This is a genomic window from Lentzea sp. NBRC 102530, assembly GCF_030269365.1.
Lineage (GTDB): Bacteria > Actinomycetota > Actinomycetes > Mycobacteriales > Pseudonocardiaceae > Lentzea.
In genome coordinates, this window is record NZ_BSTF01000003.1 from 393,612 (window position 1) to 508,538 (window position 114,927).

General features: G+C 69.0%; 108 protein-coding genes (1 of these 108 cut by a window edge). 45 read left to right on the forward strand and 63 right to left on the reverse strand.

The window, feature by feature from the left end:
* The 4 genes in view from QSK25_RS09535 to QSK25_RS09550 are tightly spaced (at most 37 nt apart) and all read right to left on the reverse strand, a layout consistent with a single transcriptional unit that may run on beyond the window.
* On the reverse strand, positions 1–953 hold the 5' portion of the coding sequence (locus QSK25_RS09535) for a protein kinase family protein (protein WP_285636574.1). The gene continues 568 nt to the left of window position 1, outside the view; 953 of the gene's 1,521 nt are visible here — the first part of the coding sequence; it begins with the start codon at positions 951–953; its stop codon lies beyond the left edge, outside the window.
* A gap of 37 nt (positions 954–990) precedes the next feature.
* Positions 991–2,640, reverse strand: a complete 1,650-nt coding sequence (murJ, locus tag QSK25_RS09540; RefSeq protein ID WP_285636577.1) for a murein biosynthesis integral membrane protein MurJ — start codon at positions 2,638–2,640, stop codon at positions 991–993.
* The gene (locus QSK25_RS09545; protein WP_285636580.1) at positions 2,637–4,934 is read right to left on the reverse strand and encodes a DUF6049 family protein; all 2,298 of its coding nucleotides are present in this window, start codon (positions 4,932–4,934) and stop codon (positions 2,637–2,639) included. The genes murJ and QSK25_RS09545 overlap by 4 nt, the downstream gene beginning before the upstream one ends.
* Positions 4,931–5,446 (reverse strand): NUDIX hydrolase, encoded by a 516-nt coding sequence (locus QSK25_RS09550; protein ID WP_285636583.1) that lies wholly within the window; start codon positions 5,444–5,446, stop codon positions 4,931–4,933. The genes QSK25_RS09545 and QSK25_RS09550 overlap by 4 nt, the downstream gene beginning before the upstream one ends.
* Before the next feature lie 42 nt (positions 5,447–5,488).
* On the opposite strand from QSK25_RS09550, the gene QSK25_RS09555 reads away from it, so the two are divergent.
* Together QSK25_RS09555 and QSK25_RS09560 are read left to right on the forward strand one after the other, a co-directional pair.
* Positions 5,489–6,922, forward strand: coding sequence for a CCA tRNA nucleotidyltransferase (locus QSK25_RS09555; protein ID WP_285636586.1), 1,434 nt, complete (start codon positions 5,489–5,491; stop codon positions 6,920–6,922).
* Positions 6,923–7,032: 110 nt separating this feature from the next.
* The gene (locus QSK25_RS09560; RefSeq protein WP_285636588.1) at positions 7,033–7,287 is read left to right on the forward strand and encodes a LuxR C-terminal-related transcriptional regulator; all 255 of its coding nucleotides are present in this window, start codon (positions 7,033–7,035) and stop codon (positions 7,285–7,287) included.
* On the opposite strand, the gene QSK25_RS09565 is transcribed toward QSK25_RS09560, so the two are convergent.
* Complete coding sequence (locus QSK25_RS09565; protein WP_285636590.1) at positions 7,216–8,556, reverse strand: MFS transporter; 1,341 nt, start codon at positions 8,554–8,556, stop codon at positions 7,216–7,218. The genes QSK25_RS09560 and QSK25_RS09565 overlap by 72 nt on opposite strands.
* A 238-nt stretch (positions 8,557–8,794) precedes the next feature.
* On the opposite strand from QSK25_RS09565, the gene QSK25_RS09570 reads away from it, so the two are divergent.
* Positions 8,795–9,373 carry a YqgE/AlgH family protein gene (locus QSK25_RS09570; protein ID WP_285636593.1) on the forward strand — a complete coding sequence of 193 codons (579 nt, stop codon included), beginning with the start codon at positions 8,795–8,797 and terminating at the stop codon, positions 9,371–9,373.
* A gap of 66 nt (positions 9,374–9,439) precedes the next feature.
* Here the strand turns inward: QSK25_RS09570 and QSK25_RS09575 are convergent, their stop codons facing one another.
* Positions 9,440–9,844, reverse strand: coding sequence for an SdpI family protein (locus QSK25_RS09575; protein ID WP_285636598.1), 405 nt, complete (start codon positions 9,842–9,844; stop codon positions 9,440–9,442).
* Between the two features lie 250 nt (positions 9,845–10,094).
* Here QSK25_RS09575 and leuS point away from each other — a divergent pair, with 250 nt between their 5' ends.
* The gene (leuS, locus tag QSK25_RS09580; protein WP_285636601.1) at positions 10,095–12,872 is read left to right on the forward strand and encodes a leucine--tRNA ligase; all 2,778 of its coding nucleotides are present in this window, start codon (positions 10,095–10,097) and stop codon (positions 12,870–12,872) included.
* A gap of 121 nt (positions 12,873–12,993) precedes the next feature.
* On the opposite strand, the gene QSK25_RS09585 is transcribed toward leuS, so the two are convergent.
* Both QSK25_RS09585 and QSK25_RS09590 read right to left on the reverse strand, forming a co-directional pair.
* Positions 12,994–13,722 carry a hypothetical protein gene (locus QSK25_RS09585; RefSeq protein ID WP_285636604.1) on the reverse strand — a complete coding sequence of 243 codons (729 nt, stop codon included), beginning with the start codon at positions 13,720–13,722 and terminating at the stop codon, positions 12,994–12,996.
* 51 nt (positions 13,723–13,773) lie between these two features.
* Positions 13,774–14,484: a TetR/AcrR family transcriptional regulator gene (locus QSK25_RS09590; protein ID WP_285636612.1), complete on the reverse strand. Its 711-nt coding sequence runs from the start codon at positions 14,482–14,484 to the stop codon at positions 13,774–13,776.
* 112 nt (positions 14,485–14,596) lie between these two features.
* Between QSK25_RS09590 and QSK25_RS09595 the strand changes: the two genes are divergently transcribed.
* Complete coding sequence (locus QSK25_RS09595) at positions 14,597–16,720, forward strand: MMPL family transporter (RefSeq protein WP_285636614.1); 2,124 nt, start codon at positions 14,597–14,599, stop codon at positions 16,718–16,720.
* On the opposite strand, the gene QSK25_RS09600 is transcribed toward QSK25_RS09595, so the two are convergent.
* Both QSK25_RS09600 and QSK25_RS09605 read right to left on the reverse strand, forming a co-directional pair.
* Positions 16,651–17,727, reverse strand: a complete 1,077-nt coding sequence (locus QSK25_RS09600) for a cytochrome D1 domain-containing protein (RefSeq protein ID WP_285636617.1) — start codon at positions 17,725–17,727, stop codon at positions 16,651–16,653. The two genes, QSK25_RS09595 and QSK25_RS09600, sit on opposite strands and share 70 nt — an antisense overlap.
* Before the next feature lie 283 nt (positions 17,728–18,010).
* Positions 18,011–20,023, reverse strand: coding sequence for a DUF2339 domain-containing protein (locus QSK25_RS09605; protein WP_285636621.1), 2,013 nt, complete (start codon positions 20,021–20,023; stop codon positions 18,011–18,013).
* Between the two features lie 112 nt (positions 20,024–20,135).
* On the opposite strand from QSK25_RS09605, the gene QSK25_RS09610 reads away from it, so the two are divergent.
* Genes QSK25_RS09610 through QSK25_RS09630 form a run of 5 tightly spaced genes read left to right on the forward strand, consistent with a single transcriptional unit; the run spans position 20,136 to position 25,217 of the window.
* Positions 20,136–21,101, forward strand: a complete 966-nt coding sequence (locus QSK25_RS09610) for a LacI family DNA-binding transcriptional regulator (protein WP_285637587.1) — start codon at positions 20,136–20,138, stop codon at positions 21,099–21,101.
* Positions 21,098–22,498 (forward strand): sugar ABC transporter ATP-binding protein, encoded by a 1,401-nt coding sequence (locus tag QSK25_RS09615; protein ID WP_285636624.1) that lies wholly within the window; start codon positions 21,098–21,100, stop codon positions 22,496–22,498. The genes QSK25_RS09610 and QSK25_RS09615 overlap by 4 nt, the downstream gene beginning before the upstream one ends.
* Positions 22,495–23,400, forward strand: coding sequence for an ABC transporter permease (locus QSK25_RS09620; RefSeq protein WP_285636627.1), 906 nt, complete (start codon positions 22,495–22,497; stop codon positions 23,398–23,400). Before QSK25_RS09615 ends, QSK25_RS09620 begins: the two co-directional genes overlap by 4 nt.
* Positions 23,401–23,430: 30 nt before the next feature.
* Complete coding sequence (locus tag QSK25_RS09625) at positions 23,431–24,345, forward strand: substrate-binding domain-containing protein (protein ID WP_285636630.1); 915 nt, start codon at positions 23,431–23,433, stop codon at positions 24,343–24,345.
* On the forward strand, positions 24,342–25,217 hold the full coding sequence (locus QSK25_RS09630) for a ribokinase (protein ID WP_285636633.1): 876 nt from the start codon (positions 24,342–24,344) through the stop codon (positions 25,215–25,217). Before QSK25_RS09625 ends, QSK25_RS09630 begins: the two co-directional genes overlap by 4 nt.
* Here QSK25_RS09630 and QSK25_RS09635 read toward each other — a convergent pair.
* The gene (locus tag QSK25_RS09635) at positions 25,178–26,290 is read right to left on the reverse strand and encodes a right-handed parallel beta-helix repeat-containing protein (protein WP_285636636.1); all 1,113 of its coding nucleotides are present in this window, start codon (positions 26,288–26,290) and stop codon (positions 25,178–25,180) included. The genes QSK25_RS09630 and QSK25_RS09635 overlap by 40 nt on opposite strands.
* Before the next feature lie 159 nt (positions 26,291–26,449).
* Between QSK25_RS09635 and ptsP the strand changes: the two genes are divergently transcribed.
* Complete coding sequence (gene ptsP / locus QSK25_RS09640) at positions 26,450–28,081, forward strand: phosphoenolpyruvate--protein phosphotransferase (protein WP_285636639.1); 1,632 nt, start codon at positions 26,450–26,452, stop codon at positions 28,079–28,081.
* Here ptsP and QSK25_RS09645 read toward each other — a convergent pair.
* Entirely contained in the window at positions 28,078–28,482 is a 405-nt protein-coding gene (locus QSK25_RS09645; RefSeq protein WP_285636642.1) for a Rid family hydrolase, read from the reverse strand. The genes ptsP and QSK25_RS09645 overlap by 4 nt on opposite strands.
* A 73-nt stretch (positions 28,483–28,555) precedes the next feature.
* On the opposite strand from QSK25_RS09645, the gene QSK25_RS09650 reads away from it, so the two are divergent.
* Positions 28,556–29,026, forward strand: coding sequence for a MarR family winged helix-turn-helix transcriptional regulator (locus tag QSK25_RS09650; RefSeq protein ID WP_285636646.1), 471 nt, complete (start codon positions 28,556–28,558; stop codon positions 29,024–29,026).
* Here QSK25_RS09650 and QSK25_RS09655 read toward each other — a convergent pair.
* The 11 genes from QSK25_RS09655 to macS all read right to left on the reverse strand — a co-directional run bounded on the left by QSK25_RS09655 (position 28,995) and on the right by macS (position 38,533).
* Complete coding sequence (locus QSK25_RS09655; RefSeq protein WP_285636650.1) at positions 28,995–29,846, reverse strand: LysR family transcriptional regulator; 852 nt, start codon at positions 29,844–29,846, stop codon at positions 28,995–28,997. The genes QSK25_RS09650 and QSK25_RS09655 overlap by 32 nt on opposite strands.
* On the reverse strand, positions 29,843–30,853 hold the full coding sequence (locus QSK25_RS09660) for a hypothetical protein (protein WP_285636653.1): 1,011 nt from the start codon (positions 30,851–30,853) through the stop codon (positions 29,843–29,845). The genes QSK25_RS09655 and QSK25_RS09660 overlap by 4 nt, the downstream gene beginning before the upstream one ends.
* A complete protein-coding gene (locus QSK25_RS09665) occupies positions 30,838–31,311 on the reverse strand; it encodes an RNA polymerase sigma factor (protein WP_285636656.1) in 474 nt (157 codons plus the stop codon). Before QSK25_RS09665 ends, QSK25_RS09660 begins: the two co-directional genes overlap by 16 nt.
* Before the next feature lie 29 nt (positions 31,312–31,340).
* Positions 31,341–31,550 (reverse strand): DUF397 domain-containing protein, encoded by a 210-nt coding sequence (locus QSK25_RS09670; RefSeq protein WP_352235722.1) that lies wholly within the window; start codon positions 31,548–31,550, stop codon positions 31,341–31,343.
* Positions 31,520–32,347: a helix-turn-helix domain-containing protein gene (locus QSK25_RS09675; protein ID WP_285636662.1), complete on the reverse strand. Its 828-nt coding sequence runs from the start codon at positions 32,345–32,347 to the stop codon at positions 31,520–31,522. Before QSK25_RS09675 ends, QSK25_RS09670 begins: the two co-directional genes overlap by 31 nt.
* A gap of 96 nt (positions 32,348–32,443) precedes the next feature.
* Positions 32,444–33,622: a glycine C-acetyltransferase gene (locus QSK25_RS09680; protein WP_285636665.1), complete on the reverse strand. Its 1,179-nt coding sequence runs from the start codon at positions 33,620–33,622 to the stop codon at positions 32,444–32,446.
* Positions 33,622–34,653, reverse strand: coding sequence for an L-threonine 3-dehydrogenase (gene tdh, locus QSK25_RS09685; protein WP_285636668.1), 1,032 nt, complete (start codon positions 34,651–34,653; stop codon positions 33,622–33,624). Before tdh ends, QSK25_RS09680 begins: the two co-directional genes overlap by 1 nt.
* 48 nt (positions 34,654–34,701) lie before the next feature.
* On the reverse strand, positions 34,702–36,144 hold the full coding sequence (locus QSK25_RS09690; RefSeq protein ID WP_285636671.1) for an SDR family oxidoreductase: 1,443 nt from the start codon (positions 36,142–36,144) through the stop codon (positions 34,702–34,704).
* Between the two features lie 36 nt (positions 36,145–36,180).
* A complete protein-coding gene (locus tag QSK25_RS09695; RefSeq protein ID WP_285636674.1) occupies positions 36,181–36,717 on the reverse strand; it encodes a DUF1707 SHOCT-like domain-containing protein in 537 nt (178 codons plus the stop codon).
* Positions 36,714–37,376, reverse strand: coding sequence for a response regulator (locus QSK25_RS09700; RefSeq protein ID WP_285636676.1), 663 nt, complete (start codon positions 37,374–37,376; stop codon positions 36,714–36,716). The genes QSK25_RS09695 and QSK25_RS09700 overlap by 4 nt, the downstream gene beginning before the upstream one ends.
* Entirely contained in the window at positions 37,373–38,533 is a 1,161-nt protein-coding gene (macS, locus tag QSK25_RS09705; RefSeq protein WP_285636679.1) for a MacS family sensor histidine kinase, read from the reverse strand. The genes QSK25_RS09700 and macS overlap by 4 nt, the downstream gene beginning before the upstream one ends.
* Positions 38,534–38,650: 117 nt before the next feature.
* Here macS and QSK25_RS09710 point away from each other — a divergent pair, with 117 nt between their 5' ends.
* Positions 38,651–39,853, forward strand: a complete 1,203-nt coding sequence (locus QSK25_RS09710) for a diguanylate cyclase (protein ID WP_285636682.1) — start codon at positions 38,651–38,653, stop codon at positions 39,851–39,853.
* 149 nt (positions 39,854–40,002) lie between these two features.
* On the opposite strand, the gene QSK25_RS09715 is transcribed toward QSK25_RS09710, so the two are convergent.
* On the reverse strand, positions 40,003–40,443 hold the full coding sequence (locus QSK25_RS09715) for an SRPBCC family protein (RefSeq protein WP_285636685.1): 441 nt from the start codon (positions 40,441–40,443) through the stop codon (positions 40,003–40,005).
* 2 nt (positions 40,444–40,445) lie between these two features.
* On the reverse strand, positions 40,446–41,597 hold the full coding sequence (locus tag QSK25_RS09720) for an AI-2E family transporter (RefSeq protein ID WP_285636688.1): 1,152 nt from the start codon (positions 41,595–41,597) through the stop codon (positions 40,446–40,448).
* An 80-nt stretch (positions 41,598–41,677) separates the two neighbouring features.
* On the opposite strand from QSK25_RS09720, the gene QSK25_RS09725 reads away from it, so the two are divergent.
* From QSK25_RS09725 to QSK25_RS09735, 3 genes are all read left to right on the forward strand, one after another.
* Positions 41,678–43,855, forward strand: coding sequence for a translocation/assembly module TamB domain-containing protein (locus tag QSK25_RS09725; RefSeq protein ID WP_285636691.1), 2,178 nt, complete (start codon positions 41,678–41,680; stop codon positions 43,853–43,855).
* Positions 43,856–44,063: 208 nt separating this feature from the next.
* Entirely contained in the window at positions 44,064–44,792 is a 729-nt protein-coding gene (locus QSK25_RS09730; RefSeq protein ID WP_285636694.1) for a hypothetical protein, read from the forward strand.
* 199 nt (positions 44,793–44,991) lie between these two features.
* On the forward strand, positions 44,992–48,006 hold the full coding sequence (locus QSK25_RS09735) for a beta strand repeat-containing protein (protein ID WP_285636697.1): 3,015 nt from the start codon (positions 44,992–44,994) through the stop codon (positions 48,004–48,006).
* Between the two features lie 74 nt (positions 48,007–48,080).
* Here QSK25_RS09735 and QSK25_RS09740 read toward each other — a convergent pair whose 3' ends face one another.
* Both QSK25_RS09740 and QSK25_RS09745 read right to left on the reverse strand, forming a co-directional pair.
* Positions 48,081–48,449 (reverse strand): hypothetical protein, encoded by a 369-nt coding sequence (locus QSK25_RS09740; RefSeq protein WP_285636700.1) that lies wholly within the window; start codon positions 48,447–48,449, stop codon positions 48,081–48,083.
* A gap of 63 nt (positions 48,450–48,512) precedes the next feature.
* Positions 48,513–49,361, reverse strand: coding sequence for an SDR family oxidoreductase (locus tag QSK25_RS09745; RefSeq protein WP_285636703.1), 849 nt, complete (start codon positions 49,359–49,361; stop codon positions 48,513–48,515).
* Positions 49,362–49,484: 123 nt separating this feature from the next.
* Here QSK25_RS09745 and QSK25_RS09750 point away from each other — a divergent pair, with 123 nt between their 5' ends.
* Complete coding sequence (locus QSK25_RS09750; protein WP_285636705.1) at positions 49,485–50,084, forward strand: TetR/AcrR family transcriptional regulator; 600 nt, start codon at positions 49,485–49,487, stop codon at positions 50,082–50,084.
* A 215-nt stretch (positions 50,085–50,299) separates the two neighbouring features.
* Here QSK25_RS09750 and dnaB read toward each other — a convergent pair whose 3' ends face one another.
* From dnaB to QSK25_RS09780, 6 genes are all read right to left on the reverse strand, one after another.
* Entirely contained in the window at positions 50,300–52,327 is a 2,028-nt protein-coding gene (gene dnaB, locus QSK25_RS09755) for a replicative DNA helicase (RefSeq protein ID WP_285637589.1), read from the reverse strand.
* 535 nt (positions 52,328–52,862) lie between these two features.
* Positions 52,863–53,318, reverse strand: a complete 456-nt coding sequence (gene rplI, locus QSK25_RS09760; protein ID WP_285636709.1) for a 50S ribosomal protein L9 — start codon at positions 53,316–53,318, stop codon at positions 52,863–52,865.
* Positions 53,319–53,335: 17 nt separating this feature from the next.
* Entirely contained in the window at positions 53,336–53,575 is a 240-nt protein-coding gene (rpsR, locus tag QSK25_RS09765) for a 30S ribosomal protein S18 (RefSeq protein WP_030480165.1), read from the reverse strand.
* A 59-nt stretch (positions 53,576–53,634) separates the two neighbouring features.
* On the reverse strand, positions 53,635–54,141 hold the full coding sequence (locus QSK25_RS09770) for a single-stranded DNA-binding protein (protein WP_285636722.1): 507 nt from the start codon (positions 54,139–54,141) through the stop codon (positions 53,635–53,637).
* A gap of 29 nt (positions 54,142–54,170) precedes the next feature.
* Complete coding sequence (rpsF, locus tag QSK25_RS09775; RefSeq protein ID WP_112276372.1) at positions 54,171–54,479, reverse strand: 30S ribosomal protein S6; 309 nt, start codon at positions 54,477–54,479, stop codon at positions 54,171–54,173.
* A gap of 101 nt (positions 54,480–54,580) precedes the next feature.
* Complete coding sequence (locus QSK25_RS09780) at positions 54,581–55,516, reverse strand: hypothetical protein (RefSeq protein ID WP_285636728.1); 936 nt, start codon at positions 55,514–55,516, stop codon at positions 54,581–54,583.
* Positions 55,517–55,647: 131 nt separating this feature from the next.
* On the opposite strand from QSK25_RS09780, the gene QSK25_RS09785 reads away from it, so the two are divergent.
* From QSK25_RS09785 to QSK25_RS09795, 3 genes are read left to right on the forward strand one after another with little or no spacing between them, the layout of a single operon-like run.
* A complete protein-coding gene (locus tag QSK25_RS09785) occupies positions 55,648–56,418 on the forward strand; it encodes a deoxyribonuclease IV (RefSeq protein WP_285636731.1) in 771 nt (256 codons plus the stop codon).
* Between the two features lie 23 nt (positions 56,419–56,441).
* A complete protein-coding gene (locus QSK25_RS09790) occupies positions 56,442–57,818 on the forward strand; it encodes a glycosyltransferase family 87 protein (RefSeq protein ID WP_285636733.1) in 1,377 nt (458 codons plus the stop codon).
* Positions 57,819–57,837: 19 nt separating this feature from the next.
* Positions 57,838–58,845: a GDSL-type esterase/lipase family protein gene (locus tag QSK25_RS09795; protein WP_285636736.1), complete on the forward strand. Its 1,008-nt coding sequence runs from the start codon at positions 57,838–57,840 to the stop codon at positions 58,843–58,845.
* Here QSK25_RS09795 and QSK25_RS09800 read toward each other — a convergent pair.
* The 3 genes from QSK25_RS09800 to QSK25_RS09810 form a co-directional block, all read right to left on the reverse strand.
* The gene (locus tag QSK25_RS09800) at positions 58,757–60,370 is read right to left on the reverse strand and encodes a glycosyltransferase family 87 protein (RefSeq protein WP_285636739.1); all 1,614 of its coding nucleotides are present in this window, start codon (positions 60,368–60,370) and stop codon (positions 58,757–58,759) included. The genes QSK25_RS09795 and QSK25_RS09800 overlap by 89 nt on opposite strands.
* Before the next feature lie 103 nt (positions 60,371–60,473).
* A complete protein-coding gene (locus QSK25_RS09805) occupies positions 60,474–63,026 on the reverse strand; it encodes a transglycosylase domain-containing protein (RefSeq protein WP_285636741.1) in 2,553 nt (850 codons plus the stop codon).
* A 341-nt stretch (positions 63,027–63,367) separates the two neighbouring features.
* On the reverse strand, positions 63,368–63,766 hold the full coding sequence (locus QSK25_RS09810; protein ID WP_285636745.1) for a DUF5318 domain-containing protein: 399 nt from the start codon (positions 63,764–63,766) through the stop codon (positions 63,368–63,370).
* A 164-nt stretch (positions 63,767–63,930) separates the two neighbouring features.
* On the opposite strand from QSK25_RS09810, the gene QSK25_RS09815 reads away from it, so the two are divergent.
* Together QSK25_RS09815 and QSK25_RS09820 are read left to right on the forward strand one after the other, a co-directional pair.
* Complete coding sequence (locus QSK25_RS09815; RefSeq protein WP_285636748.1) at positions 63,931–64,470, forward strand: PadR family transcriptional regulator; 540 nt, start codon at positions 63,931–63,933, stop codon at positions 64,468–64,470.
* A 29-nt stretch (positions 64,471–64,499) separates the two neighbouring features.
* Positions 64,500–65,585: an inositol-3-phosphate synthase gene (locus tag QSK25_RS09820; RefSeq protein WP_285637592.1), complete on the forward strand. Its 1,086-nt coding sequence runs from the start codon at positions 64,500–64,502 to the stop codon at positions 65,583–65,585.
* Positions 65,586–65,628: 43 nt separating this feature from the next.
* On the opposite strand, the gene QSK25_RS09825 is transcribed toward QSK25_RS09820, so the two are convergent.
* Entirely contained in the window at positions 65,629–66,363 is a 735-nt protein-coding gene (locus QSK25_RS09825) for an SDR family NAD(P)-dependent oxidoreductase (protein ID WP_285636751.1), read from the reverse strand.
* Between the two features lie 180 nt (positions 66,364–66,543).
* On the opposite strand from QSK25_RS09825, the gene QSK25_RS09830 reads away from it, so the two are divergent.
* The gene (locus tag QSK25_RS09830; protein WP_285636754.1) at positions 66,544–67,125 is read left to right on the forward strand and encodes a hypothetical protein; all 582 of its coding nucleotides are present in this window, start codon (positions 66,544–66,546) and stop codon (positions 67,123–67,125) included.
* On the opposite strand, the gene QSK25_RS09835 is transcribed toward QSK25_RS09830, so the two are convergent.
* Positions 67,074–67,703 carry an HAD family hydrolase gene (locus QSK25_RS09835; protein ID WP_285636758.1) on the reverse strand — a complete coding sequence of 210 codons (630 nt, stop codon included), beginning with the start codon at positions 67,701–67,703 and terminating at the stop codon, positions 67,074–67,076. The two genes, QSK25_RS09830 and QSK25_RS09835, sit on opposite strands and share 52 nt — an antisense overlap.
* Positions 67,704–67,770: 67 nt before the next feature.
* Between QSK25_RS09835 and QSK25_RS09840 the strand changes: the two genes are divergently transcribed.
* The 5 genes from QSK25_RS09840 (at position 67,771) to QSK25_RS09860 (ending at position 74,499) form a co-directional block, all read left to right on the forward strand.
* A complete protein-coding gene (locus tag QSK25_RS09840; RefSeq protein WP_285636761.1) occupies positions 67,771–68,937 on the forward strand; it encodes an MFS transporter in 1,167 nt (388 codons plus the stop codon).
* Between the two features lie 57 nt (positions 68,938–68,994).
* Positions 68,995–71,019, forward strand: a complete 2,025-nt coding sequence (locus tag QSK25_RS09845; protein WP_285636764.1) for a PhoX family protein — start codon at positions 68,995–68,997, stop codon at positions 71,017–71,019.
* Positions 71,020–71,148: 129 nt separating this feature from the next.
* Positions 71,149–73,242 carry a PhoX family protein gene (locus QSK25_RS09850; protein WP_285636767.1) on the forward strand — a complete coding sequence of 698 codons (2,094 nt, stop codon included), beginning with the start codon at positions 71,149–71,151 and terminating at the stop codon, positions 73,240–73,242.
* A 134-nt stretch (positions 73,243–73,376) separates the two neighbouring features.
* Complete coding sequence (locus tag QSK25_RS09855; protein WP_285636770.1) at positions 73,377–73,913, forward strand: DUF3455 domain-containing protein; 537 nt, start codon at positions 73,377–73,379, stop codon at positions 73,911–73,913.
* Between the two features lie 46 nt (positions 73,914–73,959).
* On the forward strand, positions 73,960–74,499 hold the full coding sequence (locus QSK25_RS09860; RefSeq protein WP_285636773.1) for a DUF3455 domain-containing protein: 540 nt from the start codon (positions 73,960–73,962) through the stop codon (positions 74,497–74,499).
* Here the strand turns inward: QSK25_RS09860 and QSK25_RS09865 are convergent.
* Positions 74,472–75,650, reverse strand: coding sequence for an MFS transporter (locus tag QSK25_RS09865; RefSeq protein WP_285636776.1), 1,179 nt, complete (start codon positions 75,648–75,650; stop codon positions 74,472–74,474). The genes QSK25_RS09860 and QSK25_RS09865 overlap by 28 nt on opposite strands.
* Before the next feature lie 12 nt (positions 75,651–75,662).
* On the opposite strand from QSK25_RS09865, the gene QSK25_RS09870 reads away from it, so the two are divergent.
* Positions 75,663–76,340: an SDR family oxidoreductase gene (locus tag QSK25_RS09870; protein WP_285636779.1), complete on the forward strand. Its 678-nt coding sequence runs from the start codon at positions 75,663–75,665 to the stop codon at positions 76,338–76,340.
* Between the two features lie 293 nt (positions 76,341–76,633).
* On the opposite strand, the gene QSK25_RS09875 is transcribed toward QSK25_RS09870, so the two are convergent.
* The 5 genes from QSK25_RS09875 to QSK25_RS09895 all read right to left on the reverse strand — a co-directional run bounded on the left by QSK25_RS09875 (position 76,634) and on the right by QSK25_RS09895 (position 82,275).
* Positions 76,634–77,941 (reverse strand): amidohydrolase family protein, encoded by a 1,308-nt coding sequence (locus tag QSK25_RS09875; RefSeq protein WP_285636782.1) that lies wholly within the window; start codon positions 77,939–77,941, stop codon positions 76,634–76,636.
* 429 nt (positions 77,942–78,370) lie between these two features.
* Entirely contained in the window at positions 78,371–79,537 is a 1,167-nt protein-coding gene (locus QSK25_RS09880) for a sensor histidine kinase (protein ID WP_285636785.1), read from the reverse strand.
* Between the two features lie 294 nt (positions 79,538–79,831).
* Positions 79,832–80,938 carry a nitric oxide synthase oxygenase gene (locus QSK25_RS09885; RefSeq protein WP_285636788.1) on the reverse strand — a complete coding sequence of 369 codons (1,107 nt, stop codon included), beginning with the start codon at positions 80,936–80,938 and terminating at the stop codon, positions 79,832–79,834.
* A gap of 132 nt (positions 80,939–81,070) precedes the next feature.
* The gene (trmB, locus tag QSK25_RS09890) at positions 81,071–81,715 is read right to left on the reverse strand and encodes a tRNA (guanosine(46)-N7)-methyltransferase TrmB (protein ID WP_285637594.1); all 645 of its coding nucleotides are present in this window, start codon (positions 81,713–81,715) and stop codon (positions 81,071–81,073) included.
* Positions 81,716–81,783: 68 nt separating this feature from the next.
* Positions 81,784–82,275 carry a hypothetical protein gene (locus QSK25_RS09895; protein WP_285636791.1) on the reverse strand — a complete coding sequence of 164 codons (492 nt, stop codon included), beginning with the start codon at positions 82,273–82,275 and terminating at the stop codon, positions 81,784–81,786.
* A 173-nt stretch (positions 82,276–82,448) separates the two neighbouring features.
* Between QSK25_RS09895 and mycP the strand changes: the two genes are divergently transcribed.
* Positions 82,449–83,594, forward strand: a complete 1,146-nt coding sequence (gene mycP / locus QSK25_RS09900; RefSeq protein ID WP_285636794.1) for a type VII secretion-associated serine protease mycosin — start codon at positions 82,449–82,451, stop codon at positions 83,592–83,594.
* Here mycP and QSK25_RS09905 read toward each other — a convergent pair.
* The 3 genes from QSK25_RS09905 to QSK25_RS09915 form a co-directional block, all read right to left on the reverse strand.
* Complete coding sequence (locus QSK25_RS09905; RefSeq protein WP_285636798.1) at positions 83,560–84,462, reverse strand: ABC transporter ATP-binding protein; 903 nt, start codon at positions 84,460–84,462, stop codon at positions 83,560–83,562. The two genes, mycP and QSK25_RS09905, sit on opposite strands and share 35 nt — an antisense overlap.
* Before the next feature lie 91 nt (positions 84,463–84,553).
* A complete protein-coding gene (locus QSK25_RS09910; RefSeq protein ID WP_285636801.1) occupies positions 84,554–85,303 on the reverse strand; it encodes a hypothetical protein in 750 nt (249 codons plus the stop codon).
* Between the two features lie 5 nt (positions 85,304–85,308).
* Positions 85,309–86,220: an ABC transporter ATP-binding protein gene (locus QSK25_RS09915; protein ID WP_285636804.1), complete on the reverse strand. Its 912-nt coding sequence runs from the start codon at positions 86,218–86,220 to the stop codon at positions 85,309–85,311.
* A gap of 131 nt (positions 86,221–86,351) precedes the next feature.
* Here QSK25_RS09915 and QSK25_RS09920 point away from each other — a divergent pair, with 131 nt between their 5' ends.
* Complete coding sequence (locus QSK25_RS09920; RefSeq protein WP_285636807.1) at positions 86,352–86,786, forward strand: PPOX class F420-dependent oxidoreductase; 435 nt, start codon at positions 86,352–86,354, stop codon at positions 86,784–86,786.
* Between the two features lie 42 nt (positions 86,787–86,828).
* Positions 86,829–87,089 carry a hypothetical protein gene (locus QSK25_RS09925; protein ID WP_285636810.1) on the forward strand — a complete coding sequence of 87 codons (261 nt, stop codon included), beginning with the start codon at positions 86,829–86,831 and terminating at the stop codon, positions 87,087–87,089.
* Here QSK25_RS09925 and QSK25_RS09930 read toward each other — a convergent pair.
* On the reverse strand, positions 87,077–87,862 hold the full coding sequence (locus tag QSK25_RS09930) for an HAD family hydrolase (RefSeq protein ID WP_285636813.1): 786 nt from the start codon (positions 87,860–87,862) through the stop codon (positions 87,077–87,079). The genes QSK25_RS09925 and QSK25_RS09930 overlap by 13 nt on opposite strands.
* Positions 87,863–87,910: 48 nt before the next feature.
* Between QSK25_RS09930 and QSK25_RS09935 the strand changes: the two genes are divergently transcribed.
* From QSK25_RS09935 to QSK25_RS09945, 3 genes are read left to right on the forward strand one after another with little or no spacing between them, the layout of a single operon-like run.
* Positions 87,911–88,438, forward strand: a complete 528-nt coding sequence (locus QSK25_RS09935; RefSeq protein ID WP_285636816.1) for a TetR/AcrR family transcriptional regulator — start codon at positions 87,911–87,913, stop codon at positions 88,436–88,438.
* Between the two features lies 1 nt (position 88,439).
* Positions 88,440–88,913, forward strand: a complete 474-nt coding sequence (locus QSK25_RS09940) for a pyridoxamine 5'-phosphate oxidase family protein (RefSeq protein WP_285636819.1) — start codon at positions 88,440–88,442, stop codon at positions 88,911–88,913.
* Positions 88,897–89,817: an SDR family oxidoreductase gene (locus QSK25_RS09945; RefSeq protein WP_285636822.1), complete on the forward strand. Its 921-nt coding sequence runs from the start codon at positions 88,897–88,899 to the stop codon at positions 89,815–89,817. The genes QSK25_RS09940 and QSK25_RS09945 overlap by 17 nt, the downstream gene beginning before the upstream one ends.
* Here the strand turns inward: QSK25_RS09945 and QSK25_RS09950 are convergent.
* Together QSK25_RS09950 and QSK25_RS09955 are read right to left on the reverse strand one after the other, a co-directional pair.
* The gene (locus QSK25_RS09950) at positions 89,814–90,470 is read right to left on the reverse strand and encodes a response regulator (protein ID WP_089918409.1); all 657 of its coding nucleotides are present in this window, start codon (positions 90,468–90,470) and stop codon (positions 89,814–89,816) included. The two genes, QSK25_RS09945 and QSK25_RS09950, sit on opposite strands and share 4 nt — an antisense overlap.
* Before the next feature lie 9 nt (positions 90,471–90,479).
* Complete coding sequence (locus QSK25_RS09955) at positions 90,480–91,658, reverse strand: sensor histidine kinase (RefSeq protein WP_352235725.1); 1,179 nt, start codon at positions 91,656–91,658, stop codon at positions 90,480–90,482.
* A gap of 116 nt (positions 91,659–91,774) precedes the next feature.
* Between QSK25_RS09955 and QSK25_RS09960 the strand changes: the two genes are divergently transcribed.
* A complete protein-coding gene (locus tag QSK25_RS09960; protein WP_285636831.1) occupies positions 91,775–92,443 on the forward strand; it encodes a hypothetical protein in 669 nt (222 codons plus the stop codon).
* Positions 92,440–92,811, forward strand: coding sequence for a GntR family transcriptional regulator (locus tag QSK25_RS09965; RefSeq protein WP_285636834.1), 372 nt, complete (start codon positions 92,440–92,442; stop codon positions 92,809–92,811). Before QSK25_RS09960 ends, QSK25_RS09965 begins: the two co-directional genes overlap by 4 nt.
* On the opposite strand, the gene QSK25_RS09970 is transcribed toward QSK25_RS09965, so the two are convergent.
* Positions 92,793–93,245 (reverse strand): hypothetical protein, encoded by a 453-nt coding sequence (locus QSK25_RS09970; protein ID WP_285636837.1) that lies wholly within the window; start codon positions 93,243–93,245, stop codon positions 92,793–92,795. The genes QSK25_RS09965 and QSK25_RS09970 overlap by 19 nt on opposite strands.
* Before the next feature lie 36 nt (positions 93,246–93,281).
* On the opposite strand from QSK25_RS09970, the gene QSK25_RS09975 reads away from it, so the two are divergent.
* The 3 genes from QSK25_RS09975 to QSK25_RS09985 are packed head-to-tail and all read left to right on the forward strand — an operon-like array spanning position 93,282 to position 96,981.
* Complete coding sequence (locus QSK25_RS09975; protein ID WP_502881818.1) at positions 93,282–94,802, forward strand: dynamin family protein; 1,521 nt, start codon at positions 93,282–93,284, stop codon at positions 94,800–94,802.
* Entirely contained in the window at positions 94,799–95,164 is a 366-nt protein-coding gene (gene grpE / locus QSK25_RS09980) for a nucleotide exchange factor GrpE (RefSeq protein WP_285636840.1), read from the forward strand. Before QSK25_RS09975 ends, grpE begins: the two co-directional genes overlap by 4 nt.
* Positions 95,161–96,981 carry a dynamin family protein gene (locus QSK25_RS09985; protein WP_285636843.1) on the forward strand — a complete coding sequence of 607 codons (1,821 nt, stop codon included), beginning with the start codon at positions 95,161–95,163 and terminating at the stop codon, positions 96,979–96,981. Before grpE ends, QSK25_RS09985 begins: the two co-directional genes overlap by 4 nt.
* On the opposite strand, the gene QSK25_RS09990 is transcribed toward QSK25_RS09985, so the two are convergent.
* Positions 96,978–97,493 carry a hypothetical protein gene (locus tag QSK25_RS09990; RefSeq protein WP_285636846.1) on the reverse strand — a complete coding sequence of 172 codons (516 nt, stop codon included), beginning with the start codon at positions 97,491–97,493 and terminating at the stop codon, positions 96,978–96,980. The genes QSK25_RS09985 and QSK25_RS09990 overlap by 4 nt on opposite strands.
* A 121-nt stretch (positions 97,494–97,614) precedes the next feature.
* Between QSK25_RS09990 and QSK25_RS09995 the strand changes: the two genes are divergently transcribed.
* The 4 genes from QSK25_RS09995 to QSK25_RS10010 all read left to right on the forward strand — a co-directional run bounded on the left by QSK25_RS09995 (position 97,615) and on the right by QSK25_RS10010 (position 101,315).
* Positions 97,615–98,301 (forward strand): hypothetical protein, encoded by a 687-nt coding sequence (locus tag QSK25_RS09995; protein WP_285636849.1) that lies wholly within the window; start codon positions 97,615–97,617, stop codon positions 98,299–98,301.
* 310 nt (positions 98,302–98,611) lie between these two features.
* Entirely contained in the window at positions 98,612–100,423 is a 1,812-nt protein-coding gene (locus QSK25_RS10000) for a phosphoenolpyruvate carboxykinase (GTP) (protein WP_285636852.1), read from the forward strand.
* A gap of 77 nt (positions 100,424–100,500) precedes the next feature.
* Entirely contained in the window at positions 100,501–100,707 is a 207-nt protein-coding gene (locus QSK25_RS10005) for a hypothetical protein (RefSeq protein ID WP_285636855.1), read from the forward strand.
* A 101-nt stretch (positions 100,708–100,808) separates the two neighbouring features.
* Positions 100,809–101,315 (forward strand): HAD domain-containing protein, encoded by a 507-nt coding sequence (locus QSK25_RS10010; RefSeq protein ID WP_285636858.1) that lies wholly within the window; start codon positions 100,809–100,811, stop codon positions 101,313–101,315.
* Here QSK25_RS10010 and QSK25_RS10015 read toward each other — a convergent pair.
* From QSK25_RS10015 to QSK25_RS10035, 5 genes are all read right to left on the reverse strand, one after another.
* Positions 101,290–102,132, reverse strand: coding sequence for a septum formation family protein (locus QSK25_RS10015; protein WP_285636861.1), 843 nt, complete (start codon positions 102,130–102,132; stop codon positions 101,290–101,292). The two genes, QSK25_RS10010 and QSK25_RS10015, sit on opposite strands and share 26 nt — an antisense overlap.
* Positions 102,129–103,376: a pyroglutamyl-peptidase I gene (locus tag QSK25_RS10020; protein WP_285636865.1), complete on the reverse strand. Its 1,248-nt coding sequence runs from the start codon at positions 103,374–103,376 to the stop codon at positions 102,129–102,131. The genes QSK25_RS10015 and QSK25_RS10020 overlap by 4 nt, the downstream gene beginning before the upstream one ends.
* A gap of 71 nt (positions 103,377–103,447) precedes the next feature.
* On the reverse strand, positions 103,448–105,082 hold the full coding sequence (mctP, locus tag QSK25_RS10025; protein WP_285636868.1) for a monocarboxylate uptake permease MctP: 1,635 nt from the start codon (positions 105,080–105,082) through the stop codon (positions 103,448–103,450).
* A complete protein-coding gene (locus QSK25_RS10030; protein WP_285636871.1) occupies positions 105,082–105,348 on the reverse strand; it encodes a DUF3311 domain-containing protein in 267 nt (88 codons plus the stop codon). The genes mctP and QSK25_RS10030 overlap by 1 nt, the downstream gene beginning before the upstream one ends.
* 105 nt (positions 105,349–105,453) lie before the next feature.
* Entirely contained in the window at positions 105,454–106,140 is a 687-nt protein-coding gene (locus QSK25_RS10035) for a GntR family transcriptional regulator (protein ID WP_285636874.1), read from the reverse strand.
* A gap of 96 nt (positions 106,141–106,236) precedes the next feature.
* Between QSK25_RS10035 and QSK25_RS10040 the strand changes: the two genes are divergently transcribed.
* Positions 106,237–107,016 (forward strand): LamB/YcsF family protein, encoded by a 780-nt coding sequence (locus QSK25_RS10040; protein ID WP_285636877.1) that lies wholly within the window; start codon positions 106,237–106,239, stop codon positions 107,014–107,016.
* 166 nt (positions 107,017–107,182) lie between these two features.
* Here QSK25_RS10040 and QSK25_RS10045 read toward each other — a convergent pair whose 3' ends face one another.
* From QSK25_RS10045 to QSK25_RS10070, 6 genes are all read right to left on the reverse strand, one after another.
* Positions 107,183–108,082 carry an ROK family protein gene (locus QSK25_RS10045; RefSeq protein ID WP_285636880.1) on the reverse strand — a complete coding sequence of 300 codons (900 nt, stop codon included), beginning with the start codon at positions 108,080–108,082 and terminating at the stop codon, positions 107,183–107,185.
* A gap of 11 nt (positions 108,083–108,093) precedes the next feature.
* Entirely contained in the window at positions 108,094–110,262 is a 2,169-nt protein-coding gene (locus QSK25_RS10050) for a polysaccharide deacetylase family protein (RefSeq protein WP_285636884.1), read from the reverse strand.
* Positions 110,263–110,322: 60 nt separating this feature from the next.
* On the reverse strand, positions 110,323–112,431 hold the full coding sequence (locus QSK25_RS10055) for a hypothetical protein (RefSeq protein WP_285636894.1): 2,109 nt from the start codon (positions 112,429–112,431) through the stop codon (positions 110,323–110,325).
* 4 nt (positions 112,432–112,435) lie between these two features.
* The gene (locus QSK25_RS10060) at positions 112,436–113,203 is read right to left on the reverse strand and encodes an amino acid ABC transporter ATP-binding protein (RefSeq protein WP_285636897.1); all 768 of its coding nucleotides are present in this window, start codon (positions 113,201–113,203) and stop codon (positions 112,436–112,438) included.
* Positions 113,200–114,000: an amino acid ABC transporter permease gene (locus QSK25_RS10065; RefSeq protein WP_285636900.1), complete on the reverse strand. Its 801-nt coding sequence runs from the start codon at positions 113,998–114,000 to the stop codon at positions 113,200–113,202. Before QSK25_RS10065 ends, QSK25_RS10060 begins: the two co-directional genes overlap by 4 nt.
* A gap of 78 nt (positions 114,001–114,078) precedes the next feature.
* Positions 114,079–114,891 carry a basic amino acid ABC transporter substrate-binding protein gene (locus QSK25_RS10070; protein WP_285636903.1) on the reverse strand — a complete coding sequence of 271 codons (813 nt, stop codon included), beginning with the start codon at positions 114,889–114,891 and terminating at the stop codon, positions 114,079–114,081.
* Positions 114,892–114,927: the final 36 nt, after the last annotated feature.

Genomic DNA, 114,927 nt, shown 5'->3' on the forward strand with positions numbered 1-114,927 from the left:
ACGGTCAGCGTGGCCACGGCCAGGACCGCGACGCTGATCCACAGCTTCTTCTTCTGCTGCTTGTCCTGCCGCGGCTTCTGCGTCGTCCACACGACCTGGTCGTCGTCGTCATCGCCACGCGCCGCCACGGCCGGGATCAGCGACGTCTGCGCCTCTTCCGCGGCGATCTGGTCGAGGACCTGCAGGATCGCCGCCGACGTCCGGATGCCGCCCACGGAGGTGTCCTCCAGCGAACGGACCGCGACGGACGACAGGTCGTGCGGCAGGTACGGGTGCAACGCGTTCGGGGCCACCACGGACCCGTCCGGCCCGGTCGGGGCCACCGGCACGCCCTGCGGGCCGTTCGGCAGCGCCCACCGGCCGGTGAGCAGCAGGTACAGGATCGCGCCGAGGCCCTTGACGTCGTCGCGCGCGATCGCGTCCGGCCGCGGACCGGGGAACGCGAGGCGCAGGCGCCCGTCCGAGGTGACCCGGATGCGCTGCGGGTGGTCGGCGCCCAGCACCAGACCGGCGTGGTGCGCGCCCTCGATGGCGGCGCCCAGCGGTTCGAGCAGGCGGGTCGCGGCGCCCGCGGGCAGCGGGCCCTCCGCGATGAGGTCCATCAGGTCGGTGCCCTGGGTCCACTCGGCGATGACCATGCCGAGGATGCCCTCGTCGGGACGGATGCCGGTGCCGGGCGTCAGCACGTCGATGACCCGCGAGACGCCGGGGTGCGTGAACGACGACGCGTGCATCGCGCGTTCGACCGTGCGGCGGGCACGGGCGGACGCCTCGTTGTCCGCGAGGTTGCCCAGCAGGACCGTCAGCGCCACGTCCCGGTTGAGCTGACCGTCACGCGCTCGCCACAGTTCGGCGTTCGACCGTGCGTCCGCTCCGGATTTCGCGAGCAGCCGGTAGCGGCCGTTGCCGATGACGCCGCCGGGGACCAGGGCGGCGTGGACTCCGCTACTCACAGGAACGAGGGTACGGGACGTCGTTCACGGACCGGGGTCACCGTCGCCGCACCAAACGGTTGATCTTCGCGATCGCCAGCGCCATCTCGGGTACCCGGAACGCCGCCAAAAGGCCGAACGCGAGCGGCAGCCCGATCAACGTCACCAGGACGACCTCGACCCAGCTCGACACGATGAGGCTCGAGAACGCGAACATGTCCTGGACCAGCCAGTTCACGCCCTTGGCCGCGCCGAACGCGAGCGAGGAGGCCACGACGGTGAGGCAGACGGTCCAGATCGTGAACCCGGTGCGCAGCCGCCCGAGCCGGACCCGCAGCCAGATCTGCCCGACGATCGCGCCGAAGACGAAGCTCAGCGACATCGCGAGCGACACGCCGACGGCGAGCTGCGAGGCGTCGCCCGGCGTGGAGATGTCGAGGAACAGGTAGAGCAACGCGATCCGCACCGCCACGATCAACGCCTGGATCAGCGTCGGCGTGCGGGCGTCCTTCATCGCGTAGAAGACCCGCAGCTGGAGCAGCGTGATCGCGTAAGGCACGAGTCCGAACGCCGACAGCGCCAGGGCGAGACCGATCCTCGTGCCGCCGTCCACGCCCGAGTTGCCCCAGGCGAACGCCGCGAGACCGATGGACAGGCCGGACACCGTCATCAGGGCGCTGAACGGCATCAGCAGGATCGCCGACATGCGGTTGCCGAACAGCAGGTCGCGCACGATCGACTCGTTGTCGCCGTTCGCGGCGGCCCGGCTCATCTTCGGCATCAGCGCCGTGAGCAGCGAGACACCCAGCACGCCGTAGGGCACCTGGGCGATGAGCCACTGGTAGTTGAACGCCACGAGCGTGCCGATCGCGCTCGTCGCCACCTTGGTCAGCACGGTCATGCTGGCGAGGCCGAGGGCCACGTAGAGCAGCACCCAGAACGCGAGGCTGCCGAACTCCGACAGCCGCGAGTCCCAGCCGAACCGCCACTTGAACTTGAAGCCGGTCTTCTTCAGCGCCGGGAACAGCACGGACGCCTGCACGAGCACGCCGAGCGCGGTGCCGAGACCGAGGACCAGCAGGTGCGTGTCGGTCATGCGGACCGGGTTGAGCGTGAGCTCGCCCGGCAGCAGCGCGTAGACGCCGAGAACACCGATCACGACGACGTTGTTGAGCACCGGCGCCCAAGTCGGGATGCCGAACACGTGCCGTGCGTTCAACACGGCGCTGAGCAACGCCGTCAGGCCGTAGAACACGATGCCAGGCAGGACCAGGTACGCGAACGCCGTGACGAGCTCGGGGTTCGCGTCCTTCGAGTCCGAGATGTAGATCTTGGTGAGCAACGGCGCGCAGGCCATCGCGAGCACCGTGCCGATGCCGAGGATCAGCGTGCCCATCGAGATCAGCCACTGGGCGTACGACTCGCCGCCGTCGCCGTCCTCCTTCTCGGCGCGGACCAGCAGCGGAATCGCCACGCTGGTCAGCACGCCGCCGAGGAGCAGCTCGTTGATCATGGTCGGCAGCGTGGAGGCCGCCTGGTACGAGTCACCGAGGGTCTCGGCGCCGATCACCGCGATCAGCAGCACCTTCGACAGCAGGCCGGTGGCGCGGCTGACGATCGTCGCGATCGCCATCGATCCGCTGGCCCGCGCGACCGATGGTTCCTGCTTCTGCTGCTCTGGCTGGGTGGTCGTGGCTGTCTCGCTCACGCGCTCGACTTCTCCGGTGTGACGTTCTCGATGGACGGTGCTTCGCCGTTCTCGCCGTTGCGAGCACGGACCCGCTTGTAGATCCGGCGTCCGGAAAGCAGCACGAGCGCGACACCGGCGATCATCGTGATGATCACCGTGATCGTGCCGTACGCGGACGACGACACCTCCAGCTTGACAGTGTCGCCCAGTGGAACGCCCTCGGGCGTCGTCAGCCGGACGTTGACCGGGAACCGGCCGGACCGCAGCACCTCGACGGGCACCCGCACCACGCGTTCGCCGCGGGCGGGGAGCACCTGGTCGGCGAGGTCGAGCTTGCGGATGCCGGGGGTGTCGGCGAGGTTGATCCGGACCGTCACGCGGACGTCGAGCTTGTTCGTGATGGTGACGGGGATCGGGCTGTCGCCGGAGCCGAGCAGGATCGGGCTGTTCGGCTGGGTCACGCCGACCATGCCGGTCAGCGCGTTCAGCTCGCCCTGGCTGACCTGGGCCGCGAGCTGGGCGCCCTGCTCGTTGCCGCGCCACGCCCCCGACATCACCCGCAGCAGGCCGAGCCACAGCGGGTCGGCGAGGTCGGACGGCGCCGCGTGCGCGCTGTCCTCCTGCTGCATGGCCGCGACCAGGCCGTTGAGCTCGATGCTCTGGTTGGTCACGGAGCCGGTGATGGCCGGCGAGACCTCACGCGCACCGGCCTCGGCCGGGTAGGTGATCTTGGCGTTCGTGGTCGCCGGGGTCGTGCTGGTGAGCTCGGACAGCCCGGTCTGGGTCGCGTACCCGCCGGCCAGCAGCTTCTGCGCGGTCGTCAGGAACTCGGTCATCTCCGACAGCGGCGCCTGCCACCGGCGCGGCGGCGCGACCAGCACGTTGCGGCCGTCGCCCTGCCACCCGGCGCGGAACACCAGCGCCGCCAGCGCGTTCTGCACCGACACCGGCTGGCTCTCGCCCGCCAGCGTCGCCCCGGACAGCGTGCGGGGCCGCGAGTCGCTGCCCACCAGGGCGTCCGAGACCATCGAGTCGATCCGGACGGCGGTGACCGGGGTCTTGCCGGCGATGCCCGCGGGCGCGGTGCCCGGAGCGTCGGAGACACCGGTCGGGTCGAGCAGCAGCGCCTTCGCACCGGCGTACTTCTTGTCCGGCTGCGGGGTGACCAGCTCGTCGAACGTCGACTGGTCGAGGACGCCGTCCTCCGGCCACACGAAGTCGGGCAGCGGCTGCACGGACAGGACGTCCTGGATGAGCTTGGGACCGTCGGTCACCGCGAGCGTGCGCATCGTGCCGAGCTTCGCCCTGTTCAACGCCACGAGGTCGGCGTCGGCGTAAGGCAACGCCACGACGCATCGGCCCGTGACGGCCAGCTTGAGCCGGTCGAGCCACAGCTTGGCCTCGGTCCTGCCCTTGCCCTCGGCACCGCCGCGCACCCTGTACCCGGTGCTCATGGCCTGCACGGTGCGCAGCAGGTCGGGGTCGATGGCGAGGCACATGGCCGTGCTCATCGACGAGATCGACTGCTCGTAGGCCTGCAGCAGCCCGTACAGGCGGCCGTTGACCGAGAGCGACGTCGCGAGGTCGTCGTCGATCAACTCGGACTGGCCCTCGCCGCCGAGCCGGACGAGCCGCGGGCGGTCCGAGACCGGCCACAGCATCGTGAGCTTCGCGCCGGCACCGGGCTTCGCCTTGGTCTCGCCGCCGGGCACGCCCAGCACGGGCAGCAGCGTCGAGAGCGCCGCGAGCCGCGCCTGGCCGCCGAAGTCCGGCCTGCCGTTGACGTTCGCGAGGATCGGGTAGATGCCGGGCTGGTCGACCTCGAGCGACGTCGGCTCGGTCCCGCGCAGCGGCACCTCCAGCGTGAAGTCCTTCTGCGCGCCGGCTTCGAGTTCGCTCGCGATCGGGGTGAACTTGGGCTGCACGGCCTCGGCCGCCGCCGGTTCGCGCAACGCCTTGCGCAGGTCGTCCTCGGTGCCGAGCGGCTCACCGCGTTCGAGCCGCAGCACGATGTCGAACACCTTGCGGTCGCCGACGTTGACGATCTTGCCGGTGATCCGGACGGTGCCCGGCGAGTCGCTCGTGACGAACCGCGGGGTGAGCTGGTCGATGTCGAGCCGCACGAACTGCGGCTGCGCCTGGCCCGGCTGGGCCGAGAGAGATCTGGTCGCCCACACCTGGGTGGCGGGCGCGGGCATGAACGGCAGCGCGTCGACCTCGTCCGGTTGTGACTGCTGGGCGCCCGCGGGGGGCGCCGCGATCACCACGAACGCGACGGCGGCGGCTGTGCAGACGAGCTTCTTCAGGCTCACGCCGGCCTCGCCCCGTTGCGGCAGCGGTCGGCGAGCAGTTCGGCTGCTCGGCGGACCAGACGGCGTTCGTCGGCATGCGCCAACCGCCCGTCCAGCTCGCCGAGTGGCACCCACGCCACCTCGGTGACCTCCACGTCTTCGTCGGAAAGCTCTCCCCCCGTTGCTTCGAGGAGGAAGTGGTGAACCGTCTTGTGCACCCGGCGGTCGTCCGCGACGAACCAGTAGTCGATCGACCCCAACGGGCGCAGCACCCTGCTATGAATACCGGTCTCCTCGGCGACCTCGCGCACCGCGGTCTGTTCCGCGGTCTCGCCGGCCTCGATGTGACCCTTGGGCAAAGACCACAGCAACCGGCCGCGCCGGTCAAGTCTGCCGATCACCGCGGCCCGTTGTTCTCCGTCGAGCACCAGGCCACCCGCCGACGTCTCGTCGACGGTCTTGAGCCTCCGGCCCCGGCGCCTCTTGCGGCGCCCCGGCTTGGAACCTCCGGAACGTGCGGCTGACGGGGGCATGGACCCGATCGTACTTACGAACCTTGAGTACGCTGGTTTCTCGTGTCTCGATCGCTCCAGCAGAATGCGGTGGTGGAAAAGCCCGCCATCACACCTGTCGTCGCCGAACTCGCCGCTCGGTTCGCTGCCGAGGGCAAGCGCCTCTACCTCGTGGGTGGAAGTGTGCGCGACGCCGTGCTGGCGCGCCCTACGAACGACTTCGACTTCACCACGGACGCCCGGCCGGCCGAGATCCAGCAGCTGCTGAAGGGCTGGGCCGACGCGCAGTGGGACACCGGCATCGCGTTCGGGACGGTCGGTGCGTCCAAGAAGGGCGAGATCATCGAGATCACGACCTTCCGCGCGGACGTCTACGACGGCGTCACCCGCAACCCCGAGGTCACGTTCGGCGACTCGATCGACGGTGACCTGGTCCGGCGCGACTTCACCGTCAACGCGATGGCGTTCGACATCGCGGCCTCCGAGTTCGTCGACCCGACCGGTGGCCTGCAGGCGGCGCACGAGGGCGTGCTGGACACCCCCGCGACCCCGCAGGAGTCGTTCGGCGACGACCCGCTGCGGATGCTGCGGGCCGCGCGGTTCGTCTCCCAGCTCGGCTTCACGGCGGCGCCGCGGGTGGTCGAGGCGATGCGGTCGATGGCAGCCGAACTCACCCGCATCACGCCGGAGCGCGTGCAGGTGGAGCTGTCGAAGCTCCTGTGCGGGGCGCACCCCCGCCGCGGCATCGAGCTCATGGTCGAGACGGGCCTGGCGGACATCGTCCTGCCGGAGCTGACGGCCATGAAGCTGGAAATCGACGAACATCATCAGCACAAGGACGTCTTCGACCACTCGCTGGTTGTGCTGGAACAGGCAATTGATCTTGAAGAAGTTGATCAATCACCCGATCTGGTGCTGAGGATCGCCGCGTTGCTGCACGACATCGGCAAACCGGCGACGCGGAAGTTCGAGCCCGGCGGCGGAGTCTCGTTCCACCACCACGAGGTCGTGGGCGCGAAGATGGTCCGCAAGCGCTTGCGGGCGTTGCGGTACTCGAAGGAGATCACCGAGGACGTCGCCAAGCTCGTCTACCTGCACCTGCGGTTCCACGGGTACGGCAACGGCGAGTGGACCGACTCGGCCGTGCGCCGGTACGTGACCGACGCCGGTGACCTGCTGACGCGGTTGCACAAGCTCGTCCGCGCGGACTGCACGACCCGCAACAAGCGCAAGGCGAACCTGCTCAGCCGGACTTACGACTCCCTCGAGGAACGCATCGCGCGCATCGCGGCGGAGGAGGACCTGGCGCGCGTGCGTCCGGACCTCGACGGCAACGAGATCATGAAGCTGCTCGGCCTGCCGCCGGGCCGCCAGGTCGGCGCCGCCTGGAAGTTCCTCAAGGAGCTGCGGCTGGACCGCGGTCCGCTGGACCGCGACGAGGCGGAGGCGGCGCTGCTCGACTGGGCGCGCGAACAGGGGATCACTCCCCCGGCCTAGTACAGGTCCTGGTTACTCATAGTGAGTGAATGCAATCCCCGCGTTAGCGAAGTGTCAGCGGGGACCGGCACCATGTGAAGTGCGCCAGGGGGCGCATGGGGGTGGTGCAGATGTCTTCTCAGGGACTTTTCGCAGGTCCGGCGGTGTACGACCTGGCGGTGCTGACGGACGACCAGCGCGCGGTGCTGCGGTGCATCGCGCGCGGTCACGCCGACCACGAGATCGCGCGCGTGCTCGGTCTCGGGCAGCAGCGGGTGCTCGACGAGGTGGCGGAGATCCTGCGTCGGCTGGATCTACCCGATCGAGTGGCTGCTGTCGTTTTCGCGCACGAGGCCGGCATGCTCCACCTGCCGTTTCCGCGTTGACATCGTGAGGAAGCCGGCCAGGCCGACGAGGTAGAGCACGGCGGCGGCGACCATGAGGCCGGGCGCGCGGCCGTTGAGGGGGACGACCATCGCCGTGACGGTCACCGCGGTGACCTGGGCGACGTTGAACAGCGTGTCGTAGAGCGCGAACACGCGGCCGCGCACCTCGTCGGGGATGTCGTGCTGCACGGCGGTGTCCACGCACAGCTTGATGATCTGACCGGCGAAGATGATGAAGAAGCTGGCCGCGAGGATGGTCGGCAGCGTCATCGGCAGCCCGAGGCCGAGCTGGGCGGCGACGCTGAGCAGCAACGCGCCGCAGACCGTGCGCGTCACCCCGAACCTGTCGACGATCCGGTCGGTCAAGATGCCCGCGAGCAGCACACCGGCACCGCCCGCGACGGCGACCTCGCCCAGCCCGCCGATGCCTGCCTTGAGGATGCCGACGTCCTCGAGGCTGTAGCGCATCAGCAGCAGCGTGATCATCAGACTGATGCCGAACGCGGCCCGGTGGGCGAGCACGGCGGCGAGCGCGGCCGTGACGCTGGGGGTCCGCCAGGTGGCCTTGGCACCGTCCAGCAGACCGCGCGCGACGGCCATGAACGCGTTGTTCGGCTCGTCGACCTCGTCCGGCCCGAGCACGCCCGCCTTGAACCGGCTGGCGATGAACGCGCTGGTCAGCAACCCGATGACGGCGATGCTGGTGGTCCACCCGGACCCGCCGTCCCCGGCGCCGAGGATCGTGCGGAAGCCGATCGCACACGAGGCACCGACCACGGCCATGATCGCGCCGGCCGTCGTGGCCAGCGCGTTCGCCTCGACCAGGTGGTCCTCCGGCACGACGTGCGGCAGCGACGCGCTCAGCCCGGCGCCGACGAACCGCCCGATGCCCATGACGATGAGCGCGGACACGTACAACGGCCCCTCGCTCAGCCCTGCCCCGACCGCGCCGGCCGTGAGCAGCACGAACACCGCCCGCGTGACGTTCGCGACGACGATGACCTTCTTGCGGTCCCACCGGTCGAGCAACGCGCCCGCGAACGGTCCGATGATCGAGTAGGGCAGCAGCAGCACGGCGAACCCGGTCGCGATGGCGAGCGGGTCGGCCTGGCGTTCGGGGTTGAAGAGCACGGCCCCGGCGAGGCCCGCCTGGAAGAGCCCGTCACCCCACTGCGAGGCGAGCCTGGTGGCGAGGAGTCTGCGGTAGGCGGGGATGCCGAGGAACCGGCGTGATCCCCAGTGGTGCTTCTCCACCGCAAGCGTTGTCACCATTGCACTCTATGCGCGAGGTGGTGAAAACCACGAAAGCCGGACCTCACGGTCCGGCTCCCCTGGTGCCGGATGCCAGGTCGCCTCACGGCGCGTTGCACTACGCGGCTCCAGCCGAACGGTATTCCGCGAAGGCGGTTGTCTGTTGAGCCCGGGGGACACAAAGACATCCGACACCTCAGTCTAACGGGGCGCGGCCCTGAGTTGTTCCGGCGATCACGGGTGATTTCATGGTGACGTGCGTCCCGATGACGAAGTCGAAGTCGAGCCAGGCTCCCTCTTGGTGGCCGCTCCGAGCCTGAACGACCCGAACTTCACTCGCACCGTCGTCTACATCATCGACCAACGCCCCGAGGGGACCCTCGGCGTCGTGCTGAACCGACCGTCCGAGGTGGCTGTCCACGACGTACTCCCGCCGTGGGGCCCGCACGTCACCAAGCCGCAGGCCATCCACATCGGTGGTCCGGTGGAGCAGAAGACCGCGCTGTGCCTCGCCGCGTTGAAGCCCGGCACCGATCCGTCCGCTGTGGAAGGTCTGGTCAGCGTGCAGGGCCCCGTGGCGCTGGTGGACCTGGACGCCGAACCGGACGAGCTGATGCCGTTGGTGCGCGGCCTGCGGGTGTTCGCCGGCTACTCGGGCTGGGGCGAGGGCCAGTTGCAGGGCGAGATCGACCGCGGCGACTGGATGGTCGTCACCGGCCTGGCCGACGACGTGCTGGTCGGCGCTAACGTCGACCTCTGGGGCAGGGTGCTGCGCCGCCAGGGCATGCCGCTGGCGTTGCTCGCGACCTACCCGAAGGACGTCCGCGACAACTGATTCACGTGAAACGTGGGCACGAAAAAGGCCGGACCATCGAGTGATCCGGCCTGATCTTGAAGGTGGCTAGAGACCGGCGAGCGGCGAGCACCCGCCACCACCGCAGGCGCACCCGCCGCAGCCCTTCGGCTTGACCGGCTCGGGCACGAGCGCCGCGGCCTTGCTGCCCATCACGCCACCGGCGAACGCGATCACCAGCGCGCCGACCAGCCCGATGACCCCGGCCGTCACGGCCAGGTCCTCCATCACGAACGCCATGGCGCCGGACACGACCGCGACGACACCCGCCGCGACGTTCGGCACGCCGGCGACCCGGTTGGCCAGAGCGAACGTCTCCTCGTCACGCACGGCGGCAGCGGTGCGCACGCCGACGTAGCGGTTGCGGCGCAGCTTGCCCTGCAGACCCAGCAGACCGACCGCGCCGAGAGCGACGCCGAGCAGACCCAGGACGACCGACAGCACGATGTTCACCTCATGAGGGTAAGGCGCGGCCGGGGGTCGCAGGGAACGAGCCCCGGCCCGATGTGCCCCACGCCACCGCCCGGTGCAACGCGCTTGCGCTGCGCTGATACCGTTGACGACATGAGCACGGCCCGCCTGCTCCTTATCTAGCCGCGGCGACCTGATCGGAAGACGGTCGGCGCGGCCACCCTCCATGCCCTTCTGGGCTGGGGGGTTTCGTCATGTCAGGGGCAGGAACAGACGTGAGAGGGACGCTGAAATGAGTACGGACGCGGCGGAGATTCCCGCCTACCGCTACACCGCCGAGCTGGCGAACCAGATCGAGGAGCGGTGGCAGCGGTACTGGGAGGACCACGGCACCTACCACGCTCCCAACCCCGTCGGTGCGCTCAAGGGCGACGTGCCCGCGGACAAGCTGTTCGTGCAGGACATGTTCCCGTACCCCAGCGGCGCGGGCCTGCACGTCGGGCACCCGCTGGGCTTCATCGGCACGGACGTCTTCGCGCGGTACCACCGCATGAACGGCCGCAACGTGCTGCACACCATGGGTTTCGACGCGTTCGGCCTGCCCGCGGAGCAGTACGCGGTGCAGACGGGTCAGCACCCGCGCAAGACCACCGAGGACAACATCAACACCTACCTGCGGCAGATCCGCAGGCTGGGTCTGGGTCACGACGAGCGCCGTCGCATCTCGACGATCGACCCCGAGTACTACAAGTGGACTCAGTGGATCTTCCTGCAGATCTTCAACTCCTGGTACGACGCGGACCTGAAGCGCGCTCGTCCGATCGCCGAGTTGATCTCGCAGTTCGAGTCTGGAGAGCGGGACGTTCCGGGCGGCCACACGTGGTCTGAGCTGTCTTTTGCCGACCAGCAAAGGATCTTGGGCGATTTCCGCCTGGCCTACATGTCGGAGGCGCCCGTCAACTGGTGTCCCGGACTGGGTACTGTCTTGGCGAACGAAGAGGTCACCGCGGACGGTCGCAGTGAGCGTGGCAACTTCCCGGTGTTCAGGAAAAACCTGCGCCAGTGGATGATGCGCATCACCGCGTACTCGGACCGGCTGATCGACGACCTGGACCGGCTGGACTGGCCGGACAAGGTCAAAGCCATGCAGCGCAACTGGATCGGGCGCTCGCACGGTGCCCGAGTCCGATTTGCGGTGGGAAGCGAGAACATTGAGGTCTTCACGACCCGTCCGGACACGCTGTTCGGCGCGACCTACATGGTCCTGGCACCGGAACACGAGCTGGTGGACCAGATTGCGACGCCCGATCGCGTGGCAGACATCGCCGCGTACCGGCGCGCAGCGTCCCTGAAGTCCGAACTGGACCGGCAGGAGAACAAGGAGAAGACCGGCGTCTTCATCGGGGCGTACGCCACGAACCCGGTGAACGGCAAGGAAATCCCCGTCTACATCGCCGACTACGTCCTGATGGGCTACGGCACCGGCGCGATCATGGCCGTGCCCGGTCAGGACCAGCGCGACTGGGACTTCGCGAAGAAGTTCGACCTGCCGATCATCCGCACGGTCCAGCCGTCGGAGGGTTTCGAGGGCGACGCCTTCACCGGTGACGGCCCGGCGATCAACTCGGGCTTCCTGGACGGCATGGCGATCGACGACGCCAAGAAGACCATGATCGGCTGGCTGGAGGAGAACGGCCACGGCCGCGGCACCGTCCAGTTCAAGCTGCGCGACTGGCTGTTCAGCCGCCAGCGCTACTGGGGCGAGCCGTTCCCGGTCGTCTACGACGAGGCGGGCACCGCCATCGCCCTGCCGGAGTCGATGCTGCCGATCGAGCTGCCGGACGTCGACGACTACTCGCCGCGCACCTTCGACCCGGAGGACGCGGACACCGAGCCGTCGCCGCCGCTGTCGCGCGCCACCGAGTGGACGACCGTCGAGCTGGACCTGGGCGACGGCCTGAAGACCTACCGCCGCGACACCAACACCATGCCCAACTGGGCGGGTTCCTGCTGGTACCAGCTGCGCTACGTCGACCCGGTCGAGACCGAGCGGTTCGTCAACCCGGAGAACGAGAAGTACTGGCTGGGCCCGCGCACCGAACAGCACGGCGTCAACGACCCCGGCGGCGTCGACCTGTACATCGGCGGCGTCGAGCACGCCGTCCTGCACCTGCTGTACTCGCGCTTCTGGCAGAAGGTCCTGTTCGACCTGGGTCACCTGTCCGGCGACGAGCCGTACCGCCGCCTGTTCAACCAGGGCTACATCCAGGCCTACGCCTACGTGGACCCGCGCGGCGTCTACGTCCCGGCCGACGAGGTCGTCGAGCAGGACGGCAAGTTCACGTACAACGGCGAGGAAGTCCGCCGCGAATACGGCAAAATGGGCAAGAGCCTGAAGAACGTCGTCACTCCTGACGAAATGTGCGCGCGCTACGGCGCAGACACCTTCAGGTTCTACGAAATGTCCATGGGCCCCATGGACGTCTCTCGCCCGTGGGCGACCAAGGACGTGGTAGGCGCGCAACGCTTCATGCAGCGCCTGTGGCGCAACCTGGTCGACGAGACCGACGGCTCCCTGCGCGTCACCGACGAGGAAGCGTCCGTCGAGGCCCTGCGCCTGCTGCACAAGACGATCGCCGGCGTCCACGACGACTACGCCAACCTGCGCTACAACACGGCAGGCGCAAAGCTGATCGAGCTGAACAACTACGTCACCAAGCACTACCCGGCAGGCACCCCGCGCCCGCTGGCGGAAGCCCTGGTCCTGATGCTGGCTCCGCAGGCCCCGCACGTGGCCGAGGAACTGTGGGCGAAGCTGGGCCACGAGGGCTCGCTGGCCCACGGCCCGTTCCCGGCGGCGGACGAGCAGTACCTGGTCGAGGACACGGTCGAGTACCCGATCCAGGTCAACGGCAAGGTCCGCTCGCGGGTCGTCGTCTCGGCCTCCGCGGGCCAGGACGAGATCAAGGCCGCGGCCCTGGCCGAGGAGAAGATCGCGGAGCTGGTGGCGGGCGGCGAGCCCCGCAAGGTGATCGTCGTCCCCGGCCGCTTGGTCAACATCGTTCTGTAGCAACAAAAAGAGAGCCGGTGCCGCCCGCGAACAGGGGCTGCACCGGCTTTCGCCTTTCGCGCACGAAGCCGAAGTTCGCACCCCAACGCAGCCACCAGCAAAAGGTGACTGACCGGAGTCCTCACACGTCAGCCGGGCCAATCTGCTCAGGCCAAGCCTCAGGCGCCGGCCCGAACGCCCGCCGAGCAGCCCGAACCGCCAGCGTGGCGACGGTCGCATTGGCGGCACCGCCGATCAACGCGCCAATGCCGAACGGAACCGCCCGCCCGAGCACGATGATCCCCTGCTTGGTCCCGTACTTGGTGACGAAGTTCTTGCCCAGCACCTTGTTGATCTGCTTCAGCGTCGACAACGGCAGCGCGCTCACGAGCTGCCGAGCCCAATGCTGACCAGTGCGCTCAGCGATCTTCCCGACGCTCTTGGACCCGGACTCCCCCAGCAGGATCCCCAGCACGAGAGTCCGTCGACGTTCGATCTCGTCGAGCGGAACCCCGTGGACCTCGGCGACCGAGAGCACGAACAGGGTGCTCAGTTCCAACGACGACAACGCCTCACCCGCCGACAAAGCCAATGAGATCCCGGTACCGACACCAGGTGCGGCAGCGGCACCCCCGACCGCGGCCCCGGTGCTCGTGAGGGCACTGACGTACATCTTCTCGAGAACGCCGACGACCTCTTCGGGCGTGGCCGAGGGGTTGCGCTGCCGGGCGCGGGCGATGTTCTTGCGCACCAGCGACGTCTGAAGACCGATGGCCTTGTCGACCAGGTCGAGAACGGCCTGACCAGGTCCACCTGACGACGGGACGGGTTCTTCGATGGCAAGCTCTGCTGCGTTGTTGGCGTCGACCACGGGTCGTATGTCGCCGAACACCCGACAAGCGCTACACGGCCACTGAACCCGTCAGCCCTCGTCGAACCCGATGTCGGACAGCATCTGGTCCAGCATCGAGTCGAACATCGGCTCCGGGTTGCTCACCGCGAACGGGAACCGCCCGAACACCTCCAGAGCCACGTGCCCGTACAACCGCACCCATGACTGCACGACGTGGTAGATCTTGCCGAGGTTCAGCACCTCGTCCGCCAGCGTGACCCCGTGCTCCGCCACCGCGTCCCGCAGCACCTGCTGGAACCGCACCAGGTCCTCGTGCAGCACCGCGGGCACCTCCTCGTGCACGTGGTTCGCGTCCTCGTTGGACGCGATCAGCGGGCCCGCGAGCTGCAGGAACACCGACCCGAACTGGTCGGCCCCCAGCGGGTCCCGCGGCGAGGCGAACACCAGCGCGAACTCCTGCGGGTGCGCCAGCGCCCACCGTCGGAACGCGTGGCACACGGCCCGGACCTTGCACCCCACCTGACCTGACGTGTCAGCAGCAAGATCCGCGTACAGAGCAGCCGCCATGTCCGCGCAGATGTCGTCGCAGAGTTGCCGCAGCAGCGCGTCGTGCGAGTCGTAGTACCGGTACAGCGCCGGCGCGGTGATGCCGAGTTTGCGCGCGATGGCACGCAGGGTAACCGCATCGCGGCCGCTTTCCACCAAAAGGGCGCGGGCCGCCTGCCGAATCTCACGCTCGGTCTCTGCGCGGAGTCGTTCTCGGCGAGTGGCCTCGGTCATATGTCACTCCATCGGGTTGTAGACCCCGGTCACGGCCCCGTACGGTTTCAGTGAACGGTGTTTACAAGAGTTCACGGGATTTACAGCACGGTAACCCAGGAGGCCGTCGTCGATGTTCGCGAAGTGGGGCTCGATCGCATATCGCCGCCGATGGGTGGTCTTGGTCGCGACGGTGCTGCTCGCCGTGCTGGGTGGCGTCTGGGGCCTGGGGGTGTTCGACAAGCTCAGCCAGGGCGGGTACGAGGCTCCTTCCAGTGAGGCTGCGCGGGCCGACAAAGTAGCCGAGCAGGCGTTCGGGCGGCAGAACGGTGACGTGATCGTCATTTATCGCGGCGATTTCGCGAACCCGCTCGAACTCAAGAAGGTCGCCGACCACATCAGCGGCTTCCCGAAGGACGACGTGCTCAAGGCCGTCGGACCGGTGCCTTCGGACGACCAGCGGCAGGCTCTCGTCGCCATCACGCTGAGCAGCGGCGACTCGAACGAACAGATCAAGCAGTTCCAGGACATCGAGTCCCAGCTCGAGATCGACGGCTTCACCCAACAGGTCGGCGGCCTGGTGCCGACCCAGAAGGCCATCAACGACATGTCCCAGGAGGACCTGACGCGCGCGGAGATGTTCTCGCTGCCGCTGGTCCTGCTGCTGCTCGTGATCATCTTCGGTGGCCTCGTGGCCGCGTCCCTCCCCGTCGTCGTCGGCGGCCTGGCGATCATGGGCTCGCTCGGCGTGCTGCACGCCGTCGCCCTCTTCACCGAGGTCAACTCGTTCGCGGTCAACGTCGCGTCGCTGCTCGGCCTGGGCATGGCGATCGACTACGGCCTCTTCATGGTCGGCAGGTTCCGCGAGGAACTCGCCCAGGGCCGCACCACCGAACAGGCAGTCAGCCGCACGGTCGCATCAGCAGGACGCACCGTCGTCTTCAGTGCGACGCTGCTGGTCATCGCGCTCGCAGGCTTGCTGCTCTTCCCGCACGGCTTCCTCAAGTCCCTCGCGTACGGCGGTGTCAGCTCGGTCGCCATCGCGGCACTGGTCTCGGTGACGCTGCTGCCCGCGTTGCTCGGCGTGCTCGGCAAGCGGGTCGACAAGCTCGCCATGCCGTGGCGCAAGAAGGAGCCGAGCGAACGCGGCTGGCGCAAGCTCAGCGGCGCGGTCATGAAACGACCCGTGCTGATCGCGCTGCCGATCATCGGCGTGCTGGTCGCGCTCGGCTCGCCGTTCCTCGGCGTCCAGTTCGGCCAGGTCACCGAGAAGGTGTTGCCCGAGGGCAACGCCGTCCGCGTGGCCGCGGAGAACATCAACCAGAACTTCTCGGCGCTCTCCAACACCGGCTTCAAGATCGTTATCCAGGGCGGACGGGAAACCGAGGTCCAGAAGTACCTGAGCGAGGTCGCGAACGTCCCGGGCGTCGGCGAGGTCCAGCCGACCGGCCAGGGCAACGGCGTCACGGCCGCGTCGGCCGGACTCGAGCACGACGCGCTGAGCGAGGAGTCGAAGCAGGCGCTCAAGGACGTCCGCGCCCTCGAACCGCCGGCGAACGCCGAGGTGCTGGTCGGCGGCAACACCGCGATGGTGAGCGACTCGCTCGACGCCATCGCCGAAGGTCTGCCGCTGATGGTCACGCTGCTCGTCGGCGCGACGCTGATCCTGATGTTCCTGGCGTTCGGCTCGGTCGTGCTGCCGATCAAGGCCGTGCTGATGAGCGCGCTGTCGCTGTCGGCGACGTTCGGCGTGCTGGTCTGGATCTTCCAGGACGGCCACGGCGCGGACTGGCTCGGCGTCACGCCCGGCCCGCTGGAGTCCGGCATCGTCGTGCTGATGGCGGCCATCGTGTTCGGCCTGTCGACGGACTACGAGGTCTTCCTGCTCAGCAGGATGGTCGAGGCCCGCGGCCAGGGCGCCACGACGGAGGAGGCCGTGACCACCGGCCTCGCGAAGACCGGCCGTGTGATCACCTCGGCGGCGTTGCTGCTGATCGTGGTGACCGGCGCGTTCGCGTTCTCGCAGGTCGCGATGATGCGGTTCGTCGGCGTCGGCATGATCCTCGCGCTGGCGCTCGACGCCACCGTGGTTCGGATGCTGCTGGTGCCGGCCGTGCTCAAGCTCCTCGGCAACGCCGCGTGGTGGTCACCCGGTCCGCTCAAGCGCATCCAGGAACGCCTCGCGCTTCACGACGAGCCGGTGGACGACCTGGACGACTTCGACGACGAGGTCCGCAGGCCCGTCCCGGTGGGCTGAGGCGGGAAGGCGATCAGGGCCGCGTCGAACCGGCGCGGCCTCGCCTCCAGGTCCCCCGTCGTCATCCGGTACGTCGTGAGCACCGCGTTCGTGCTGTCCAGCACCGTCGTCGTCGCGCCGGTCGCGAGGAACACCCTCGAGTCCCCCGGCGCGATGGCGACGGTCGGCGCGTCGAAGGGCAAACGTTCGCGCACGGTCATCGACGCCGCGTCCAGCACCACGACGGACCGTTCCTTCGGCAACGTCAGGTAGACCGTCGAGCCGTCGGGGGTGACGGCGATGCTGCCCGCTCCCCTGCCGACCTCCACCGCGCCGACGACCTGGTTCGTGGTCGTGTCGATCACCGACACCGTGCCGGGCGTCTTCTCCCCGAGCCGCAGGCTGCTCACGTACAGGCGCCGACCGTCCGGTGAGAGCGCCAGGTGCTGCGGCAACCCGCCGACCTGCACCGTCGCCGTCTGGAACGCCGTCGCGGTGTCGATCAGGCCGACCGTGCCGTCCTGCGAGTTCGCGACGTAGAGGATCCGGTTGTCCGGGTGCGCGGCGAGCCCCTGCGGCTGCCCGCCCGCCTTGACCACGGCCACGAGCTGGAAGTTCTCCGGGTTCACCACGGCCACGCCGCCGCTGGCCGAGACGTAGAGCCGCTGGCCGTCCGGGCGCATCGCCGCGTGCGAGAGCTGGACCCAGGTGAAGATCCGGTCGACGATCTCACCGGTGAGGGGGTCGACGGCGGTGATCGTGCCGGTCCACCCGTTGATCACGTAGAGCCGCCGCCCGTCGGGGGACACCGCGACGCCGGTCGCCCTGCCTCCCGTGTCGGCCTCCACGAGCACGGCACCGGTGCTGGTGTCGACGACCTGCACGAGTCCGGTCCTGCCGACCACGTACGCCAGCGGCGTGACCGATGCGGAAGAAGTCGTCGTGTACTCGTGCCCTTGGTGAACACCCATCGCCGCGAAGGCCGCTGAGAGCGCTAGAACCGCGGCCACGAGGCGTGGCTTTGCCATACGCCCGATGGGAACACTTCCGGGTGCTTTCGATCCACTTCAGTCACTCGACCGAGGGAAATCTTTGCCTGGACGTAGTACGACCGTGGCCCGCGACGGCGGTGCGGGCCACGGTCCGGAAGTGCTGGGACCACCGACCACCGCCGCGTCTTCGACGGTCAGCAGGGCACCTCGCGGCACCGGCCCCGCGCCCCCATATGACCCGATATGAGGACGCGGGGCCGGCACCACGATGCGCCCGTCTGACCGCCGAATACGGGGCGGAGGCCGGTGGTCCCAGCACTTAGTGGGAGTGCGGAGCAGCTGGTTTGGATACGTATGACTCGGGGTTGTTGGCCGATGTCACCAGTTTGGCGTAACGGGTGCCCGCGGTGAGCAGGACCAGACCGGCGCCGAGGAACGCCAGCACGCGGGCGATCCCGTCCAGCGCCGAGAGGTCGAACAGCACCAGCTTCACGACCGCCGCGGCCACCAGGATCAGGCCCGAGATCCGCAGCGCCTTGTTGTTGATCCCCTTGACCAGCAAGAACAACGCGGCGACCGTCCACGACACGGTGACCACCGAGTGTCCGAAGAGGAACCCGGTCTCGTCCGGCGACGCGAGCAGCGCCGCGCACAGCACCGCACCCGCCGCGCCGTAGAGCAGCATGAGCCCGGCGGCGATCCACGGCACCGGGTGCTTGGCCGGCTCCCGCAGCACCTGCATCTTCAGCGCGGCCCACGGCAGCACGGCCGCGAACACGCCCAGCACGAGCGCCGTCACCAGACCGGCCGCGTAGTCACCGGGCTGGACGTTGTTGAAGAACCGCGGCTCGTCCAGCAGCCACGTGATCGGCACGGCCATCCCGATCGTCATGGCGAACCCGAGGAAGCCGAACGCGATGGAGCCCACCAGCGCGGCCTTCTTGTTCAGCCGCGCCGCGAGGAACGCCAGCAGCACGGCCTCGGCCAGCACGATCGCCGTGCGGATGTTGCCGTCCAGTGCCATCACCGTGGTCTGGAACAGCGCGAGCATGCCCATCGCGCCGGCGGAGAGCGAGAAGCCGCGCGGAAGGTCCGGGATCATCCAGATCGCCAGCAGCACGGCCGCGACGACACCGGCGAGGATCGAGTTGGCCGGGGCGTTCAGCAACGTGGTGGCGAACAGCGACGGCAGCGCCGAACCCGCGATCAACGCGACGGCCACGGCGTCGTCCGGACGCTTGCGGATCGTGAGGAACGCCACGGCGATGCCGACGACGGTGGTGGCACCGGCCACGCCGACGACGGTCCACTCGTACGAGCGCGGGATGGCGTTCGCGGTGGTGAGCAGCGAGGCGAGGATCGGCGGGAACCCACCGGCGACGGCGAGACCCGGCCAGTTGCGCTTGATGTGGACCGGAGTGCTGGCCGTCTTGAGCACCAGCAGGAAGCCGACGAGCAGGACCGTGAAGCCCTCGGTGATGATCGGCGAGCACAGCGCGCAAGCTGCGACGACGGTGACCGCGAGCGCTTGCGACTCCCACTTCAGCGCGAGCACGACACCGGCCGCGGCCACGGCGAGCCCGATCAGCAGGCCGATGCTCTCCGGCAGGAACCCGTACAGGCTCGTGGCGGCGATGACGTCCAGGTAGAGACCCGCGAACCCGGTGAACGCGAGGGCCATCGCCCCGGTCCGGCCGGCGGGCGTGCGGTGCAGCCACATGCCGATGCCGACCAGCGCACCGCTGAACACGGCACCGCCGACCACTCGCGGCACGGGGCCGAGCCAGCCGCGCTGCACGGCCAGGACCAGCAACAACACGAACCCGAGCACGGTGATCGCGCCACCGACCCAGGCGAGCAGCTTCGAGCCGGCGCCGTCCTTGCCGAGCTTCTCGAACAACGACTCGCGCGGCGGCGGGGGCGGACCCCACGGCTGCTGCGGAGGCGGCCACTGCTGGCCGGGAGGAGGCGGGAGCTGCGGGCCGGGCGGCGCGAACGGCGGGGCCGCCGGCGGGAGCTGGGCCGAGGCCGCGGTCTGCCGCGCCCAGGGGTTGGGCTGCGGCGGCACGCCTGCCGACTGCTGCGGCGGCACGCCGGCGGGCGGCTGCTGCGGAACGCCGACAGGAACCCCTGCGGGCGGCGTCGGGACGGTGGTCACCGGAGGCTGCGGCACCTCGACGGGCCGTGCCACCTCGGGCGCCTCGACCACGGCGGTCGCGGTCGCGCCGGAGTGCTCGCGCATCTCCGTGCTGATCGTCGAGAGCCGCTGCCCGATGGCCGCGAGCTCCAGTGCGAGGCGCTGCTCGTACCCGAGGCGATCCTGTCCGTCCATGTGATCAGAGTGAGGCAGCGCACGCCGAGTGACATCCGTACACCTACTCATCCACACATCTCAGCTTGACTACATCCATGTGTAATCGATTAACTACGGCCTCGTGACGACCATGAAGGATGTCGCCCAGCACGCCGGAGTCTCCACGGCCACCGTGTCGCGAGTGCTCAACGGCCACGCCGCGCCGACGCCCGAGACCCGCGAGCGGGTGCTCGCCGCGATCGAGGAACTCGGCTACCGGCCCAACGCCCTGGCGCGATCCCTCAGGACCACCAGCACCCAGACCCTCGGTCTGGTCATCAGCGATCTGCTGAACCCGTTCTTCGCCGAGATCGCCCGAGCGGTCGAGGACGAAGCCCGGTCACACGGCTACTGCGTCGTGATCGGGAACGCCGACGAGAACACCGAGCAGGAGGCGACCTACGTCCGCACCCTGCTCGACCGCCGGGTGGACGGCCTCCTGCTGTGCCCCGCGACCGACGACCCGAGTCTGGTTCGCGAAGTGAGCGCAGGCGGCGTGCCCGTCGTTCTGCTGGACCGGACGGTCAGGGGCGCCACATGCCCCGTCGTCCGGGCCGACGGCAGCGAGGCGTTGACCGCGCTCGCCCGGCGGCTCGTCGGCGCCGGCCACACCCGCATCGGAGTGATCGCGGGTCCGCCGAACACCTCCACTGGAAGAGAACGGACCGACGTGCTCACGGGCTCGCTCGGCGGCCTCGCGCAGGTCGTGCACGGTGACTTCCGGCAGGAGAGCGGCAGCCAGGCCGCCGCGAAGCTCCTCGACGACGGCGCCACGGCGCTGGTCGCGATGGACAACCTGATGGGCCTCGGCGCGCTCGGCGAGGTTCGGGCCCGCGGCCTGCAGATCCCGCACGACATCGCGTTCGCCGTGTTCGACGACCAGCCGTGGTTCCCGCTGCTGGACCCGCCGATCACGGTCGTCGCGCAGCCGACCGTCGAGATGGGCAGGGCCGCCGCGCGCAGCCTCCTCGCCCTGATCAACGGCCAGCAGCCCGACGACGTGAAGCTCACCGCGAAGCTCGTGCTGCGCGGCTCGCTCGGGGAGGCCGAGCTGTGATCACGGCCCGCGGCATCACCAAGCACTTCGGCAGCACCAAGGCCCTGGACGGCGTCGACCTGGACATCAACGCCGGTGAGGTGCACGTCCTGCTCGGCGAGAACGGCGCCGGCAAGTCCACCCTGGTCAAGATCCTCGCGGGGATCCACCGCCAGGACGCGGGCACCATCGAGGGGCACACCAGCCTCGCCGTCATCCACCAGGAACTGGCGCTGGTCCCGGAGCTGTCCGTCGCGGAGAACCTGTTCCTGAACCGCCTTCCGCGCCGGTTCGGCTTCGTCGACCGCGCCGAGATGCGCCGCAGGGCACCGGAACTGCTGCAGCGGGTCGGCCTGAGCGTCGACCCGGACGCCAAGGTCAAGGACCTCGGCATCGCCCAGCAGCAGATGATCGAGATCGCCCGCGCGCTCGACAAGAACGCCGGCGTGCTGATCCTCGACGAGCCCACGGCCGTGCTCACCGAGACCGAGACCGACCGCCTGCTGGAGATCATGGCCCAGCTGCGCGACAACGGCGTCGGCCTCGTCTTCATCACCCACCACCTGGACGAGATCCAGCGCGTCGCCGACCGCATCACCGTTCTCCGGGACGGCAAGTCCGTCGGCGTCCTCGGCCCGAACGCCACCACCCAGCACATGATCGAACTGATGGTCGGCCGCCCGATCGACGAGCAGTACCCGCGCGCGCAACAACGCCTGGGCCAGCCGCTCCTCAACATCCAGGGCCTGACCAGGCGCGGGGCGTTCGAGAACATCAGCATCGAGGTCCACGCGGGCGAGGTCGTCGGCATCGCGGGCCTGGTCGGCGCGGGACGCACCGAGGTCGTGCGGGCGGCGTTCGGCGTGGACGCCTATGACCACGGCACGGTCGAGGTCGACGGGAAACCGTTACCCCGCCACAACGTCCAGGCCGCGATCGACGCGGGCCTCGGCCTGGTCCCCGAGGACCGCAAGGGCCAGGGCCTGGTGCTGACGGCGACCGTCGGCCAGAACCTCGAACTCGTCACGCTCGGCAACCGCGACCAGCAGCGCCTGCACGACATCGCGGGCAAGCTGCGGATCAAGGGACGGGTCGAGCAGCCGGTGAAGGAGCTCTCCGGCGGCAACCAGCAGAAGGTCGTCATCGGCAAGTGGCTGCTGGCCGACCCGAAGGTGCTGATCCTCGACGAACCGACCCGGGGCGTCGACGTCGGCGCCAAGGTCGAGATCTACGAGCTGATCAACCGCATGACCGCGCAGGGCAGGGCCGTGCTGCTCGTGTCCAGCGACCTGCCCGAGGTGATCGGGATGAGCGACCGCGTCGTCGTCATGGCCCACGGCCGGGTGGCCGGTGAGCTGCCCAGGGGCGCGACCCAAGACCAGGTGATGGCACTCGCCGTGCAGGAGATCTCAGCGTGAGCACGATCAGCATTCGCAAGTACGCAAGTGAGAACGGTGCCCTCGCAGGACTCGTCATCCTCGCGCTCGCCATCGCGATCATGCAGCCGGCGTTCCTCAACGCGCAGAACCTGCTGAACGTCGGCGTGCAGGCTGCGGTCATCGCGATCATGGCGTTCGGCATGACGTTCGTGGTGGTCGCGGGCGGCATCGACCTGTCCGTCGGCAGCATCGCCGCGCTGGCCGCGATGGTCGGCGCGCTCACCGCGGGTCCGCTCGGTCTCGTCGTGGGTGCGTTGTGCGGCCTGGTGAACGGCGCGCTGATCAGCTACGGCAAGCTGCCGCCGTTCATCGCGACGCTGGCCATGCTGAGCGTCGCCCGCGGTCTCACCCTGGTGCTCTCCGAGGGCCAGCCGCACGAGACCGACGCCCTGGTGACGTTCCTCGGCTCGAACCTCGCGCCGATGGTTCCGTTGCCGCTGCTGCTGATGCTCGCGTTCTTCGGCATCACCGGCCTGGTCCTCACGCGCACCAACCTCGGCCGTCGCATGTACGCGATCGGCGGCAACGAGGAGGCCGCGAAGCTCAGCGGCATCGACGTGCGCCGCAACAAGCTCTGGATCTACGCGTTGTCCGGCCTGTTCGCCGCCGCCGCGGGCCTCGTGCTCGCGGGACGGCTCGGGTCCGCCGGTCCGCAGGCCGCGGTCGGCTACGAGCTCGACGCCATCGCCGCTGTCGTCATCGGTGGTGCGTCGCTGTCCGGTGGCGTTGGCCGCGCCACCGGGACGTTGGTCGGCGCACTTGTGCTCGCCGTCCTGCGCAACGGCCTCAACCTGCTGCAGGTCCCGCCGTTCTGGCAGCAGGTCGTCATCGGTGCGGTGATCGCTCTCGCCGCGCTGCTCGACTCACTTCGCCGTCGCTGAGAAAACCCGCAACAGGTAAGGAAGACACCAATGAAGGTGACCCGACGGATCGCGTTGACCCTCGGTGCCGCAGCACTTGTGGCCACGGGATGCAGCGGAACTGGGGCGTCCGGAGGCGACATCACCATCGGCCTCGCCGTGTCCACCCTGAACAACCCGTTCTTCGTGGAACTCCAGCAGGGCGCACAGGAGATGGCGGACAAGCTCGGCGCCAAGCTCACCGTGGTGGACGCGCAGAACGACGCCACGAACCAGATCAACCAGGTGCAGACGCTCGTCACGCAGGGCGTGAAGGCGATCATCCTGAACCCGGTCGACACCAAGCAGTCGGCGCCGGCGGCCAAGGCCGCCGAGACCGCGAACATCCCGCTGATCTCGGTCGACCGCGCCGTCGAGGGCAAGGTCGCCGCCGAGGTCGCGTCCAACAACGTCTCGGGCGGCAGCCTCGCGGCCATCGAACTGGGCCGCGCCACCTCCGGCGACGTCGCGCACCTCAAGGGCATCCCGGGCGCGTCCGCCTCGCGTGACCGCGGTCAGGGCTTCGAGCAGGGCCTGAACAGCGGCAACATCAAGGTCACCGCCTCGGCCGTCGCCGACTTCGACCGTGCCAAGGGCCTCAACGAGACCACGAACCTGCTGCAGGGCAACCCCGGTATCAAGGGCATCTTCGCCGAGAACGACGAGATGGCGCTCGGCGCGATCAAGGCGCTCGGGGCCAAGGCCGGCAAGGACGTCATGGTCGTCGGCTTCGACGGCACCCCGGACGGCCTGAAGGCGATCCAGGACGGCACCCTCGCCGCGACCATCGCGCAGCAGCCGAAGCTGCTCGGCTCGAAGGCCGTCGAGCAGGCGGTGCACGCCGCCAAGAACGAGCCGGTGCAGCAGGTCGTGGACGTCGAGGTCAAGGTCATCAACCAGAAGAACGTGGCAGAGTTCGTCAAGTGACACAGACTCTGCTCGTTCTCGGGTCCGCCAACGCCGACCTCGTGGTCGAGGTCGGCAGGCGGCCCGCCGGCGGTGAGACCGTGCTCGGCGGCGACACCGTCGTGCTGCCCGGCGGCAAGGGCGCGAACACGGCCGTTGCCGCCGCACGGGTCGGCGCCGCGGTTTCGCTGGTCGGCGCCCTCGGTGGCGACGGGTACGGCTCGTTGCTGCGCGAGTCGCTGGAGTCGTCCGGTGTCGGCACGGCCCTGGTCAAGACTTCCGGGCGCCCCACCGGGATCGCGTACATCACCGTGACGCCCGACGGCGAGAACTCGATCGTCGTCTCTCCCGGCGCCAACTCGGACGTGCTGAAGTCCGATGTGGACGGTCTGGAGCTCGACGGCGTCGCGGTGCTGACGTGCTCGCTGGAAGTGCCGCTGGAGACCGTGGTCCACGCGATCGGTGTGGCGTCCGAAGCGGGCGTCCGCACGGTGCTCAACCTGTCGCCGGTCGCCGAACTGCCCGCGGAGACGTTGCGGCAGCTCAGCGTGCTGATCGTCAACGAGCACGAGGCCGCGCAGCTCGCCTCGGACTGGACCGGCCTGCTGGACCTCGGTCCTCACGCCGCGATCGTCACGCTCGGCGCGCGCGGTGCGGCCGTGGTGGAACGCACCGGCGTCACCGAGGTGCCGTCGATCGAGGTCGCCGAGGTGGTCGACACGACCGGCGCCGGTGACGCGTTCGCCGGAGCGTTGTCCGCGCGCCTGACCGAGGGCGACGACCTGGTGCAGGCCGCGCGGTACGCCGCGAAGGTCGCCGCGCTGTCCGTCACGAAGGCGGGCGCACAGCCGTCCTACCCGACCGCCGCCGAGGTCGGCGCAGCGGCGGGGTGACTCGGCAGCACGTACTTGTCGACGTTCGGCGTCATCTCCGGCAACGGCCCGTCTGGCATCTCCGGCTGTAGCGGTGGCGAGGCGACCTGGTTGAACGGGATCCCGCGCGGCGCGGACGACCTCGGCAGCGGATCGCCGACACCGTCGTAGCAGCGTTCGCGGTCGAAGCAGTTGTTCCGGCCGGGCGCCCGGCGCGAGGCCGCGTACAGCACGTCCTGGCCGTTGCCGGTGATCACGTTGTCGAAGAAGCGGTTGTCCATCGGCGCCAGGTCCTCCGCCGACCCCAGCGCCACGCCGACGCCGGGGTTGCGGGTGATCAGGTTGCGCGCCACCAGGTTCTTCGTGCCGCCCACGATGCCGAACCCGAGCCCGAACGCGCCGTCGGCCTGCGCCGGGGAGAGCGCCTCGGCGTTGTCCGAGACCAGGTTGCCGACGAACGTGGCGTCCTCGGCGTTCGTCGTCACGCCGACCCGGTTGTCGCTGAACCTGTTGCCCAGCACGAACATCCGTCCGGACGCGTTCACGCCCTCGTACCCGACGGCGTTGCGCTCGGCGACGTTGCCGCGCACCACGACGTCGCACGGCTTGCACTGGCCGACGTAGAACCCGGAGTCCGCGCTGCCGCTGGCGTAACTCTGCTCGATCACGCCGTGCTGGGCGTCGGTCGCGTGGACGCCGTGCAGGGCGTTGTTGCTGGCTGTCACGTACGAGATGCGGAACCCCTGCGACCGCGTCACCGCCACGCCGTTCTCCGTGTGGTTGCGCACCGTGAGGTTCTGGACCGAAACGTCCGGCGCGCTGAGCACGATCCCGCTGGCGCGCTTCACCTCGCCGTCGATGATCACGCTGCCGCGCTGGAGCCCCCTGATGGTCAGCGCCTTGGTCCTGACCTCCACCGACTCCTTGTAGACGCCGGGTGACACGAGGATCGTCGCGCCTTCCCGTGCCGCGTCCACCGCGGCCTGGATCGTGCCGAACTGGGCCGGGACGGTGATCTCCGCGCCCAGGTCGGGGGTCGTCGGCGAACAACCGGCGAACAGGAGCACTGCGGCGAAGGCGTACGGGGCGCGCACGGCTGGCACCGTACTGCTCCGTTCGGCCCATCGGGGCACTGCCCCTCTTTTCGTTCGTGTTACGCCATGAAGACGAGCTTCGTGTCGGTCCGCGCCGTGTGGGCTCATTGGTCACACTGAACTGTCCTGGGTTCCCGGTGGGAGGGTATGGTCTAGACCATGTCGAGCGCGCGGCTGAGCGGTGTCGGTGTCAGCAGCGGCCGGGCAACCGGTCCCGTCGTCAGGGTCACCGAGGCCCTGCCGGAACCTCCTGCCGGCCAGCGAACAGCGGATACGAAGATGGAAGCGTCGCTGATCCGGCCCGCGACGGAGGTCGTGGCGCAGCGCCTGATGGAGCGCGCGAAGACGGTCGAGGGCGACGCCCGCTCCGTGCTGGAGACGACGGCGGCGATGGCGGGTGACCCGTCCCTGATCAAGGCCGCCGAGAAGCTCGTCGTCGAGCAGTCGCTGACCGCCGCCCGTGCCGTGCACGAGGCTGCCCAGAAGTTCATCTCCGCACTTCAGGCCGCCGGTGGCTACATGGCCGAACGCGCCCGCGACGTCCAGGACGTCCGCGACCGCGTGGTGGCCGAGCTGCTCGGCCTGCCCGCCCCCGGCGTGCCCGACCTGGCCTCCCCGTCCGTGCTGGTGGCCCGCGACCTCGCGCCCGCCGACACCGCGGGCCTCGACCCGGCGAAGGTCCTCGCCCTGGTCACGGAGGAGGGCGGCCCCACCTCGCACACCGCGATCCTCGCCCGTTCGCTCGGCATCCCGGCCGTCGTCGCGTGCCGCGGCATCCTGGCGTTCGAGGCCACCTCTCTCGACGTGGACGGCGACACGGGCCAGGTCCGCGAGTCGGACGGCAAGGTCCGCGCCGCCGGAACGGGCAAGAAGGCGGAGTGGAACGGTGTCGGTGTCCTCAAGGACGGCCACCGGGTGAAGGTCCTCGGCAACGTCGGCTCGCCCGCCGACGCCCAGGCCGCCGCCGCTGCCGGTGCGGAGGGCGTGGGCCTCTTCCGCACCGAGTTCTGCTTCCTGGACGCAGCTGAGGAACCGACCGTTGCTGAGCAGACTGCTGCATATGAGGCTGTGCTGGCGCCGTTCAAGGGCAAACCGGTTGTGGTGCGCACCCTCGACGCGGGCGCGGACAAGCCGCTGGCGTTTCTGAACCCGGACCCCGAGCCCAACCCGGCCCTGGGCGTCCGCGGCCTGCGCGTCGCCTTCGACCGCCCCGAGATCCTGGACCGCCAGCTCGAAGCCATCGCCGCGGCCGCCGCCTCCTCGGGCGCCGACGTCAGCGTGATGGCGCCGATGGTCGCCACCGCCGCCGAGGCGGCGTGGTTCGTCGAACGCGCCCGCAAGGCCGGCATCCAGCGCGCGGGCGTCATGATCGAGGTCCCGTCGGCCGCGTTGTCGGCCCGCGAGATCCTCCAGGTCGTCGACTTCGTCTCCATCGGCACCAACGACCTGGCCCAGTACGTCTTCGCGGCCGACCGCCAGCTCGGCGGCGTCGCCGCCCTGAACGACCCGTGGCAGCCGGCGTTGCTGCGGCTGATCGCGCAGGTCGGCGAGGCGGCCACCGCCACCGGCAAGCCCGTCGGCGTCTGCGGCGAGGCAGCGGCCGACCCGTTGCTCGCGTGCGTGCTCATCGGCCTCGGCATCACGTCGCTGTCGATGAACCACACGGCGCTGACCGGCGTCGGCGCGAAGCTCGCGACCACCAGCGTCGACATCTGCCAGCTCGCGGCCCGCGGCGCACTGGCCGCACCGGACCCGGCCACGGCGAAGCTCGCGGCCCGCGCCCCGCACTAGCCGACCGCGGTCACGCGGATCTCGATGCGCATCTTCGGGTGACCGAGGGCGGTGACCCCGCTCTCGGTCCAGATCGGCGCACGGTCGCCCATCCGCGCGCGGAACTGCTCGACCATCACGCGGTTGTGGTCGTCGAACGAGTCGTCGCCGAGCACGTGGTACGAGTTCACGTGCACGACGTCGGCCCACGACGAACCCGCCGTCACGAGCGTGCGCTCGACGTTCTCGAACGCGCGCACGATCTCGTCCTCGAGCGACTCGGGGAACTCGAACTCGTCGTCCCAGCCGCCCTGGCCCGAGATCTCGACGCGGTCGCCGATGCGCACGGCCTGGCTGTAGCGCATGTTCTTCAGCTGCGTCTCGCCGTAGCCGGGGGTGGCGAAGAACTCCGGCTTGCTCATGATCGGTCCTCTCGTTGACTTCACGCTTGAAGTCAACCGTACATGACTTCAAGCGTGAAGTAAGGTGACCGCCATGGACTGGCTGAACGCCGACGAGAAGGAGACCTGGACCGGCCTCGTCTCGATGCTGCTGTTGCTGCCCGGCCGGCTGGAGGCGCCGTTGCAGCAGGAGTCGGGGCTGAGCCTCTTCGACTACCTGGTGCTGAGCCACGTCTCGGAGGCGCCGGACCGCCGCATCCGGATGAGCGAGCTCGCGCACCTGGCGAACGGGTCGCTGTCGCGGCTGTCCAACGTGGTCAAGCGCTTCGAGCACCGCGGCTGGGTGGCGCGCGAACCCGATCCCGAGGACGGCCGCTACACGATCGCGATCCTCACCGACGAGGGGTTCGAGGTGGTCAGGGCCGCCGCGCCCACGCACGTCCGCGCGGTCCGGCAGTTCGTGCTCGACCCGCTCACCGCCGCCGACCGCCAGGCGTTGACGCGCATCGCGGCCAAGCTGAACGTGACGATCCCTAACGCTGGAGCTGCTCGAGAACAGCCCTGATCAACGGGTGGGCCTCGGACCCCCGCCGCACCGCCGCCACCACCCGTCGCAACGGCGCCACGCCCGCGACCGCTCGCCTGATCGCCACCCCGCCGACGGCGTTGCGCGGTGCGAGCGCGACCCCGGCGCCCGCCGCCACCAGGGCCTCGATCGCCCGGAAGTCGTCGGAGTTGTGCCTGATCCGGGGCGTGAAACCGGCCTGTCGGCACGCCATCTCGACGACGTCGCGCAGCGGGTTGCCGGGCAGTGTCACCACCCAGTCCTCGTCGGCGAGCGTCGCCAGGTCGACCGGACCGCTCACGGCGTGTCCCGGCGGCAGCAGCACGTCGAACGGCTCGGTGTAGAGCGGGAAGCGCGTGACCCGTTCCGTGGCGCGGTGCTCCTCGGTGATCGCCACGTCGATCTCGCCGTCCAGGAGCAGCCGCACGCTCTCGTGCCCTTCGGCGTCGCGCACCGACAGTTCGATCGAACGCTCTTTCAACGCTGCCAACGCCGGCGCGACGACCTGCGTGATGGCCGACGCGAACGCCGCCACCGCCACCCGTCCCGCCGAACCGGACGCCAGACCGTCCAAAGTGGCCTGCGCCCGTTCCAGCTCCGCCGCCACCACGTGCGCGTGCTCCACCAGCAACGACCCGGCCGGCGTCAGCGACACCCGGCGTCCCTTGCGCACCAGCAACGGATGCCCGGCCTCGGACTCCAGCGCTGCCAGCTGCTGCGACACCGCCGACGGCGTGAGGTGCAGCGCGGCAGCCGCTGCCGTCACGGTGCCGTGGTCAGCCAACGCGCGCAGCACGCGCAACCGTCGTGGGTCGATCACCGCTCAATGATGGGGGATTCCACTTCGCTGTTCACGGTGACGCCCAGCGGCAGGACGGGCTCGACGTTCGTCTTCTCCAGCAGGAGGTACTCCTCCTCGGAGATCGGCGTGCTCGCGGCCAGGCCGTGCTGGGGCTTCGTGATGATGTTGCGCCGCACGATCGGCTTGCCGGTGTCGGGGTTGATCACGAACTGGGTCTCGACGTCGCCGAACTGGAACTGCGGCGGCGCGGGAATCGCCACCCCGACACCGACGCGCTCGTCGCGCAACTGCACGCGGTCGAGGTACCGCACCCCGTCGAACGACCTGAGCAGCTCGAACGCTGCCCGCCGCTGGTCGTCCCGCACGTCCGCGACCAGCACCGCCATGACGAGTTCTGCCAGCTGGTAGGTGCTCTTGCCCTCGGGCTTCAGCTTCTCCAGGATCCCCGCCGGATCCGCGGGCAGGTCGTCGAACGACTCCAGCCGGTCCCAGTACATCGAGGTCAGCGAGAGCCCGCTGACGTAGGACTCCTTCGCCCCCGGCACCATCGAACCGAGGCGCACCCACCGGCTGCCGCCGACCTGGGGCACGACCTCGGGCCGACCCGCGGCCTCCCACTTCGCGTCGTCGTCCGGCGAGAACGGCTCGACCTCGCCGTCCTTCTGCACCACCGCGATCTCGCGCGTCCCGGCCTGCCACTGATCGGTCTTGGAGTCGAACCGCACGACGTACGGCTTCGCCGGCTCCCCGACCACCATCAACGACGACTGCTGCCGCAACACCCGCCACCACTGACCTGGTGCAGCGGGCTGCACGGGCGGAGAAGGCTCAGGCAGCACCACGACCGCAAGCGCGATCACGGCGGCGACGACGGCCAACGGGGCGAACCGCCGCACGAACACCTTCCGCGCCGGCTTCTCCCGCGGCAACGCGACGATCCTCGCGAGGTCGCGTTCCATCCGGTCCTGGTTGACCTCGGGTGTCGGCGGCTTGGCCCCGGCGAGGTCCTTCATGAGGTCTTCCATGACTCCCTCGCACGGTCGAACTTCGGTGTCCAGAGGGCAGCCTGCAACCGCCGCCGAGCCCGGTGCAGCCGCACGAAGAACGTCGCCGTCGTGCACCCGAGCACCTGCGCCGCCTCGGCGGCCGCGAGCCCGTGCCACGCGATCAGCGTGAGGACTTCCTGGTCGGCCTCCGACAACGTCGACAACGCCGCCCGCAGCTCGATCACCGCGAAGTCGTCGTCGGCGGGGAAGTCGGTCAGCTCGTAGTGCGTGGTCTGCCGGACCGCCGCGCGCACGAGGTTGCGCGCGATGCCGAGCAGCCACGGCAGCGCGTTCGACGGCATCTGGCCGGACTTGCGCCAGGCGATCGTGAAGGTCTCGCTGGTGATGTCCTCGGCCAGCCGCGCCCCCGCGTGGCTCGCGGCATAGGCGAGCACCCGCGGGTAGCACTCGCGGTAGACGGCCGAGAATTCCTCCACGTGAGGTAGTGCGCCGACCGCGCTGATTCTTACCGCTCTGTGACTCGGGTCACATCGTTGAGGAAGGCTGACCACGCCTCGATCGAGACCGGCAGGTGCGTGGCGGGCGCCTTGCTGTCCCGGATGCCGACCCCGCGCCCGACCTCGACGCAGTCACTGGAGTCTGCGCTGTACGAGCTCTTGCGCCAGGTCACCATCTGGAACTCCCTCAGATCAAGAGGCTGTTGATCAGCTCCCATGATTGTCCCGGATCCAGGGCCTGAGCGTCGAGCATCTTCAGCACGGAGGCGTAGACCGCCAGTGATTTCGGGTCGTCGAGGAAAAGGCCGGAGTTCTTTCCTTCGAGGAAGATGACCGGCTCGAACTTCTCGTAGCTCAAACGGAGAAAAGATCCGGAGAGTCCGGCGTGCGCTCCAATGGCGGTGGGTACGACCCGCACGGTGATGTAGTTTCGTTGTGTCATGGCCAAGATGTGGAGGTACTGATCCTTCATGACATCCGGCCCGCCCACAGGTAGGCGCAACGCTTGTTCGTGAACGTAGAACACGAACGTCCGGCTCCAGTGGAAGAGGTTGCGGCGTTCGAGCTTCGCCGCGATGACCTTCTCGTAGTCGACCGACTCCCTGCGAGCCTCTCCGTCGATGACGGCCTGCATGTAGTCGGCGATCTGGAGGTGGCCGGGGACGAGGTTCATCGACCAGACGGCGATGTCGTTGGCCAGTCGCTCCTGCGTGAGCAGCGTCGGGACCTGGTCCGGTGGGCCGTCGGGAAGCTTGAGGTAGCCGAGTTCCCGCGTCTTGCGGTGCAGCGCGAGCATGTGCTGGAGCACGTCCGGCTTGACCTGGCAGTAGCTGAGCAGCTGGATCACGTCGGTCTCGGTCACGCCGCCCTTGCCGCGGACCATGTCCGAGAGCTTGCTCTCGTCCCAGCCGATTCTTCCGGCGAGTTCGCGGTGGGTCATACCGGTCTGGTTGATGATCTCGCGCATCGCGTCACCGAACTCGCGGCCCACCACGCTGGACTTTCGTCTTGGCATGGTGATGAAAGTAGAGCTGGAGCTGTACCGGCTCCATTGTTTCCTTCCGAATTTCCCCGAAGGAAGTAGTTTTTGGAGCCGGTACAAGTCCGATGTCTACATCTTTGCGCGTGCGGCGATAAACGCGTCCACAGCGCGGTTAACGTCCTCCGTGCTGTGTGAAGCCGACATCTGCGTGCGAATGCGCGCCTTGCCGTGCGGCACCACCGGGTACGAGAACCCGATGACGTACACGCCTTCCTCCAGCAGGAGGTCGGCCAGCCGGGCCGCTTCCGCAGCGTCGCCGATCATCACCGGGATGATCGGGTGCTCGCCGGGCAGCAGGTCGAAGCCGGCCGCGGTCATCCGCCGCCGGAACAGCTCGGTGTTGGACCGCAGCTGGGTGAGCAGCTCCGAGGACGACGACAGCATGTCGAGCGTCGCGATGGCGGCGGCCGTGATGGACGGCGCGAGCGAGTTCGAGAAGAGGTACGGCCGGGACCGCTGCCGCAGCAGTTCGATGATCTCGGCGCGGCCCGAGGTGTAGCCGCCGGACGCACCACCCAACGCCTTGCCGAGGGTGCCCGTGACGATGTCGACGCGGTCCTGGACGCCGAACAGCTCGGGCGTGCCGCGGCCGGTCGGGCCGGTGAAGCCGACGGCGTGCGAGTCGTCGACCATGACCAGGGCGTTGTAGCGCTCGGCCAGGTCGCAGATCTCGTCGAGCGGCGCGAGGTAGCCGTCCATCGAGAAGACGCCGTCGGTGGCGATCAGGCGGTAGCGGGCGTCGGAGGCGTCCTTGAGCTGGCGCTCCAGGTCGTCCATGTCGCGGTTCTTGTAGCGGAAGCGCTTGGCCTTCGACAGGCGCACGCCGTCGATGATCGAGGCGTGGTTCAGCTCGTCGGAGATGATCGCGTCCTCGGCGCCGAGCAGCGTCTCGAACAGGCCGCCGTTGGCGTCGAAGCAGGAGCTGTAGAGGATCGTGTCCTCGGTGCCCAGGAACTCGGAGAGCTTGCGCTCGAGTTCCTTGTGGGGTTCCTGCGTGCCGCAGATGAACCGCACCGAGGCCATGCCGAAGCCCCAGTCGTCCAGCGCCTTCTTCGCCGCCTCGATGAGCGTCGGGTGGTCGGCGAGGCCGAGGTAGTTGTTGGCGCAGAAGTTCAGGACGTCGTCGCCGGAACCGACCCTGACGCTGGCGTTCTGCGGGGTGGCGATGACGCGTTCGGACTTGTAGAGCCCGGCCTCCCTGATCTCCCCGATGGTCTTGAGGAGGTCGGTCTTCAGCTCGCCGTACATCAGGCTCCCGTCCAGTCGAGGATGACCTTGCCGCACTTGCCTTCGCGCGCGGTGGCGAACGCCTCCGCGTGCTGCGTGTGGTCGTACCGGTGCGTGATGACCGGTGCGAGGTCGAGGCCGCGCTGCAGCAGCACGGTCATCGAGTACCAGGTCTCGAACATCTCGCGGCCGTAGATCCCCTTGATGTGCAGCATCTTCAGCACGACGCTGCTCCAGTCCACGGAGAACTCGTCGGCGGGCAGCCCGAGCATCGCGATGCGGCCGCCGTGGGCCATGTTCGCGATCATGTCGCGCATCGCCACGGGCTTGCCGGACATCTCCATGCCGATGTCGAAGCCCTCGGCCATGCCGAGCTCGCGCTGGGCGTCCGCGATCGTCTGCTCGGCGACGTTCACCGCGAGGTCGACGCCGACCTTGCGGGCCAGTTCGAGGCGGTGCTCGGAGATGTCGGTGATCACGACGTTGCGCGCGCCCGCGTGCTTGGCGACGGCGGCGGCCATGATGCCGATCGGCCCGGCGCCCGTGATGATCACGTCCTCGCCGATGACCGGGAAGCTCAGCGCGGTGTGCACGGCGTTGCCGAACGGGTCGAAGATCGCGGCGACGTCCAGGTCGACCTTCGTGCGGTGCACCCAGGCGTTCTGCTCGGGCAGCACGACGTACTGCGCGAACGCGCCGTCGGAGTGCACGCCGAGGCCGCGCGTGTTCGCGCAGAGGTGGCGCCGACCGGCCTTGCAGTTGCGGCAGGTCCCGCAGACGAGGTGGCCCTCGCCGCTGACCAGGTCGCCGACCTTCACCCCGGTGACGGAGGCGCCGACCTCGACCACCTCGCCGACGAACTCGTGGCCGAGGACCAGCGGCGCCTTGATGTTGGCGGCGGCCCAGTCGTCCCACGAGTCGATGTGCAGGTCGGTGCCGCAGATGCCGGTGCGCAACACCCTGACCAGCACGTCCGTCGGACCGGGGGTGGGGTCGGGGACGTCGGTCAGTTCGAGTCCAGGCCCAGCGGCGACCTTGACGAGAGCCTTCATGCGGGAAGTCTCACCCTTTGCGGCTTGTGCAGTCCATCAGGACTTTCTTCATTTCTTGTGAAGCTCGGCTTCATTGGCGATGTTGCGCACCATGCCGCCGAACACGATGCCGTGGAAGGGGTAGACCGCCGCCCAGTAGAGGTGGCCGGCGAGCCCTTTGGGTACGAACACGGCGCGTTGGCGGTAAGTGGACCCGTCTCCCTCGTTGCCCGCCACTCGAAGCTCCAGCCAGGCCTTCCCGGGCACCTTCATCTCGGCGCGCAGCCGCAGCAGCGAGCCGCGTTCGATCTCCTCGACCCGCCACCAGTCGAGCGCGTCACCGGTGTGGAGGCGGTGCGGGTCCCGGCGGCCCCGCCTGAGCCCGACCCCGCCGGCGAGCCGGTCCATCCAGCCGCGCACCGCCCAGGCCAGCGGGAACGAGTACCAGCCGCGCTCGCCGCCGATGCCCTCGACCACCTCCCACAGCCGTTCGGGGGAGGCGTGCGTCCTGCGCTCGCGTTCGTCGATGTAGGCGGACCCGCCGGACCAGTCGGGGTCGCTCGGCAGCGGCTCGCTCGGCGCACCCGGCGTGGACGCCCCCGACCAGCGCGTCTCGACGTCGGCGTCCCGGATCTTGTCCAGGGCCAGCTCGACGGCCTTGTCGTAACCGATGTTCTCGCCGGGCAACAACGTCCGGATGTCGTTCTCGCGGCACACCACCTCGTGCACCAGGGACTCGATCAACGGCCGCGCGATCGACTTCGGCACCGGCGTGACGACGTTGACCCAGTGCGACGACAACCCCGGCGTCAGCAGCGGCACCGGCAGCACCCGGCGTCGCGGCAGCCCCGCGACCTTGGCGTACCGCATCATCATTTCCAGGTAGGTGAGGACGTCCGGCCCGCCGATGTCGAACGTGCGGTTCTGGCCTTCGAGCGTCGTGGCGTCGACCAGGTACCGCAGCACGTCCCGGACGGCGATCGGCTGGATGCGGTTGTGCACCCACCTCGGCGTGACCATGACCGGCAGCCGTTCGGTGAGGTAGCGCAGCATCTCGAAGCTGGCAGAACCCGACCCGATGATCACCGCGGCCTGCAGCACCACGGCCTGCACGCCGGAGCGCAGGAAGACCTCGCCGACCTCCTTGCGCGACGCGAGGTGCGGCGACAGCTCGGTGCCCTCGGGGTGCAGCCCGCCCAGGTAGACGATTCGGCGCACCCCGGCCCGTTCGGCGGCGTAGGCCAGGTTCTGCGCGGCCTTGCGGTCGGCGTCCGCGAAGTCCTTCGAGTGCAACGAGTGCACCAGGTAGTGGACGACGTCGATGCCCTTGAGGGCTTCGTCGAGGTCACCGAGCACGTCCCCGCGCACGATCTCGACGTCGGCCGCCCACGGCACGTCGCGCAGCTTCTCCGGAGATCGGACGAGGCAACGGACCTCGTGCCCTTCGGCCAGCAGCCTGGGCACGAGTCGTCCGCCGAGGTACCCGGTCGCGCCGGTAACGAGACACCGCATGTCCCGATCCTGCGGGTTGCCCGGCCTCCGTGCAGATCAGCGCTTGGAGCGCTTGATCACCACCGTGCCGCCCCTGACCACGCCCTTGAGCTGGAAGTGCGGGTTGCCGACGGTGTTGCGGACCTTGTCCTTCAACTCGCCGGCGGTGATCTCCACGGCGTCGAAGTTCACCGACGACCCGGCCGGCACCAGCATCTTCACCGTGCCGAGCGACACGTCGAGGTCGACGTTCACGACCGGCGGCACCTCGGCGGCGGTGAAGTCGAGGTTGGTGGTGCCGAGGGTGTTGCGGATGACGAGCTCCTGCGGCACGACCCAGTGGCCCTTGCGGGTCGTGGTGCTCATCGTGTTCTTGAGTTCGGTGCGGGCGTGGGCCAGTTCGTTGTTGACCATGCCCGGCAGGTCCATCAACACGCCGTTGAGGTCTGCCCTGGTCTTCGCGGCGAGAGCGGTGTCCGTGCGGACGGTGAACTCGTCCAGCGTGATCATGCCGCGGCCCACCGCCTTGTTCAGCAGGCTGACGACGTGCTCACGTTCCGCGTCGGACACGCGTAAGTCTCTGGGGTCTGTCATTTCTCTGCCTCCGGTTCGGCGTCGAGACCGTGCTCGATGGCATAACGCGCCAGCTCCACCCGGTTGTGCAGTTGGAGTTTCCGCAAAGTCGACTGGACGTGGTTTTCGACCGTGCGGTGGGAGATGACCAGGCGGTTCGCGATCTGCCGTGCGGTGAGACCCTTGGCGACGAGCCGCAGCACCTCGGTCTCCCGGTCGGTGAGCTGGGGCTTCTCCTCGGAGCCGTCCGGGGCGGCGGCCATCCGCCGGTACTCGCCCAGGACCAGGCCCGCGAGGCCCGCCGTGAACACCGCGTCGCCCGCGGCCGTGCGGGAGACGGCCTCGACCAGTTCCTCCGACGACGCGGACTTCACGAGGTAACCCGACGCTCCGGCCTTCACGGCCTGCAGGACGTCGTCGTGCTCACCGGACGCGGACAGCACCAGCACGCGCGTCTCCGGCAGCTCGCTGGTGATCATCGCGGTGGCGTCGACGCCGGAGAGTTCGCCGAGGTTGAGGTCCATCAGGACCACGTTCGGACGCACGGCCTTCGCGATGCGCACGGCCGAGGGCGCGTCGCCTGCGGTCGCCACGATCTCGAAGCCGCGTTCCTGCAGGTCGCGAGCCACGCCTTCGCGCCACATCGGGTGGTCGTCCACGACCATCACCGAGACCGTCATCTTGCCGCCCCCTTCCTGTACACCCGAACCTCCCACTCCGTGCCCTCCCCCGGCCCGGTCTGGAGCTCGAGCGTGCCGCCGAGCGACTCCACCCGGCCCTTGATCGACTTCGCGATCCCCATCCTGCCCTCCGCGGCGGCCAGCGCGATCCGGCCTTCCGGGATGCCGGGACCATCGTCCCTGACGCTGAGCACTATCTCCTCGCCGAGGTCTTCGAGCAGCACCCACGCCCGTGCGTCCTCGCCGGCGTGCTTGTCCACGTTGGACAGCGCCTCGCGGACCAGCGACGTCAGTTCGTTCGCCGCCGCGGCCGCGAACATCACCTGCGTCGCGGGGGTCGAGATCTGGATGCGGGGCGTGGCCAGCAACTGCAACCCGGGCCGCAGATCGATCTCGCCGTCCACAGTGGAGTCCGCGGGCGCGGCGGCGACGAGGTTCCGCAGTGCGACCTCCTGCTCGCCGGCCATCTTGGCCAGTTCGGCGGCCTCCCCGCCGACCTCGAGCCCGCGCTTGCGCACGCGGGCGAGCACCTGGAGCACGCTGTCGTGGATCGACCGGGCAAGCCTTTCGCGTTCCGCGGTGGCCGCTTCCGCTCGGAGGGCCTGTGCGAGGAGGACGGCCGACCTGCGGGCCGTGGCCGAGGCCATGCCGACGACCATGCCCGCGCCCGCGAGCAACACGACGTCGCGCAACAGGTCGAGGCTGGGCACGCCCTTGCTCAGGTACGTGGAGAGGCCGACGGCCAGCCCGCCCGCGAAGCCCGCGTACGGCCCGCCCAACGCCCCGAGCGCGACCGCCGGAACGCACGCCCAGATCGTGGTGATCAGCGGGACGTTCAGCGTCAGCAGCTGTTGCTCGGACATGATCAACGGCGACAACGACATGAGACCGCAGGTCAGGGCCAGGTCCACGAGGACCAGCGGCCACCGCCTGCCCCACGTCGTGCTGTACGCACGGCTCGTGAAGACGGACCACAGCGCCATCGCTCCGAGCGTCGCCCACGCGAGCCACGGCCGTACGTAACCGGACTGGTTCGCGATGACGTTCGCCGCCGCGAAGAGGAATGTGACTATGCGTAGCGCAATCGTCCCGCGCCACAGGGGCGTGGCCGGGTCCTCGATCACCTTCGTCACACGTTCGGCAGGCTCTTTGGGCACGCTGTGCTCCTTTCAGGCACCATCCTGCCGGGTGAACGTGTGCCAGCTAACCCCCAGGTGGCCGTCTTCTGCCGAACGGAGGAATGTGCGACGCTCTCCGGGTTCGGGGGAGGGGCGATGCGGGTGCGCGATTGGCCGGTGTGGACTTTGCGGCGGCCCGCGCTCTGCTACTGGCTGTTCATCGACGTGGCAGCCCTCGCCACCGTCACGTACGCGATCGTTTCGTCCGAAACGCCGTCACCCTCCGAAATCGCCAGGTTCGCCGCCATCGCCGGCACCGCGGGCGCGGTCATCATCGCCAGCGCCATGTACAGCCACCGCCTGGGCGAGACCGAGCGCAACCCGTGGGCCGCACACCTCTCCTACCTGACCGCGGGCATCATCGCGCTCCCCCCGAACCTGATGGTGCTGCTGCTCTTCGGCCCGGCCCTGCACTGCCTGCTGGCGCAACGCCCGGAAACCCACCGCTGGCTGTTCACCCTGAGCGCCACCACCCTGGCCGTCTTCACCACCCGCTACCTCCTCGGCTGGGTCAACCCCGACGGCAACCTGCTGATCATGACCGTGGGCGCGACCATCCTGCTGATCCTGCGCGCCGGCCTGATCGCCTTCGGCCTCAAGCTCCGCCGCCCCACCGCGACGTTCGAGGAGAACGTCGGCGAACCCATCGACGCGGTCCTGGGGATAGTGGCCGTGTCGATCGGTGGCCTCATGGGCTGCGTGGCCACCTCGAACGCCGTCCACGCCCTGATCGCCGGACCCCCGCTGGCCCTGCTGGAACGAGCGGCCCAACTCCCCCAATGGCGCCGCTCGGCCCAGCGCGACGCCAAGACCGGCCTCGCCAACGCCGTCCACTGGGACAGCCGGGCCCGTTACGAACTGACCAAGGGCGCGGGCCGCACCCGCCCGATGGCCGTGATGCTGCTCGACCTGGACCACTTCAAGAAGGTCAACGACGAGGTCGGCCACCTGGCCGGGGACGCGGCGCTGGCCGCGATCTCGTTGCTGCTGCGCGGCACCGTCCGGCGCGGCGACCTCGTCGGGCGGTTCGGTGGCGAGGAGTTCGTGGTGCTGCTGCCCGAGGCCACTCCCGACGAGGCCGAGTCGGTGGCGGAACGGGTGCGCAAGGCCGTGGCGGCGTTGCGGGTGCCCACGATGGCGTACGACGGCAAGCCGTACGAGCTCCAGGGGCTGACCGTGTCCATCGGGGTGTCGACGACGACCCGGTTCGGGTACGAGCTGCCGGACCTGCTGGTGGCGGCGGACGCGGCGTTGCTCGCGGCGAAGGCGTACGGACGCAACCTCGTGTCGATGGCCTAGCGCCCCACCGCGATACGCCGTCCCCCCCCCCCCCCCCAGCCGCGACACGCCGTCCACTCAGTGCACGCGGGGCGCTTTCGTTCGCGTGGACCGCACGCAGGGGCCCCGCGTGCGTCACACGACGGCGGCGCTGGGGTGCGGGACGGCGCTTAGGCGTTCAGGTACTTCGTGATCTCCGTGCGCATGTGCTCGTGCGCGAACCGCGCCTTCGCGAACCCGTAGGAGAAGAGCAGGCTCGGCGACTCGAACGTGATGCCCACGTCGATCCGCACCTGCCCGGTCCCGGCCTCGGCCACCTTCACGTGGCTGCGCAACGTCGTCCGGGGCTGTTGGTGCGCCACGGTGAGCACCTCGTCGTCGCCGCGCAGCACCAGGTCCGCGCGGTAGGTGATGTGCATGCCCACCGGTCCGAACTTCAGCCGCGACGTAACGGCGGTGCTGCGCAGCACGCCCGGACCCGGCGGCACGGTCGCGGTCGAGACCGCCAGCGGGTGCATGGTCACCAGCCGCGGGACGTCGGCCATCAGGTCGACCGCCGAGGCGACGGTACCCCTGCCGGTGATCGTGTAGTCGAACGTTCCAGTGCGCACGTTCAGAGTTCCTTCACCCGTTCGCTCTTGTCGTCCTTGGGTGCCGTGTCCTGCGGGTTCAGCACGTCCACCTGCTCCGGCTCCTGCGCCGCGTCCGCATCGGACACCAGCGACCGGATCCCGGAGTTCAGCACCGCCAGCAACGGCACCGCCAGCAACGCCCCGGCGATCCCGCCGGTCACCAACCCGCCGGCGATGGCCAGCACCACGGCCAGCGGGTGCAGCTTCACCGCGCGCCCCAGCAACAACGGCTGCAGGACGTGCGACTCCAGCTGCATCACGCCGATCAACACGGCCAGCACCACAAGCGCAGCGATAGGCCCGTTGGTCACCAACGCGATCAACACAGCCACAGCGCCCGTGAACACCGCACCGATGATGGGGATGAACGCCCCGAGGAACACCAACGCCGACAGCGGCACCACGAGCGGCACCCCGATGATCGCCAGCCCGATGCCGACACCGACGGCGTCCACGATCGCGACCACGGCGGTCGCCCGCACGTAGGAGACGAGCGACCCGAACCCGCGGCGCCCGGCCACGTCCACCCGCTGCCGCACGTCCCTGGGCACCGCGCGGGTGACGAACCGCCAGATCCCGTCGCCGTCGTGCAAGAAGAAGATCAGCGTGAAGAGCGCCAGCAGCAACCCGGTCAGCAGCTCGCCGAGGGTCGCCGCGGTGGTGAGGGCACCGGACGTGATCTCCGCCTGGTTCTCCTTGATCGTCTTGACGACCTCGTTGACGTACCCCTGCAGCTGCTGGTCCGACAGGTGCGCGGGCCCGTCCTTCAGCCACTTCTGGATGGTGTCCAGCGACGCGGCCACCTGCGACTGCAGCTCCGGCAGACCGCGGGAGAACTCGCTGATCACGAACGTCAGCACACCGCCGAGCACGCCGATGCCCAGGATCATCATCACCGTGGTCGCGACCCCGCGCGGCACCCGCCACTCGACGAGCTTCGTCACCCCCGGCGACAGCAGGGCGGCGAGCAGCAGGGCGATTGCGACGGGGATCACGATCGACGCGAGGAAGCCGAACACGTACGCGACGACGTACAACGCGGCGATCACCACGACGAACCGCCAGCTCAGCGCGGCGCTCACCCGCAACAGCTTCGGAACGCGGTTGCTGATCTCCGACTCCGGCGTGCTCATGGACCTCAACTTAACTGTTCGGACCCTCGCCAACCCGGAACTCCACCAGGGATGATCCGACTCGTCAGGGGGAGGACGAAGTGATCAAGCCGGAAGACTTGACCGAAGTCGAGCGCCAGGTCGCGGGCGCCTACGCCGGCGGCACCGAGATCGACCTGACCGGACAGAGCGCCCGCGGCGAGGTGCTCACCGGTCTGCTGACCGGTATGTACCGCGTTCCGCGCAAGGGACTACCCGCTTTGCGCCTGCGCAACGCGCGGATCACCGGGAAGTTCGAACTCGAGGGCACGCGCGTCACGCGGGTCATCGACCTGACCCACTGCGCGTTCGAGGAACCGCTCGACCTCCGCATGGCCCGCCTGATCGGCCTGCGCCTGCGCGGTACCCGCGTGCCGGGTCTGCAGGGCCGCAACCTCAGGGTCTTCAGCGACCTGGTGCTCGAAGCCGGCTTCACCTGCACCGGCACCGTCGACCTCACCGACGCGGCGGTGGACGGCACCCTCCGGCTCGCCGGCGCGGTGCTCCGTTCCAACACCCACCACGCGCTGCTCGGCGCACGCCTGCGGGTCAGCGGTTCCGTGCAGGCCATCGCGATGCGCGCGCAAGGTGAGGTGAGGCTGCGCGGCGCGAACGTCGGCGGCAGCGTGCACCTCGGGGGTGCGCGGCTGATCAACACCGGCAAGGACGCGCTCGACGCGTCCGGGCTCGTCGTCGCCGGCAACGTCTTCTGCAACGCCGAGGGCGGCCGGTTCACCGCCGACGGCCGCGTCCTCTTCGACGGCGCACGGATCGGCGGCAACGTCGAGTTCACCGGCGCCCGCCTCAACTCCACCCACCGCGTCGACAACCAGGTGCTCGTCCTGCCGCACGGATCGGCGGACGAGGCCGCGACGCTGGTGGCCGACCGCATCCGGGTCGAGGGCAACGTCGAGCTCGACGACGGGTTCACCAGCACCGGCACGGTCCGGCTGCCCAACGCGAGCGTCGGCGGGTACCTGCGGATGTCCGGCGCGGTGATCGGGCCGCGCGAGGTCGCCGAGGAACTCGCTGGTGACGTCACCAACCGCATCCCCGTCGCACTGCACGCCGACGGCATGCAGGTGCGCGGTGACGTCGAGGCGCGCAGCGCGGTCAACGGCGCGGGCACGCGTTGCCCGGCGTTGCAGACCTACGGCCAGGTGCGGTTGTCCAACGCGACGATCATGGGCAGCGCCAGCATGTCCGGCGTCTCGTTGCACGGGCCGGGCATCGACGTCCTGTTCGCCGACCGCCTCCAGATAGGAGGCACGCTCTTCCTGCGCGAGCTGAAGGCCAAGGGCTCGATCCGCCTGCAGAACGCGAACATCGGCTCCACGCTCGACCTGTCCGGCGCCGAGCTCACGTTGCCACGCCTGCGGCCGAACGGCACGCAGAAGCCCTCACTCGACGCCCGCGCCATCACGATCGGCAAGGACCTGTTGTGCAGCCGCGGGTTCACGGCCGTCGGCGGTGTGCGGATCAGACTCGGCGAGGTCGGCAAGATGGCCACGTTCAGCGACTCGCACCTCGGCTCGACCGCCGCCGACATCGCGTTGAACGCCTACGGCCTCACCGTGCACCAGTTCCGCCTGCACATCCCCGAGGGCCAGGAGCCCAAGGGCAAGGTCGTGCTGAGCCGCCTCAAGGCCGTGTCGGTGACCGACGGGCCGGGGCTGTGGGACGCCAGGGGCGGCGTCGCCGTGGACGACTTCGAGTTCGCCGGCATCACCGCCGACCCGGACGTGCCGGTGCAGACGCGGCTGAAGTGGCTGCTCAAGGTCCAGCCGGACTTCGCGCCCGGACCGTACGAGCAGCTCGCCGCCGTCTACCAGCAGGGTGGCGAAGAGGAACTCGCGCAGAAGGTCCAGCTGGAGAAGCAGCGCCGCCGCTACTCGGAACTCGGCAGGGCCGGTCGGGTCTGGGGCATGGTGCAGCGCTTCACCGTCGGGTACGGCTACCGGCCGTGGCTCGCGATCTGCTGGCTCGCCGTCTTCTGGCTCGTCGGCGCGCTGTGGTTCAACTGGCACCCGATGGTCCGGCTCAACAAGGACGAGGACCCGGTCTGGAACGCCGCCCTGCTCGCGCTCGACCTGTTGATCCCGATCATCGACTTCGGTCAGGACGGGAAATGGCAGTTCACGGGTGCGTCGCAATGGGTCGCGGCGCTGCTCGTGGCCGTTGGCTGGGTGCTCGCTTCTACTGCTGCTGCGGGAGCCGCACGCGTTCTTAAACGCGTGTAATTCCGCGCGATTTCAGGCGGGGCGTTCACACGATGTGGTTAACCGGGCGCTCAGAGCGTGCATTCGGGGTGGATGGACTGGCAGAGTCGCCGACGTCGACTTGATCAGCTTGATCTTGATCGTCGGCGATTCCCTTGAGTGCCACCGAGTAGCGAGGTTTCCTGCGTTGTTCTCCGCTGATCTGCGAGCGAAGACGGGAGCGTCCGGCATGCGCCGGTTCGCCACCCGTGCGCTGCTCGCCGTCGGTGGGGCGATCGCGGGAACGGCCGTTGCGTGGGCACTCGGCACGTCGTCGGCCCACGCGGCCGAAGGCGCTGACACGCAGCAGTTCGACATCGTCAGCAAGGTCGTCGCGTCCAGCGACGAGAAGCTGCCGGTCGTCGTCGTTCCGGCTGCCAAGGCAGTGCACAAGATCGACGAGACCTTGCGCGCCGAGCAGGAGAAGGCTCGCGCCGCCCTGCCGAACGTGCAGGTCCAGCAGGCGGTCGAGACGATCGCCGAGCGCATCCTGCCGCAGGTCACCAGGATCGGTCAGACGCAGGCACCCGCCGAAGAGCGGATGCTCGACGTGACGTTCCCGGAGATCCCGGCCCCTGCCACCGGAGCCGTCCAGTCGGCGGACCCGGTGGTCTCGCAGTACACCGGCCCGTCCGGTGCTTCGTGGACTGACCTGTTGGAGCACCACAACTTCGTCGTGCCCTCCGAACAGCGTCCGTCCCTGCCCAGCAACCCGTTGCCGAAGCTGCCCGTCCCGGCCCCCGCGCCGGTGCAGTGCTCCTCGTGCCACGACGGTTCTGGCTCTGCCAAGGGCAGCCTTCTCGCTGCTCTCGCTGCTCCCGGCAACGCTCACGGCATCTCGTCGACGGCTGCTCTCGCGCCGTCCACCGACGAGGTCACCGTGACGCCGGGCAAGCAGCCCGGTATCAACCCCGACTGATCACAGCGCGCGGTCCGCGACAGCCTTCCTCCCCACGGCTGTCCGGGATTCGACCGACGCGCTTTTTTCTTGCGCTCCTTTCGGTCGATCACCGCGTGCGACTCCCCCGGTGAAAGACGCGCCTTCCCCTGCGCGTTCTCGGCCCCACCTCCCATGAACCCCCGTTTCTCTGAACGGGAATTTGGAAAAAGGAGATCTAATGCAGACCTGGGCAAAGCGCGGACTTCAGACCGCGTTTGTCACTGGTGGTTTGCTGATGCTCGGTACGGGCATCGCTTCTGCCCAGGAGAACGTCGACCCCGACGCCGCCCCGCCGGCCGTCGACGTCGCCGCTTCGGTCCCGCTGAAGGCGGACCAGAACAAGCTGGCCACCCCGGTCAAGGAGATCACTCTCCCCAAGGTCGACCGCACGATCAGCACGGACCGCGTCACCAGCGCGGTGCCCACCCGCACGGCTGCGCCCGTCGCGAACCCGCTGGTCCGCCAGGCCGGTGAGCGCCTGCAGGGCACCGCGCTGCAGGGCCTCATCCGCGGCAACACGATCCAGGCGCACGTCGATGTGCCGATCAACATCTGCGGCAACGCGATCGCGGTCCTCGCGAACACCGACGCGACCGCCGACTGCTCGCAGACCACGCACCGCGACGGCACGATCGTCACGGACGGCGCGGGCCAGGCGCTGGCCGGCAACGTCGTCGCCGTCAACCACATCCTGCCGGTCCAGATCACCGGCAACGCCATCGCGGCGGGTGGCAACGCCACCACCAACACGGCCGCCGAGCAGGTCTCGACGACCGGCGGCGACATCACCACCAACGGTGACCGCGGCGCCATCTCCGGCAACGTCGTCGCCGAGCAGGGTGCGACCCCCGTCCAGATCACCGGCAACGGTGTGGGTGCGGCCGGCATCGCGCAGGCCAACTCGACCGCCGACACGTTCGCGTCCTCCGAGGGCGACGTGCTGACGAGCGGCAAGAGCAGCTCCATCTCCGGCAACGCAGTGCCGATCCCGCTGGCCCCGCTGGCCGAGGTCAACGGCAACTCCGCCGCGGGTGCGGGCAACTCCGGCACCGACTCGGTGCAGACCGGCACCGCGATCGCCGGTGGCAAGACCGACACCAACGGTGACCCGGCCACGCTGGCCGGCAACGTCGTGGCCCCCGCCCTCGCGGGCCCCGTCACGGTGGACGACAACGCCGCCGCGGTCGGTGGCAACGCCGCCGCTGTGAGCGACACGTCGAACTGGTCCGACGCCGGTGGCCACATCCACACCGACGGCCGCGGCTCCACCGCGTCCGGCAACATCGCGGGCGTCCCCGTCTCGCTGCCCACCTCGGTCGGCGGCAACGGCGCGTCCCTGGTCGGCAACGCGCTGACCGACCACGCGAACGAGGTCACCTCGAACGCCGGTGGCGACGCCTACACGCTGGGCGACAAGTCGGTCCTCTCGGGCAACATCGCCGACGTTCCCCCGGCCACGGCCGTGGACGTGTGCGGCAACGGTGCGACGCTGGCCGGCCAGGCGGCGGGCACCTGCGTCAACGACGTCGACTCGGAGACGGGCGGCTACCAGGGCACCACCGGCAACGACTCGGTGATCTCGGGCAACATCGCCCAGACCCCCGTTGCCACCCCGGCCGAGGTCTACGGCATCGCCGGCACCCTCGGTGGCCAGGCGTCGGGCTCCGCGGACGAGACCAAGTCGGTCCGTTCCAGCGGCCAGCCGAACACCGAAGACGACAACGGCACGGTCTCCAGCAACATCGTGACCGCCCCGACGGCCGCCGCGCCGCAGGTCTTCGCGGTCACCGCGGGCCTCGTCGGCAACACCACGTCGGACACCTCGAACGACACCAAGGTCATCGCGGGCGACGACCCCAAGGCGTTCGGCAAGAAGTCCTCGGCCTCCGGCAACATCGTCCAGGTCCCGACCTCGACGCCGGCCCAGGTCTTCGCCGACGGTGCCACCCTGGTCGGCAACAACAAGACCACCGGTGACAACGCCACCGACATGAAGGCCGGCGGCGACGCCATCACCACCGGCGAGGCGGGCTCCATCGCGGGCAACGTCGTGTCGGCTCCGGTCGCCACCGGCACGCAGGTGCTCGGCTGGTCGGTCGGCGGCGGCAGCAACGTCGACGCCTTCTCCACCAACTCGCTGTCGTCCGTCGCCGGTGGCGACGTCAACAGCAACGGTGACAAGGGTGCCGTCTCCGGCAACCTGATCGGCGCTCAGCCGGCCGTTCTCCCCGCGGTGCCGGGCAACACGGTCGCCGCGGCCGGCATCACCAACTCCGACGTGGTGTCCGACACCAACGTCATCTCGGGTGCCGACAGCTACTCGACGGCCGACGACGCCTCGGTGTCCGGCAACCTGATCCACGTCCCCGCCAACGCCTTCGCGGGCGTCTACGCGGACGCGGTCGCGGCTGCGGGCAACGCGACGACCGTCACCGACAAGTCGTCGTACACCCAGGCCGGCGGCGAGATGCTGACCGAGGGCTCCGGCCCGCTGACCGCCCGCGAGATGACCGTTCCGGTCGAGGCGGCGGCCAAGGTCGCGCGCATCCCCGTCGAGGTCGTCGGCCAGGCGACCACGCTGGGCCAGAGCGACGACACGCAGCTCACCGGCGAGGACACCGACGGCACCCTGCGCGCCGCGCAGCTCAAGGGCCTCGAGCTCCCCAAGGGCGTCGACAGCCTGCTGAAGGCCAACCAGGTTCCGACCTTCCACGGCCTCGACAGCAAGCTGCCGGTCAACCAGTTCCCGAACCCGGCTGACCTGACCGCGATGGCCGGCACGCTGCCCGTCCCCGCGCTGCCCGGTGTGGCGCAGGAGCGCACCGCTCTGCCGGTGAACGGTGGCCTCGCGAGCCTGTCCCCGAACGTCCAGGGCCTGCCCCTGGGCCAGCTGCTCGACGGTGCCAAGGACCTGGTTCCGGCCGGCGCCACCGAGCGTTCGCTGCCGTCCCTGCCCGTGACCGCCCCGGCCCTGCCGGTGCCGGTCCAGCTGCCCGCCCTGCCGACCGAGCGCTCGCTGCCGACGCTCCCGGTCGACGGCCCGGCCTCCCTCTCGGGTCTCAACCTGAACCCGACCCAGGGCCTGGCCCCGCAGGCCGACGAGCGCGCGCTGCCGCAGCTGCCGTTCGGTGCCCCGGCGCTGTCCGCGCTGGACACGGCCAACGTCTTCAAGACGGTGTCCGGCCTGCTGTAAGCAACACCCGCTAGACGCAACACCCTCCTCCGGTAAGAAGCTGAGCCCCAGCGACACGACGGTGTCGCTGGGGCTCAGTGCCGTTCCGGGGGAGTTCGTGCTGTCTCGATGACGTCGTGCGGCTGCGCGTCCCCGTCACTGGTCACCCAGTGCACGTGCGGACTCTCCCCCACCAGCTGCCGGGTGAGCTCGGCGATCGGCTCCCCGTCCCCGAAGTCGTGCTCCGCCAGCACCGCGAGCGCCGAGTCGCTGAACCGCGCCACCGTGAAGTCCGGCCGCAACCCGTTCCGCAGTCGCTTGGCCGCCTCGATCACGTCGTCCGGCCCGCTGATGAGGACCAACGTGACGAGCGTGCCCCGTGTCCGCGCACGAATCAGCGCCTGCTCCAGGCGGTCGAGCAGCAGCGCGTGTCCGGGCAGCCCCGTGAGCGGGTCGTGCAGCACCCTCCGGTTCTAGCCGAGCCTCGTGCTGTTGACCAGCACCACCACCACGACGGGTGAGTGCCGTTATGCGTTGGGGTTGGGCACGGCCTTCTCCGCCGCCCGACTCGTCTCCTCCCAGGCGGCCCACGTCTCCATCCGCTGCTTCGACAGGTAGAACGCGACGTCGTAAACCATGCTCCCGAGCAACAGCCGCAACGGCGGCTCCTCGGCGTCGACCAGCTTCAGCACCGCCTCCGCGGCCAGCCGCGGCTCGCTGTCCACGGACCCCTCGGCCCACTGCTTCTCCAGCTCAGTCCGCAGATCCTGGTAGACGGGATCGGGCGTCGTCGCCTGGCTGCTCGCGTACAGGTCGGTCCAGTACCCACCGGGCTGCACGATGGTGACCTTGACCCCGAACTGCTTCGCCTCAGCGGCCAACGCCTCGCTCATCCCTTCGAGCGCGAACTTGCTGGCGCTGTACAAGCCGGTACTGGGAAACCCGCCGAGCGCCCCGATGCTGGAAACCTGCAGGAGGTGCCCACTCCGCTGCTTCCGCAGCTGCGGCATCACGGCCTGACTGACCCACAACGCCCCGAAGAAGTTGAGCTCCATCTGAGCCCGGGCCTCGGCCTCGCTGAACTCCTCGACCATCCCGGCGTGCAACACCCCGGCGTTGTTCACCACGACATCAAGCCGCCCGAACCGTTCCACGGCCTGGTCAACGGCCTCGAACACCTTCTCCCGATCCGTCACGTCAACGGCGAGCGCCAGCACGCGCTCCGGGTGCTCCGCGACGAGGTCGTCCAGCCGCGACACATCCCGAGCCACCCCGACCACCACGTCGCCGGCACCGAGCGCGGCCTCCGTGAACGCCCGCCCCAGCCCACGGCTGGCACCAGTGACAAACCAAACACGAGCCCCAGCGACGTTCATCTGCTTCTCCCCTTGATCCAACGAGACGAGACGTCTCGTCTCGTTGAGTGGAAGCATGCCTGCTTCCTTTGGGTTTGTCAACGAGACGAGTCGTCTCGTCTCGTGACCTGCTAGATTCCCCGAGTGCCCACCAAGGTCGCCCCAGATCCCACCCGCCGCAGCGACTCCTCCCGCCGCGCGATCCTCACCGCGGCCCTCGCGCTGGTCAGCGAGATCGGCTACCCCAACGTCACGATGGTCGCCATCGCCAAGGCAGCAGGCGTCGGCAAACAGACCATCTACCGCTGGTGGCCGACGAAGGGCGAACTCCTCTTCGACGCCTTCCTCTCCCTGGCAGGAGACGGCGGAGCAGCGTCACTCCCCGACACCGGCGACCTGGCCACGGACCTGAAGGCAGTACTGGACGCCACCGTCGACGAACTGAACGACCCGGGCCTGGACCAGGCGATGCGAGCCATGCACACCGAGGTGGTCCACGACCAGGACCTGGCCGCTGACTACGCCACCAGACTCGACGGCCCCATGCGCGCCCTGAAGAAGGCCCGCCTGGCAGCAGCGCAAGAGGCGGGCCAGATCGCGGACGACGTGGACCTGGACGTGGCGGTGGACCTGATCTGGGGCCCGATCCTCACCCGCTGGCTGCACCGCACCGAACCGCTGACCAGCGACTACGCCCACAGGGTGGTGGACACGGCCCTGCGAGGCCTGACCCCACGCGCCTGAGGTCCGACCGAGCGCCAGCATCGCGACGGCGCAGCCGAGCCCGCCAAGACCCAACGCAATGCCGCAGGCGAGGCGTCAGTCTTGGCTGAACCGTCGAGCTGGTGTGGTGACGTACGCGCCCAACCCGATCCCTACCGTCGCGCAGCGGCGATGAAATGGCCCGGCTCGTCAAAGTCTTTGCAGCCCAACGCAACCACCACCCGAAGGCGACCTGATCAGGTCTGGGCCAGGTCCGTGAACCGCGAGTAGTGCAGCTGGTGCGCCACGGTGATGGTCGCCGTAGGCCCAGCACGGTGCTTGGCGATGATCAGGTCAGCCTCACCGGCCCGGGGATCGTCCCGCTCCCAAGCGTCAGGCCGGTTGACCAGGATGACCATGTCGGCGTCCTGCTCCAGCGACCCGGACTCACGAAGGTCGGACAGCATCGGCCGCTTGTCGGTCCGCTGTTCCGGACCACGGTTCAGCTGCGAGATCGCGATCACCGGAACGTGGAGTTCCTTGGCGATCAGCTTCAGGTTTCGGGAGAACTCCGAGACTTCCTGCTGGCGGGACTCGGTCTTCTTGCCGGACGACATCAGCTGGAGGTAGTCGACGACGACGAGCTTGAGGTCGTGGCGCTGCTTCAACCGACGGGCCTTGGCCCGGATCTCCATCATGGTGAGGTTGGGGCTGTCGTCGACGAACAGGGGCGCTTCGCTGATCTCGCTCATGCGGCGGGCCAGGCGGGTCCAGTCGTCGTCGCTCATGGTGCCGCCTCGCATGTCGCTGAGGCGGATGCGGGCCTCGGCGGAGAGCATGCGCATGACGATTTCGGTGCGGCTCATTTCCAGGCTGAAGATGGCGCTGGTCATGCCGTGCTTCACCGAGCACGACCTGGCGAAGTCCAGGCCGAGCGTCGAGTTGTGGGTCGGGATCATGGTCTCGCCGGCCAGGTACAGGTGGTCGTGGTTGTCGACCTCCACGCAGCGGACCGGGACCGAGGCGACCGGGCGGACGGCGAGGATCTCCACCTGGTCGTGCCGGCCGAGGCTCGCGGTCAGCTCGTCCACGTCGCGGCGCAGGCGGGCGAAACGCCCGTCGATCTGCAGGGCGGCGAGGAGTTCGGCCCGCTGCTTGTGCGACGCGCGCAGGTACGCGGCCGGGATGTGCGGGTCGTCGGCCACGTCGAGGTCCTTCGCGACGCGGAGCTCCTCGTCGGTCAGTTCCAGGTCGCCGAGGCCCGAGAGGAACAGGCCGAGCGCGCGCGGCGACAGCGGCAGCGCGGCAGCAGGCAGTTCCCAGGCCGAGGACAGGCGCACGTACTGGCGGCAGAGGCCGACGCGATCGAAGAGCTGTGCGGTGGTGCGGATGGCCCAGAAGCCACCGGTCTCGGAGCAGGACTCGGTCAGCCACTGGTGTTCGGCGTCGGCGGTGATGACGGTGCCGTCGGAGAACTCGACCTCGAAACACGGGCGCCCAGTCATCACCTCGGTCGCGGCGACGACGCGGGTCGGGCGGCCGTCGGCGCCGATCAGGTACGAGCCGACCGCGACGGAACCCATCGTCGTCCAGCCGGACGGGGTGGGCAGCGGGGTGTCGAGAGCCAGCGCCTTGCCGACACCGGGGCGGGCGGCGACGATGATCATCTGGCCGCCGTGCAGGCCGTTGGTGAGGGCGTCGAGGTCCGCGAAGCCCGTCGGGATGCCCTGGGAGATGCCGCCCCGGGACGCGATGGCGTCGATCTCGTCCATCGTCGGCTGGAGCAGGTCCTCGAGGGCGACGTAGTCCTCGGTGGTGCGGCGGTCGGTGACCTCGTAGATCGCGGCCTGGGCCCGGTCGACCACCTCGTCGACGTCCGCGCCCTCCGCTCCGTTGTAGCCGAGCTGCACGATGCGGGTGCCGGCCTCGACGAGGCGACGCAGAACCGCCTTCTCGGCGACGATCTCGGCGTAGTAACCCGCGTTCGCCGCCGTGGGGACCGTCGCGATCAACGTGTGCAGGTACGGTGCGCCGCCGACGCGCAGCAGTTCGCCGCGGCGTTCGAGCTCGGCGGAGATGGTGATCGGGTCGGCCGGTTCGCCCCGGCCGTAGAGGTCGAGGATGCAGTCGTAGATCGCCTGGTGGGCAGGGCGGTAGAAGTCGTTCGGGGCGAGGGCCTCGATGACGTCCGCGATGGCGTCCTTCGACAGCAACATGCCGCCCAGCACGGACTGCTCCGCGGCCAGGTCCTGAGGCGGCTGGCGCTCGAAAGCGGGTTCCGCCATGCCCCGGTCGTCCACGAGCGCCACTGCTGAATCACCCCTGCGAAGAGTCGAGAAGCCGGTGCCTGAGTCCCCTAGTTGTACCTCGCGGCACCGACAATGTCGGGCGGCCACGCTGCGCGATGGGGCGCCCTGGTAGCGACGCTAGAGGGACCCGTCCGGAGCAAGCAAACCAGCGTGTGGATCGTCCTGTGGACAACTGGGGGACAACCTGTGGATGGTTGCTCACAGGGGTGAGGGCGCTGGGGACAACCTGTTGACAACCAGTGGAGTGACAGAAATAACCCCAGCTCAAAGGCTGTGCACAAGTTGTGGAAAAAGTTGTGTGGCACGCCCTCGGCGTGTCGCGAAAAACACTCTCGTCGGCGTGTCGCGGCGTCGGTAAACCTTCGGTTTATCCACAGGACGTGGACAAGCGCGCACTGGTCCGAACGAGCGAAAGCGCCACCCACCCGGAGCATTCCGGGTAGGCGGCGCTTCAGCAAACTCAACCGTGGGCGATCCCCACCATCGGGTGGTGATCATGGCCCAAAGTCAATTACTCGCCGGCCGTGACGTTCAGCGGCAGGGCGACGGTGACCTCGGGGTGGAGGCGAACCGTCACCGAGTGCTTGCCCGTGGTCTTGATGTGACCCGGCAGCTCGATGGCGCGCTTGTCCAGCACCGGACCACCGGCGGACTTGACGGCAGCCGCCACGTCCGCGTTGGTGACCGAGCCGAACAGCTTCTTGGAGCCCGAGGCGGCCTTCGCGGTCAGGGTGACGCCACCCAGACCCTCGAGCGCGGCCTTGATCTCCTTGGCGTGGTCCAGGTCGCGCACGCGGCGGGTGTCCTGCGCGCGGGTGATGACCTGGATCTGCTTCTGCGCACCGCGGGTCGCGACGATCGCGAGACCGCGCGGGAGCAGGTAGTTGCGGCCGTAGCCGTCCTTGACCTCGACGATGTCGCCGGGAGCGCCAAGGCCGGAAACGTCAGCGGTGAGGATGAGCTTCATCGCGAATGTCCCCTTTCTTAGCGAGCGGTCGAGGTGTAGGGCAGCAGGGCCATCTCACGGGCGTTCTTCACGGCAACAGCGACGTCGCGCTGGTGCTGCGAGCAGTTGCCCGTGACGCGGCGGGCACGGATCTTGCCGCGGTCCGAGATGAACTTGCGGAGCAGCGTCGTGTCCTTGTAGTCGATCAGGGACGCGCTCTTGTCCTTGCAGAAGGCGCAGACCTTCTTCTTGGGCTTGCGCACAGGCGGCTTGGCCATGTGTCTCTAACTCCTGGATACGCAGTGAATGAAGTACTGGATGACCGGTGCGGTTCGGTCTAGAAGGGGGGCTCGTCGGCAAAGCCACCGGAGCCGGCCGGCGGGGCGGAACCCCACGGGTCGTCTGCCGGCGCGCCGCCGCCACCGCCGCGAGACTGCTGACCGCCGCCGCCGCCGAAGCCGCCGCCACCGCCGTCTCCACGGCTGACCTTGTTGACCTTCGCGGTCGCGTAGCGCAGCGAGGGGCCGATCTCGTCGACCTCAAGCTCCACGACGGTGCGCTTCTCGCCTTCCTTCGTCTCGAAGGAACGCTGGCGCAGCCGTCCGGAGACGAGCACTCGCGAACCGCGGGTGAGCGACTCGGCCACGTTCTCGGCGACCTGCCGCCACACGTTGCACCGCAGGAACAGCGCTTCGCCGTCCTTCCACTCGCCGGACTGGCGGTCGAAGGTGCGGGGCGTGGAGGCCACCGTGAAGGAGGCCACCGCGGCACCGCTCTGGGTGAAGCGGAGTTCCGGGTCGGCAGTCAGGTTCCCGACCACCGTGATCGTCGTCTCACCAGCCATGTCTTGGGAGCTCCCCTAATCGAGGTTCGTCAGGCCTTGACGGCCGACTTGGCGGGCTCGCGGCGCAGGACCTTCGTCCGGAGCACCGTCTCCTGCAGACCGAGCTGGCGGTCCAGTTCCTTCACCGCGTCAGGCGTCGAGGTCAGGTCGAGCACCGCGTAGATGCCCTCGCTGTTCTTGTTGATCTCGAAGCTCAACCGGCGCTTGCCCCACACCTCGACCTTCTCAACGTTTCCGCCCGTGGTGCGGATGACGTTGAGGAACGTGTCGAGAGACGGCGCGATCGTGCGCTCGTCAAGGCTGGGGTCGAGGATGACCATCACTTCGTAATGACGCATGAGGACCACTCACCTCCTGTGGACTCGCGGCCACGGGCTTTCCGTGGCAGGAGGGTCGTCGCGTCAGCAACTGACAAAGGTTAACAGAGCGCGTCCGGCGACTACGCAGGGGTGCGGCGGAGCACCCAGGTCCGCACCAGCGCGCCCGTGACCAGCGCCAGCATCAGCACCGCGACCAGCACCGGAGCGCCGACACCGCCGGGACCCGAGAGCCGCGGCAACGCCGTGGCGCGACCGGCGGCCTGCACCGAGTCGCCCTCGATGCCCGTGCCGTTGGACGCGCGCGGCACCTGCGAGCCGTACCGGACGCCGGGGGACGGCGAGTACAGGCCCGGCATCGCGAACGGCAGCGAGCCGTAGCTGAACAGCGGCACGCGCCCGAAGTTCGAGCCGATCGGGTACAGCGAGAAGTCGCGGTTGCTGGGCGCACCGGCTCCGACGCCCGGAACGCCGGGCTGAGTGCCCGGCTGCGTACCGGGCTGGGTCCCCGGCTGACCGCCGGGGGGCTGCTGACCAGGGGGTTTCGGCTGGCCGGGCAGTTGCGGCGTCAACGCCTGCGACTGGTCGGCGATCGCCTTCGACCCGTCCTGGATCGGCGCCGCGACCTGGTTCACGCCGGTCACGACGATCTGGCAGCCCTGGCCCAGCGTCTGCCGCACCGTCTTGTCGAGGGTGCCGAGGATCGGCCCGAGCAGCGGGATCTTGTTGACCTCGGCCATCACCGCGTTGGCGATCGTCGCGCCGGAAATGGTCTGCGTCCCGACCTGCACCGCACCGATCGGCATGGGCTTGGCCTGCGCGAACGCCTTCTGGAACGGCTCGGCGAGCGGCGGCCCGAGCAGCGGCACGGCGCGCACCAGGTCGGTGATCGGCTGCGTCACGGCGGCCGGACTGAGAGAGATCGGAGTGCCGGGCGCGCCCTGCACGGACGTGGCACAGCTCCCGACCACGATGGGATCAGCCGCGTGCGCGACCCCGCCCACCGAAGCGGACGCCAGGGCCAGCAGCGCCGTGGCGGCGACGCTCAACAGCCTCATGCGAACCCCTTTCCTACTCTCAAGTAACGACCGTAGGTCCTGGTGGTGACGCGGGCCACCCCCAGTTTTCGCAATTACTCCTATCGGCGGCGGCTGCGATGACGTTATGGGCGGCGACTACCCTCCTGCGTATGCGCATCGGGGCCCATGTACGCGACGACGACCCGGTCGGCGCCGCGGCCGAACGCGGGGCCGAGGTCGTCCAGTTCTTCCTGTCGGATCCCCAGGGTTGGAAGAAGCCCAAACCCCACCCGCAGGCGGAGGCCCTGCTCGCCTCCGGCCTCGAGGTGTTCGTCCACGCCCCGTACCTGATCAACATCGCGTCGTTGAACAACAAGATCCGGATTCCGTCCAGGAAGAACGTGGTCCAGCACGCGGAGGCGGCCGCGACCGTCGGCGCCAAGGGCCTGGTCGTGCACGGCGGCCACGTGACCAAGGGCGAGGACCCGGCCGACGGCTTCGCGAACTGGCGCAAGTTCTTCGAACGGCAGGTCGCCGAAGGCGGCTTCGCGGTCCCGGTGCTGATCGAGAACACCGCGGGCGGCGACAACGCGATGGCGCGCTCGTTCGACAACATCAAGCGCCTCTGGGACGCGGTCGGCGAGTTCGGTTCGGGCTTCTGCCTGGACACCTGCCACGCGTTCGCGGCGGGCGAGGACCTGGTCGGCATCGTCGATCGGGTGAAAGCGATCACCGGCCGGATCGACCTCGTGCACCTCAACAGCTCGAAGGACGACTTCGGTTCGGCGCGCGATCGGCACGACAACATCAAGACTGGCACCATCGACGCCGATCAACTGGCGGCCGTGGTCGCCAGCGCCGGGTGCCCCGTCGTGGTGGAGACACCGGACGAGGGCCAGGCAGAAGACATCGCCTTCCTGCGCGACCGCGCCGGCCGGTGAACTCCGTGCACGAGGTGGTGAGCGTGACGCCCGAGCGAGGCGACGCCCGGCGTTTCGCGCACCGCTTCGGCAGCGCCGCCGCCGTCGTGCTCGTGCTCCTGTGCGGGCTCACGCTGCTGCTGGGCTTCGTCAACAAGGACCGCTGCACCGGTCCCTCGTTCGACCAGTGGGGCCGCACGCAGCCCGACTACGACGAGCGCAACAAGGAAGACGTCTGCTACTCCGACATCCAGCACCTCTGGATCGGGCGCGACATCGACCGCCACGTCTTCCCCTACGTCGACGGCAACATCAACGACAAGGGCGTCCTCATCGGGGGCACGGTCGAGTACCCGGTGCTCTCCGGCCTGCTGATCTGGGCGGGTGCGATCTTCGCGCACAACGACGCGGAGTACCTGCTCTACTCGTCGCTGCTGATGGCGCCGTTCGGCCTGCTCACCGGCTGGCTGCTGGGCAAGCTCGCCCGCTGGCGCGCCCTGCTCTGGGCGATCGGGCCACCGCTGGTCCTCTACGCGTTCCACAACTGGGACCTGCCGGTCGTGCTGTGCTCGGTCGCCGCGGTCTTCGTGGTGCACCGCTGGAACCGTCCGCTGGTCGAGAGAGCGGTGGTCGCGTCCGTTCTGCTGGGCCTCGGGTTCGCGTTCAAGGTCTACCCGGCGGCGTTCGTGCTGCCGCTGATGCTCTTCGTCGCCACCGGTGGCTGGCGCGGCCAGGAGATGCCCGACGGCAAGAAGGTCGACGTCGCCGGCGCGATCAAGGTCGGCCTCGCCTCGATCGTCACGGTCGTGCTGGTCAACCTGCCGTTCGCGATCGCCGGGTACGACGGCTGGGCGGCGTCGTTCGAGTTCCAGTCGCTGCGCCGGGTCGACATCACCACGAACTCGATCTGGTACTGGGGCCTGCGGCCGTTCATCGGCGACGACGCGATGCAGTCGCTGGTCGGCGTGCTCTCGCCGATCGCGATCCTGGTCTCGTTCGCGATCGCCGCGGGCTACGGCTGGGTGCGGTTCCGCCGCGAGGGCAGCTACCCGTGGATCGCGGTGTCCGGCGCGATGCTGTGCGGCTTCATGCTGCTGCACAAGGTCCACTCGCCGCAGTACACGCTGTGGCTGGTGCCGTTCCTCGTGCTGCTGCGCGTGCGGCTGATGTGGGCGTTCGCGTACTACGTCGTCGACATCGCGATGGGCATCGGCATCTTCCGCTGGTTCTGGGCGATCGAGTTCGGCCAGCCGGCGGGGATCTACGACAGCTTCTCCGCGCAGGCCGTGATGATCGGCGTGTGGGGCCGGGCCGCGCTGCTCGCGGCGTTGTTCGTGGTGTTCCTGAAGTCGAGGGACGTCACCGAGGACGACCACGAAGATCTGAAGTTCGTCCGCGGGACTGTAGCCGCGAGGGCCTGACCCGACGCAGACTGCAAGCGTGAGGGTGATCATCGCGCTGGCGTTGCTGCTGGTCTGCGGTGCCTCCGGCGTGCCGGTGCGGTCGGAGGTGATCCGCTGGCTGCCCGTGTGGCAGGCCGTGCCGACCCAGTCGAGCGCGGTACCGGACCAGAGCGTGCGCACCACCGTCGACCTCGCGGCGGGCGGCACGTCCGTGCGCGTCCGGCTGTCGAACCTCATGGGCATCAAGCCCGTCCGCGTCCAAGAGGTCGTCGCCACGGCGGACGGCGAGATGCGGCGGCTCACGTTCAACAGGTCCACGGCCGTGACCATTCGTGCGCGCGGTGAGGTCTACAGCGACGCCGTGCAGCTCAAGGTCACCGACACGCTCGACATCCGCACGTACACACCGGCCGGAACGCCGTGCCAGGCCCGTGCGCACCGCACGATCACCTCGACCCGCGAGCAGATCTGCCTGATCTCCGCGGTCGAGGTCGCGGGCTTCACCGCACCGGGCGCGGTGGTGATGTTCGGCGACTCGATCACCGAAGGCTGGTACGAGAACACCTGGCCGTCCCTGGTCGAGACCGACTACGCGGTGCTCAACGCCGGCATCAACGGCAACGGCGTGGTGCTGGGCAACGCGCCGATGGTCACCCGTGTCCACCGGGACGTCCTGTACAGCAAGGAGGTCCGCAAGGTCGTGCTGCTCGGCGGCATCAACGACATCCAGAACGGCGTCAGCGCCGAGAACGTCATCGCGGGCATCCGCACCCTCCAGGCGCGGTGCCGCACCGAGGGCGTGGAGTTCCGCGTCGGCACCATCACGCCGTGGCGCGGCTGGTTCGCCTGGACCGAGGAACGCGAGCAGCAGCGGCAGGAGGTGAACGCGTGGATCCGCGCCACCTTCCCCGACGCCATCGACTTCGACGCGGCCGTCCGCGACCGCGCCGACCCGCTCAGACTGCGTCCGGAGTTCGACTCCGGGGATCACCTGCACCCGAACGGGACCGCATTCGGTGCAATGGCTCGCCTCGTGAGGGTCTGACCAGCGGCCGGTCCGGCGCGTCGGCCAGCACGCCCGCCAACGGGTCGTCGCCCGCCATCCGCACCAGGTCGCGTTCCGGGTGGTAGATCTCCTTCAGGATCAGCACGCACAACGCGATGACGGCCGCGTCCCGCAGCAGCACGGCGCCGAGGAACCAGTCGATCGGCAGTCCCTTGTGGTCCGTGCCGAGGTAGAAGTACATGCGCGGCACCCACACCAGCGCGTCCACGGTCATCCACGCCAGCAACAGCTTCCAGCGCGGCAACGCGAGCACGGCCAGCGGCACCAGCCACAGCGAGTACTGCGGGCTCCACACCTTGTTCGTCAGCAGGAACGCCGCCACCACGAGGAACCCGAGCTGGGCCAGCCGCGGCCGGGTGGGCGCCGACAGCGCCACGTACGCGATGCCGGCGCAGCAGACCAGGAACAGCACCATGCTGACCGTGTTGAGCACCGTCGGCGGCTGCCCCTGCGTGAGGCCGGGGTCGAAGCCCTGCCAGCCCGTCCACTGCACGAGGACGTTGTAGAGCGTGTCCGGGTCCGCGTTGCGTTCGGTGTTGAGCCTGAAGAACTCCCGCCAGCCCGTGTGCGACGCCGGGTTCAACGCCAGCGGTGCGTTCACCAACGCCCACGCGCCTATGGCCGCCGCAGTGGTGGTGAGACCGACCTTGAGTCTGTTGGACCGCCAGCACAACAACAGCAACGGCCCGAGCAGGAACAACGGATAGAGCTTCGCCGCGCCACCGAGCCCCAGCAACACACCGGCGAGCACGGGTTTCTTCCGCGCCCACGCCAGCATGCCTGCCGTGGCGAACGCCGTCGCGATCGTGTCGAAGTTCGTGAACGCGTGCACGATGACCAGCGGTGACACCGCCACGATCGCCGCGTCCCAGGTCCGTCGCCGCGCGATGCGGGCCACCGAGAACACCGTCACCAGCCACGCCACCGCGAGCCAGAACGCCGTGACGTTGAAGAACACGATGACCGTCATCGGCAGACCGGGCACCAACGCCACGAGGCCCTGCGCAACGCGCGCGTTGAGCCACATGAACAAGCCCGTGACGACCGGATACTCCATGTACCGGACGTGCTCGGTCGGCTTGCCCTCGTCGTCCTTCCACGACGTGATGTACGGGAAGGAGCCCTGCTGGTCGAGCCGTTCCGCCGTGTAGAGCGGCACGGTGTCGGAGTAGCAGAGCGCGACGAACTGACGGCTCCCCCGCCAGTCGAGCTGCACGACGCCCTTGTCGTCGACGTACTGCTGGATGCACGGCGACTTCTGCACCCATCCCAGCAGCAACGTGACCACGGCGAGCATCAGGACGACCCGCACGGCCGTCCAGAAGTAGTTCCTGCCGACCAGCGCGTGCTCGCCCAGCGGACCGCCGAACGGTCTGCTCAGGCCGCGCGCCAGTGACTCGGTCCACGTCGGTGCGACGCGCTCCTCGGGCGTGAGCGAGTCGGTGTCCTCGGCGAGGTCCTTCTCGGAGGACTCGGCGGGAAGCTCGGCAGGGCTGCTGGGCACGGGGCGGATGTTACGGCCAAGACCGTTTCGCCGTGGTCAACATCCCAGGTAACGGCACAAAGCGAAGGGGCCCGGTGCGCTGTGCACCGGGCCCCTTCACTGGTCAGCCTCCTGGATTACCACCCCTGGGCCTCGTCTGCGACGGGTCCGGGGGCTCGTTCGACGGGTCCTCACAGGTGATGCCGGGGATGCAGGGCTTCGACGGCTGCGTCTGCGGCGGCTTCGTCTCCGACGTCTGCGGAGGCGGGCTCGGGTTCGACGGCTGGTTGTTGCTCGACGGCGGTGCCGGCGGGTCCGACTTCTTCGGCGGGTTGAAGTTGCCCAGCGGGACCGGCGTCGGGAACGCTTCCTTCTGCGCGTTCGCGAGGGCCGCGTCCATGAACTTCTTCCACATCAGGCCGGGCAGACCGGAACCGAAGACGGCCTTGCCGCTCTTGTCCCTGATGGCCACGTTGCCCTGGTCCTTGCCGACCCACACGGAGGCGGACAGCTGCGGCGTGTAACCGACCATCCAGGCCTTCGAGTTCTGGTCGAGGCTGCCGGGGAGCTCGTGCGTACCGGTCTTGCCCGCGCACGGACGGCCACCGGCACAGGCGATCGCGCCGGACGGGATCGCCTTCAACGTCTCGGTGACGTTGTCCGCGATGTCGCGGCTCTTCGTCTCGACCGGGTCGAACGCCGGCACGGCCTGGTCGACGTGCTGGTAGAGCACGTCACCGGTCGGGCCGACGACCTTCGCGACGAAGAACGGCTGGCGGTACATGCCGCGCGCCGCGAACGTCGCGTACGCCGAGGCCATGTCGAACGGACGGACCTGCGCGCTGTCCGCGCCGATGGCGATACCGGCGGTGGGCGGGTTGCCGCCCTCACCGACCAGGGTCTGCTTCTCCTGGCCACCGACCCGCACGACCTTCGGGATGCCCGCCGCGTGCGCCGCGTCGGCCACGGCCTTGGTGCCCGTGCCCTCCGGACCCGCCACCATGTCGTAGAACACGGTGTTGAGGGACTCCTTCATGGCCTGCTTGATCGGGCACTGCTTGCCGCACGTGGTGTTGCCCGCGTTGCGGACCTCGACGCCGGCGATCTTGCGCGGGGTGGCGTCGTAGGTGTCGCCGATGCCCTTGCCCGCCTTGAGCGCGGCCACCAGGTCGAACGGCTTGAACGACGAGCCGGCCTCCTGGATCGTGCCCTTGGCGTAGTCGATGCCCTTCAGGCCGTCCTTGCCCGGGTAGTAGGCCCTGACCGCGCCCGACTGCGGCTCGATCGCGCTGAGCGACGTCCGCAGTTCCGGGTCCTGGCCCTCCATCACGGCGGTCACGGCGTCGAGGGCGGCCTGCTGCATGCCCTTGTCGATCGTCGTGGTGATCGTGACGCCGACCTTCTGCGCACGCTCCATGCTGAGGTTGCCGATCCCGCTGTCGATCTCGTTCTGGACCTGCTGGCTCACGCGGGCGAGCGGGCCGTCGAGACCGGCGGGCTGCGTCTGCTCGAACGGCAGCGGCTGCGGGTACTGGCGGGCGTCGTAGTCGGCCTGGCTGATCCACTTCTTCTGAAGCATCTGGAGCATCACGAACTCCCAGCGCTTCTTCGAGTACTCGACGTCCTCCGACCAGGAAGGCGTCTGGATCATGCCGGCGATGAGCGCGGCCTCGGACGGGGTGAGCTCCGCCATCGGCTTGTTGTAGTAGACCTGCGAGGCGGCCTTGAAGCCGTTCGCGCCACGACCGAAGTACACCGTGTTGAGGTACGCGGTGAGGATCGTGTTGTGGTCCGACTCGTTGCTCATCTTGTAGGCCTTGACGAGCTCGGTGAACTTACGGGTCAGCGTCGCTTCCTCGTTGCCCGTGGCCTTCTTGATGTACTGCTGCGTCAGACCGGAACCACCCGAGCTGCCGCCCGTCGCCTGGATCCAGACGGCGCGCACGATCGCCTTGGCGTCGAAGCCGGGGTTGTCGTAGAAGTTCGCGTCCTCCGCGGCCATGACCGCGTTCTTCACGTTGTCCGGGATCTCCTCGTAGGTGAGGAGCGTGCGGTTCTGGCCCGGCGAGGTGATCTTGCCCATCTCGGAGCCGTCCGAGTAGAGCAGCGTGATCGTCTTGTCCTGGGCGTCCGCGATCTCGTTCGGGCGCGGCCAGTCGACCAGCGGGTACGCGACCGCGATGGCGATCACCGGACCCAGGATCATCATGCCGATGGCGACGAACGCGCCGATGCGGACGCGCTTCCAGATCTTCTTCTTGCGCAGCCGACGCTCCTCCTCTTCGGTGAGCTCCGGCTCGTCGTCGTAGTACTCGTCGTCATCGTCGTCCACGCCGGCCATGAGGAACTCGTCGTCAGGCTCGCGGTGGGTGATGAGCTCGGGCTCGCGTTGCGTCGGCCGGTTGACCGGCGGCATCTGCGTGGTGCGCTCTTCGCCGGGGTTGCGCGGGGGCATGCCGGGACGGCCGGGGCCACCCTGCGGGCCGGGACCACCCGGACCGGGGCCACCGGGACCGCTGGGACCACCGGGGCGGCGGGCGCCGGGAGGCGGGGCGATGGGCATGCCACCGGGAGGCGTCGGCGGACGGTTGCCGCCGGGGCCACCGGGCCCGCCCTGCGGACCGGGGCCACCCATGCCGGGACCGCCCTGCGGGCCGGGACCGCCCGGACCGTTCATCGGCCGGCCGGGACCGCCCTGCGGCCCACCCTGCGGCCCACCCTGCGGACCGCCTGGTCCGTTCGGGCGGCGCGGAGGCTGTTGCTGTGGGAAACCACCGGGCGGCGTGCCACCCTGGGGAGGGCGCGCGAAACCGCCGGGCGGGGTGCCCGGTCGCGGCTGATTCGGGACATCGCGCCTCGTGCCGCCGCCGTCCGGGTCGTCCCCGGTCGGCCACTGCGGCTCGCCTCCGCGCTGCCGGTCATCATGCTGGTCGTTCACGTGAAAAGGCCTCCCAGACCGGCGTGCATCAGCACACGGTTCGGTGGTCGTACTTCGTTCGGAGCAGTGTCACCTGAGCGTCATTCCGCCGCAGTCCTCCTGCGTGGCTTTTCCAGCCCACGCTTCCCCAGGACGTATGACTGCACCAGGTGGTTCCAACTGCACGTGCGGCAAACCTCAACGAGGTACACGGAGAACTCGTCGAAGAGGTTCGCCATCTTCACCAGTTCTTCAGGTGTCCGCGCCGACCCGGACGCGTGCTTGAGCTCGTCACCGTAGACCCACGACACGTGCGTCAGCGGTTCCTTGCGGCACACCGGGCAGGGCACGTCGGTCGCCGTACCGTGGAACTTCGCAGCTCGCAGCAGGTACGGGTTCGCGTCGCAGACCTCCATGGTGCCCGTGCGACCGGCATGGACCTCCGCCAGCAGCGCACGTCGCTGCAGCGAGTAGTCCACCACCTGCCGTTGGGTCAACACGTGACAAGAGTACGTGCCGGGCGCTTTTCGATGATGGGCCGTTCAGGGCAGCGGTCGGCGACGCGGTATCACGGTGTGCCACATCCCACAGTTCTGAGGAGCACACGATGTATCGCGCCGATATAATCACCTCACCTATCGGTGCAGGTGCGGGGAGGTGACTCGTGTTCGAGTTCGCGCTGCTCGGCCTGCTGCACGAGGCGCCCATGCACGGCTACGAGCTGCGCAAGCGCTTGCATGACCTGCTCGGAGCGTTTCGCGCGTTCTCCTACGGATCGCTGTACCCAACACTGCGGCGACTCCAACGGGCGGGCCTGATCGTGGAGGAGGGGCCGGAGGAATCGGCTCTTTCTTGGGGACGTCGGGCTCGCAAGGTCTACAAGCTGACCCCGGACGGCAAGGAGCGGTTCGCCGACCTCCTGGCCAACGCGGGGCCGCAGACCTGGGACGACGACTCGTTCGGGGTCCACCTGGCGTTCTTCTCACGCACGCCGGCCGACGTCAGGATGCGCATCCTGGAAGGCCGCCGGCGGTGTGTCGAAGAACGCAGGGAGGGCCTGCGCGAGCGACTGACGCGAACCGGTGAGCAGATCGATCGCTACACCCGTGAGCTGCACAGCCAAGGCCTGGAAAGCACGGAGCGCGAGGTGCGGTGGCTCAACGAGCTCATCGCGCACGAGAAGTCCGAGCAGGACGAGCAGTAACTCACATGTTGATCAAGGAGGACTCGGCAATGGGCGAAAACCGCCGCACCGTTCGAGTGGCCATCGTCGGGGTTGGCAACTGCGCGGCGTCGCTGGTGCAGGGCGTCCACTACTACCGTGACGCCGACCCGAGCACCCGCGTGCCCGGTCTGATGCACGTGCAGTTCGGTGACTACCACGTGCGCGACGTCGAGTTCGTCGCAGCGTTCGACGTGGACGCGAAGAAGGTGGGTGTCGACCTCTCCGAGGCCATCGGCGCCAGCGAGAACAACACCATCAAGATCGCGGACGTGCCGCCGCTCGGCGTCGTCGTGCAGCGCGGGCACACCTACGACGGCCTCGGTCGCTTCTACCGGGAGACGATCGAGGAGTCCGACGCGGCACCGGTCGACGTGGTCGCCGCTCTGCGCGAGGCCGAGGTCGACGTGCTGGTCTCGTACCTGCCCGTGGGTTCCGAGGACGCGGACCGCTTCTACGCCCAGTGCGCCATCGACGCCGGTGTCGGCTTCGTCAACGCCCTGCCGGTCTTCATCGCGTCGGACCCGGAGTGGGCGGAGAAGTTCCGCGCCGCCGGCGTCCCGATCGTCGGTGACGACATCAAGTCCCAGGTCGGCGCCACCATCACGCACCGCGTGCTGGCGAAGCTGTTCGAGGACCGCGGCGTCCAGCTCGACCGCACCATGCAGCTGAACGTCGGCGGCAACATGGACTTCCTGAACATGAAGGAACTGGAGCGCCTGGAGTCCAAGAAGGTCTCCAAGACCCAGGCCGTCACGTCCCAGGTGGACCGCGAGATGGGCAAGCGCAACGTCCACATCGGCCCGTCCGACTACGTGGCGTGGCTCGACGACCGCAAGTGGGCCTACGTGCGCCTCGAGGGCCGCGCGTTCGGTGACGTCCCGCTGAACCTCGAGTACAAGCTGGAGGTCTGGGACTCCCCGAACTCCGCGGGCATCATCATCGACGCGGTCCGCGCGGCGAAGATCGCCCTGGACCGCGGCATCGGCGGCCCGATCCTCTCGGCCTCCTCGTACTTCATGAAGTCCCCGCCCGTGCAGTACTCGGACTCCGAGGCGCACGAGGCCGTGGAGAAGTTCATCCGCGGCGAGGCGTAGTTGTTGTTGGGGCCGCCTCTCTCGTTCGGGGCGGCCCCTTCTTCTACCGCTTGGACAGGCGCAGCTTCTGCCAGCTGCCGTCCGCGGTCCACCCGCCGTCGACCGGCAACGCGACCCCGTTGACGTACCTGGCGTTGTCGCCGGCCAGGAACCGCACGGCCTGCGCGATGTCGTCCGGCGCCGCGAACCGCCCCATCGGCACGTGGTCGGTGATGTCGTCGTCCACGTAGTACCCGCCGGCCTGCGACTCGACGTCCATCTCGGTCTTGACCCACCCGGGACACACGGCGTTGACCCGCACTCCCCTCCCGCCCCACTCGACGGCCAGGGTGCGCGTGAGGCCGATCAGCCCGTGCTTGGTCGTGTTGTAGGCGGCCCGATCCGCGACGCCCTGCAGCCCGGCCACCGACGCGATGTTGACGACGCTGCCGCTGCCCTGTCGCAGCATGATCCTGCCCAGCGCCTGCGTGAGCAGGAACGGCCCGGTCAGGTTGACCGCCATGATCCGTTCCCACTGCTCCAGGCTCGTGTCCTCGAACGGCACGATGCCCGCGATCCCGGCGTTGTTGACCAGCACGTCCACCCTCTGATGGGTGCTCATGACGTGCTCGGTGAGCCTCTCGACGTCCGCGGCGCTCGCGACGTTGCCGACGACCCCGTCCTGGCTCTCCTGCAGGTCGAAGCCGACGACGGCGAACCCGTCCTCCCGCAGCACCTCGGCGATCCGCAGCCCCATGCCCTGCGCGGTACCGGTGACCACAGCAACTCGTTGCGTCATACCGGCCACGCTAAGGACGTGTGGCCGTCCGGCGACAGACACCTGCGTGTGTTCCCAGTCTGAGCGCCAGCGGGTCTGACGCTCACGTGAGCGGAAGCCGGAATCTCCACGAGCCGACCGAGGCGGGTGAACTTCGCGCGGGACTCGCTCGCGGGCGCCGATCACCGCTAGCTTCAGGCCGTGCGCACGCTGCTCGTCGCCCTCCCCGGCCTGGTCCTGGCGGGAATCGGCCTGACCCACCCCCACCACCTGGACGCGTCGACCGCCCAGTGGTGGCAGAACATGCACGTCATCCTGGCGGTGATCTTCCCGCTTCTCGGTGCCGCGCAATGGGTCCTGCTCGACGACAGCCCGAAATACGTCCGCTACCCGGCCAGGGTCGCGGCCTTCGGTTACGTCGTCTTCTACGGCGCCCTGGACGCGTTGGCCGGCATCGGCGGTGGCGCGCTGGTCCTGCAGAACGGCGGCCGCGCACCGGGTGACGCGGCCGTCTTCCGGATCGGCAACCAGCTCGGAACCGTTGGCGCGTGGTGCTTCTTCGCCGCCAGCCTCGCGATCGCGGTGTGCGCGCTGCTCCAGAGCCGCCTCAAGGCCGTCCCCGGTGCGCTCTTGCTGATGGCGGGCAGCTACCTGTTCCTCAGCAGCCACATCTACTGGCCGAAGGGCGTCCTCGCCTGCGCCTGCATCGCCCTCGGCATGGCCGCGACCAGCTACGCGAGCGCGTCCGGCAACTCGGCGATCGACCCGAGCACCCGCACCTGAGCCAGCACGTCCTCAGCCGGCGGGAAGTGCGGGTTCGGCACGGCCAGCACCGTCATCCCCGCGGCCAGCGCCGCCTTCAGCCCGTTCGTCGAATCCTCGACGGCGTAACAGGCAGCAGCTGCAACACCCAACTGCTCGGCCGCTGCGAGGTACACGTCCGGTGCGGGCTTCCCCGCCGCGCAGGACTCCGACGAAACCGCAACGGGCACCGGCAGCCCGGTCACGTCGAGGAACACCCTGATGAGCACGGCCGGCGCGGACGAAGCGATGGCGACCGGGTAGCGGGAGGCCACCGCCTGCACCGCCTCGACGGCCCCGGGCAGCACCGGCAGGTGTGCCGCGTAGGCCTTCTGCATCTCGGCGATCACCCCGGCCGAAACCTCATCCGGCTTCAACTGGACGCCCACGTCGGACACCAGGTACGCGGCCCACTCCGGCGTCGACATCCCCTGCATCGCCCGAGTCGCTTCGGGAGTCCAGGTCCCGCCATGAGCAGCGGCGAACGACTGGCGCACCTCGTCCCACACCTGCTCGGAGTCGATCAGCACGCCGTCGAGGTCGAAGATCACCGCATCCACGCCCCGAACCGTACCCTGTGGCGCACGATACTTCGCTATGCTAAGCAAAATCGGTTAGGCTGGCTAAGTGAATTTCAAAGCTCAGCCCAAACAGGTCTGGATCACGGCGTTCGCCGCCGTGATCGCCTTCATGGGGATCGGGCTCGTGGACCCGATCCTGTTGTCCATCGCAGAGGGTCTGCACGCGACACCGGCGCAGGTCACCCTGCTCTTCTCGTCCTACCTCGGCGTCCAGGTCGTGGCGATGCTCTTCACGGGCGCGGCCACGGCGCGATTCGGGGCCAAGCGCACGCTCGTCGGCGGGCTCGCGCTGATCGTCGTCGCCACGCTGCTGTGCTCGGCGGCAGGGAGCATCGGGCAGCTGGTCGGCCTGCGGGCCGTGTGGGGGCTCGGCAACGCGTTCTTCATCGCCACCGCGCTCAGCGTCATCGTCGGTGCGGCGAGCGGCGGCCAGAAGGCGGCGATCCTGCTCTACGAGGCCGCGCTCGGGCTCGGTCTGAGCGTCGGGCCGCTGCTGGGTGCCCTCCTGGGCAGCATCTCGTGGCGCGGACCGTTCCTCGGCACCGCGGTCCTGATGGCGGTGGCGTTGATCCTTTGTGCAACGTTCCTGGCCAGGGACTCGCACCAGGAACGCCCGAAGATCGGCCTCGTCGACCCCCTCAAGGCGCTGAGGAACCCGACCCTGCTCCGCACGAGCATCGGAGCGGCGCTCTACACGGCGGCGTTCTTCACCGTGCTGGCCTGGTCGCCGTTCGTCCTCCGGTTCGGCGCCGTCGAGATCGGACTGATCTTCTTCGGCTGGGGCGTGTGCGTCGCGGTCTCCAGCGTCTTCCTCGCGCCGCGGCTCGCGGACCGGATCGGCGAGAAGCGCGCGATCATCGCGTCGGTGCTCGCGTTCGCCGTGCTGATGCTGCTGATGGCGGTGCCGAGCAAGCCGTTGCTGGTCGTGGCGATCATCGTGAGCGGCCTGGTCAGCGGCCTGCTCAACACCCTGTTCACGGGTACCGCGATGAGCGTCGGCGACGCGCCGCGGCCGGTGGCGAGCGCCGGGTACAACTTCCTGCGGTGGCTCGGCGGCGCGCTGGCCGCGACGTTCGTCAGCCACCTCGCCCAGCCGTTCGTCGTGGCGGCGGTGCTGTGCGTGGGCGCGGCCGTCCTGCTCGCGTTCAACCGAACTGATACGCGCGAGGTACCTACGGAAGTCGTGATCGCGAGCGAGCAGCTAGTCGGTTAACAAACGGTGAACTACGGTCGGCTGCGGTTCCCGCACCGACCGTAGGAGGCCACCACCATGATCCCCCTGCCGCTCGTCAACCACCGCGTCGGCAGAGCAGCGGTGACATGTGAATACCGCTGCGGCGACGCGTGTTTCCACGACGTTCCGAACACTTCGGACAATCCGTACTTCGGCGACCTGGTCAGTCGCCGCACCGCGCTCAAGGCCGGTGCGGTCGTCGCGGCCGCCGCCACGATCGCCACCCCCGCGACGGCCGCGGCCGCCGCACCCGCCGAGAAGTCCCAGGGCCGCCCACCCCGGGGCCTCGACTTCAAGCCCGTCCAGGTCAACACCAAGGACGAGGTCGTCGTCCCGGAGGGCTACGAGCAGGGGATCGTGATCCGCTGGGGCGACCCGCTCTTCCCCGGCGTCCCCGAGTTCGACTTCGACAACCAGACCGCGGCCAAGCAGGAGAAGCAGTTCGGCTTCAACTGCGACTTCGCCGCGATCCTGCCGCTGGACCCGTTGGAGCTCAGCGGGATCATGGTCACGAACCACGAGTACACCAGCGAGCCGTTCATGTTCCGCGGCTACGACGCGAACAACCCCACCGAGGAACAGGCCAGGATCGGCTGGGCCGCGCACGGCCTGTCGGTGTTCATGATCAAGCGGTCGCTGTTCACCGGCCACTACAAGCCGCGCTTCAGCAAGTACAACCGCCGCATCACCCTCAACACGCCGTTCGAGGTGCGTGGCCCGGCCGCGGGCAGCGACCTGCTCAAGACCTCGGTGGACCCCACCGGCAGGAAGGTCTTCGGCACGATCAACAACTGCTCCGGCGGCGTCACGCCGTGGGGCACGATCCTGTCCGGCGAGGAGAACTTCAACCAGTACTTCGCCAACGCCGCCGGCCGCAACGACCCGCGCCTCACCCGCTACGGCGTCACCGGCACCGCGACGACGCGCAAGTGGGAGCGCTTCGACAAGCGCTGGGACCTCGCGAAGGAACCCAACGAGGTCAACAGGTTCGGCTGGGTCATCGAACTCGACCCGCACGACCCGGACTCCACGCCGGTCAAGCACACGCACCTCGGCCGCTTCAAGCACGAGACCGCGAACATCCGCGTCGCCGACGACGGCCGCGTCGTCGCGTACTCCGGTGACGACGAACGCTTCGAGTACATCTACAAGTTCATCTCCACCGGGAAGATGAAGCGCGGCAACAGCAAGGCCGCGCGCCGCCACAACATGACGCTGCTCGACGACGGCACGCTCTACGTCGCGCGGTTCAAGGGCGACAGCCCGGCGTCCGAGATCGACGGCACCGGAAAGCTGCCCAGCGACGGCAAGTTCGACGGCACCGGCGAGTGGATCCCGCTGGCGGCGGGCAAGAAGTCGTTCGTGCCGGGCATGACCGCCGAGGAGGTCTACGTCTTCACGCGCATCGCGGCCGACAAGGTCGGCGCCACGAAGATGGACCGCCCCGAGGACATCGAGTGCCACCCGCGCACCGGCACGGTCTACTGCGCGCTCAGCAACAACGTCGAACGCGGCGTCACGGCGGGCAAGGAAGGCGCGACCGAGCCGAACCCGCGCATCAACAACCGCCACGGCCAGGTCCTGGAACTGCAGGAACGCCGCAGCGACGCGCTCGCGCTGACGTTCAACTGGGGTCTCTTCCTGGTCTGCGGCTTCCCGGACGACCCGAACACGTACTTCGGCGGGTACGACAAGTCGCAGGTCAGCCCGATCTCCAGTCCGGACAACGTGGCGTTCGACCGCTACGGCAACCTGTGGATCTCCACCGACGCCGACGGCAAGCTCGACGGCCTGAACGACGGCCTGTACGGCGTGCCGCTGGAAGGCCCGGAACGCGGTCACCTCAAGCTGTTCCTCACGGTCCCGCGCGGTGGCGAGACGTGCGGCCCGGTGATCGGCGAACGCGTGATCACGGTCTGCGTGCAGCACCCCGGTGAGGTGGACGGCGCGAACGCCGACAAGCCCGTCTCCAACTGGCCCGACCGGGGCACCAGCAGGCCGCGTCCGTCGGTCGTCGCGGTGTGGCGCAAGGACCGGGGGCGACTGGGCGAGATCGGCTGATCACTACGCGTGCTGTGATCGTTCGGGTGTAGTACGAGTTCGCCCGCCGTTCATCTGCTGGACGGCTGGCGAACTCGTTCGGCTCTTAGGTTCGGCCAGTTCCCACACTGACCGATCTCGGAGGCCTGCGTGTCCTCACCCACCGATCGGGGCCGTCGCCTGCTGCCCCTGCTCCCGACCAACCACCCGCTCGGGCGTCAGGCCGTCACCTGCGAGTTCCGCTGCGGCAACGCCTGTGCCCACGAGGCGCCCAACACCACGGGCAACGCCTACTTCGGCGACGTCGTGAAGGAGGTCGTGAGCCGCCGCGGCATGCTGAAGGCCGGTGCCGTCGTCGCGGTCGCCGGTGCCGGCGCGCTCGCGTTCTCCGGTGCCGCGGCCGCCGCCCCTCCCGCGCACGCCGAGCCCGCCGGTCGTGGCGGTGCCAAGGACCCGGGCGGTCTGAACTTCGAGCCGGTGCAGCCCAACACCCTCGACCAGATCACCGTGCCCGAGGGGTTCCAGCAGGACGTCGTCATCCGCTGGGGTGACGGGATCCTCGACGACTCGCCGGAGTTCGACTTCGACAACCAGACGCCAGAGGCGCAGGCCAAGCAGTTCGGCTTCAACAACGACTTCTGCGGTCTGGTCCCGGTTCCTGGCTACCACGACAGCTGGCTCATGGTGAGCAACCACGAGTACACGACCGAGTCCTTCATGTTCAAGGACTGGTCGCCCACCACGATCACCGAGAAGCACGCCAAGATCGCGTGGGCCGCGCACGGCCTGTCGGTCGTGATGGTCGACCGCGACCCGCGCACCGGCAAGCTCTTCGTCTGCCCGGACGACAAGCGGAAGTACAACCGCCGCATCACCCTCACCACGCCGTTCGAGGTGAAGGGCCCGGCCGCCGGCTCGAAGTACCTCAAGACCTCCGCCGACCCGACGGGCCGTCGCGTGCTCGGCACGCAGAACAACTGCGCCGGTGGCGTCACGCCGTGGGGCACGATCCTGTCCGGCGAGGAGAACTTCAACCAGTACTTCGCCAACGCGAGCCTGGTCACCGACCCGGACACGAAGGCTAAGTTCGCCCGTTACGGCATCAGCGGCGGCGCGTCCCTGCGCCAGTGGGAGCGCTTCGACAAGCGCTTCGACCTGGCCCAGGAACCCAACGAGGCCAACAGGTTCGGCTGGATCGTCGAGATCGACCCGCTCGACAAGCACTCGACGCCGGTCAAGCACACCGCGCTCGGCCGGTTCAAGCACGAGGGCGCGAACATCATCGTCGCCAAGGACGGCCGCGTGGTCGCGTACATGGGCGACGACGAGCGCTTCGACTACATGTACAAGTTCGTCTCCGACGAGAAGATGCAGAAGGGCGGCTCGAAGCGCGCCCGCGAGCACAACAAGCAGCTGCTGGACAAGGGCACGCTGTACGTCGCGCGCTTCACGGGTGACAGCCCGGCCGCCGAGATCGACGGCACCGGCACGCTCCCGGCCGACGGCGAGTTCGACGGCTCCGGCGAGTGGATCGCGTTGGCGCACAACGACAAGTCGTTCGTGCCGGGCTTCACCGCCGAAGAGGTCTACGTCTTCACGCGCCTGGCCGCGGACAAGGTCGGCGCCACCAAGATGGACCGCCCGGAGGACGTCGAGCCCTCGACGCACAACCGCCGGATCTACGCCGCGCTGACGAACAACACCGACCGCGGCAAGGCGGGCAAGGAAGGCCCGACCGAGATCAACCCGCGCAACGGCAACAAGCACGGCCACGTCCTGGAGATCGAGGAGCGCCGCAGCGACAACACGGCGACCACGTTCTCCTGGAAGCTGCTGCTCGTCTGCGGCGACCCGAAGGACCCCGGCACGTACTTCGGCGGCTTCGACAAGTCGCAGGTCAGCCCGATCTCGTGCCCGGACAACGTCGCGTTCGACACGCACGGCAACCTGTGGATCTCCACCGACGGCAACGCCCTGGCGTCCAACGACGGCCTGTTCGCGGTGCCCGTCGAGGGCCCGAAGCGCGGCCAGGTCAAGCAGTTCCTCACCGTGCCGAGGGGTGCCGAGACCTGCGGTCCCGTCATCACCGAGGACTTCGTGCTGGTGTCCGTGCAGCATCCCGGTGAGATCGACGGCGCGTCGGCCAACAACCCGCTGTCGCACTGGCCGGACGGTGGCACCTCGCAGCCGCGTCCGTCCGTCGCGGTGGTGTGGCGCAAGGACCGCAGGAAGATCTGCGACTGATCTCGTGGCCTTGTGTCCTGGCTCACTCTGATCATGTGAACCGGTGCAGCCGCCCGCCCGTGTCATGGGTGGCTGCACCGCGGACAGCCAAAACCCCCGAAAGTCCACTTTGGCTGTCCACTTTGGAGTGAGTTGTGAATGTTCGTCTTCTCGTTGGTGCTGCTGCTCTTCTGGGTCTTGCTGCGTGTGGCACCCCCACGGCCGGCAGCGCCGTCCCCACTCCCGTCGCTCAGGCCCAGGACGCGCCCGTCGCGGCAGCGGTCCAGGTCCCGGCGGGCCAGGAGCTGGTCGGCAAGTACCAGGCCACGGGCGTCCAGACCTACTCGTGCCAGGGCAACGCGTGGAAGGGTCTAGAGCCCACCGCCACGTTGGTGGACAAGGACGACAAGCCGATCGTCATCCACTCGCGGGGTCCGGTCTGGATCTCCACCGTGGACGGCAGCGCGGTCGAGGCCACCCCCGTCGACGGCGCCAAGAACGACGTCAAGGGCGCGGTGCCCGAGCTCCTGCTCAAGACCAAGGTCGCGCGCGGCGACGGCCTGTTCGGCAAGGTCTCCTTCGTGCAGCGCCTCGCGACCGAGGGCGGCGTCGCCCCGGCCGGTGGTTGCAAGGCCGGCGCGCAGACCTCCGTCCCGTACAAGGCCCTCTACACCTTCTACGCCGCCAGCTGAGACGGTACTGAACCGGTCCGCATTTCGTTCCGTACGACAGCAGGTGATGAAACGAACTGGCATCGTCCTGGTCGCATCAACCCTTCTGGGCATCCTCGTCGGAGGCGTGAGCTCCACCGCCGCGCCGACCGAGGCTGCCACGAGCGAGGCCTCCGCGAGGGTCGCACCCGCGGTACAGGTCCCGTCGGGCCACAAGGTCGTCCAGAGGCTCCAGGCCAAGGGTGTGCAGACCTACACCTGCACAGCGGGGGCCTGGAAGGGCCTCGAACCCGCGGCCACCCTGGCGGACCGGCTCGGCAGGGCGGTCGGACTGCACTCGCGCGGTCCGATCTGGGTCTCCACCGTCGACGGCAGCGCGGTCGAGGCCGCCCCGGTCGACGGCGCCCGCAACGACGTCCCCGGAGCCGTTCCGGAGCTCCTGCTGAAAGCCAAGTCCACCAGGGGTGACGGCGTCTTCGCGGGTGTCAGCTACGTGCAGCGCCTCAACACCAGGGGCGGCCTCGCACCGACGGGCGGCTGCACCGAAGGCGCCCAGACCTCGGTCAAGTACGAGGCGCTCTACACCTTCTCGGTGCCCGCCCTCTGAACGAGCGCGACGGCCGCCGCCGCGACCATCGTGATGCCGACGACCCAGAGGCCGGTCTTCTGGGTCCCGGTGAGGTCGCGCAGCGACCCGGTCACGTAGGGCGCGACGAAGCCGCTCAGGTTGCCCAACGAGTTGATCAATGCGATCCCGCCCGCCGCCGCAGCACCGCCGAGGAAGCTCGTGGGAAGCGCCCAGAACGTCGGCAGCGCGGCGCAGACACCGATGGCGCAGACGGAGACCGCGACCATCGCCGCGACGGGGTTCTCGAGGTAGAGCGCGAACGGGATCGCCACCCCGCCGAGCAGCATGGGCGCGGCGACGTGCCACTTCCGTTCTCCGGTGCGGTCGCCGTGCCTGGCCCACAGGACCATGGCGACCGCACCGAGGACGTACGGAATCGCGTTGATCAACCCGCGCTCGACGATGCCCGCGTCCGGCGCGAGCCCCTTGATGATCGTCGGCAGGAAGAACCCCAGCGTGTACAGCCCGTAGACGATACCGAAGTACACGAAGCTCAACGCCAGGATGCGCGGATGCGTCAGGGCCTTCTTCAACGGCCAGTGCTCCTCGGTGGCGGGTTCTTCGGGAGCGTTGCCGGGCTTGTCCGGCAACCAGAACCACGTCACGAACGCCAGCGCGATCGCCGGCAGCCCCTCGACGAGGAACATCGTCCGCCAGTCGGTCCACTGGATCAGCAACCCGCTGAACGTGGCCCCGAGCGCCGTCGAGATCGGCACCGCCACCATGAACAGCGCGACGATCCGCGCCCGCTCCTTCTGCGGGTACCAGTACGTCAGGTACAGGATGATCCCCGGGAAGAACCCGGCCTCCGCCACACCCAGCAGGAACCGCAGCACGATCAGCACGGTCCCGTTGGGCACGAACGCCATCGCCGTGGCGACGATCCCCCAGCTCACCATGATCCGCGCGATCCACCGCCGCGCCCCGAACCGGTGCAACGCGAGGTTGCTGGGCACCTCGAGCAGCAGGTACCCGATGAAGAACACGCCGGACGCGAACCCGAACACGGTCGCGCTGAGCTGGAGCTCCTCCGACATCCCGTTGGGCCCGGCGAACCCTATGTTGACCCGGTCCAGGTAGTTGACGAAGTAGAGCAGGCACAGGTACGGCAGGATCAACTTCTTCGGCACTAGAGTTCCCCCATGACTGATCGTCCGGTCGCCCTCGTCACCGGGGCATCCAGCGGAATCGGCTCGGCCATCGCTCGCAGTCTGGCCCCGACGCACGACGTCCTGCTAGGCGGACGCGACGAGGACTCCCTCTCCGTCCTCGCCGCCGAACTCCCCGGCTCCCAGCCCTGGCCGTTCGACCTGACCGATGTCGCCTCAGCGGACCTCGGACCGCTGTCCCGCCTCGACGTCCTGGTCCACAGCGCCGGCATCGCCCTGCTGGGCCCCCTGGCCGAGGCCACGTCCGACGACTGGCGGAAGACCTTCGACGTGAACGTCTTCGCCGTGGCCGAACTGACCAACCTGGTCCTGCCCCAGCTCCGCGCCGCCGCGGGCCACGTAGTCCTGATCAACTCGGGCGCGGGCCTGGCCGCCAACCCGGGCTGGGGCGTGTACGCGGCCTCGAAGTTCGCCCTCCGCGCCTACGCCGACGCCCTGCGCGGCGACGAGCCGGCGTTGCGCGTGACCACGGTCTACCCGGGCCGCACCGCCACCCCGATGCAGCAGGACGTGCGCCGCCAGGAGGGCGGCGACTACGACCCGTCCAAGTACATCGACCCGGCCTCGGTGGGCCGCGCCGTGGCGTCCGCCGTGCTGGCGACGCCCGACGCGCACATCACCGAGATCAACGTGAGGTCGCGCCCGCACTAGGGCCCCGCGCCGGAATCCGGTGCCGAACGAAAGCTCCCCGCGTGCGGTGGGGTGCGGCGTGTCGCGCCCCGCCACGCCGTACCCGGAAGTCACGCGGGGACCTTTCGTTTCCGCCACCTGCACGTGGGGTCCCCGCGTGCAGCAAGCCAGGACGGGGCTACTTGGGGGATGTTGGGCGCAGGTGACTAGTTGTCCACAGGCTTGTCAACAGCCTGTGGCTAGAGGTTGACGGACCGTAGTATCGAAATGGGGGAACCCGGCGCGCACGTGCTGCTGCGCGCCGCGCACGTCCCCTATGCGCTGCGCAGACGGGCGGCAACCGCAGCGACTCCCGCCTGCGCCTCGTGCCGGTCCACCCGAGTCGACTCCCCACCGGACACGACCTGCTCCCCGGCCACCCACACGTCGGTGACCCGCCGCGACCCCGCCGCCCACACCAGGTTGGCCAGCAGCTGCGCGTCCGGCGCGTCCAGCCCGGTCGCGAACGCCGGGTCGTCGGCGGACACGTGCACCACGTCCGCCCACCGACCGGCCTCCAGCGAACCGATGTCGTTCCGCCCGAGAGCGTCGGCTCCACCGCGGGTGGCCATCAGCAACGCCTGAGCGGCCCCGAGCACGGTCGCGTCCATGGTGGAGACCCGCGCGAACATCCCGGCCAGCCGCGCGGCCCCGAGCAGGTCCAGGTCGTCGCTGGAAGCAGGCCCGTCAGTTCCGAGCCCGACCGGAACGCCGGCGGCCAGCATGTCCGGCACCCGCGCGATGCCCGAAGCGAGTTTCGCGTTGGACGCCGGGCAGTGCGCCACCCCGACCCCGAACGACGCGTAGACCGCGATGTCGTCGTCCGACAGGTGCACGGAGTGCGCGGACAGCACGCGCCCGCCGAGCACGTCCGAGGCCTTCATCAACGCCGGCACGGACCCGAACTCGGCCCGAGCCGCCTCGTCCTCGAACGGCGACTCCGCGACGTGCACCATGAACAGGGCGCCCCGAGCCCGGGCCTCCAGAGCGATGGCGGTGAGCTGCGGCGCCGAGAGCGTGTAGGCGGAGTGCGGTCCGTACGCCACCTCGACGCGCTCACCAGGTCCGAACCGCAGGCCTTCGGAATCGATCCACGACGAGATCTCGTCGGTCTGCGCCTTCCAGTCCATGCCGGGCACGTCGAGGATCGCCCCGCCGAACACCACCCGCGAACCCGCCTCCAGCACGGCCGAGGTCACCTCGCGGCCGTGGAAGTACATCTCGGCCGAGGTGGTGACGCCGTTGCGCAGCATCTCGACGGCGCCGAGCAGCATGCCCGTGTGCATGTCGGCGGGCGTCATCTGAGCCTCGTTCGGCCACATCGCCTCCTGCAACCACCTCAGCAGCGGCAGGTCGGAGCCGAGGCCGCGCAGCACGGTCATCGGGGTGTGCGCGTGGGTGTTGACCAGGCCGGGCATCAGGATCCCCGACAGCTCGCGAACGGGGCCGTCGAACGCGGGCGCCGAGGCAGCGGGACCGACGAAGGTGATCCGGCCGTCGACGACGTCCACGACCGCGTCGCGCACCACGGCGCAGGACGGGTCGCAGGGCAGGACCACCGGGGCGTGCAGACGCAGTGACATGCGTTGAATCCTGCCATTGTGACGCCAGTCACATGCGTGCATAGTTCGCGAACCGCTGGGCATCCTCGTTCTGTCGGGCGCGGGCCGACCCCCAGGGTCCGCCCCGGCCTAAAACTTTTCCCCATCCAAGGGGCCCGTCACGCGTGAGCGACGGGCCCTTTGTGCATCCATGAGCAACCACGGGCCGGACAGGGGCGTCTCAAGATCATGTCGAAGAAGTCGTGCACGTCCGCCGGGCAGTTCCGTCGCGCGCAGAAGCCCGCCACCCCCAAGCCGCCCACCCGGCGTTGAGTTGGCATGATCACACCTCACGGTACGGGCGTGATCATGCGGAGGCATCAGTGGCCGACATCGACCCTCAGAACGACGACCAGTTCAGCGATGTCGAGATGACTCAGGAGTTCGAAGTCATCCGCGACGACATGTGAGCTAGGAAATCGGCAAGTCGGCGCGGACCGTCCACCCGGTCGGTTCGCGCCGGCCTGCGGAGAAGGTTCCGCCCAGCAGTTCCGCGCGCTCGCGCATGCCGACCAGGCCGTAGCCTCCCGATCCGCCCACGGGGACGCCGGACGCGACGCCGTCGTCGTACACGGCCAGGTGCAGCACACCGTCCATCGAGGACAGTGAAACGTCCACCGAGGACACGGCCGCGGCGTGTTTCGCGGTGTTGGTCAGGGATTCCTGCACCAGCCGCAGCACCGAACGCGCCAGCTCCTGCGGCACGGCGTCCTGCAGGTCGAACGACAACCGCACCGGCAGCCCGGACTCCTCCGCCAGCGCGCGCACGTCGTCCACCAACGACGATGACGCAGCCGGGGAAGCGGCTCCGGACGATTCGCCGTCGCGCAACGTTCCGACGAGCCGCCGCATCGCGGTCAGGGCCTCGTTCCCGGACGCCGCGATCGACGGCAGCACGTCCACGGACGGGTTGAGCTGCCCGGCCTGCGCGTGCACGACGATCGCCGTCACGTAGTGCGCCACCACGTCGTGCAGTTCGCGCGCCAACGCCATCCGCTCCGCGTTTTGGGCAGCCGCAACGGAAGCAGCCAGCTGCGAGGTGCGTTCGGCGTCCCTCGCCCGGAAGTACAGCCCGGTGCCCAGCGACAGCACGAGCAGGACACCGGCGGGGATGACGTAGTTCCACGCGTCCGGCGTCCAGTCGCGGTAGTACCGGGCCGCGACGATCGGCCAGCCCAGGACCTCGGCGAACGCCAGCGCGGCGAGCACGGCCAGCACACCGACGACCGAACGGAACCGGGAAGCGACGCGCACGAGCGTGGCGATGGTGGCCATCGCGGCGCCGGTCATCGAGATGCTGGCACCGCTCCAGAGCAGGTGCGGTTCGATCGCCACACCGAGCAAGCGCATGTAGACGGCCACGCACGCCACGGCGAACGCCAGTGCGAGGGCCGCGTCGAACGGTCTGCGCGGGGCCAGCACCGCGAGCACGCAGATCACCGCGATACCCGGGACCTGCCACCAGCCTGCGCCCGTCGAGATCGCACCGATCTCGGACGTCGCGATCACGGCGAGAGAGATCGCCAGCGGCCACTGGCGTTTGGCGAGCAGCCACCAGTTCAAGTCCGTGCTCTCCACCCGAGCAACCCTATGGCCGGTCGGGTGATCCCGCGTCCGACCGGGGGCCGACTCCGGCATCAGCCAGAAGGCTGAGGTGGCGACCTGCGGAAACACCCTCACGGCGGATGCCAGATCACGCCCCGGTCACGGACTCTGGAGGAGCGGAAGTCGGGGAAACGGAGGACGCCATGTTGTCAGTTGTGTTCACTTGGGCCGCCGCGGTGGTCGGCCTGTTGGTCCTCGCGCTGATGGCCCTGTCAGGCGTGATGATCGACTCGAAGTAGTCGGCTGAACCAGCGTGTGATGGGGAAGTCAGACGCTGGTCAGGGAGTGTTGCTGGCGGAGGAGCTCCGCCAGCCTGCTCGTCGGTTGAGGACGGGTTTCGTCCAACGCGGCCGTGAAGCGCGCCGGAGAACCGTTCCGTGCGCGCGCCGCGGCTGCGCCGTCGAGCCGGAACGCGGGACGTGCGGCGGACGGCCGTTGCCGCGAACGCAGCCAGGCGAGGCGGTGCAACGCCTCGGCGTGGTGGTCCGTGATGGTGACGGCCGCCTTGTCGAACGAGTGCAGCACTGCCGCGTTCAGGTGAACGGTCGCGAAGTCCCGCCACAGAGTGCGTTCGGACGAGGTGTCCAACCCCAACGCCTCGGCGACTTCACGGGCCACGCCGTAGGCGCCTTCCTCGGCCAGTGACCGGGTGCCGATCTCGGCGCCGACGAACCACGAGTTGAACGGCGCGGCGGGGTAGTTGACGCCCCCGATCGACAGCTTCATGTTCGCGATCACCGGCACCGCGTGCCAGCGCAGGCCCATCTCGCCGAACCACGGCAGCGTCGGGTGCTCCAGCGGCACCTCGTGCACGATCTCGGACGGCAGCGTGAACAGCCGCGGCCCCTCGTGCTGCGTCTCCACCACCAACGGCAGCAGGTCGAACCGTGAGCGCCGCACGGGCGGACGCCACCCCATGCCCTGCATGGTCTCGGTGAACCCCGCGTACCGGCGGTCGCCCATCCCGTCGGCGTACCCGGCGTACCGGATCAGCTGCTCGTTCCAGATCACCGGGCCGGGGGAACCGGGCGCGTCCGGCGCGAACACCGTGACCAGCGGCCGGATCTCACCGCCGTTGGTCGCCAGCCTCAAGTGCTCCACGCACTCTCCGGCCACGGCGGCGGCGTTGCGGTAGCCGCGCAGATCGCGGACCTTGAGCCGCCGCCAGGGCAATCCTGAGGTGCACCAGCCGGAATCCCGCAGCGCGATGCGCGCGCCGTACGCGAGTTCGTTGGTGGTGTGGCGGTAGGTTCCGGTCTCGGCGATCTCGGCGCGCACCTGGGCGATGCGGGCGGTCAGCGAGCCTGCGTCGGAGTGCGCCGCGTGGAACATGCGGACGAACTCCTCCGCGACGGGGAGGACGTCGGGGGTCACGGAGCGAGACGCTAAGCCCGGATCGGCCTCACGCGTCACTGCCACTCGGGGCATTTCGGGTGATCAACACCGGCCACTCCAACGAGTGAACCGTAGACCCAAGGTGTTCACTCGAACGGCTTGAGGCCTCGATCAGGTGAGGTCGTTCCGCCGGAACATCAGGTCGTGCGAGACCCGGTCCTCGTTCACGGCCCGCTGCTCGAACTTGGTGACCGGCCGCCAGTCCGGCCGCGGCGCCCAGCCGTCGTAGACGTTGGTCAGCAGCCGCTCGCCGGAACAGACCTCCAGCATCTGCTCGGCGTAGTGCTCCCAGTCCGTCGCGAGGTGCAGCACGCCGCCGGGCTCGAGCCGCGACGCGATCAGGGACACGAACTCGGGCTGCACGAGCCGGCGCTTGTGGTGCTTCTTCTTCGGCCACGGGTCCGGGAAGAAGATCCGCACGCCGTGCAACGACGCGGGCGCGATGTGGTCGGTCAGCAGCACGACGGCGTCACCGCGCAACACGCGCAGGTTGTCGAGACCGCCGAGGTGCTCGGCGCGCAGCAGCAGCTGGGCGAGGCCCGGCTTGTAGACCTCGACGGCGACGTAGTTGAGCTCGGGCGCGGCGGCCACGAGCTGCGAGGTGGTCTCGCCCATGCCGGACCCGATCTCCAGCAGCACGGGCGCGGAACGGCCGAACCACGAGTCGAAGTCCAGCGGCCCCTCGGGCAACGACTTGACGTCGTTGCCCATCTTCTCCCAGTACGTGTCCCAGGCACGTTCCTGTCCCACGGTCATGCGCTCGCCGCGCTGGACGAAGCTGACGATGGAACGGGGGAACTCAGGGCTGGTCACGACGAGACATCTTAGGCAATCAGTTCGATGTCCTCGATCTGAGCACGCAGGTCAGCCACGGTGAAGTCGATGGCCTGCGGCTCACCCGGCCCCCGGTGGGCGGCGACCAGGTGCACGAAACCGCGGTGCGAGTCCGTGAACTGCACCGTAGTGGGGGTGGCGGGGCCGTACACACCGCTCTCGGAGGGCACGAACTCCCAGTAGCCGACCTCGCCGAGGTCGACCCACGGCACGAACACCCAGCCGGGGCGTGCCGACAACAACTCGCTGACCGCGTCCTCGACGGCGTGCCCCTCGGCACGGGAGTGGAGTCTGCCTCTGTCCAGCGCGCGCAGCCACCACGGCGCGGGCGCGTCCTCGACGGACCGCACCGCGCGGTACATCGCCAGGACCTCGTTCTCGGGAGCCTTGTTCACCCACGAACGGCGGGCGTCCGCCGGCGTCAGGGGGATCTCGGCGGGGTTGGGAGCTTCTAGGGCACTGGACCACTCAAGGCCGAGCATTGCTTCAACACGGACCACTGGCCACCTCCGCGGCGGGGATAACCCCATTGAACGTGAAGCCAAACGTCGATGATGTCCAAAATGCCGTTTTTCACGGCTTGTTAACAGTGCTCTTACGCAGGCTGTGACGCCAGGCACGTTGCGCCCTGACCTGGAAACACGATGTAGCTGACGTGCCCCTGCTCCACGCCCTCGTCGTCGCGCTGCCGTTGCTGCTCGCCGCACAGTCGATCGAGGAACAGGAGTGGCACCTCGACGCGCTCGACGTCTACTCGGCTCAGGACCAGACCCGCGGCGAAGGCGTGGTCGTTGCGGTCATCGACTCCGGCGTCGACGCGAAACACCCCGACCTCGCGGGGCAGGTGGTACCCGGTACGGGCTTCGGACGGTCGAAAGGCACGGACGGCACGACCGACACTGATGGCCACGGTACCGGAATGGCGGGCATCATCGCTGCTAACGGGCGTGGCGGTGGTGCGCTCGGCATCGCCCCCGGCGCCAAGATCCTGCCGATCGCGAGCGCCGACGAGAAGGAGCAGTTCGGCCTCGACATCATCGGCGAGAGCATCAGGTGGGCCGCCGACCACGGCGCCAAGGTCATCAACCTCTCGCTCGGCTTCTCCAGTTCGATGACCCCGTCGCTGGTCAAAGCCGTGAACTACGCGATCGAGAAGGACGTCGTCCTGGTCGCCGCCACCGGCAACGAGGGAGGCGAGGTCTCCGCGCCCGCCAACATCAGCGGCGTCATCGCGGTCTCGGGCACGACCAAGGACGGCAAGCCCTGGGCGTCGTCCAACGTGGGCGAGGACACCGTGCTCGCGGCACCGGCCGTCGGCATCGTGACGCTCGCGCCGGAGAGCGTCTACGCCAGCGGGTACGCCGAGATGGACGGCACGAGCGCCGCGTCGGCCATCGTGTCCGGCGTCGTCGCGCTGGTGCGCGCCAAGCACCCGCAGATGGCCGCGAAGGACGTCGTCAACGCCCTGATCAGCACCGCGACCGACATGGCGGAACCCGGCCGTGACGCCACGACCGGGTTCGGCATGGTCAACCCGACGGCCGCGCTGGCCGCGCAGCTCCCGCCGGTGGAGCGCAGTCCGCTGCTGCCGCCGCCGAAACCCGCGACGACGCAACCGGTGCCGACGCTCGCGGCGGAGAAGCCGCGCGAACCGGTCGACGTCGCCGCCCGGCTGCCGTTCGTCGCGGCGGTCTCCGGCGGCACCGCGCTCCTGACGGCGTTGCTGATCGTCCTGCCCGCCGTCAGGTCACGGCGGCCCAAGGCGATCAGTGCGCCTGATACTCCACCGACTCCCTGGTGAGCTGCATGAACGCCTCCTCCAGCGACCCGCGCTGAGGGCTGAGCTCGTGCAGCACGACCTGGTTCTCCGCCGCGAGCTCACCGATCTGCTGCGCGGAGATGCCCTGCACGACGAGCGATCCGCTGACCGAGTCGTCCGTCACCGTCGCGTGCGCGGCGAGGATCTCCCGCAGCTTCGCGGCGTGCGGCGACCGGACCCGGACGGTGTCCTGGGTGGCGTCGGCGATGAACTGCTCGGTGGACGTCTGCGCGATCAGCTGTCCCTTGCCGATCACGATCAGGTCCTGCGCGGTCTGCGACATCTCCGACAGCAGGTGGCTCGACACGAACACCGTGCGGCCCTCGTCCGCGAGCCGGTGCATGAACTGCCTGATCCACAGGATGCCCTCGGGGTCGAGGCCGTTCACCGGCTCGTCGAACAGCAGCACCTCGGGGTCGCCGAGCAACGCGCCCGCGATGCCGAGCCGCTGCGACATGCCGAGCGAGAACCCACCGGCGTTCTTGTGCGCGACCTCGGACAGGCCGACGATCTCCAGCACCTCACCGACCCGGCTGGACGGGATGCTGTTGGACGCCGCGAGCCACTTGAGGTGCGAGCGCGCGGACCGGTTGGGGTGCACCCACTTCGCGTCGAGCAGCGCGCCGACCTTGGTCAGCGGCCGCTTGAGCTGGGCGTAGTGCTGCCCGTCGATCCTCACGTCGCCACCGGTGGGGGTGTCGAGGCCGAGGATCATCCGCATGGTCGTGGACTTGCCGGCGCCGTTCGGGCCGAGGAAGCCCGTGACGCGGCCGGGCCGGACGGTGAACGACAACTCGTCGACGGCCTTGGTCCGGCCGTAGTGCTTGCTCAACCGCACTGCTTCGATCATGGCCTCTCCCGGTTCGCTCGAAGAACTGACAGGGACCTGGGTCATCCCCCGACGGATGACCCAGGTCCCTCTCCCCCTTATTCGGAACGGGTCACGCGTCCCGCCGCTTCGCGACGACCAACGCGACCACCAGGAGCGCGACAGCGACTCCGGCGAAGTAACCGAGCGAACCCCATTCGCTCAGCTTGAAGTCGACTCCCGTGCCGCCCATCTCAGGGCTGTCCGAGCCCATCGACAGGAAGTGGTTGGCGTTGATGAACGGCAGCCACGCCTGGATCTTCACGCCGGCCTTCGGGATGATCCCGATGAGGCTCTCGGCGAGCATCTGCCACACGAGCAGGATCGCGACGGCGCCCGCGGTCTGGCGGACCAGGATGCCGATGGCGACCGCGATGACCGCGCCGATCGCGTAGACCAGGCCCACACCCGCGACGTGCCGCCACTCGGCCGACGTGTTGATCGCGAGGTCGGAACTGGGCGAGATCACCTTGGCGACGCCCCACGAACCGAACGCGATGATCTCGCCGAGCAGGCCGGCGATGAACGCGACCACGACGGTCTTCGCGACCAGCGCGGACGTGCGGTTCGGCACCGCGAGGAACGTCGAGCGGATGGTGTTGAAGCGGTACTCGGTGGTGACCGCGATCGCCGCCATCACCAGCACGACCGCGATGGCGAGCTGGCTGCTGCCGATCTGGGTGAGGCCGAGCGGCACGGGGCCGTCGGTCGCCGCCGCGAAGATCGCGGTGAGCCCGATGCCCATGACGATGGCGAGCGCGCTGCACCAGTAGGGCGAACGGGTCGAGAAGAGCTTGATTCTCTCAACTGCCAACAGGGTCATCAGACTCACTTCCCGATCTCTGCGTGGTACTCGACAGCATCGCCGGTCAGCTGCATGAACGCCTCTTCGAGCGAACCGCGCTGGGGGCTCAGCTCGTGCAGGACGACACCGTTCGCAGCGGCGATGTCCCCGATCTGGTCACTGGTGGCACCCGATACGGAGAACGAGCCGTCCGCACCGTCACGAACCGTGAAGCCCTTGTCGACGAGCAACGGGCCGAGCTTGAAGAGCTGAGGGCTGCGCACGAGAACGGAGTTACCCGTTGACCGGTCGATGAACTCCTGCGTCGTGCTCTGTGTGATCAGCTTCCCCTTGCCGATCACCACGAGCTCGCTGGCCGTGAGCGCCATCTCCGAGAGCAGGTGGCTCGACACCAGGACCGTGCGGCCCTCGGCGGCGAGGTTCTGCATGAACGTGCGGATCCAGAGGATGCCCTCGGGGTCCAGGCCGTTCACCGGCTCGTCGAACAGCAGCACCTTCGGGTCGCCCAGCAGTGCCGCGGCGATCCCCAGCCGCTGCGACATGCCGAGCGAGAACCCACCGGCGTTCTTGCCCGCGACCCCGGTGAGGCCGACGGCTTCGAGCACGGCGTCGACGCGGTTGTTCGGCAGCCCGTTGGACTTCGCGAGCCAGCGCAGGTGAGCGCGGGCGGAGCGGTTCGGGTGCACCCACTTGGCGTCGAGCAGGGCGCCGACCGTCCTCAGTGGACGGCTCAGTTCGGTGTAGGGCTTGCCGTCGATCAGCACGCGGCCTGCCGTCGGACGGTCGAGCCCCAGGATCATGCGCATGGTGGTGGACTTGCCGGCGCCGTTCGGACCGAGGAATCCGGTCACCCGTCCAGGTTGGACGGTGAACGACAGGTCGTCGACCGCGACCGTCCTGCCGTATCTCTTGGTGAGGCCGATTGCCTCGATCATTGGCTTTCCCCTCTCGGTGATGGGAATACCTTCCCGTCCCGAGGGGTCATGGCACATCGCCCTGCGGTCTGCGGTGTGCGTCAACTTCCGTCGTCAGGTGCCGCTACCTCCGTCGTAGTTGAATGAGCCACATGGGATACACGGAAGCTCCGGAAGGCTGGTGGCGCGAGTTCGTCCTGGCCAAGCCGGCCCGCACCGGCAAGCTCGCGGTCACCCGCAAGGACGGATCACCGCACGTCGCACCGGTCTGGGTGGACCTCGACGGCCCCGACGTCGTCTTCCTGACCGCGCGCGACACGATCAAGGGCAAGTCGATCCTGCGCGACGGCCGGGTGGCCATCTGCTTCGACGACGAGACACCGCCGTTCACCTTCGTGACGATCACCGGCCGGGCCGTCGTCGACGAGGACCCCGACCAGCTGAAGTACTGGGCGGGCCGCACCGCCGCGCGCTACATGGGCGACGACCGCGCCGACGAGTACGCCGACCGCAACGGCGTGCCGGGCGAGCTGGTCGTGCGCGTGAAGGTCGACAAGGTCGTCGCCGTGCAGAACGTCTCCGACTGATTCCGGTTGCCGTCCTGGCACCGGCCGGGTCACGCTGAACCGGTGCCAGGACAGAAGAAGCGCAAGGACCGCCAGGCGGCGCTGGACTGCAGGGCGGCCGCGCGCACCGCACCGGGAACCGGCGAGTGGGTCGTGCGTTTCGAAACGCAGGACCACCGCGAGTTCCGTGACCACATGCGCCGCCTGGAGGTGGAACGCCCGCCGGACTTCGATCCGGAGCTCAGCCGGATCGACACGTTCTGCGGCCGCGAGACCCACCCGACCACGTGCCGGCTGAGCGTGTTCGTCCCTCAGGCGAAGTAGCGGTTGATCACCCGGGCGGCGCCGTCCTCCAGCACGGTGGGCGCCACCTCGTCGGCCACACCCTTGACGTGCTCCGGCGCCTGCCCCATCGCGACCCCGAGCCCGGCCCACCGCAGCATCTCGACGTCGTTGGCCCCGTCCCCGACCGCGAGCGCGTCCTCCGGTCGAACCCCCAGCCGTGCGGCGAGTTCGTCCAGCTCAGCGCCCTTCGAGATGTTCGCGGGCACCGCCGTCAGCCACGCCTCGGTGTGGTCGACGGACCACTCGACGCCGGGCAGTTCCAGCTCCCGCACGGCGAACGACAACTCCGCCGGCGTGTGGTCGAGCCACCGCATGACCAGCCGAGGCGTCGGCGTGGCCACCATCTCCTCGAACGTGGCCTCCGAGGTCATGCCCCACAGGTCGCCCGGCAGGAACGAGCCCATGTGCAGGCTGCCGACGCCGGTCTGCTCGACCGCGAAGACCACGTCGGACAGCAACGCCTGCAACGCCTTGATCGTCGGCCCGGGATCGAACGTCGTGCGCTTCGTCACCTCGCCGCTCACCGGGTCCCACCACACCGCGCCGTTCGAGCAGAGGGTCTGCGCGACGGGCAGTTGGGCCGCGATCGGGGTGGTGCCGATGAGGCTGCGACCGGTGCACAGCACGACGTGGGTGCCGTGGTCCGCAGCGCGCACGATGGCCGCTTTCACCGCGGGAGACATGTCGTTCGAGCCGACCGGGGTCAGGGTTCCGTCGATGTCGAGGGCGATCAAACGCGGTCTCCAGGTCACGTGACACCACCCTAGGCGAAGGTTAGTGAATTGTGGTTCACTAACGGTGTGGCACGACCTCGCACCATCACCGACGAACGGATCCTGAACGCCGTCGCGGCCGTCATCGACCGGCGCGGGCCGGAGTTCACCGTCGCGGACGTGGCGGCGGAGGCCGGGGTGTCGGTCGGCGCGGTGGCGAAGCGGTTCGGCTCCAAGAGCGGGCTGCTGCAGGCGCTCACGAAGGCGGGCACCGACGAGGTCGTGCGCAGGATGCGCGAGGCGGGCAACGTCCGCGACGCGTTGCTGCTCTGGTTCGACCGCCTCGCCGATCCGGTCGTCGCCACGAACAACCTGGCGCAACTCGGGGTCGATCTGATCAACCCCGACCTGCGCGCGTTGCTGGCGAAGCACTACGCGGCACTCGAGGACGAGTTGGAGGTCCTGTGCGCGGCCGAGGGGCTGCCGCGGACCGCGGCCCGCGTCCTCGCCGCGCTGGTCTACGGGATCTCGATGGACTGGTCGGTGCGGCCGCGTGGCGACCTGCTGGCGCGCATGAGCGAGGACATCGATCTGGTGCTGGAGGGGATGCGCTGAAATGGCTACCTGGGCGGAGTTCGCGGCGGAACAGCCCGACATGGCGGCGTTCGTGGAGGCCCGGTTCGCCGCGGACCGGCACGCGTTGCTCGCGACGCTGCGCAAGGACGGCTCGCCGCGCATCAGCGGCGTGGAACCGGACTTCACGCGGGGTCAGGTCTGGGCGGGCATGATGCACGATTCGCTGAAGTCGAAGGACTTGCGGCGCGACCCGAGGTTCGCGCTGCACTGCATGAGCACGACCGCGTCGGTCCAAGAGGCGGGGGACGCGAAGATCAGCGGCACCGCCGAGTTCTGGACCGACCAGGCCGACTACCTCAAGGACCTGTTCGACCGCACGGGGTGGAACCCCGACGAGCTCGACCTGTTCCGGTTCGACGTCACCGAGGTCGTGCAGCTCACCACCGAGGGCGACGAGATGGTCGTCCTGTCCTGGCACGAGGGAAGGGGAACTCGTCGTGTCGTCAAGAAGTGAACCCGATCTGAGCGGCAAGGTCGCCGTCGTCACCGGCGCCACGCGTGGTGCGGGGCGCGCGATCGCGATCGAACTGGGGGCGGCGGGCGCGACGGTGTTCGTCGCCGGCCGGACCACCCGTGAACAGCGGTCGGAGGTCGGCCGGTCGGAGACCATCGAGGAGACCGCCGAGCTCGTGGACGCCGCCGGTGGCAAGGGGATCGCGGTTCGCTGCGACCTCACGGTTCCGTCCGATGTGGACGCACTGGCCGCGCGCATCGAGAAGCTCGACATCTTCGTCGACAACGCGTGGGGCGGCGAGAACCTCGTCGAGTGGGGCAAGTTCTGGGAGCACGACCTCGACAAGCAGCTGCACATGTGGCGCAACGGCGTCGAGACGCACCTCATCGCCATCCACAAGCTGATGCCGTTGCTGCTGAAGTCCGACGACGGCCTGGTGGTCGAGGTGACCGACGGCGAGGACGGCGAGGCCTACTTCGTGAACCTCCCGTACGACGCGGTGAAGAACTCGGTGCGCCGGTTCGGCGAGGTGCTCGCGAAGGACCTGAAGGACCACCCGAACGTGACGGCGATGGCGGTCACGCCGGGCTTCCTGCGGTCCGAGCAGATGCTCGAAGGCTTCGGCGTCACCGAGCAGAACTGGCGGGACGCGATCGAGAAGGTGCCGGACTACGCGATTTCCGAGACGCCGCACTACCTCGGCCGCGGCATCGCGCACCTCGCCGCCGACGAGAACCGCGCCAGGTTCTCCGGGCAGTGCCTGTCGTCGTGGAAGCTCAAGCGCGAGTACGGCTTCACCGACCTCGACGGCTCGCAGCCCGACTGGGGCCACTGGTGGGACGACGTGGTGAAGCCCCGCACGGAGGGCAAGGTCGTCGACGCTGACCCGGAGAAGTACCGCTAGGCGTCGCCGGGGCGGACGAGACCGGTCTCGTAGGCCAGCACCACGGCCTGCACCCGGTCTCGCAGCTCCAGCTTCGCCAGGATGCGTCCGACGTGCGTCTTCACCGTCGCCTCCGACAGGAACAGCTTGCGGGCGATCTCGGTGTTCGACAGGCCCTTCGCGATCAGCACGAGCACCTCGCGCTCGCGTTCGGTCAGCACGTCGAGCATCGAGGCGTCGCGCAGCTCACCGCCGCCGTCGCCGAGGAACCGGCCGAGCAGCCGCTTGGTCACCGACGGCGAGACCACCGCGTCGCCGGAGGCCACCGCGCGCAGTGCCGACACCAGGTCGGACGGCGGGGTGTCCTTCAGCAGGAACCCGCTGGCGCCGTTGCGCAACGCCGACAGGGCGTACTCGTCCATGTCGAACGTCGTCATGACCAGGACCTTCGCCGTGTCGGCCTCAGCGATGCGCTTCGTGGCCTCCACGCCGTCCATCACGGGCATGCGCACGTCCATCAACACCACGTCGGGCCGCAGCTTGTCGGCCATCTGCACGGCGTCGAGGCCGTCGGCCGCCTCGCCGATCACGTCGATGTCTTCCTGCGCGCCCAGCACCATGCGGAAACCCATCCGCATGAGTTCCTGGTCGTCTACGAGCAGCACCCGGATCACGTGATCACCCTATGCGGCCAGCGGGAAAGTCGCGCGGACGCGCCAGCCCCCACCGGGGTTGGGGCCCGCCTCGAACTCGCCGCCCAGCACCGCAGCCCTTTCCCTCATGCCGATCAGCCCGTTGCCGCCGGACACCTTGACCACGTCGTGGGGCGTGCCGAAACCGTTGTCGGTCACCTCCAGCCGCAGTTCTTCCGGGGTCCTCGCCAGCCGCACCAGGGCGGTGGTGTCGGAACCCGCGTGCTTGATGACGTTCGTCAGCGCTTCCTGCACGATCCGGTAGACGCTCAGGCCCACGCCGACGGGCAGGTCGTCCACGTCACCGGTGATCTCCAGCTGCACCGGCACGCCGGCGGCGCGGGTGTTCTCGGCCAGTTCGACCACGCCGCGCGCGTCCGGCTGCGGCGCCCACTGCGTCTCGGCGTCCTCGCTGCGCAGCACGCCCAGCAGGCGGCGCATCTCGGTGAGCGCCAGCCGTCCGGTGTCGGCGATGGTGCGGACCGCGTTCTCGGCCATCTCCGGTTGCGACCGGATCGCGTAGGCGGCGCCGTCGGCGTGCACGATCATCACGCTCACCGCGTGCGCCACGACGTCGTGCAGTTCACGGGCGATGCGCGAGCGCTCCTCGCCCACCGCGATCTTGGCCTGCTGGTCGCGTTCGGTCTCCAAGAGCACCAACCGTTGCTCCATCTCGCGTTGGTAGGCGCGGCGGGCGCCGACGAACTCGCCCATCGCCCAGCTGAACCCGAAGATCACCAGGATCAGGAAGACGAAGAAGACGGCACCGATCTCGCTGACCCGGAAGACCGCCCACAGCAGCGTGCCCGCGAGCAGCCAGCCCAGGTAGATCAACGCCGTCTTGCGGGTCGTGTTCGCGACGAGCGTGTACAGCGCGATGGCCAGCGCGAAGTCCGACATGCGGACAGGCAGGCCTTCGGTGCCGATGCCGTGCGTGAAGAGCTGGAGGTACCCGCCCGCGAGGATCAGGTAGCTCGTGCCCAGCGGGTGGTAGCGGCGGAACGGCAGTGGGCCGAGCATCAGCACCGTCACGGCGAGGAACGCCGAGAACGACATGCCCTGGCCGGCCATCGCGACCCCGATGCCCAGGTCGAAGATCAGCAAGATGCCGGCGATCAGGGAGTCCCCGAACGCCGGATGAGCCTTCATCCACAGGCTGAACCTCCGCACCGGACAAGGTTAGGTGCGGGTCGAACTTCCGCGCGTCGCGCCACGGGTTGACGCTCCGTACGACTTCAGTGTGAGTTATTGTGTCGAGGGGTTGGTACAAAGTTCGGGGGTTCGCCATGTACGACGTCCTGTGGGCGGCCGGTGTCGGCCTCTTCCTGCTGCTCCTGCTGTGGCCGACCCGGTCGACCGGCAAGCGTTTGCTGAAGAGCTGGGAGGTGCCCGACCCGACGCTCGTCCAGATCGACGACGCCGTCCGGTACCTGAAGCGGCGGAGGTTGCTCTACCCCTGGCTCTACGTGGGGTTGTCGTTCCTGCCGATCGCGTCCGGCCGGGGTGTCGGGTCGCTCGCGGCGACCGTTCTCGGCGGCACGTTGCTCGCCGAACTGATCGCGACGCAGCTGCACCGCGAGGGCTCGCGGCGGGTCGCCTCGCTCACGCCGCGCGGCCTGTTCGACATCGCCTCGCAGTACGTGCTGATCGCCTACGCCGCGATCGTGGCGATCGGCGTGACCGTGCTCCTGGTCACTCTCCGCATCGAACAGCTGCCCGTGCTCGTGGTGTCCGTCGCCGCGGTCGCGGTGATCACGTGGGCGGCCGTGGCCCGGCCCGCAGACGGGGACGAGCAGGTCGACCGGGCCCTGCGCACCCGCAGCGTGCACGTGTCGGCGGGGCTCGGCGCGGCCGTGGTCGGCGCGCTGGTGGGTGGTGGGTTCGGACTCTTCTGCGTCCTCGCGTGGATAGCGATGGCGAACACGCACTACGTGTCCAAGAAGATCTTCTGGTGACAGGTCCCCGAATCGTCGTCGACGTCGAGAACGGTGTCCCGCCCTGGCGTCAGGTGCGCGACCAGCTGGTGAGGTTGATCGGCGGAGGAGTGCTGCCGGTCGGGTCGAGGCTGCCGACGATCCGCCAGCTCGCCGCGGACCTCGGGCTCGCCGCGGGGACGGTCGCGCGGGCGTACCGCGAACTGGAGGTGTCCGGCGTGATCACCACAGGACGGAGGCAGGGCACCGTCGTGGCCGCCCTGCCTCCGCATGATCCGGACCCGCTCTCCGCCGCCGCGGCGGAGTTCGTCGCCATCGCTCGGTCACTCGGCGCCAGTGAGGGGGAGGCACTGAACGCCGTGCGAGCCCACTACTTGTTGGGTGAGTAAGGCGACTCGATCTTGGGTGCGGGCCTCGGTTCGCTGATGTGCGCCTGGCGTTCTTCCTGGCGCTCCTCGTAGATCCGGTGTTCTTCGGCCATCTGGTCAGCGAGCTGCTGCTGGAGCTGGCGATCCCTGATCCTGGCCAGGATCGCCATGGTCGCGCCGTGAGCCAGTGCCAGCAGCAAGAGCACCACGCCCAACTTCAGCACCAGGTCTTTCGCCGCGTTGCCCGTGTTGACCTCGACGGTCGACACGATCGCGAGCAGGCCGAGCACGACGAGGTGGAACAGCACGGCCGTCAGCTTCATCATGCCGCTGGCCTGCTCGTCGTCGTACGCGGCGCGCCTCAGGTATCCCTTGCCGCCGTGGTAGATCAGCTGGCCGTCAACGACGACCAGGACGATCCCCAGCACTAGGAACGTCACGTAGCTGTCACCCATGCACGGTGGCTACCCGTGCACGCACGCCCACAAACCGTGGCACGATCAGTGCTCGTGACGGCGTTGCAGGGACAACAGCTGGCCGGTCCGCTGTGCGCGGCGGTGGCCAACCTGTGCGTTGCGCTGCAACCGCAGGTGTCACCGCAGACCGCCGCCGGGTTCGGGGAGGTGCTGCGCCGGCTGCACGCGCCGTTGCAGGTCGCGGTCGCCGGCCGGATCAAGTCGGGCAAGTCGACGTTGGTGAACGCGCTGATCGGCCGTCGCGTCGCGCCCACGGACGTCGGTGAGTGCACCCGGCTCGTCACGCGCTACCAGTACGGCACGGTCGACCGCATCGAAGTCGTGCTGAGGGACGGACGCCGCCAGGTGCTGCCGTTCGACGCGCACGGCATGATCCCCGCCTCTCTTGGCGTGCAAGGTGTTTCGCACATCGAGGCGTACCTGACGAACGCCGTGCTGCGCGACATCACCGTCATCGACACACCGGGCCTGGGTTCGCTGGACGCCGACTCGGTCGCGCGGACCGAGGAACTGCTGGACCCCGTGTCGCGCAACGCGGTCGCGGGTGCCGAGGCCGTTCTCTACGTCGTGACGCAGGGCGTGCGCGCGGACGACCACTCGACGCTGGCCGCCTTCACCGCCGCGACCGCGTCGCGCGAGGCGGGCCCGGTCAACGCCATCGCCGCGTTGAACAAGGTCGACAACGTGGCGCCGGAAACCGTTGAGGGCTCGGAAGGTGACGTGTGGCGGGCCGCGCAGATCCTCGCCGCGAAGCAGGCCGCGCTGCTCAAGCCGCGGGTCGCGGACGTGCTGCCGGTGATCAGCCTGCTCGCCGAGTCCGCGGAGACCGGTGAGTTCACGTCCGCCGACGCCGAGGCGTTGCGCGCGCTGGCCGCCCTCGACGCGGACACCCGCTCGATGATGCTGATGTCCGGCGACCTCTTCACGTCGTGGGACTGCGACGTCGCGGCCGGGGTGCGGTCGAGGTTGCTGGAGAAGCTCGACCTCTACGGCATCGCGCGGGCGGTCGACGCGCTGGACGCCGACCCGTCCCTGACCGCCGGTGCGCTGCGGCGGGTGCTGTTCGACGCGTCCGGGTTCGCCGCCGTCCGCGGTCGCCTCGACGCCGTCTTCCGGGCCAGGGCCGACGGCATCAAGGCCGCCGCCGCGCTGGCGTCGATCACGTCGCTGGCCTCGGGGGACGTCGGTGAGCGGCAGCGCGTGCACGACGCGATCGAGGTCCTGCTGGCCCGTCCGGAAGCGCACCAGCTGCGGTTGCTGGAGGCGTTGACGCTGGTCTCGTCCGGCACCGTCGAACTGGCCGCCGACCTCACCGAGGAGGTGCTGCGCATCGGCAGCACCGGGGACTTCGCGGCCCAGCTGGGCCTGACCGGCCGTCCGGTCGCGGAACTGGTCGCGTACGCGCTGGAACGGGCCGGCTGGTGGCGTTCGTTCGCCTCCTTCGGCGCGACGCCGGCGCAAGCTCGGGTGGCGCACGTCGTCCACCGGGCGTATTTCCTCATGTGGCAGCAACTACGTGCTGGGGGGCACCGATGAGCGGAAACGGAACCGAATCGGCGGAGCTGGCGTCGGACGACGGTGTGGAGACCATTGCCGACGAGCTGCTCGACCAGGCGCTGGCCGAACGCCGCGCGCTGGTCCAGCTGTGCCTGTACGCGCTGGACCGCGCCAGTGCCGGCGTGGTCGAACGGATCGAAGAGGGCCTGTCGTCCATAGGGGTCGTCGCGGTGCGCGCCGACGGCCAGCGCTTCGACCCGTCGCGGCACGAGGCGGGCGGCGCCGTCCCCACCGACGACCTGGCGCTGCAGGGCCTGGTCGCCGAGACCGAGGTCCCCGGCTTCTGCGACCGGGGCCGAGTCCTGCGCGCGCCGATCGTCACGGTCTACACGGCCCGATGAGCAACCTCTCCCAAACGGTCCGCCAAACGCGCGAGCGCCTGACCGCGCTGGTCCGCGACCTGGACCCGGCGATGGCCGACTGGGTGGCCCGCCGCGCGACCCCCGAGGTGTCCTCGGTGGTGATCGTCGGCGAGACCAACAGGGGCAAGTCCTCGCTGGTCAACGCCCTGCTGTCGGCACCTGGGCTCTCCCCGGTGGACGCCGACGTGGCCACCTCGACGTACCTCGTCTTCCAGCACGGCCCGACCTGGGCGGCCAGGGCCTGCTACCCCGGCCTGCTCGCCCCGGTCACCTTCCCGCTGCCGGCGTTGATCAACTGGGTGTCCGCGGCCCACGACCTCCCCGAGGGCGAACTCCCGCCGCGCTACGTCGAGGTGGACGCCCCCATCCCGCTGCTGGAACGCATGTCGGTCGTCGACACCCCGGGAGTGGGCGGCCTCGAATCCGTGCACGGCGAACTGGCCCTGGAGGCTGTCACCTCGGCCACCGCCCTGGTGTTCGTGGTCGACGCCTCCTCCCCGTTCACCAGAGGGGAACTCGACTTCCTCAAGCGGGTGGGCGACCGCGTGGAGACCGTCGTCTTCGCCCTCACCAAGACCGACCAGCACCGGGGCTGGCGCCAGGTGCTGGACGCCGACCAGGCCCTGCTGGCCCAGCACGCCCCGCGCTTCGCCGACGCCACCTGGCACCCGGTGTCGTCCCGGATGTTCGGCATGGCCGCCCAGGCCCCGAACCCGGACGCCGCCGCCATGCTCCGCGAACGCTCGGGCATCTCCACCCTCCAGACCGCTTTGCAGGAACTCGTCACGGGCCGCGCCGGAATGCTCGCCGAAGCCAACGCCCTGCGTGCCCTCACCACGGTTCTGGCCGAACTCGAAATCCGCCTGGACCACGAAAAGCGCGCCCTTTCCGTGGGCGAAGACGAAGCGGCCCTCCTCCGCACCCGCCGAGAAGAACTGCACACCGAACGCCGTTCCTCGACCCGGGGCTGGCAGGTCCGTCTGCGCGGTGAGGTCCAACGCGCCCGCATCGAGAACTCCCACGAGATCTCCCGCCAGATGCGAGACCTCCAGACCTGGTACCGCCAGGCCATCGACCAGGCCGACCGCACCGCCCTCGCCACCCTCCCGCAGCAGGTGGACACGGCCCTCCAGGTCGTCTCCGGCCGGATCTCCACAGCGCTGTCCGTCCGCCTCTCCCAGGTGACCGACGCCGTGCTGGCCACCCTGTTCAGCGCCGAGGAACTGACCCTGATCCGAGGCCAGTTCGCGAGGGGCGAGCAACCCCCGGTCATCCTGCGTCCCAAGGAAAAGCGCCCACCCACGGCCGAGGACAAACTCCTCGTCTTCATGGGCGTCTCCGGCGGCCTGGGCGCGGGCAAACTGGCCGTCATGCCCCTGGCCGGCCTCGGCATAGCCGCCCTGAACCCGATCGTCCTCCCGGTGACGATCGCCCTGGGCCTCGGCGCGGGCTGGTGGATGGCCAGAACCCGCACCCACACAGCCGAGAAGCAACACGTCAAGCAATGGCTCTCCGACGCCATCGCCGACGCCCGCTCCACAGTGGACCAACTGGCCGCCGAACAACTCATCGAGGCCGAACAGGCGTTGTCCCTGGCCCTGGACGAGGCCCTCGCCAAGCGCATCGAGGCCATCGAGGCCGAACTGCGCGAGGTCGACCGCGCCCTCCGCATGGAGGCGGGAGAACGGGGCCGGGAACTGCAGGCCGCCACCCGCCGGCTGGCCGAGGTGGAACAGGGCAGGTCCAAGGCCGAGGAACTGCTGGGCCGCATCCGCTCGGTGCGGGACAGGGCCTAAGCCAGCAGGTAGCCGACCGCACCGAGTGCCAGCGCGGCCACCACCTCCAGCAGCAGGAAGAAGTAGGCGGTGCGCCGCGCCATGCGCGGAACCCCGGAGGCGTAGGCCGCCACCACCCGCTGCACCTCCTCGCGCGTGCTGTCGTCGTTCAACAGGAGCCGGACACCGTCGGCGTCGACCAGCTCGACCCAGTGCTGCTCACCGCTGGTGGTCGGCAGCCGCAGCCGCCTGACCTCCACCAGCCTGTCCAGGTCCACCGTGCGCGGACCGGTGAAGGTCCGGCAGGTCAGGTACCGCCCGTCGCGCAGCTCCACGAACCGCCCAGCCGCCAGGTAGACGACCCACTGCCCGACCATCGCCCCGAGGAGGACGATCATCAGCCCGACCGCGACGTCCCTGCCCAGCAGCCAGCCGCCGAACACCGCCAGCCCACTGCTGAACAGCACCAACCCCACCACCGCGACCCGAGCCCGCACCCGTGGGCCCGCCGCGGTCCCCACCTCGTCAGTCATGAGCACCCCCGGCACTCCAATACCCCGTGACGCGCGAAACGATGCCGCAACGGTTGGCGATGGAACCGAACCGGCATAACGTGGGTCATACCGGTACAGAGCCAGTAGGAGGTGTGTCCCGGTGTACATCGACGAGAACGGTGCGGCCGACGCCGAGCTGAAGGTGACCGTCGAGGACGAGGAGTACACCGCAGACGTCACCTTCGACCTCGACCAGGACGGCGTGAACGACTCCGCCGTGGTCGCGACGGACGACGGCGGACACCTCGCGTTCACCGACACGAACGGCGACGGCGACGCCGATCTGATGAGCACGTTCGACAAGGACGGCAATCTCCTCAGCCAGGCGCGCTTCGAGGAGAATTCCGGCGAGTGGGTCGCGGTCGATCCGAACGACACGAACGCCGAAAAAACCAATTCGTCTTCCAAACAGGCGATTGTCGTGGTCACCGAGGACGGTGAACGAAACGTCGGTCAGGCCACCGAGGACACCGACGGCGACGGCAAGGCCGACACCGCCGTGGTCAAGGACGACGAAGGCGACACCTGGCTCTTCACCGACTCGAACGGCGACGGCAAGGCCGACGTGGCGACCGAGATCACACGATCCGGCGAGGTCACGATGTCGGAACACCGAGGTGACGACTGGGTGGAGGTCGAGCACGGCCACATCGAGGCGGACGGCAGGTACGTCACCGACTCGAAGAGCGGCATTCTGGACGACTCGGACGACTGGCTCGAGGAAGAACGGTTCGACGGCGTCGTCCGAATCGATTCCACAACGGGTCAGTGGATCAGTCCGAACTGACGTCTGACTGAAGCGCAGGTCACAGGCCCCGGTGTGGTGAGAACCGCACCGGGGCCTCTTGTGTTTTTCCAACCTCAACCGCGCCTTAACGCCGTCCGAGTGCTGAATCGATTCCAGAATCGGTTTTGTGAGGGAAGCGACAGGCTGGGGGTGCTTTACCTGCCATTCACCGGGCTAACCTCGGTCCATCCCCTTCCCAGTACGCCCGGCCCCACCGGGCGTCTGGCGCTATTCCCGAGGACGACGAAGTCCTGCACCGGACCACCACGTGCTCGGGTTGCCGAGGCGTTCAGTCAGGAGACGAGACGAGATGACGGCAGTGACCATTCCCGGTCTCGAACAGGCACCTACCAACCACGCGCAGTTGCTCGCCTGGGTTCAGGAAGTCGCGGAGCTGACCTGCCCTGATGAGGTTGTTTGGGCTGACGGGTCTCAGGGTGAATGGGACCGTCTGACGCGCAAGCTCGTCGACGCCGGCACGTTCGTGCCGCTCAAGAAGAAGCCCAACTCGTTCTGGGCCGCCTCGGACCCCAGCGACGTGGCCCGCGTGGAGGAGCGCACGTACATCTGTTCGGTGCGCGAGGAGGACTCGGGCGCGACGAACAACTGGATGGACCCTTCCGAGATGAAGGCCATCATGACCGAGCTCTACCGGGGCTGCATGCGTGGCCGCACGATGTACGTCATCCCGTTCTGCATGGGCCCGCTGGACGCGGAGAAGCCGATGCTCGGTGTCGAGATCACCGACTCGGAATACGTCGTCGTCTCCATGCACATCATGACCCGCATGGGCACCAAGGCGCTCAACCTGTTCGGTGAGGACGCCCCGTACGTCCCCGCGCTGCACTCCCTCGGCGCCCCGCTGGAGCCGGGCCAGGAAGACGTGCAGTGGCCGTGCAACACCACCAAGTACATCTCGCACTTCCCGGAGACGCGCGAGATCTGGAGCTTCGGCTCCGGCTACGGCGGCAACGCGCTGCTGGGCAAGAAGTGCTTCTCGCTGCGCATCGCGTCCGCGATGGCGCGCGACGAGGGCTGGCTCGCCGAGCACATGCTGATCCTCAAGCTCACCTCGCCGGAGAACAAGGCGTACTACATCGCCGCCGCGTTCCCGTCGGCCTGCGGTAAGACGAACCTCGCGATGCTCGAGCCGACCATCCCCGGCTGGAAGGTCGAGACGCTCGGCGACGACATCGCGTGGATGCGCTTCGGTGAGGACGGCCGCCTCTACGCGGTGAACCCGGAGAACGGCTTCTTCGGCGTCGCGCCCGGCACCGACTACCACACCAACCCGAACGCGATGCGCACCATCGCCAAGGGCAACTCGCTGTTCACGAACGTCGCGCTGACCGACGACGGTGACATCTGGTGGGAGGGCATGGGCGAGCCCCCGGCCCACCTCACCTCGTGGAAGCACCAGGACTGGACGCCGGACAGCGAGGAGCTCTCCTCGCACCCGAACTCCCGTTACTGCACGCCGATCGAGCAGTGCGACATCAAGGCGCCCGAGTGGGACGACCCGAAGGGCGTGCCGATCAGCGCGATCTTCTTCGGTGGCCGCCGCGCCACGACGATCCCGCTGGTCACCGAGTCCCGCGACTGGCAGCACGGCACCTACATGGGCGCCACGCTGTCGTCGGAGACCACGGCCGCCGCGGTCGGCAAGACCGGTGTCGTGCGCCGCGACCCGATGGCGATGCTGCCGTTCATCGGCTACAACGCCGGCGACTACTTCCAGCACTGGGTCGACCTCGGCAAGCGCGCCGACGCCGACAAGCTGCCGAAGATCTTCTACGTCAACTGGTTCCGCCGCGGCGAGGACAAGCGCTTCCTGTGGCCCGGGTTCGGCGAGAACTCGCGCGTCCTGAAGTGGGCGATCGAGCGCATCGAGGGCAAGGCCGCAGCCCAGGAGACGCCGATCGGCTACGTGCCGACCGCGGCCGACCTGGACCTGGAGGGCCTGGACGCGTCGCGTGAGGACATCGAGGCCGCGCTCGAGTTCGACGCCGACGAGTGGCGTGCCGAGATCCCGCTCGTCGAGGAGTGGTTCGCAAAGATCGGCGAGAAGGTCCCGACCACGCTCCGCGACGAGCTGGCGGCCCTGAAGCAGCGCCTGGGCTAGTTCTCTCAGGTGTTTCAGTGATGACCCAGCGGTCAACGGCGACCGCTGGGTCATCTTTTTGAGGTACTACTGATCGTGTGACGAACGATCTCCCCGGCGGCCTGAACTACGACGGCTCCACGCGTGACGTGGAGGTCGGCCCGACCACGGGCATCGTGCGTTACTACCCGGTCCCACCCGCCCCGCCGGTCCGCACGCCGTGGTGGCGGTTCGCGCTCGTGTTCGGTGCGGGTTTAGCGGTCGGCGTGGTCGCGGGCGTGGTCCTGTGCAGCAATTTCCTGTGAGTCGGCGCAGCTCATCGTCCACATGAGACGAAGTTGTCCACAGGTGTGGACGGCTTTGTGCACATGTTGTGGATAGCTGTGGACAAGCCTGGGGGCAACCGATGACGGACCGTCCGCTGGTGTTCCTGGACATCGACGGCACTCTCCTGCCGCACACCGGGGTGGAGCTCCCCACGACCGTCGAGGGGTGGGTGGCGTGGCAGCTGCCGTCCAACCCGCACCTGACGACGATCGACCGCGGTCACGGTCCGCGACTACGCGCCCTGCCGTGCGACCTCTACTGGGCCACGGCCTGGATGCACGACGCCAACGCCGTGATCGCACCGCTGCTGGACCTGCCGCCACTCCCGGTAGCCGCCCTGCCCGACGCGCCGTTCGAGGACGACACGACCGTCGTGCACTGGAAGACCCGGGCCCTGGTCGACATCGCCGCCGGACGGCCGTTCGCGTGGGTCGACGACGAGATCGGCGACCTCGACCGCGAGTGGCTGGCGGCCCACCACGACGGCCAGGCGTTGCTGCTCCGCGTCGACGCGCGGACCGGCCTCACGAGCGAGGACCTCACCGCCGTCGAGGACTGGCTCAGGCGGGCAGCGGGTTGTCCCTGATGCCCTGCAGCGTGCCGCTGAACGCCCTGTTCGCCTCGGCGTAGCAGACGGCGTTCGTCCAGCCCTCCGACCAGGCCTGCGAACCGGGGTTGCGCCACGCGGGGAACACGTCGGTGCGCTTGTCCGAGCCCAGGTAGTCGTGCACGGCCTTCGTGCACTTGTCCTTGGCGACCGAGTTCATCTGCTCCTTGGACGGAGCGGGGTCGGTCGACTTGCCGAGCGACACGACACCGGCGGGCACGGCCTCCGACAGGTGCGGCGTGGTGCACGCGACGACCTTGACCTCCTGGTCCTTCGACGGAGACCCCTGCGTGCACGTCTGGAAGGTGCCGAACCCGTTGTCCTTCAGGGTGTTCCGCACAGAACCCTTGCGCGCCAACGGCTTCTCGTCCGGGCTGATCTCCACGACGGTGCACAGCCGCCAGCGCTGCCCGTCCTTCCAGCCCTGCTCGTTCGGCCAGAACGCCCAGACCCGCAGGCGCGTCGAGTCCGAGTCGCCCCCGCCCAGGTAGTCGCCGAGCGCCTGACGGCACGGCGGCAGCGCTGCCTTGCGCAGCACCTGCGTGTCCGGGTAGGTCGACGGCAGGCCGGACATCTCACCGACGCTCATGACCTCGGCCTCGTGCGATTCGGTGCACTGCAGCGTCTTCAGCTCGTACGCGTTCATGCACTGCCCGGCCTTCGGCAGCGTGGGTGCGGAGGCGGAAGCCGTCGAGGGCAGCGGCCCGGGGACCGCCTGCCCTCCCACCTGAATCGCGCACGCGGACAGCGTCACCGCGCTCAGGACAATTGCCACCGCCAGCCGCACACGAGTCACACCACAGAGACTAGGGCCTTGACCTGATCGGCGATGTCCCGACGCTGCTTTTCGAACGCCGGATCGGTGAGCGCGGCCGGGTCGGCGGGTTGTCCGAGCACCGGCGTGTGCAGGTGACCGCCCAGCACGTTCGTTGCGCCGTAACCGATCCGCAGCCGGTTGGCCCGGTACATGCTCTCGTTGGAGAGGTAGTCACCGCCGCCACCGGACGCCGCGATCCGCCCCGGGGTGGGGGTGTCGGTGCGGCACGACTGCTGCGAGCCGACCACGACCCACTCGCAGAACGCCAGGTTGTAGTTCACCGCGAACGGGCCGGTGCCGGCGTCGATCATCTTCTGGAACGGCAGCGACGTCTCGATGAACTCCGTCGTCGGCTGCGGCCAGCCCGCCGCGTTCGGGACGCTGCCGTAAGAGTTCACGTTGTTGTTGTCCGCGAACCCACCACGCCAGCGCGCCGCCCACCGTTCGACGTCGAACCTGCCGGGGCGGCCCTGGCTGATCGTCACGAACGCGTCGGGCTTCTGCTGCAACGCCTGCCCGTAGAAGTCCTCGACGACGCCCTCGTCGAAACCGCCCCACAGCACGGGAAGCACCGCGGCCTGGAGCACGACCTTGCCGGTCGGCGTGGAGATCTCGCGTCCGTCGAGCTGCAGCGCCGCCGCGCCGGCCGGGTTCGCGCGGCGCACGTTCACGCCGGTGAGCTGGAACGGGTCGAAGCCGGTGACCGCGATCCTGCGCACGCCCGGCTTGGCCGGGAACTTCGCGTCGCTCAGCCCCCGCGACGCCCAGTCGAACCGCTGGATCAGCTTCGCGCGGTCGTTCGGGGACATCGTGAACCGCGGCTTCCACTGGCGCAGCGCGGAACTGAGCTGCAGCCGGGCCCAGTAGAGCGGACGGTCGTCGTAGGCGTCGTGCGCTGTCGGTGTTGTGCTCTGCGCGCGGGCCACGGCGGCCTTCCACAGCGCGTTGCCTTCGCGTTCCACGAACTGCTGCGCCTGCTTGGAGACGACCTGGCGGCACAGCTTCGCGGTGAAGTCGGTGACCCGGCCGTCGAACCCGGCGAGCTCCACCAGGGAGGGCCCGACGGCGGGGCCGCCCGCGACGAGGGTGTCGTCGAGCCGTTGCTCCTCGACGGTCAGCGGGACGGTGGTGTCGTAGCAGTTCGCGTCCTGCGCGTGGGCGACGGCAGGGCTCATGGTCAAGGCGAGTGCGGTCAGTCCGACCAGTCCGGCGATGGTTTTCACGACTTCGATCCTCAACGCAAAGGGCCACCCGCCGTAACCGACAGGTGGCCCATAGTGTTGCCGACTGCGTCTCAGTGGGCCGCGATGGGCTTCACCCTGGGGTTGTCCTCGTCGACGTGGTAGTCCGACGGGTCGGTGTGGTCGACACCGTTGGACACCTTGGCCTGCTTGGCGACCAGCGTGACGATCACCGCGACCAGCAGGTTGACGAACAGCGCGACGATGCCGACGTAGATCTGCGTCGTCGAGGTGCCGAACGGGTGCCACCCGAAGATCGAGATGTTGCCCAGCGGCAGCGCCGAACCGGCGAAGTGCGCCTTGCCGACGGCCGGGTTGCCGATGTTGTAGAGCAGCCACATGCCGTAACCCATGCCGCCGACCCAGCCCGCGACCAGGCCGTACACGTGGAACCAGCGCGTGTAGAGCGCGATCGCGACCGCCGGCAGCGTCTGCAGGATCATCACACCGCCGATGAGCTGCAGGTCGATGGAGAACTGCGGGTCGACGAACACGATGAACGCCACGGCGCCGAACTTCACCACCAGGGAGGCGAGCTTGGCCTGCTTGGCCTCCTCCGCCGGGGTGGCGTTCTTCTTCACGTACTCCTTGTAGACGTTGCGCGTCCACAGGTTCGCCGCCGCGATGGACATGATCGCCGCCGGCACCAGCGCGCCGATGCCGATGGCCGCGAACGCGATGCCCGCGAACCACGACGGGAAGTTCGCGCCGAAGAGCTCGGGGACGATCGTGTTGGTGTCGGGACGGCCGGTCGCCTGGTTGACGATCGGCTTGGTGCCCGCGCTGATCGCGACGAAACCGAGCAGTGCCAGCAGACCCAGCAGCAGCGAGTACGCGGGCAGCGCCACCATGTTGCGCTTGATGACGTTGCGGCCGCGGCTCGCGAGGATGCCGGTCAGCGAGTGCGGGTACAGGAACAGCGCCAGTGCCGAACCGAGTGCCAGCGTCGCGTACTGCAGCTGGTTCGTGCCGGTCAGCAGGATGCCGTCGGTCTTGCTGGGCGTCGCGTCGAACTTGGCCTGCGCGTCGTTGAAGATCTCGCCCCAGCCGCCGAACTTCGACGGCAGGTAGATGATCGCCACCAGGATCACCAGGTAGATCAGGATGTCCTTGACGAACGCGATCAGCGCCGGCGCCCGCAGACCCGACTGGTAGGTGTAGAGCGCGAGGATCAGGAACGCGATGAACAGCGGCAGGTGCCCGAGGATGCCGGAACCGTTGAGGCCCATGGACCGCAGCACCGCTTCGAGGCCGACGAGCTGCAACGCGATGTACGGCATGGTCGCGACGATGCCGGTGATCGCGATCAGCAACGCGAGCCAGTGCGAGCCGTAGCGGCCCTTCACGAAGTCCGCGGGCGTCACGTAGCCGTGCACGCGGCTGACCGACCACATCCGCACCAGCGGCAGGAAGACCAGCGGGTACAGGATGATCGTGTACGGCAGCGCGTAGAAGCCGAGCGCGCCCGCGCCGAACATCAACGCCGGCACCGCGACGAAGGTGTAGGCCGTGTAGAGGTCACCGCCGACGAGGAACCACGTGATCCAGCTGCCGAACTTGCGGCCGCCGAGACCCCACTCGTCGAGGTGGTCGAGGGTCTCGCCCTTCTGCCACCGCGCCGCGACGAAGCCCATCACCGTGACGAGGAGGAAGAGAGCGCTGAAGACGATCAGCTCGGTCCACTGCATCAGTTCGCTCCCTCGTCCAGGTCGTCCACGCCGAGCTTGTCGGGCTTGCCGGTGACCACGGGCTCGTCCTTGGTCTTGACGTAGACGATCCCGACGCACGCGACGCCGAGCGGGACGAACAGGAACTGGTACCAGTAGAAGAACGGCAACCCGAAGATCCTGGGCTCGTCCATGTTGAACCACGGCGTGATGAGCATGAACAGCGGAAGTATCAGCAGCAGGTTCCAGTTGCTCCAGCGCAAGCCGGTCTTGTGATCCGACGGCATGGTGGCCCTCCGTGTACGCGGTGTTGCGCGGATGTTAGGCCTGGTTGACGTGGTCGTCAGCCCCGTGATCGCAATCGTTGCCGTCGGCTTAACGTTCCCTTTGGATTAATCCGCCGTCAGACGGCTGGCGAGGTCCTGTTCGGCCGCGTCGAAGTACTCGTCGAGCTGCCCGACCGCCTCGTCGACCGTGCCCTTGTTCAGCAGTTCGACGATCCTGCGGTTCCACGGCAGGTACGTCCGGTGGAAGGCGTCGACCTCGCGCGCGACCCGGAACGCGAGCATGAGCTCGGCGAACAGCCGGTCCGACTCGTCGCTCAGCCGGACGCTGCCCGCGAGGCCGACGATGCCGCGGTGGAACTGGATGTTCGCGCTGCCGGTCTTGCTGAAGTCGTTCTTCTCGGCGCGGGCCACGGCCTGGCGGACCGGCGCCCGGACGGCTTCCCGCTGCGCCTCGGTGACGTCGTTCCACAGCCGGAGCGAGCCACCCTCGATGACCCGGCGCGCCGCGTACAGGTCGCACACGTCCTCGCTGGTCGGCCTGCGCACGAACACGCCGCGGCTGTGCTCGTGCACCAGGATCCGATCGCGCGTGAGCAGCCGGAACGCCTCGCGCAGCGTGTTGCGGCTGACCCCGAGCGCGCCGCCGATGGCCTCCTCGCTCAGCCGCAGACCGGGCTCGAGCTCCCCGTCGAGCACCCGCTCCCGGAGCATGTCGGCGACCTTCTGCGCGGTGCTGGCGCGCTCCAGGTCGGACTTGCTCTGGGCCAGCGTCGACACCCACGTCTCGGTCACCGGGGCAGTCTATTCCCAGGATCGTTCAATTGCCCTATCGTAGAATCGTTCAACAATCCCACAAAACAGAGCGCGCCACCGAAGGGGGAGATCAACATGGACCTGAACGCAGACCTGGGTGAGGGCTTCGGCCACTGGACCCTGGGCGACGACAACGCGTTGCTCTCGGTGGTGACCAGCGCGAACATCGCCTGCGGCTACCACGCGGGCGACGCCGACACGATGCGCGAGACCTGCGCGCTGGCCGCCGAGTCAGGCACCGCGGTAGGCGCCCACGTCGGCTACCACGACCTGGCGGGCTTCGGCCGCCGCTTCGTGGACGTCGCCCCCGACACCCTGACCAACGAGGTCCTGGCCCAACTCGGCGCATTGCAGACGTTCGCGAGGGTCGCCGGCACCCGGATCTCCTACGTGAAACCGCACGGCGCCCTCTACAACACCCTGGTCCGCCACGAGGCCCAGGCCGACGCCGTGGTGGACGCCGTCCGCATGTTCGACCCAACCCTCGCCGTACTGGGCCCGCCGGGAGCCGTCTGGCTGAAGCGCGCCTCGGTGGCGGGCCTGCGCGTGTGGCACGAGGCGTTCGCCGACCGCGCCTACACCTCGTCCGGAACCCTGGTGCCGCGCACCGAACCGGGCGCCGTCCTGCGCGACCCGGCCGAGATCGCGGCGAGGTGCGTCCAACTGGCCACCGAGGGCTGGGTCCGCAGCGTCACCGGCAGGCCGGTCCGCATCCAGGCCGACTCGATCTGCGTGCACGGCGACACCCCAGGCGCCGTGCACATCGCCCGCACGGTCCGCGCGTCCCTGGAGGCAGCAGGAGTGACGGTGACCAGGGTCGAGTCGCCTTTGAGGCACGCCCGCCAACCGGCCTGACTCGCCAACCGGCCTGACTCGCCAACCGGCCTGACTCGCCAACCGGCCTGACTCGCCAACCGGCCTGATCCGTCAGCCCGCAGCTTCCCCCGCGCGATTCCTCATGACGCAACGCGCGACCGCCGGTTTTGGTTCCCGCTCCATCCACAGGTACAGAACCCGCAGCTCAGCGTACCTGTCGCACCAGCGCCGCCGCCCCGACCAGTCCGGCCTCTCCGCCCAACTCCGCGGCCCGCACCTCGAGCCCGTCCAGGTAGGACAACCCGGCGTGCGTCTTCAACGTCCGCCGGATCGGCTCGAACAGCAGCTCCCCGGCCTGCGCCACCCCACCGCCGACGACGGCCAGTTCCAGGTCGCACACCGCGGCAGCCCCGGCGATCGCCATCCCCACCGCCCGCCCGGCCCGGTCGAAGGCCTCCAGCGGGATCTCCTCCCCGGCCAACGCCGCGGCAGCCAGCAAAGCCGCGTCGGCGTCGTCCGGCGCCTGCCACCCGGCCCGCCGGGCCCACTCGACCATCCGCGGCCCACCTGCCACGGTCTCCGCGCACCCGCGCCCACCGCAGGAACACGGCAAACCATCCGCCTCCACCACGACGTGCCCGATGTGGCCCGCGTTGCCGGTGCGCCCGCCGAACGGGCGGCCGTCCAGCACCAGGCCGCCGCCGACGCCGGTCGACACCACCAGGCCCACCATGTCCCGCGCGCCCTGACCGGCACCGCACCAGTGCTCGCCCAGCGCCATGCACACGCCGTCGCCCGCCAGTTCCACCGGCACGCCGGGGAACAGCGCGGCCACCGACGACCGCAGCGGGAAGGCCCGCCAGGAAGGCACGTTGATCGGCGAGACGGTGCCCGCGACCGTGTCCACCGGGCCGGCCGAGGCGATGCCGACCCCGGCGACCGCCGAGTCCTGCACCACGGTCGACACCACCGACACGACGGCGTCCCACGGGTCGACGGCAGGGGTCGGCACCCGCGACGAACGCACGACGGCGCCGAGCGGGTCCACCAGGGCAGCGGCGATCTTGGTGCCGCCGAAGTCCAGTGCCAGCACCAGATCAGTCACGGTGACCGAGCTTAACCAGCCACGACGAGCCGGATGGGGGCAGTGGTCCGAACCAGGTCGCCTGCGGTCACCCGCACCACCGCCGTCCACTCGTCCGGCGTCGCCCACGCGGGCGCAGCCAGCGTGAAGTCCAGCGGCAGCCGTCCCTGCGCCGGCAGCAGGCCGCCCACGCAGAACGGCCCGGCGAACTCCCACGACGACCGCGGCGACAACAGCCTGGCCTGCACCGGCAGGTCACCCAGGGCGCCGGAGGCCAGCTCCACCCGCACCAGCGCGGACTCCCCGGCCCGCACCGAAACCGCAGAAGGCGAGGACGCCACCCACAGCACCTCGACGGGATCGGCGCCGTCCCACTCCGGCACGGTCAGCAGCGCCACGTCGTAGACCTCGAACGGCAGCCCCTCCAGCACCGCCCGCACCGGATGGCACCCCGGCGTGCGCGGCCCGGCCAGCCCGACCTCGGCCGAGACGTACCCACCCGCGGGCAACGACACCGGCAGCGACTCCCACGACGCCGACCAGCCGGAAGGCAGCACCAGCCGGACGACCCCGTCGAAAGCCGTCCCGTCCGACACCGCCACGACCCGCAGCCGCGAGGGCCCCAGCACCTCGACCCGCACGTTCGCGCCCAGGCCACCCAACGGCGCGGGCTCGTGCAGCCAGTACCGCCCGAACACCGGCGTCACGGCAGGCGAACCAGGCCCCAACGGCTCTCCGGCCACCGCCAACCGCGACGGCACCGCGTCCAACGCCCCGCAGGAAGGTGACCGCGACCCCAGCACCGCGAACAGCCGGGACGGCCCGAGATGATCAACCGAGTTCCACAACACGAACACGGAAGAGCCGACCATCTTCTCGCCGACCTCGCTGTGCCACACGCTCACCGGCCCTACCAGCCGAGGCGCCTCCAACGCAGGCCCGTCCACGGCCACAAGCGACGCGATCGGGTCGTAGGACAACACGTAGTGAGTGGACGCGATCTCCGCACCGAAACCGCGCTTCCACCCGTGGTCAACGGAATCCTCGACCAACGAGAACGTCCGCCACCCGCGCGCGGGCACGTCACGCGCCAAGAACGTGACAGTCACGCCATCCACCAACGTGGGCAGCACGACCCCGTCGAGTTCCACGTGCACGTTGCGCTCGTACGGCAGATGCACGGACACGATGTCGGTGCACGCCACGGCCAACGGGTTCCACACCACCACCGACGAGTCCACAGTGGATGTCAACGCCGCCAAGGACCGCGCCACGACCTCTGACTGCAGGTCGAAGGCCTCTCGAGGGTGCGCCACCGAAGCACGCGCCAACGCCGAAGAAGGAAACGCCGCCCCGCTCAACCGTGCCGCGTGCGACGCGAACACAGCAGCAGGCGAGTCATCCTCAGCAGCACGCGGTACGGGCACAGAGCCACGCACGTAGTAGTCGCGCGGCAACGAGCAGACGACGCGTGGCCACGTGTAGCGCGCGCTCCAGTCGTGATGGACGGCGGTGATCCACGGGCTAGGAGCCTCGTGAGCAGCACCGACGGGCATCATCACGTGCGGCGCCACAGCGGCAGACCGCAGCTCCAGGAACGCCGCGTAAACCGACCGCGAAGCCTCACCCAGCGACGAGGCCGCCAGCGACGGCCCGGAAGGCAGCGACGACAGCACCGGCGCCACACCGACCACGTTGGACTCGGACCCGACGACCTCGACCCGCCCCTCCGAGATCAGCCGCAGCAACGACGACCGGTGCTCCGGAAACGTGTCCCAGTACGGCTGCAACAACTCGACCGAGGTCACCGCGAACCGGTACGCCGGATCGGTCAGCGCCAGGTCCAGATGAGCCCGGAAAGAAGAGAACGGCGCGTCCCCGGCCACGTGCCCGACGAGGTGCACCGTCCACCCCGGCGAGCCCACGACCAGCGAGAACGCGCACGACTCCTCACCGGCGTCCGACCGCACGACCGCGACCGCCGGCACCACCGCACCGGGCTGGTGCCCGGACACGTCGACCGCGAGCTCGTACCCGAACGGCCCCGGCCGCAACGACCCGCCGTGCCGCGGCGAGCGCAGGCCCGGCCCCGACAGGTGCGCGCGCACCGGCCCCGCCAACGCAGGGGACGTCAGCCGCACCACCTGCAGCAGCGCGGTCCGAGGTCCGACGAACAGTTCGGTCGACTCGGCGACGATCACCGGAGAATCGCACCACTGATCACCACCGGGCGGAATTCCCCGATGGTGTGCGAAAACCAGCTAGCGCTTCAGCATCCGGGTCAGGCCGGCCGCGACCGTCGTCGCGAGGATCCACCCCGTCACGATCAGCCCGGACGCGATGTACTGCGACGCACCCGGTGTCTGCCACCGGTTCTTGTTGCCGAAGTCGACGATCGGCACCACCAGGTCGATCGTGTAGATCCACGCGTTCCACGGCAGGTGGTCGTCGTCGTTGATCTCGACCAGCGGTCCCCTGAACTGGAACCACAGGCTGCCCACGACCCACGCCGCGATCAGCCACCCCAACGCGCGCGCCGGCCGGTAGCCGTAGCCGACCATCGACCGTTGCAGGAAGCTCCACAGCAGCACCAACGGCCCGAAGAACCGCATGCCCTCGGCCACCGCCTTGTACCGCAGGCGTTGCTTCTCGATCAGCACGGTCGAGGCGTGCTCCTCGTTGCCCGCCGCCGTCAGCATCTCGGCGAACTGGTCGTACGGCCGCGGGTGGTAGCTGCGCCGCATCGCCTGCCGCAGCCAGCGCAACCGTTGCTGCACCTGGTCGTCGTCACGCAGGTCGATCGGGTACGCGAGCGAGTCGTAGCGGAAGTCGTCGAGGTCGATGAACCCCGTGGCGTTCCAGAAGTTCTCGTTGTCGTCCAACGAGGTGCAGCGCGCCTGCCGCAACGTCACGAGCCCCTTGGGCGGTGACACGACGTTGAGCATCAGCTCCTGCACCTGCATGCCCATGGCGTTCAACGCGTGGCTGTCGAGCTTGTAGCCGAGCACCGCGCCGTTGAAGTTCGCCATGCGACCGATCACGGCACGACGGCACCGCACGCCGCCATGCGCGACGAACTCCTTGTCGCCGCGCGCGCAGATGAGGTCGCGTCCGATCGTGGCGCCACCGATGTCCAATGACGGCTTCTCGCGCGGCTGGTGCCGGTACTTGCCGGGCTTGATCAACCGGCTGCCGCGCAGGTCGAGGTTCGCGCCGACGGTGATGCCGCGCAGCTCCAGCCCGCCGGACACCTCGGACTCGCGGACCACGAAGTTGCTGCCGATCTGGGACCGGTTGGCCAGCACGGCGTCGGCGGCCGGGTTGTGCACCACGGCCCGTTCGATCGTGATGCTGCCGCGCACGTGCGTGTCGACCATGCGCAGCTGGCCCTTGATCTGCACGCCGCGGCCGACGACGTCGCCGCCGATCTCCGCGCCGTCGACGTGCAGCGCGCGTCCCGAACCGGTCGGGTCGGTGCCGACGGAGTTCGGCGAGACGGCGTCCAGAACCGCCTCTGCCAGCGACAACGTGCCGCCGATCTTGGCGTTGACCGCGCGGATCGTGCCCTGGCTCGTGAAGCCGCGGTCGAGTTCGAGGTCACCGGTGACGTCCACGCGGTCGAGGACCAGCGTCGCGGACGGGTCGGCGTGCGGGTCGTTGGTGTGCTCGAAGTCGGAACCGCGCGAGAGCTGCGCGCCGCTCAACGACAACGTCGAGCTGATCCGGGCGTTCGACAGGAACACCACGCCGTGCGAGGTGAACGCGCCGAGCAGGTTGCCGCCGACCTGCATCCCGTTGCCGTTCAACGAGAAGCCGTCGCCGTTCTCCAGCACCGCGCTGCCGAGGTTGACGTTGCCGCCGATCCGCGCGCCCGCGAACCGCACCTCGCCCTCGGTGATGATGCCGAACCCCAGCAACGCGCCCGCCACCGTGAGCCGGTCACCGTGCAGGCACAGCCCGCCGGGCACGCTGAACCTGGTGTCGCGCAACAACACCGAGCCCGCGATCTCCGCGTCGGTGAGGTCGGTCAGGCCGGACACCCGGCAGTCGAGCAACGAGACGTCGTTGCTGCTGTGCAGGTTCCGCGCCTGGAACCCCGGCAGGTCGCAGTCGGTGAACGAGATGCCGGCGAGGTTCGCCTGCCGCACGTCCGGCGCCGCCTCGAAGACGCAGCGCTCGAACTCCAGCACGTACGGCACCTCGACCGCGCGCAGGTCGAGGACGTCGGTGACCACCCGGTCCACCACGCGGATGACGGGTGGGGTGCTCGGCTTGCGCCGCGGCAACCTCCACCCGCCACCACCTGAGTTGTCGTTCTCCCCCAACAGCCCCCGCAGCACGTCCGCCGCGGAGACCCTCCCCCTCGCCACGGACCTAGACCGGGTCGCTCGGGCCGTGGTGCGTCGGGTCCAGCACGCGGGCCAGGAACTCCTGGGTGCGCGGTTCCTGCGGGTTGCCGATCACCTCGGCCGCCGGGCCCTCCTCGACGATGTAGCCGCCGTCCATGAAGATCACCTTGTCGGCGACCTCGCGGGCGAACTGCATCTCGTGCGTCACGACCAGCATCGTCATGCCCTCGTCGGCGAGCTGGCGCATCACGCCGAGCACGTCACCGACGAGTTCGGGGTCGAGCGCGGACGTCGGCTCGTCGAACAGCATGACCTCGGGGTCCATCGACAACGCGCGGGCGATCGCCACGCGCTGCTGCTGACCGCCGGAGAGCTGCGCGGGCATCGAGTGCGCCTTCTCGCTCAGCCCCACGCGTTCGAGGTTGTGCAGCGCGACCTTCTTCGCCTCCTCCTCGGAGCGCTTGAGGACCTTGCGCTGCGCCACCGTGAGGTTCGCGAGGACGTTGAGGTGGGAGAACAGGTTGAAGCCCTGGAACACCATGCCGATCTTGGTCCGGGCGGAGTCGATGTCGACGTCCGGATCGGTCAGCTCGACGCCGTTCACGACGATCTTGCCGCCGTTGGGCTCCTCCAGGACGTTGACGCAGCGCAGCAACGTCGACTTGCCGGAACCCGACGGGCCGATGATGCAGACCACGTCGCCGCGCTGGACGGTGAGGTCGATGTTCTTGAGGACTTCGAGCGGGCCGAACGACTTCTTCAGCCCGGTGATCTCGACGGCGACATCGCTCATGCCGACACCTTCTTCTTACCGCTGGTGCCACGACGCTCCAGGTACCGGGACAGGTACCCCAGCGGCAGCGTGATGATCAGGTAGCACAGACCCGCGATGAGGATCGGCGTGAGGGACGGGCTGCGGCTCAGCGTCTCCCGGCCGAACTTGGTGAGCTCGTACTGCTCGCGGAACAGGCCGAGGATGTAGATGAGCGAGGAGTCCTTGGTGAGCAGGATCAGCTCGTTCGTGAGCGGCGGCAGGATGATCCGGAACGCCTGGGGGATCACGATCGTGATCATCGCGCGGCCCTGCGACATGCCCAGGGACCGGGCGGCCTCGACCTGGCCCTTCGGCACGGCCTGGATGCCGGCGCGGATCGTCTCCGCCATGTACGCGGCACCGACGCCACCGAGCGCCAGCATGACCGTGGTCAGCGGCGGGAACTGCATCTGGAACGCGATCGGCACGCCGTAGTAGATGCCGATGAAGACCAGCAGCGCGGGGACGCCGCGGAAGAACTCGATGTAGACGGTCGCGATCCAGCGGTAGGGAGCGACCGACGAGAGCTTCATGAGCGCGAGCACGAGGCCCAGCGCGAGCCCGAACGCGAAGCCGAGCGCTGTGTAGATGATGGTGTTCTTCAGCGCCACGGTGATGACGCTCGGGAACATCGAGGCGGCGATCTCGGTGTTGAAGAACGCGCCCTTGATCTGCCCCCAGTCGGCCAGGAAGGCGACCAGGGCGGCGATGACTACCAGAAGTCCGTATTGCGCGTAGCGGATGTATTCCGCGCGCTTGCGCTTGGACATGGCCATTGCGGCTCCTACCGGAGGTGGTTCGGACAAGCGGCGGGGCCGGCGCGTTCGAACTCGCACCGGCCCCCACAACCGCGACTACTTCGACGTCGGCTTCTTGCCGAACCACTTCTCGTAGATGGTGTCGTAGCGGCCGTCTTCCTTGGCCTTCTTCAACACCTCGTTGACCTTGTTCGCGAGGGCGGTGTTGCCCTTCTTGATGCCGATGCCGTACTGCTCACCGGTGTCGAACTCGGTGGTGACCTCGGTGTCCGGGAACTCCTTGGCGTAGTCGTAGAGCACGCCGTTGTCGTTGATCACGGCGTCGACGGCGCCGGTGCGCACGGCGGTCTCCGACAGCGGGAGGTCCTCGAACTGCACGACGGTGTAGCCGTTGGCGGCCGCGTTGTCGTTGCCGTACTTCTCACCCGTGGTGTCCTGCTGGACGCCGAGCTTCTTGCCCTTGAGGTCCGCCAGGGTCTTGATGTTCGACCCCTTCTTGACCAGCAGCGCCTGCGAGGCGTCGAAGTACGGGTCCGAGAAGTCGATCGCCTGCTTGCGCTCGTCGGTGATCGTCATGCCCGCGGCGGCCAGGTCGCACTGGTTCGCGTTGAACGACGTGCCCGACGTGATCGTCTCGAACGGCGTGTCGAAGATCTGCTGGGTGACGTTCAGCTCCTTGGCGACCAGATCGACCAGGTCGACGTCGAAGCCGACCGTCTTGTCGCCCTCGCTGAACTGGAAGGGCTTGTAGGAGAGGTGCGTGCAGGTGACGAGCTTGCCGCTCTGCACCAGCGTGACGCCCGAGTCGCCAGCGGGCTGGTTCACGGGAGTCGCGCAGCCTGAAGCTGCCATCACGGCCAGCCCCAAGGCCGGGATCATGGCCATCAACTGCCTGGTTCGACGAGCCACTGCGTCACTCCTCGTAACTGTCGCGGACGAGTGAAC

What these genes read in the sequence shown, in the direction of transcription:
- QSK25_RS10060 (WP_285636897.1), bottom strand. Translation starts at nt 113,203, where the DNA reads ATGAGCGATGTCGCCGTCGAGATCACCGGGCTGAAGAAGTCGTTCGGC.
- QSK25_RS09690 (WP_285636671.1), bottom strand. Translation starts at nt 36,144, where the DNA reads ATGCGGTGTCTCGTTACCGGCGCGACCGGGTACCTCGGCGGACGACTC.
- trmB (WP_285637594.1), bottom strand. Translation starts at nt 81,715, where the DNA reads ATGACCGTGGGACAGGAACGTGCCTGGGACACGTACTGGGAGAAGATG.
- QSK25_RS09780 (WP_285636728.1), bottom strand. Translation starts at nt 55,516, where the DNA reads ATGAGGCTGTTGAGCGTCGCCGCCACGGCGCTGCTGGCCCTGGCGTCC.
- QSK25_RS09680 (WP_285636665.1), bottom strand. Translation starts at nt 33,622, where the DNA reads ATGTACGGCGAGCTGAAGACCGACCTCCTCAAGACCATCGGGGAGATC.
- QSK25_RS09745 (WP_285636703.1), bottom strand. Translation starts at nt 49,361, where the DNA reads ATGAACGTCGCTGGGGCTCGTGTTTGGTTTGTCACTGGTGCCAGCCGT.
- QSK25_RS09610 (WP_285637587.1), top strand. Translation starts at nt 20,136, where the DNA reads ATGAAGGATGTCGCCCAGCACGCCGGAGTCTCCACGGCCACCGTGTCG.
- QSK25_RS09560 (WP_285636588.1), top strand. Translation starts at nt 7,033, where the DNA reads ATGTCTTCTCAGGGACTTTTCGCAGGTCCGGCGGTGTACGACCTGGCG.
- QSK25_RS09735 (WP_285636697.1), top strand. Translation starts at nt 44,992, where the DNA reads ATGCAGACCTGGGCAAAGCGCGGACTTCAGACCGCGTTTGTCACTGGT.
- rpsF (WP_112276372.1), bottom strand. Translation starts at nt 54,479, where the DNA reads ATGCGTCATTACGAAGTGATGGTCATCCTCGACCCCAGCCTTGACGAG.
- QSK25_RS10030 (WP_285636871.1), bottom strand. Translation starts at nt 105,348, where the DNA reads ATGCCGTCGGATCACAAGACCGGCTTGCGCTGGAGCAACTGGAACCTG.
- QSK25_RS09985 (WP_285636843.1), top strand. Translation starts at nt 95,161, where the DNA reads ATGAGCAACCTCTCCCAAACGGTCCGCCAAACGCGCGAGCGCCTGACC.
- QSK25_RS10040 (WP_285636877.1), top strand. Translation starts at nt 106,237, where the DNA reads ATGGACCTGAACGCAGACCTGGGTGAGGGCTTCGGCCACTGGACCCTG.
- QSK25_RS09660 (WP_285636653.1), bottom strand. Translation starts at nt 30,853, where the DNA reads ATGGAAGACCTCATGAAGGACCTCGCCGGGGCCAAGCCGCCGACACCC.
- QSK25_RS09695 (WP_285636674.1), bottom strand. Translation starts at nt 36,717, where the DNA reads ATGACAGACCCCAGAGACTTACGCGTGTCCGACGCGGAACGTGAGCAC.
- QSK25_RS10010 (WP_285636858.1), top strand. Translation starts at nt 100,809, where the DNA reads ATGACGGACCGTCCGCTGGTGTTCCTGGACATCGACGGCACTCTCCTG.
- QSK25_RS09905 (WP_285636798.1), bottom strand. Translation starts at nt 84,462, where the DNA reads ATGATCGAAGCAGTGCGGTTGAGCAAGCACTACGGCCGGACCAAGGCC.
- ptsP (WP_285636639.1), top strand. Translation starts at nt 26,450, where the DNA reads ATGTCGAGCGCGCGGCTGAGCGGTGTCGGTGTCAGCAGCGGCCGGGCA.
- mctP (WP_285636868.1), bottom strand. Translation starts at nt 105,082, where the DNA reads ATGCAGTGGACCGAGCTGATCGTCTTCAGCGCTCTCTTCCTCCTCGTC.
- leuS (WP_285636601.1), top strand. Translation starts at nt 10,095, where the DNA reads ATGAGTACGGACGCGGCGGAGATTCCCGCCTACCGCTACACCGCCGAG.
- QSK25_RS09970 (WP_285636837.1), bottom strand. Translation starts at nt 93,245, where the DNA reads ATGGGTGACAGCTACGTGACGTTCCTAGTGCTGGGGATCGTCCTGGTC.
- QSK25_RS09820 (WP_285637592.1), top strand. Translation starts at nt 64,500, where the DNA reads ATGGGCGAAAACCGCCGCACCGTTCGAGTGGCCATCGTCGGGGTTGGC.
- QSK25_RS09910 (WP_285636801.1), bottom strand. Translation starts at nt 85,303, where the DNA reads ATGACCCTGTTGGCAGTTGAGAGAATCAAGCTCTTCTCGACCCGTTCG.
- QSK25_RS09700 (WP_285636676.1), bottom strand. Translation starts at nt 37,376, where the DNA reads ATGACGGTCTCGGTGATGGTCGTGGACGACCACCCGATGTGGCGCGAA.
- dnaB (WP_285637589.1), bottom strand. Translation starts at nt 52,327, where the DNA reads ATGGCGGAACCCGCTTTCGAGCGCCAGCCGCCTCAGGACCTGGCCGCG.
- QSK25_RS09870 (WP_285636779.1), top strand. Translation starts at nt 75,663, where the DNA reads ATGACTGATCGTCCGGTCGCCCTCGTCACCGGGGCATCCAGCGGAATC.
- QSK25_RS09805 (WP_285636741.1), bottom strand. Translation starts at nt 63,026, where the DNA reads ATGAACGGTCCGGGCGGTCCCGGCCCGCAGGGCGGTCCCGGCATGGGT.
- QSK25_RS09940 (WP_285636819.1), top strand. Translation starts at nt 88,440, where the DNA reads ATGGCTACCTGGGCGGAGTTCGCGGCGGAACAGCCCGACATGGCGGCG.
- QSK25_RS09915 (WP_285636804.1), bottom strand. Translation starts at nt 86,220, where the DNA reads ATGATCGAGGCAATCGGCCTCACCAAGAGATACGGCAGGACGGTCGCG.
- QSK25_RS09860 (WP_285636773.1), top strand. Translation starts at nt 73,960, where the DNA reads ATGAAACGAACTGGCATCGTCCTGGTCGCATCAACCCTTCTGGGCATC.
- QSK25_RS09710 (WP_285636682.1), top strand. Translation starts at nt 38,651, where the DNA reads ATGCGGGTGCGCGATTGGCCGGTGTGGACTTTGCGGCGGCCCGCGCTC.
- QSK25_RS09595 (WP_285636614.1), top strand. Translation starts at nt 14,597, where the DNA reads ATGTTCGCGAAGTGGGGCTCGATCGCATATCGCCGCCGATGGGTGGTC.
- QSK25_RS09875 (WP_285636782.1), bottom strand. Translation starts at nt 77,941, where the DNA reads ATGTCACTGCGTCTGCACGCCCCGGTGGTCCTGCCCTGCGACCCGTCC.
- QSK25_RS09675 (WP_285636662.1), bottom strand. Translation starts at nt 32,347, where the DNA reads ATGCCAAGACGAAAGTCCAGCGTGGTGGGCCGCGAGTTCGGTGACGCG.
- QSK25_RS09770 (WP_285636722.1), bottom strand. Translation starts at nt 54,141, where the DNA reads ATGGCTGGTGAGACGACGATCACGGTGGTCGGGAACCTGACTGCCGAC.
- QSK25_RS09920 (WP_285636807.1), top strand. Translation starts at nt 86,352, where the DNA reads ATGGGATACACGGAAGCTCCGGAAGGCTGGTGGCGCGAGTTCGTCCTG.
- QSK25_RS09990 (WP_285636846.1), bottom strand. Translation starts at nt 97,493, where the DNA reads ATGACTGACGAGGTGGGGACCGCGGCGGGCCCACGGGTGCGGGCTCGG.
- rpsR (WP_030480165.1), bottom strand. Translation starts at nt 53,575, where the DNA reads ATGGCCAAGCCGCCTGTGCGCAAGCCCAAGAAGAAGGTCTGCGCCTTC.
- QSK25_RS09785 (WP_285636731.1), top strand. Translation starts at nt 55,648, where the DNA reads ATGCGCATCGGGGCCCATGTACGCGACGACGACCCGGTCGGCGCCGCG.
- QSK25_RS09605 (WP_285636621.1), bottom strand. Translation starts at nt 20,023, where the DNA reads ATGGACGGACAGGATCGCCTCGGGTACGAGCAGCGCCTCGCACTGGAG.
- QSK25_RS09650 (WP_285636646.1), top strand. Translation starts at nt 28,556, where the DNA reads ATGGACTGGCTGAACGCCGACGAGAAGGAGACCTGGACCGGCCTCGTC.
- QSK25_RS09670 (WP_352235722.1), bottom strand. Translation starts at nt 31,550, where the DNA reads ATGGGAGCTGATCAACAGCCTCTTGATCTGAGGGAGTTCCAGATGGTG.
- QSK25_RS09825 (WP_285636751.1), bottom strand. Translation starts at nt 66,363, where the DNA reads ATGACGCAACGAGTTGCTGTGGTCACCGGTACCGCGCAGGGCATGGGG.
- rplI (WP_285636709.1), bottom strand. Translation starts at nt 53,318, where the DNA reads ATGAAGCTCATCCTCACCGCTGACGTTTCCGGCCTTGGCGCTCCCGGC.
- grpE (WP_285636840.1), top strand. Translation starts at nt 94,799, where the DNA reads ATGAGCGGAAACGGAACCGAATCGGCGGAGCTGGCGTCGGACGACGGT.
- QSK25_RS09730 (WP_285636694.1), top strand. Translation starts at nt 44,064, where the DNA reads ATGCGCCGGTTCGCCACCCGTGCGCTGCTCGCCGTCGGTGGGGCGATC.
- tdh (WP_285636668.1), bottom strand. Translation starts at nt 34,653, where the DNA reads ATGAAGGCTCTCGTCAAGGTCGCCGCTGGGCCTGGACTCGAACTGACC.
- QSK25_RS09550 (WP_285636583.1), bottom strand. Translation starts at nt 5,446, where the DNA reads ATGCCCCCGTCAGCCGCACGTTCCGGAGGTTCCAAGCCGGGGCGCCGC.
- QSK25_RS10000 (WP_285636852.1), top strand. Translation starts at nt 98,612, where the DNA reads ATGACGGCAGTGACCATTCCCGGTCTCGAACAGGCACCTACCAACCAC.
- QSK25_RS10065 (WP_285636900.1), bottom strand. Translation starts at nt 114,000, where the DNA reads ATGGCCATGTCCAAGCGCAAGCGCGCGGAATACATCCGCTACGCGCAA.
- QSK25_RS09600 (WP_285636617.1), bottom strand. Translation starts at nt 17,727, where the DNA reads ATGGCAAAGCCACGCCTCGTGGCCGCGGTTCTAGCGCTCTCAGCGGCC.
- QSK25_RS09895 (WP_285636791.1), bottom strand. Translation starts at nt 82,275, where the DNA reads ATGCTCGGCCTTGAGTGGTCCAGTGCCCTAGAAGCTCCCAACCCCGCC.
- QSK25_RS09625 (WP_285636630.1), top strand. Translation starts at nt 23,431, where the DNA reads ATGAAGGTGACCCGACGGATCGCGTTGACCCTCGGTGCCGCAGCACTT.
- QSK25_RS09720 (WP_285636688.1), bottom strand. Translation starts at nt 41,597, where the DNA reads ATGAGCACGCCGGAGTCGGAGATCAGCAACCGCGTTCCGAAGCTGTTG.
- QSK25_RS09845 (WP_285636764.1), top strand. Translation starts at nt 68,995, where the DNA reads ATGATCCCCCTGCCGCTCGTCAACCACCGCGTCGGCAGAGCAGCGGTG.
- QSK25_RS09960 (WP_285636831.1), top strand. Translation starts at nt 91,775, where the DNA reads ATGTACGACGTCCTGTGGGCGGCCGGTGTCGGCCTCTTCCTGCTGCTC.
- QSK25_RS09590 (WP_285636612.1), bottom strand. Translation starts at nt 14,484, where the DNA reads ATGACCGAGGCCACTCGCCGAGAACGACTCCGCGCAGAGACCGAGCGT.
- QSK25_RS09645 (WP_285636642.1), bottom strand. Translation starts at nt 28,482, where the DNA reads ATGAGCAAGCCGGAGTTCTTCGCCACCCCCGGCTACGGCGAGACGCAG.